General features: G+C 57.9%; 99 protein-coding genes (2 of these 99 only partly in view). 38 read left to right on the top strand and 61 right to left on the bottom strand.

Annotation, left to right across the window (positions count from 1 at the left end):
* Positions 1-221, top strand: partial view of a FlxA-like family protein gene (locus tag LLF79_RS00785; protein ID WP_023325830.1) — the 3' portion only. The gene continues 118 nt to the left of window position 1, outside the view; the window shows 221 of its 339 coding nt (coding positions 119-339); its start codon lies off the left edge, out of view; the stop codon is at positions 219-221.
* Here the strand turns inward: LLF79_RS00785 and LLF79_RS00780 are convergent.
* Positions 218-1,153: a LysR family transcriptional regulator gene (locus LLF79_RS00780; protein ID WP_227879004.1), complete on the bottom strand. Its 936-nt coding sequence runs from the start codon at positions 1,151-1,153 to the stop codon at positions 218-220. The two genes, LLF79_RS00785 and LLF79_RS00780, sit on opposite strands and share 4 nt — an antisense overlap.
* An 89-nt stretch (positions 1,154-1,242) precedes the next feature.
* Here LLF79_RS00780 and LLF79_RS00775 point away from each other — a divergent pair, with 89 nt between their 5' ends.
* A complete protein-coding gene (locus LLF79_RS00775; protein ID WP_045406113.1) occupies positions 1,243-2,238 on the top strand; it encodes a bile acid:sodium symporter family protein in 996 nt (331 codons plus the stop codon).
* On the opposite strand, the gene LLF79_RS00770 is transcribed toward LLF79_RS00775, so the two are convergent.
* From LLF79_RS00770 to zipA, 3 genes are all read right to left on the bottom strand, one after another.
* Positions 2,235-2,450: a putative quorum-sensing-regulated virulence factor gene (locus LLF79_RS00770; RefSeq protein ID WP_227879003.1), complete on the bottom strand. Its 216-nt coding sequence runs from the start codon at positions 2,448-2,450 to the stop codon at positions 2,235-2,237. The genes LLF79_RS00775 and LLF79_RS00770 overlap by 4 nt on opposite strands.
* Before the next feature lies 1 nt (position 2,451).
* Positions 2,452-4,467, bottom strand: coding sequence for an NAD-dependent DNA ligase LigA (gene ligA / locus LLF79_RS00765; RefSeq protein WP_219289996.1), 2,016 nt, complete (start codon positions 4,465-4,467; stop codon positions 2,452-2,454).
* A 69-nt stretch (positions 4,468-4,536) separates the two neighbouring features.
* On the bottom strand, positions 4,537-5,520 hold the full coding sequence (zipA, locus tag LLF79_RS00760) for a cell division protein ZipA (protein ID WP_045371043.1): 984 nt from the start codon (positions 5,518-5,520) through the stop codon (positions 4,537-4,539).
* Positions 5,521-5,750: 230 nt separating this feature from the next.
* Between zipA and cysZ the strand changes: the two genes are divergently transcribed.
* From cysZ to crr, 5 genes are all read left to right on the top strand, one after another.
* Complete coding sequence (gene cysZ, locus LLF79_RS00755; RefSeq protein ID WP_227879002.1) at positions 5,751-6,512, top strand: sulfate transporter CysZ; 762 nt, start codon at positions 5,751-5,753, stop codon at positions 6,510-6,512.
* Positions 6,513-6,675: 163 nt separating this feature from the next.
* Positions 6,676-7,647 (top strand): cysteine synthase A, encoded by a 972-nt coding sequence (cysK, locus tag LLF79_RS00750; protein ID WP_008501603.1) that lies wholly within the window; start codon positions 6,676-6,678, stop codon positions 7,645-7,647.
* A 317-nt stretch (positions 7,648-7,964) separates the two neighbouring features.
* Entirely contained in the window at positions 7,965-8,222 is a 258-nt protein-coding gene (ptsH, locus tag LLF79_RS00745; RefSeq protein WP_000487600.1) for a phosphocarrier protein Hpr, read from the top strand.
* Positions 8,223-8,266: 44 nt separating this feature from the next.
* A complete protein-coding gene (gene ptsI / locus LLF79_RS00740) occupies positions 8,267-9,994 on the top strand; it encodes a phosphoenolpyruvate-protein phosphotransferase PtsI (RefSeq protein ID WP_008501604.1) in 1,728 nt (575 codons plus the stop codon).
* 40 nt (positions 9,995-10,034) lie between these two features.
* Entirely contained in the window at positions 10,035-10,544 is a 510-nt protein-coding gene (gene crr, locus LLF79_RS00735; RefSeq protein WP_003861316.1) for a PTS glucose transporter subunit IIA, read from the top strand.
* Between the two features lie 44 nt (positions 10,545-10,588).
* Here crr and pdxK read toward each other — a convergent pair whose 3' ends face one another.
* The 10 genes from pdxK to LLF79_RS00685 form a co-directional block, all read right to left on the bottom strand.
* Positions 10,589-11,425, bottom strand: a complete 837-nt coding sequence (pdxK, locus tag LLF79_RS00730; protein WP_227879001.1) for a pyridoxine/pyridoxal/pyridoxamine kinase — start codon at positions 11,423-11,425, stop codon at positions 10,589-10,591.
* Positions 11,426-11,430: 5 nt separating this feature from the next.
* Positions 11,431-12,342, bottom strand: coding sequence for a cysteine synthase CysM (gene cysM, locus LLF79_RS00725; RefSeq protein WP_008501606.1), 912 nt, complete (start codon positions 12,340-12,342; stop codon positions 11,431-11,433).
* Positions 12,343-12,460: 118 nt separating this feature from the next.
* Positions 12,461-13,555 carry a sulfate/thiosulfate ABC transporter ATP-binding protein CysA gene (gene cysA, locus LLF79_RS00720; RefSeq protein ID WP_227879000.1) on the bottom strand — a complete coding sequence of 365 codons (1,095 nt, stop codon included), beginning with the start codon at positions 13,553-13,555 and terminating at the stop codon, positions 12,461-12,463.
* The gene (cysW, locus tag LLF79_RS00715; RefSeq protein ID WP_008501608.1) at positions 13,545-14,420 is read right to left on the bottom strand and encodes a sulfate/thiosulfate ABC transporter permease CysW; all 876 of its coding nucleotides are present in this window, start codon (positions 14,418-14,420) and stop codon (positions 13,545-13,547) included. The genes cysA and cysW overlap by 11 nt, the downstream gene beginning before the upstream one ends.
* Entirely contained in the window at positions 14,420-15,253 is an 834-nt protein-coding gene (gene cysT, locus LLF79_RS00710; RefSeq protein ID WP_008501609.1) for a sulfate/thiosulfate ABC transporter permease CysT, read from the bottom strand. The genes cysW and cysT overlap by 1 nt, the downstream gene beginning before the upstream one ends.
* Positions 15,253-16,266 (bottom strand): sulfate ABC transporter substrate-binding protein, encoded by a 1,014-nt coding sequence (locus tag LLF79_RS00705; protein ID WP_227878999.1) that lies wholly within the window; start codon positions 16,264-16,266, stop codon positions 15,253-15,255. The genes cysT and LLF79_RS00705 overlap by 1 nt, the downstream gene beginning before the upstream one ends.
* Before the next feature lie 174 nt (positions 16,267-16,440).
* Positions 16,441-17,340, bottom strand: coding sequence for a Dyp-type peroxidase (locus LLF79_RS00700; RefSeq protein WP_008501611.1), 900 nt, complete (start codon positions 17,338-17,340; stop codon positions 16,441-16,443).
* A gap of 92 nt (positions 17,341-17,432) precedes the next feature.
* Positions 17,433-18,008: an RpoE-regulated lipoprotein gene (locus LLF79_RS00695; RefSeq protein ID WP_213802646.1), complete on the bottom strand. Its 576-nt coding sequence runs from the start codon at positions 18,006-18,008 to the stop codon at positions 17,433-17,435.
* Between the two features lie 63 nt (positions 18,009-18,071).
* Positions 18,072-18,521 carry a DUF2919 domain-containing protein gene (locus LLF79_RS00690; RefSeq protein WP_213802645.1) on the bottom strand — a complete coding sequence of 150 codons (450 nt, stop codon included), beginning with the start codon at positions 18,519-18,521 and terminating at the stop codon, positions 18,072-18,074.
* Positions 18,508-18,933, bottom strand: coding sequence for a GNAT family acetyltransferase (locus LLF79_RS00685; protein WP_213802644.1), 426 nt, complete (start codon positions 18,931-18,933; stop codon positions 18,508-18,510). The genes LLF79_RS00690 and LLF79_RS00685 overlap by 14 nt, the downstream gene beginning before the upstream one ends.
* A 212-nt stretch (positions 18,934-19,145) precedes the next feature.
* Between LLF79_RS00685 and amiA the strand changes: the two genes are divergently transcribed.
* Both amiA and hemF read left to right on the top strand, forming a co-directional pair.
* Positions 19,146-20,021: an N-acetylmuramoyl-L-alanine amidase AmiA gene (gene amiA, locus LLF79_RS00680; RefSeq protein WP_227878998.1), complete on the top strand. Its 876-nt coding sequence runs from the start codon at positions 19,146-19,148 to the stop codon at positions 20,019-20,021.
* Positions 20,021-20,920, top strand: a complete 900-nt coding sequence (hemF, locus tag LLF79_RS00675) for an oxygen-dependent coproporphyrinogen oxidase (protein ID WP_227878997.1) — start codon at positions 20,021-20,023, stop codon at positions 20,918-20,920. Before amiA ends, hemF begins: the two co-directional genes overlap by 1 nt.
* A 79-nt stretch (positions 20,921-20,999) precedes the next feature.
* On the opposite strand, the gene maeB is transcribed toward hemF, so the two are convergent.
* On the bottom strand, positions 21,000-23,279 hold the full coding sequence (gene maeB / locus LLF79_RS00670; protein WP_008501617.1) for an NADP-dependent oxaloacetate-decarboxylating malate dehydrogenase: 2,280 nt from the start codon (positions 23,277-23,279) through the stop codon (positions 21,000-21,002).
* A gap of 289 nt (positions 23,280-23,568) precedes the next feature.
* On the opposite strand from maeB, the gene tal reads away from it, so the two are divergent.
* The gene (gene tal, locus LLF79_RS00665) at positions 23,569-24,519 is read left to right on the top strand and encodes a transaldolase (RefSeq protein WP_008501618.1); all 951 of its coding nucleotides are present in this window, start codon (positions 23,569-23,571) and stop codon (positions 24,517-24,519) included.
* 19 nt (positions 24,520-24,538) lie between these two features.
* The gene (gene tkt, locus LLF79_RS00660; RefSeq protein ID WP_227878996.1) at positions 24,539-26,527 is read left to right on the top strand and encodes a transketolase; all 1,989 of its coding nucleotides are present in this window, start codon (positions 24,539-24,541) and stop codon (positions 26,525-26,527) included.
* Between the two features lie 96 nt (positions 26,528-26,623).
* On the opposite strand, the gene LLF79_RS00655 is transcribed toward tkt, so the two are convergent.
* The 3 genes from LLF79_RS00655 to aegA form a co-directional block, all read right to left on the bottom strand.
* Positions 26,624-27,667: a DUF1176 domain-containing protein gene (locus LLF79_RS00655; protein ID WP_100121990.1), complete on the bottom strand. Its 1,044-nt coding sequence runs from the start codon at positions 27,665-27,667 to the stop codon at positions 26,624-26,626.
* Between the two features lie 101 nt (positions 27,668-27,768).
* Positions 27,769-28,362: a GDP-mannose pyrophosphatase NudK gene (gene nudK, locus LLF79_RS00650; RefSeq protein ID WP_025912781.1), complete on the bottom strand. Its 594-nt coding sequence runs from the start codon at positions 28,360-28,362 to the stop codon at positions 27,769-27,771.
* A gap of 66 nt (positions 28,363-28,428) precedes the next feature.
* On the bottom strand, positions 28,429-30,408 hold the full coding sequence (gene aegA, locus LLF79_RS00645; protein ID WP_227878995.1) for a formate-dependent uric acid utilization protein AegA: 1,980 nt from the start codon (positions 30,406-30,408) through the stop codon (positions 28,429-28,431).
* 152 nt (positions 30,409-30,560) lie between these two features.
* Between aegA and narQ the strand changes: the two genes are divergently transcribed.
* Complete coding sequence (narQ, locus tag LLF79_RS00640; RefSeq protein WP_227878994.1) at positions 30,561-32,255, top strand: nitrate/nitrite two-component system sensor histidine kinase NarQ; 1,695 nt, start codon at positions 30,561-30,563, stop codon at positions 32,253-32,255.
* A 142-nt stretch (positions 32,256-32,397) separates the two neighbouring features.
* Positions 32,398-35,511: a multidrug efflux RND transporter permease AcrD gene (gene acrD / locus LLF79_RS00635; RefSeq protein WP_095443020.1), complete on the top strand. Its 3,114-nt coding sequence runs from the start codon at positions 32,398-32,400 to the stop codon at positions 35,509-35,511.
* Positions 35,512-35,620: 109 nt separating this feature from the next.
* On the opposite strand, the gene ypfM is transcribed toward acrD, so the two are convergent.
* Positions 35,621-35,680: a protein YpfM gene (ypfM, locus tag LLF79_RS00630; RefSeq protein ID WP_015572204.1), complete on the bottom strand. Its 60-nt coding sequence runs from the start codon at positions 35,678-35,680 to the stop codon at positions 35,621-35,623.
* 387 nt (positions 35,681-36,067) lie between these two features.
* Here ypfM and LLF79_RS00625 point away from each other — a divergent pair, with 387 nt between their 5' ends.
* From LLF79_RS00625 to LLF79_RS00615, 3 genes are read left to right on the top strand one after another with little or no spacing between them, the layout of a single operon-like run.
* Positions 36,068-36,418 carry an ArsC family reductase gene (locus LLF79_RS00625; RefSeq protein ID WP_008501625.1) on the top strand — a complete coding sequence of 117 codons (351 nt, stop codon included), beginning with the start codon at positions 36,068-36,070 and terminating at the stop codon, positions 36,416-36,418.
* Positions 36,419-36,428: 10 nt separating this feature from the next.
* Positions 36,429-37,556 carry a succinyl-diaminopimelate desuccinylase gene (gene dapE / locus LLF79_RS00620; protein WP_008501626.1) on the top strand — a complete coding sequence of 376 codons (1,128 nt, stop codon included), beginning with the start codon at positions 36,429-36,431 and terminating at the stop codon, positions 37,554-37,556.
* 24 nt (positions 37,557-37,580) lie between these two features.
* A complete protein-coding gene (locus LLF79_RS00615) occupies positions 37,581-37,778 on the top strand; it encodes a YpfN family protein (RefSeq protein WP_008501627.1) in 198 nt (65 codons plus the stop codon).
* Positions 37,779-37,817: 39 nt separating this feature from the next.
* Here LLF79_RS00615 and ypfH read toward each other — a convergent pair whose 3' ends face one another.
* The 6 genes from ypfH to dapA all read right to left on the bottom strand — a co-directional run bounded on the left by ypfH (position 37,818) and on the right by dapA (position 44,275).
* Entirely contained in the window at positions 37,818-38,513 is a 696-nt protein-coding gene (gene ypfH, locus LLF79_RS00610; RefSeq protein WP_227878993.1) for an esterase, read from the bottom strand.
* 73 nt (positions 38,514-38,586) lie between these two features.
* On the bottom strand, positions 38,587-40,533 hold the full coding sequence (locus LLF79_RS00605) for a tRNA(Met) cytidine acetyltransferase TmcA (RefSeq protein ID WP_227878992.1): 1,947 nt from the start codon (positions 40,531-40,533) through the stop codon (positions 38,587-38,589).
* Entirely contained in the window at positions 40,533-41,402 is an 870-nt protein-coding gene (locus LLF79_RS00600; RefSeq protein ID WP_008501630.1) for a neutral zinc metallopeptidase, read from the bottom strand. The genes LLF79_RS00605 and LLF79_RS00600 overlap by 1 nt, the downstream gene beginning before the upstream one ends.
* A 120-nt stretch (positions 41,403-41,522) precedes the next feature.
* Positions 41,523-42,236, bottom strand: a complete 714-nt coding sequence (gene purC, locus LLF79_RS00595) for a phosphoribosylaminoimidazolesuccinocarboxamide synthase (RefSeq protein WP_008501631.1) — start codon at positions 42,234-42,236, stop codon at positions 41,523-41,525.
* A 109-nt stretch (positions 42,237-42,345) separates the two neighbouring features.
* Complete coding sequence (gene bamC / locus LLF79_RS00590) at positions 42,346-43,380, bottom strand: outer membrane protein assembly factor BamC (RefSeq protein WP_227878991.1); 1,035 nt, start codon at positions 43,378-43,380, stop codon at positions 42,346-42,348.
* A 16-nt stretch (positions 43,381-43,396) separates the two neighbouring features.
* A complete protein-coding gene (dapA, locus tag LLF79_RS00585) occupies positions 43,397-44,275 on the bottom strand; it encodes a 4-hydroxy-tetrahydrodipicolinate synthase (protein ID WP_008501633.1) in 879 nt (292 codons plus the stop codon).
* A 145-nt stretch (positions 44,276-44,420) separates the two neighbouring features.
* On the opposite strand from dapA, the gene LLF79_RS00580 reads away from it, so the two are divergent.
* The gene (locus LLF79_RS00580) at positions 44,421-44,990 is read left to right on the top strand and encodes a glycine cleavage system transcriptional repressor (RefSeq protein ID WP_008501634.1); all 570 of its coding nucleotides are present in this window, start codon (positions 44,421-44,423) and stop codon (positions 44,988-44,990) included.
* The gene (gene bcp / locus LLF79_RS00575) at positions 44,990-45,460 is read left to right on the top strand and encodes a thioredoxin-dependent thiol peroxidase (protein WP_008501635.1); all 471 of its coding nucleotides are present in this window, start codon (positions 44,990-44,992) and stop codon (positions 45,458-45,460) included. Before LLF79_RS00580 ends, bcp begins: the two co-directional genes overlap by 1 nt.
* 83 nt (positions 45,461-45,543) lie before the next feature.
* Here the strand turns inward: bcp and LLF79_RS00570 are convergent, their stop codons facing one another.
* Positions 45,544-46,608 carry an AI-2E family transporter gene (locus tag LLF79_RS00570; RefSeq protein ID WP_025912790.1) on the bottom strand — a complete coding sequence of 355 codons (1,065 nt, stop codon included), beginning with the start codon at positions 46,606-46,608 and terminating at the stop codon, positions 45,544-45,546.
* 221 nt (positions 46,609-46,829) lie between these two features.
* On the opposite strand from LLF79_RS00570, the gene bepA reads away from it, so the two are divergent.
* Together bepA and arsC are read left to right on the top strand one after the other, a co-directional pair.
* On the top strand, positions 46,830-48,293 hold the full coding sequence (gene bepA / locus LLF79_RS00565; RefSeq protein ID WP_021241809.1) for a beta-barrel assembly-enhancing protease: 1,464 nt from the start codon (positions 46,830-46,832) through the stop codon (positions 48,291-48,293).
* Positions 48,294-48,311: 18 nt separating this feature from the next.
* Complete coding sequence (gene arsC / locus LLF79_RS00560) at positions 48,312-48,668, top strand: arsenate reductase (glutaredoxin) (protein ID WP_163341546.1); 357 nt, start codon at positions 48,312-48,314, stop codon at positions 48,666-48,668.
* A gap of 84 nt (positions 48,669-48,752) precedes the next feature.
* Here the strand turns inward: arsC and LLF79_RS00555 are convergent, their stop codons facing one another.
* From LLF79_RS00555 to LLF79_RS00540, 4 genes are all read right to left on the bottom strand, one after another.
* On the bottom strand, positions 48,753-49,454 hold the full coding sequence (locus tag LLF79_RS00555; protein ID WP_166792068.1) for a DnaA inactivator Hda: 702 nt from the start codon (positions 49,452-49,454) through the stop codon (positions 48,753-48,755).
* 95 nt (positions 49,455-49,549) lie between these two features.
* Positions 49,550-50,839, bottom strand: coding sequence for a uracil permease (gene uraA, locus LLF79_RS00550; protein ID WP_023294266.1), 1,290 nt, complete (start codon positions 50,837-50,839; stop codon positions 49,550-49,552).
* Between the two features lie 86 nt (positions 50,840-50,925).
* Positions 50,926-51,552 (bottom strand): uracil phosphoribosyltransferase, encoded by a 627-nt coding sequence (upp, locus tag LLF79_RS00545; RefSeq protein ID WP_008501641.1) that lies wholly within the window; start codon positions 51,550-51,552, stop codon positions 50,926-50,928.
* Between the two features lie 215 nt (positions 51,553-51,767).
* Positions 51,768-53,198, bottom strand: a complete 1,431-nt coding sequence (locus LLF79_RS00540; protein ID WP_227878990.1) for a 6-phospho-beta-glucosidase — start codon at positions 53,196-53,198, stop codon at positions 51,768-51,770.
* Positions 53,199-53,464: 266 nt separating this feature from the next.
* Between LLF79_RS00540 and purM the strand changes: the two genes are divergently transcribed.
* From purM to ppx, 4 genes are all read left to right on the top strand, one after another.
* On the top strand, positions 53,465-54,502 hold the full coding sequence (gene purM / locus LLF79_RS00535) for a phosphoribosylformylglycinamidine cyclo-ligase (protein ID WP_008501643.1): 1,038 nt from the start codon (positions 53,465-53,467) through the stop codon (positions 54,500-54,502).
* Positions 54,499-55,140 carry a phosphoribosylglycinamide formyltransferase gene (gene purN, locus LLF79_RS00530; protein ID WP_023344654.1) on the top strand — a complete coding sequence of 214 codons (642 nt, stop codon included), beginning with the start codon at positions 54,499-54,501 and terminating at the stop codon, positions 55,138-55,140. Before purM ends, purN begins: the two co-directional genes overlap by 4 nt.
* A gap of 204 nt (positions 55,141-55,344) precedes the next feature.
* Positions 55,345-57,405, top strand: coding sequence for a polyphosphate kinase 1 (ppk1, locus tag LLF79_RS00525; protein ID WP_227878989.1), 2,061 nt, complete (start codon positions 55,345-55,347; stop codon positions 57,403-57,405).
* Positions 57,406-57,408: 3 nt separating this feature from the next.
* Positions 57,409-58,947 (top strand): exopolyphosphatase, encoded by a 1,539-nt coding sequence (ppx, locus tag LLF79_RS00520; protein WP_008501646.1) that lies wholly within the window; start codon positions 57,409-57,411, stop codon positions 58,945-58,947.
* Between the two features lie 4 nt (positions 58,948-58,951).
* On the opposite strand, the gene LLF79_RS00515 is transcribed toward ppx, so the two are convergent.
* A complete protein-coding gene (locus LLF79_RS00515) occupies positions 58,952-61,192 on the bottom strand; it encodes an EAL domain-containing protein (RefSeq protein WP_032652955.1) in 2,241 nt (746 codons plus the stop codon).
* 352 nt (positions 61,193-61,544) lie between these two features.
* On the opposite strand from LLF79_RS00515, the gene LLF79_RS00510 reads away from it, so the two are divergent.
* Positions 61,545-61,733, top strand: coding sequence for a YfgG family protein (locus tag LLF79_RS00510; RefSeq protein WP_021241815.1), 189 nt, complete (start codon positions 61,545-61,547; stop codon positions 61,731-61,733).
* On the opposite strand, the gene LLF79_RS00505 is transcribed toward LLF79_RS00510, so the two are convergent.
* Entirely contained in the window at positions 61,730-62,620 is an 891-nt protein-coding gene (locus tag LLF79_RS00505) for a LysR family transcriptional regulator (protein WP_227878988.1), read from the bottom strand. The genes LLF79_RS00510 and LLF79_RS00505 overlap by 4 nt on opposite strands.
* Positions 62,621-62,717: 97 nt before the next feature.
* On the opposite strand from LLF79_RS00505, the gene LLF79_RS00500 reads away from it, so the two are divergent.
* The 3 genes from LLF79_RS00500 to LLF79_RS00490 are packed head-to-tail and all read left to right on the top strand — an operon-like array spanning position 62,718 to position 65,219.
* On the top strand, positions 62,718-63,947 hold the full coding sequence (locus LLF79_RS00500; protein ID WP_227878987.1) for an MFS transporter: 1,230 nt from the start codon (positions 62,718-62,720) through the stop codon (positions 63,945-63,947).
* A gap of 49 nt (positions 63,948-63,996) precedes the next feature.
* Entirely contained in the window at positions 63,997-64,464 is a 468-nt protein-coding gene (locus LLF79_RS00495) for a DUF6130 family protein (RefSeq protein WP_227878986.1), read from the top strand.
* An 11-nt stretch (positions 64,465-64,475) separates the two neighbouring features.
* A complete protein-coding gene (locus tag LLF79_RS00490) occupies positions 64,476-65,219 on the top strand; it encodes an alpha/beta fold hydrolase (protein WP_227878985.1) in 744 nt (247 codons plus the stop codon).
* Between the two features lie 55 nt (positions 65,220-65,274).
* Here LLF79_RS00490 and iolB read toward each other — a convergent pair whose 3' ends face one another.
* The 10 genes from iolB to LLF79_RS00440 form a co-directional block, all read right to left on the bottom strand.
* The gene (iolB, locus tag LLF79_RS00485; RefSeq protein ID WP_008502112.1) at positions 65,275-66,099 is read right to left on the bottom strand and encodes a 5-deoxy-glucuronate isomerase; all 825 of its coding nucleotides are present in this window, start codon (positions 66,097-66,099) and stop codon (positions 65,275-65,277) included.
* A 9-nt stretch (positions 66,100-66,108) separates the two neighbouring features.
* Positions 66,109-66,999 (bottom strand): myo-inosose-2 dehydratase, encoded by an 891-nt coding sequence (gene iolE, locus LLF79_RS00480; protein WP_206804417.1) that lies wholly within the window; start codon positions 66,997-66,999, stop codon positions 66,109-66,111.
* Between the two features lie 11 nt (positions 67,000-67,010).
* On the bottom strand, positions 67,011-68,915 hold the full coding sequence (iolC, locus tag LLF79_RS00475) for a 5-dehydro-2-deoxygluconokinase (RefSeq protein ID WP_206804419.1): 1,905 nt from the start codon (positions 68,913-68,915) through the stop codon (positions 67,011-67,013).
* Positions 68,916-68,927: 12 nt separating this feature from the next.
* A complete protein-coding gene (locus tag LLF79_RS00470) occupies positions 68,928-70,061 on the bottom strand; it encodes a Gfo/Idh/MocA family protein (RefSeq protein WP_025912799.1) in 1,134 nt (377 codons plus the stop codon).
* Positions 70,062-70,069: 8 nt separating this feature from the next.
* Complete coding sequence (locus tag LLF79_RS00465; RefSeq protein WP_008502116.1) at positions 70,070-71,098, bottom strand: ABC transporter permease; 1,029 nt, start codon at positions 71,096-71,098, stop codon at positions 70,070-70,072.
* A gap of 11 nt (positions 71,099-71,109) precedes the next feature.
* The gene (locus LLF79_RS00460) at positions 71,110-72,657 is read right to left on the bottom strand and encodes a sugar ABC transporter ATP-binding protein (protein WP_021241823.1); all 1,548 of its coding nucleotides are present in this window, start codon (positions 72,655-72,657) and stop codon (positions 71,110-71,112) included.
* A gap of 54 nt (positions 72,658-72,711) precedes the next feature.
* Complete coding sequence (locus tag LLF79_RS00455; protein WP_008502118.1) at positions 72,712-73,641, bottom strand: sugar ABC transporter substrate-binding protein; 930 nt, start codon at positions 73,639-73,641, stop codon at positions 72,712-72,714.
* Between the two features lie 31 nt (positions 73,642-73,672).
* Positions 73,673-74,659: an inositol 2-dehydrogenase gene (gene iolG, locus LLF79_RS00450; RefSeq protein ID WP_023294280.1), complete on the bottom strand. Its 987-nt coding sequence runs from the start codon at positions 74,657-74,659 to the stop codon at positions 73,673-73,675.
* Between the two features lie 299 nt (positions 74,660-74,958).
* Positions 74,959-76,884, bottom strand: a complete 1,926-nt coding sequence (gene iolD / locus LLF79_RS00445; protein ID WP_227878984.1) for a 3D-(3,5/4)-trihydroxycyclohexane-1,2-dione acylhydrolase (decyclizing) — start codon at positions 76,882-76,884, stop codon at positions 74,959-74,961.
* A gap of 11 nt (positions 76,885-76,895) precedes the next feature.
* A complete protein-coding gene (locus tag LLF79_RS00440; RefSeq protein WP_227878983.1) occupies positions 76,896-78,401 on the bottom strand; it encodes a CoA-acylating methylmalonate-semialdehyde dehydrogenase in 1,506 nt (501 codons plus the stop codon).
* Positions 78,402-78,692: 291 nt separating this feature from the next.
* Between LLF79_RS00440 and LLF79_RS00435 the strand changes: the two genes are divergently transcribed.
* From LLF79_RS00435 to LLF79_RS00425, 3 genes are all read left to right on the top strand, one after another.
* Positions 78,693-79,523, top strand: a complete 831-nt coding sequence (locus tag LLF79_RS00435; RefSeq protein ID WP_047026903.1) for a MurR/RpiR family transcriptional regulator — start codon at positions 78,693-78,695, stop codon at positions 79,521-79,523.
* A gap of 58 nt (positions 79,524-79,581) precedes the next feature.
* The gene (locus LLF79_RS00430; protein WP_206804425.1) at positions 79,582-79,929 is read left to right on the top strand and encodes a hypothetical protein; all 348 of its coding nucleotides are present in this window, start codon (positions 79,582-79,584) and stop codon (positions 79,927-79,929) included.
* Positions 79,930-80,062: 133 nt separating this feature from the next.
* Positions 80,063-80,581 carry a DUF3883 domain-containing protein gene (locus tag LLF79_RS00425; RefSeq protein WP_008502124.1) on the top strand — a complete coding sequence of 173 codons (519 nt, stop codon included), beginning with the start codon at positions 80,063-80,065 and terminating at the stop codon, positions 80,579-80,581.
* A 77-nt stretch (positions 80,582-80,658) separates the two neighbouring features.
* Here the strand turns inward: LLF79_RS00425 and guaA are convergent, their stop codons facing one another.
* Positions 80,659-82,236 (bottom strand): glutamine-hydrolyzing GMP synthase, encoded by a 1,578-nt coding sequence (gene guaA / locus LLF79_RS00420; RefSeq protein ID WP_008502126.1) that lies wholly within the window; start codon positions 82,234-82,236, stop codon positions 80,659-80,661.
* Positions 82,237-82,303: 67 nt separating this feature from the next.
* Positions 82,304-83,770 (bottom strand): IMP dehydrogenase, encoded by a 1,467-nt coding sequence (gene guaB / locus LLF79_RS00415; protein ID WP_008502128.1) that lies wholly within the window; start codon positions 83,768-83,770, stop codon positions 82,304-82,306.
* A 158-nt stretch (positions 83,771-83,928) separates the two neighbouring features.
* Here guaB and xseA point away from each other — a divergent pair, with 158 nt between their 5' ends.
* Genes xseA through LLF79_RS00400 form a run of 3 tightly spaced genes read left to right on the top strand, consistent with a single transcriptional unit; the run spans position 83,929 to position 86,731 of the window.
* The gene (gene xseA / locus LLF79_RS00410; RefSeq protein WP_227878982.1) at positions 83,929-85,302 is read left to right on the top strand and encodes an exodeoxyribonuclease VII large subunit; all 1,374 of its coding nucleotides are present in this window, start codon (positions 83,929-83,931) and stop codon (positions 85,300-85,302) included.
* Between the two features lie 58 nt (positions 85,303-85,360).
* Positions 85,361-86,380 carry a M4 family metallopeptidase gene (locus tag LLF79_RS00405; protein ID WP_032663055.1) on the top strand — a complete coding sequence of 340 codons (1,020 nt, stop codon included), beginning with the start codon at positions 85,361-85,363 and terminating at the stop codon, positions 86,378-86,380.
* Positions 86,381-86,731: a protealysin inhibitor emfourin gene (locus tag LLF79_RS00400; RefSeq protein WP_023294287.1), complete on the top strand. Its 351-nt coding sequence runs from the start codon at positions 86,381-86,383 to the stop codon at positions 86,729-86,731. It abuts the gene before it with no gap.
* Here LLF79_RS00400 and LLF79_RS00395 read toward each other — a convergent pair.
* The 17 genes from LLF79_RS00395 to LLF79_RS00315 form a co-directional block, all read right to left on the bottom strand.
* A complete protein-coding gene (locus tag LLF79_RS00395; RefSeq protein ID WP_008502131.1) occupies positions 86,728-86,949 on the bottom strand; it encodes a zinc ribbon domain-containing protein in 222 nt (73 codons plus the stop codon). The genes LLF79_RS00400 and LLF79_RS00395 overlap by 4 nt on opposite strands.
* Positions 86,950-86,999: 50 nt before the next feature.
* Positions 87,000-88,034, bottom strand: a complete 1,035-nt coding sequence (locus LLF79_RS00390; RefSeq protein ID WP_227878981.1) for an oxidoreductase — start codon at positions 88,032-88,034, stop codon at positions 87,000-87,002.
* A 57-nt stretch (positions 88,035-88,091) separates the two neighbouring features.
* Positions 88,092-89,636, bottom strand: a complete 1,545-nt coding sequence (locus LLF79_RS00385) for a peptide MFS transporter (RefSeq protein WP_008502133.1) — start codon at positions 89,634-89,636, stop codon at positions 88,092-88,094.
* Positions 89,637-89,936: 300 nt separating this feature from the next.
* Positions 89,937-91,412 carry a ribosome biogenesis GTPase Der gene (der, locus tag LLF79_RS00380; RefSeq protein WP_008502134.1) on the bottom strand — a complete coding sequence of 492 codons (1,476 nt, stop codon included), beginning with the start codon at positions 91,410-91,412 and terminating at the stop codon, positions 89,937-89,939.
* Between the two features lie 112 nt (positions 91,413-91,524).
* On the bottom strand, positions 91,525-92,703 hold the full coding sequence (gene bamB / locus LLF79_RS00375; RefSeq protein ID WP_008502135.1) for an outer membrane protein assembly factor BamB: 1,179 nt from the start codon (positions 92,701-92,703) through the stop codon (positions 91,525-91,527).
* Positions 92,704-92,713: 10 nt separating this feature from the next.
* Positions 92,714-93,334 (bottom strand): YfgM family protein, encoded by a 621-nt coding sequence (locus tag LLF79_RS00370; protein ID WP_008502136.1) that lies wholly within the window; start codon positions 93,332-93,334, stop codon positions 92,714-92,716.
* A 13-nt stretch (positions 93,335-93,347) separates the two neighbouring features.
* A complete protein-coding gene (gene hisS, locus LLF79_RS00365) occupies positions 93,348-94,622 on the bottom strand; it encodes a histidine--tRNA ligase (protein ID WP_206804448.1) in 1,275 nt (424 codons plus the stop codon).
* Between the two features lie 80 nt (positions 94,623-94,702).
* A complete protein-coding gene (gene ispG, locus LLF79_RS00360) occupies positions 94,703-95,821 on the bottom strand; it encodes a flavodoxin-dependent (E)-4-hydroxy-3-methylbut-2-enyl-diphosphate synthase (protein WP_008502138.1) in 1,119 nt (372 codons plus the stop codon).
* Positions 95,822-95,847: 26 nt separating this feature from the next.
* The gene (gene rodZ, locus LLF79_RS00355; RefSeq protein WP_128301501.1) at positions 95,848-96,864 is read right to left on the bottom strand and encodes a cytoskeleton protein RodZ; all 1,017 of its coding nucleotides are present in this window, start codon (positions 96,862-96,864) and stop codon (positions 95,848-95,850) included.
* A gap of 292 nt (positions 96,865-97,156) precedes the next feature.
* On the bottom strand, positions 97,157-98,323 hold the full coding sequence (locus LLF79_RS00350; RefSeq protein WP_014171168.1) for a bifunctional tRNA (adenosine(37)-C2)-methyltransferase TrmG/ribosomal RNA large subunit methyltransferase RlmN: 1,167 nt from the start codon (positions 98,321-98,323) through the stop codon (positions 97,157-97,159).
* Positions 98,324-98,492: 169 nt separating this feature from the next.
* Complete coding sequence (gene ndk, locus LLF79_RS00345; protein WP_003860625.1) at positions 98,493-98,924, bottom strand: nucleoside-diphosphate kinase; 432 nt, start codon at positions 98,922-98,924, stop codon at positions 98,493-98,495.
* A 121-nt stretch (positions 98,925-99,045) separates the two neighbouring features.
* Positions 99,046-99,921: a 4Fe-4S binding protein gene (locus LLF79_RS00340; RefSeq protein ID WP_227878980.1), complete on the bottom strand. Its 876-nt coding sequence runs from the start codon at positions 99,919-99,921 to the stop codon at positions 99,046-99,048.
* Complete coding sequence (locus tag LLF79_RS00335; protein ID WP_008502142.1) at positions 99,921-100,709, bottom strand: DmsC/YnfH family molybdoenzyme membrane anchor subunit; 789 nt, start codon at positions 100,707-100,709, stop codon at positions 99,921-99,923. The genes LLF79_RS00340 and LLF79_RS00335 overlap by 1 nt, the downstream gene beginning before the upstream one ends.
* Positions 100,702-101,331 (bottom strand): DMSO/selenate family reductase complex B subunit, encoded by a 630-nt coding sequence (locus LLF79_RS00330; RefSeq protein WP_194514538.1) that lies wholly within the window; start codon positions 101,329-101,331, stop codon positions 100,702-100,704. The genes LLF79_RS00335 and LLF79_RS00330 overlap by 8 nt, the downstream gene beginning before the upstream one ends.
* On the bottom strand, positions 101,328-103,706 hold the full coding sequence (locus tag LLF79_RS00325; protein WP_305054993.1) for a DMSO/selenate family reductase complex A subunit: 2,379 nt from the start codon (positions 103,704-103,706) through the stop codon (positions 101,328-101,330). Before LLF79_RS00325 ends, LLF79_RS00330 begins: the two co-directional genes overlap by 4 nt.
* Before the next feature lie 86 nt (positions 103,707-103,792).
* Positions 103,793-106,120, bottom strand: coding sequence for a peptidoglycan glycosyltransferase PbpC (gene pbpC, locus LLF79_RS00320; protein ID WP_227878979.1), 2,328 nt, complete (start codon positions 106,118-106,120; stop codon positions 103,793-103,795).
* A 1-nt stretch (position 106,121) separates the two neighbouring features.
* Positions 106,122-111,074, bottom strand: coding sequence for an alpha-2-macroglobulin (locus LLF79_RS00315; RefSeq protein ID WP_227878978.1), 4,953 nt, complete (start codon positions 111,072-111,074; stop codon positions 106,122-106,124).
* Between the two features lie 288 nt (positions 111,075-111,362).
* On the opposite strand from LLF79_RS00315, the gene LLF79_RS00310 reads away from it, so the two are divergent.
* The 4 genes from LLF79_RS00310 to LLF79_RS00295 form a co-directional block, all read left to right on the top strand.
* Positions 111,363-112,907 (top strand): PTS transporter subunit EIIC, encoded by a 1,545-nt coding sequence (locus LLF79_RS00310; RefSeq protein ID WP_227878977.1) that lies wholly within the window; start codon positions 111,363-111,365, stop codon positions 112,905-112,907.
* A gap of 12 nt (positions 112,908-112,919) precedes the next feature.
* Positions 112,920-114,287, top strand: a complete 1,368-nt coding sequence (locus tag LLF79_RS00305) for a 6-phospho-alpha-glucosidase (protein ID WP_008502148.1) — start codon at positions 112,920-112,922, stop codon at positions 114,285-114,287.
* Between the two features lie 90 nt (positions 114,288-114,377).
* Entirely contained in the window at positions 114,378-115,223 is an 846-nt protein-coding gene (gene sseA, locus LLF79_RS00300) for a 3-mercaptopyruvate sulfurtransferase (RefSeq protein ID WP_045406041.1), read from the top strand.
* A protein-coding gene (locus LLF79_RS00295; protein WP_008502150.1) for a MurR/RpiR family transcriptional regulator crosses the window boundary here: on the top strand, positions 115,223-115,343 show its beginning. The gene runs 650 nt beyond the window's last position; 121 of the gene's 771 nt are visible here — the first part of the coding sequence; its start codon is at positions 115,223-115,225; the stop codon falls past the right edge of the window. Before sseA ends, LLF79_RS00295 begins: the two co-directional genes overlap by 1 nt.

Below are 115,343 nucleotides of genomic sequence, written 5' to 3'. Positions count from 1 at the left end.
CTCAGCAGTTAAACGAGCTGGCGAACAGTCCCGGCAGCACGGAAGATAAGAAAAAGCAGCAGGAACTGATTCAGACCCAGATCAAAGTGCTTCAGGCGCAGCTCGCTGCACTGCAGCGCCAGCAGGCCGAAGAGGCCCAGAAAAAGCAGGATCAAAAATTGGGCAAAGTGGAAGGTGTGAATAGCCCATCAGATAATAATCAGATTGATATCTACATCTAATCTTCTGAAGCGTTAAACAGTGGATCGCGTATGCGGGCCTCGGTCAATCGCTGTGCCTGGATACGCACCACTTCCCAGATAGCCTGCGCCGCCCCCGAGAGTGAACGATTTTTTCGCCGCACCAGCATTAGCTTTCGTTCGACAACGGGCGTCAACCGCTTCACGGCCAGTCGACTTCCCTGAGGCAGGGGAAGCGCCAGGGCGGGCAACACGCTAATGCCGATCCCGGCTTCCACCATGGGAAACAGCGTTGCCGGGTGACCAATCTCCTGCACGATCGCTGCCTTTACCCCCTGATTCATCAGCGCGGAATCAATCAGCGGGCGGCTGCCCGAGGCATAATCTTGTAAAACCAGGTTTGCGCCCTGCAGTGACTGCCACCTGACGTCAGGCAACACGGCCAGCGGATCGTCGTCACGGCAGAGCAGCAAAAAGGGCTCCGAAAGTACGCTTTCGCACTCCAGATCGCTCACCTGGCCGGGATCGATAACAATACCAAAATCGACATCCCCCTGGCGGATGCTCTCCAGTACCCACTGCTGTGGCCGATCATGCAGCACAAAGTCAATGTCCGGGTAGCGATGGTTCCCCTCGGCAATACACTGCGGGATAAGGTGTGCAGATATCGTCTGGCTGGCCGCGACCCGCACGGTACCCGAAAGCTGCTGCCCCAGCCTCCCCACGTCTCTGAGCGTGCTGTTCAGCTCATCCAGCAGCCGTTCAAGGCGCAGAGCAAGCTGCTGCCCGGCTTCGGTCAACACCACTTCGCGCGTGGTGCGGTCAAGCAACCGGACGCCGGTCTGATTTTCCAGTTCTTTCACGCTGTGGCTGACCGCCGACTGGCTCAGGCCAATCATCTCCCCTGCCCGGCTAAAGCTGCGGGCATTGGCGACGGTAACGAAAATGCGGAGCTGGCGTAAGGAATAATTCATCTGTTTAATTCATGAATGGATGCAATAAATCAATTTTATTTCTCAAATGGAAAAAAGCACAATAGCGACATTTGTTTTCAGGAGTCATTATGAAACTATTTCGTATTGTTGATCCGTTTACGCTCACCCTGGTCGTTACCGTTTTACTGGCCTCGTTCTTTCCCGCTCGCGGCGGGTTCGTCCCGTTCTTTGAAGGGCTGACGACGGCCGCCATCGCACTGCTGTTTTTTATGCACGGCGCGAAGCTGTCCCGTGAAGCGATTATCGCAGGGGGGAGCCACTGGCGGCTGCATCTCTGGGTAATGTGCAGCACGTTCATTCTCTTCCCGATCCTCGGCGTGCTGTTTGCCTGGTGGGCACCGGTTAACGTCGACCCGGCGCTTTATACCGGTTTTCTGTATCTCTGTATTCTGCCGGCTACCGTGCAATCCGCCATTGCCTTTACCTCTCTGGCGGGAGGGAACGTTGCGGCCGCCGTCTGCTCGGCATCGGCATCCAGCCTGCTGGGGATTTTCGTCTCCCCGCTGCTGGTGGGCCTGCTGATGAACATGCACGGCGCGGAAGGTAACCTTGAGCAAGTCGGCAAAATCTGTTTGCAGCTGCTGCTGCCGTTTGTGCTGGGGCATCTCTCGCGTCCGTGGACGGGCGCATTTGTGGCAAAGCACAAGAAATGGATCTCAAAAACCGACCAGTCGTCGATCCTGCTGGTGGTCTATTCCGCCTTCAGCGAAGCGGTCGTGAACGGGATCTGGCATAAGGTGGGCGCCGGTTCGCTGCTCTTTATCGTGGTGGTCAGCCTCATCCTGCTGGCAATTGTCATTGCAGTAAACGTCTTTGTGGCACGCAAGTGCGGCTTCAACAAAGCGGATGAAATTACGATTGTGTTCTGCGGTTCGAAGAAGAGTCTGGCAAACGGTATCCCGATGGCCAACATTCTGTTCCCGACCTCGGTGATTGGAATGATGGTACTGCCGCTAATGATTTTCCATCAGATCCAGCTGATGGTCTGCGCGGTGCTGGCGCGTCGCTACAAGCGCCAGACGGAAAAACTGACGCAGGAAGGGACCCGCGCCGCGAAGGCTTAAGGACGTTTCAGGGGCTGCACCAGCTGGGTCAGCCCCTCGGTTTTGATCAGTAACGTGATAGCCATCAGCTCGCCCAGTCGCCCTGCCGGGAATTCATCCTTACGGGCAAACCACAGCAGATAATCCTCCGGCAAATCAATCAGCCTGCGGCCCTTGTATTTACCGAACGGCATCTCCGTATTGGCGATCTCAACGAGCTGCTCTTTCTCCACGTTACTCTCCTAACAGACGCATCATTTCCGCTTCGTCGATAACCTCAATCCCCAGCTCCTGGGCTTTCGCCAGCTTGGAACCGGCGGCCTCCCCGGCGATCACCAGGTCGGTTTTCTTCGACACGCTGCCCGCCACTTTGGCTCCCAGCGCCACCAGACGTGCCTTTGCATCATCACGGGATAGCTGGCTCAGGCTGCCGGTCAGCACTACCGTTTTACCGGCGAACGGGCTGTCGATCTCTTCGGCGTTGACGACGACCGGCGCAGGCCATTTGATGCCCTCTGCCAGCAGTTGGCCGATGACCTCGCGGTTGCTCTCTTCGGCAAAGAAGTTAAAGACGTGCGTAGCGACGACGATGCCGACATCCGGGACTTTCTGTAGCTCCTCGATGCTTGCCTTTTCCAGCGCCTCCAGCGTACCAAAGTACGCCGCCAGCCCTGCTGCCGTCGCTTCACCCACTTCACGAATGCCCAGCGCATAAAGGAAACGGGCGAAGGTGGTCTCTTTTGCCGCTTCCAGCGCGTTAACCACGTTCTGGGCTGACTTTGGCCCCATGCGATCCAGACCGGTTAGTTTACCTGCGGTCAGCCTGAAGAGATCCGCTGGCGTGTGGACGTACTCTTTCTCAACCAACTGATCGATAATCTTGTCGCCCATGCCGTCAACGTCCATTGCGCGACGGGAGACAAAGTGCTTCAGTGACTCTTTACGCTGCGCACCACAGATTAAGCCGCCCGTACAGCGGGCCACTGCTTCACCTTCTACGCGCTCAACGTCCGAGCCGCACACCGGGCAATGGGTCGGGAAGACAACCTCGCGCGTATCGTCAGGACGCTCTGACTCAACGACGTTAACCACCTGCGGGATCACATCACCCGCGCGGCGGATCACCACTTTGTCACCGATACGCAGGCCCAGGCGTTCGATCTCATCGGCATTATGCAGCGTGGCGTTACTCACCAACACACCCGCCACCTGCACGGGCTCCAGACGAGCGACCGGGGTAATGGCCCCCGTACGTCCCACCTGGAACTCCACGTCGCGGACGAAGGTCATCTGCTCCTGAGCCGGGAACTTAAACGCCACCGCCCAGCGCGGCGCGCGCGCCACAAAGCCCAGCTGCTCCTGCAGCGCCAGTGAGTTCACCTTGATGACCACGCCATCAATATCAAAGCCGAGCGTCGGACGGTCCGCTTCCACCTTGTGGTAGAACGCCAGCACCGCTTCCGGCGAGTTGCAGAGCTGAACGCGGTTGCTCACCGGCAGGCCCCACGCCTTAAACTGCAGCAGACGCCCGAGATGGGTATCCGGCAGCTCGCCGCCCTCCAGAATACCGACGCCGTAGCAGAAGAACGTAAGCGGTCGCTTCGCGGTGATGCGCGGATCAAGCTGGCGCAGCGAGCCCGCCGCCGCGTTACGCGGGTTAGCAAACACCTTACCGCCGGTGCGACGTGCCTCTTCGTTAATTTTCTCGAAGCCCGCCTGGGGCAGAAACACCTCGCCGCGCACTTCCAGACGTGCAGGAATGTTGTCACCCTGCAGCTTCAGCGGGATCGCGCGGATGGTACGCACGTTGGTAGTGATGTCTTCGCCCGTCGTACCGTCGCCACGCGTCGCGGCACGCACCAACACGCCGTTTTCATAGAGAAGGCTGACCGCCAGGCCATCCAGCTTCAGTTCGCAGCACCAAGTGAGAGCGTCGCTGCTTTTCAGGCGATCCTGCACGCGCTTGTTAAACGCGAGAAAGCTCTCTTCATCGAAGACGTTATCCAGCGACAGCATCGGTACTTCATGACGCACCTGGCTGAAAGCGCCCAGCGGCTCAGCGCCGACGCGCTGGGTGGGAGAATCCGGTGTGATAAGCTCCGGGTGCTGCGCTTCTAATTCGCGCAGCTCGCGCATCAGGCGGTCATACTCCGCATCCGGGACTTCCGGCGCGTCCATAACATGATAGAGATATTCATGATGGCGAAGCGTGGTTCGCAGTTCAGTGAGTTGTTGTTCGATTGAGTCCATATCACACCATCAATGAGAAAAAACCCCCGACATGCGGGGGTTGAGGAGGAGTTGAAGATAACGCGTCGGTTACGCGTTGGCTTCCTTAACTTCGCGGATGCGGTCCTGATACTCACGCAGCTTCTGCGGGGTCATCATGCGACGCTGATCGTCGAGCACCACACCACCCACTTCGTCAGCGATGTGCTGAGCGGATTGCAGCATCAGCTTAAAGTTCTGCAGTTCGTCGCCGTAGGACGGCACCTGCATAAAGATAGTGACACCCGGCGTCACGAAATCGCCCGTCATTTCTGGGTCGAATGTGCCAGGGTTAACCATATTGGCCAGGCTAAATAGCGCCGGGCCGCTACCGTCCGGGCTCAGGTGACGATGGAAGATATTCATATCACCAAACTTGAAGCCGGCCTGTTGAATACTGTTCAGAAGTACGTCACCGTTCAGATGGCTGCCGTGATGGGCGGCCACGTTCATGATGATCACCGCTTCTTTACGCTGCGGTTTTTCAACAACCGGCTCTGGCTCTACAACGGGCTCAGGCTCAACGTGCGGGGCCGGAGCGGGCTGCGGCGCAGGTTGAACATGAACAGGTTGATGCGGCTGATGTACCGGTTGTGCAGGCTGCTGTTGCACAGGCTGCTGCACGGGTTGCTGTTGAACCGGCTGTGGCGCAGCAGGCTGCTGATACACAGGCTGTTGCGGCGGCTGGCGCACCGGTTCTTCCACAGGCTGCGGCGCTGGCTGGCGCGGCTGTGCGGAAGCATACGGCGGTTGATACTGGTGCTGCGAAGGACGAGGTGCTTCATGCTCCCCATGGCCTACGCCGGGCGCAGTATTGACCCGATGAACACGAACTTCACCCACGCCGTCATCGTCGCTTCCATCGATGTCATCTTCACTGTCATCGTCGTCACGACTGGACTTCATGCGCTTCAGTGGGCGATCGCGAAACATCGAGGAACGCTCTTTACGGCTGGTCCAGAAACCATGTACCAGTAAAGCGATTATGGCGATCGCGCCAACAATGATTAATATCAGACGCAAATCCTGCATCATTATATTCTCTGTTGTTCTAACACCTTGCCACCACGGCAAACATTTACTCACTAAGAGTATTTGCCGTTTACGTCAAGTGCAAGTGTGTGCAGAGCATTCACAGCATAAAGATGAAGGAAATCGTGCTTTTTGCTGGTTTTTCGAACATTTCCGAACTGGTCATTGGTCCGTAAGTGGATAATATAGGCGGGCAATTCCACTGGTTGTGTAAAAAGGAGTACAGCCTGGCTATGGTTTCAACATCTTCTTCTCCCCCGCGCAGCGGCGTCTGGTATTTTTCTCAGGGCTGGAAACTGGTCTCTCTGCCGGGTATTCGACGCTTCGTCATTCTGCCGCTGTTGATCAACATTATTCTGATGGGCGGCGCGTTCTGGTGGCTGTTCACAAAACTGGAAAGCTGGATCCCATCGCTGATGAACTACGTGCCGGACTGGCTGCAGTGGCTTAACTACCTGCTCTGGCCGGTGGCGGTGATCTCCGTTTTGCTGGTATTTGGCTACTTCTTCTCGACGATTGCCAACTGGATAGCCGCGCCGTTTAACGGTTTGCTGGCGGAACAGCTGGAAGCGCGCCTTACCGGCGCAACACCGCCGGACACGGGCATCCTGGGGATCATGAAAGACCTCCCTCGCATTATGAAGCGTGAATGGCAGAAGTTTGCCTGGTACCTGCCCCGCGCGGTTGTGCTGCTTATCCTCTATTTTGTGCCCGGCATTGGCCAGACGGTGGCACCGGTGCTGTGGTTCCTGTTCAGCGCCTGGATGCTGGCTATCCAGTACTGCGACTATCCGTTCGATAACCACAAGGTGCCGTTTAAAGAGATGCGCACTGCCCTGCGCAGCCAGAAGATCGCCAATATGCAGTTTGGCGCGCTGACCAGCCTGTTCACTATGATTCCGTTCCTGAATCTGTTCATCATGCCGGTTGCCGTTTGCGGCGCGACCGCCATGTGGGTCGACTGCTACCGTGCTAAGCACGCGTTATGGAAATAATGCAAAAATGTGTAAAGCAGGGGTGGCTTATGCCGCCCCTTATTCCATACTGATCCCCATTATTTCCTTGCAGTATATAGATATGCGAATTCCTTACTTCCCCCTACCTGCTTAGCAGGTATGCTGGGTCGGTATCCCAATTTCATACAGTTAAGGACAGGCCATGAGTAAGATTTATGAAGACAACTCGCTGACTATCGGTCATACGCCCCTGGTTCGACTGAACCGTATCGGTAATGGACGCATTCTGGCGAAGGTCGAATCACGTAACCCGAGCTTCAGCGTAAAATGCCGTATCGGTGCAAACATGATTTGGGATGCTGAAAAACGTGGCGTACTGAAGCCGGGCGTTGAGTTGGTGGAACCCACCAGCGGCAATACCGGGATCGCTCTGGCCTATGTTGCTGCCGCGCGCGGCTACAAGCTGACGCTGACCATGCCTGAAACCATGAGCATCGAGCGTCGTAAGCTGCTTAAAGCGCTGGGCGCGAACCTGGTGCTGACCGAAGGCGCGAAGGGCATGAAGGGTGCCATTCAGAAAGCCGAAGAGATTGTGGCCAGCGATCCGGCGAAATACCTGCTGCTACAGCAGTTCAGTAACCCGGCTAACCCGGAAATTCACGAGAAGACTACCGGCCCGGAAATCTGGGAAGATACCGACGGCCAGGTTGACGTCTTTATCTCCGGCGTAGGTACCGGCGGCACGCTGACCGGCGTGTCACGCTATATTAAAGGCACCAAAGGTAAAAAAGAGCTGATCACCGTTGCCGTTGAGCCGACTGATTCACCGGTTATCACCCAGGCCCTGGCGGGGGAAGAGCTCAAACCCGGCCCGCACAAAATTCAGGGGATTGGCGCAGGCTTCATTCCGGGCAACCTGGATCTGAAGCTGATTGATAAAGTAGTCACTATCACGAACGAAGAAGCCATCTCTACCGCGCGTCGCCTGATGGACGAAGAAGGCATTCTGGCAGGTATCTCTTCCGGTGCGGCCGTTGCGGCAGCGCTTAAACTTCAGGAAGATGAGGCCTTTACCAATAAGAATATTGTGGTTATCCTTCCTTCCTCGGGTGAGCGTTACTTGAGCACCGCACTGTTTGCCGATCTGTTCACTGAAAAAGAGCTGCAACAGTAGTGCCACTATGTTAATAACGCGTAAAAAAGCACCTTTTCAGGTGCTTTTTTGTGGCCTGCTTCAAACTTTTGCCCCTCCTGGCATTGCTTCACCCCGTTGGGTCTGGTATTTAAACCAGCAATTATTTTGATGCGTGAAATTAATCAGCGAACGAAATAGCCTTGCTGAATCGATTTTATGATTTGGTTCAAGTCTTGCTTTCGCTGCATAATGTTTAATGACGATCGAAACGTCAGCGCTAACAATACAGGCTAAAGTTCAGTCGCCAGGCTAGACTTTAGTTCCACAACACTAAACCTATAAGTTGGGGAAATACAATGTTCCAGCAAGAAGTTACCATTACCGCTCCGAACGGTCTGCACACCCGCCCTGCTGCTCAGTTTGTTAAAGAAGCGAAAGGCTTCACTTCTGAAATCACTGTGACTTCCAACGGCAAAAGCGCCAGCGCAAAAAGCCTGTTCAAACTGCAGACTCTGGGCCTGACTCAGGGCACCGTAGTCACCATCTCTGCGGAAGGTGAAGACGAGCAGAAAGCAGTTGAGCATCTGGTAAAACTGATGGCTGAGCTCGAGTAAGTTTCCGGGTTCTTTTAAATATCAGTCACAAGTAAGGTAGGGTTATGATTTCAGGCATTTTAGCATCCCCGGGTATCGCTTTCGGCAAAGCACTGCTGCTGAAAGAAGACGAGATCGTCATCGACCGGAAAAAAATTTCTGCCGACAAGGTTGATCAGGAAGTTGAACGTTTTCTGAGCGGTCGTGCCAAGGCATCTGCGCAACTGGAAGCAATCAAAACTAAAGCTGGCGAAACTTTCGGTGAAGAAAAAGAAGCCATCTTCGAAGGGCACATCATGCTGCTCGAAGATGAGGAGCTGGAGCAGGAAATCATAGCCCTGATTAAAGATAAAGGCATGACGGCCGACGCGGCTGCGCATGAAGTTATCGAAGGTCAGGCAACTGCCCTGGAAGAACTGGATGATGAATACCTGAAAGAGCGTGCGGCTGACGTACGTGACATCGGTAAGCGCCTGCTGCGCAACATCCTGGGTCTGGCCATTATCGACCTGAGCGCGATTCAGGATGAAGTGATCCTGGTTGCCGCTGACCTCACCCCATCTGAAACCGCACAGCTGAACCTGAAAAAGGTCCTCGGTTTCATCACCGATGCGGGCGGCCGTACCTCCCACACCTCTATCATGGCGCGTTCTCTGGAACTGCCTGCCATCGTGGGTACCGGTAGCGTCACCTCTCAGGTGAAAAACGGCGATTATCTGATTCTGGATGCCGTAAACAATCTGGTTTACGTCAACCCAACTAACGAAGAGATCGAAAAACTGCGCGCGGTTCAGGAGCAGGTTGCGACTGAAAAAGCGGAACTCGCTAAGCTGAAAGACCTGCCAGCCATCACTCTGGACGGCCATCAGGTAGAAGTGTGCGCAAACATCGGTACCGTCCGCGACGTTGATGGTGCTGAGCGCAACGGTGCGGAAGGCGTTGGTCTCTATCGTACAGAATTCCTGTTCATGGACCGCGACGCGCTGCCAACGGAAGAAGAGCAGTTTGCTGCGTATAAAGCCGTTGCTGAAGCCTGTGGCTCTCAGGCGGTTATCGTCCGTACCATGGACATCGGTGGCGACAAAGAGCTGCCGTACATGAACTTCCCGAAAGAAGAGAACCCGTTCCTGGGCTGGCGTGCCGTGCGTATTGCGATGGATCGTAAAGAGATCCTGCGTGACCAGGTTCGCGCAATCCTGCGTGCCTCTGCGTTCGGTAAGCTGCGCATCATGTTCCCAATGATCATCTCTGTTGAAGAAGTGCGTGCACTGAAGAAAGAGATCGAAATCTACAAGCAGGAACTGCGCGACGAAGGTAAAGCATTTGACGAGTCAATCGAGATCGGCGTGATGGTGGAAACACCTGCGGCGGCGACCATTGCGCGTCATTTAGCCAAAGAAGTTGATTTCTTTAGTATCGGCACCAATGATTTAACGCAGTACACCCTGGCAGTTGACCGTGGTAATGATATGATTTCACATCTCTACCAGCCAATGTCACCGTCCGTACTGAACTTGATCAAGCAAGTTATTGATGCTTCTCATGCAGAAGGTAAATGGACTGGCATGTGTGGTGAGCTTGCAGGCGACGAACGTGCTACACTTCTGTTGCTGGGTATGGGTCTGGACGAATTCTCTATGAGCGCCATTTCCATCCCGCGCATTAAGAAGATTATCCGTAACACGAACTTCGAAGATGCGAAGGTGTTAGCAGAGCAGGCTCTTGCTCAACCGACAACGGACGAGTTAATGACGCTGGTTAACAAGTTCATTGAAGAAAAAACAATCTGCTAATCCACGAGATGCGGCCCAAATTACTGCTTAGGAGAAGATCATGGGTTTGTTCGATAAACTGAAATCTCTGGTTTCTGATGATAAGAAAGACTCCGGAACTATTGAGATTGTTGCTCCGCTCTCCGGCGAGATCGTCAACATCGAAGACGTGCCGGATGTAGTGTTTGCTGAGAAAATCGTTGGTGATGGCATTGCTATCAAACCAACTGGCAACAAAATGGTTGCTCCAGTTGACGGCACCATCGGTAAAATTTTTGAAACCAACCATGCGTTCTCTATCGAATCTGATAGCGGTATCGAACTGTTCGTTCACTTCGGTATCGACACCGTTGAACTGAAAGGCGAAGGCTTCAAACGTATCGCGGAAGAAGGCCAGCGTGTGAAAGTTGGCGACCCGGTGATTGAATTCGATCTGCCACTGCTGGAAGAAAAAGCCAAGTCTACCCTGACGCCGGTTGTTATCTCCAACATGGACGAAATCAAAGAACTGATCAAACTGTCTGGCAGCGTCACCGTGGGTGAAACCCCGGTTATCCGCATCAAGAAATAATTCTTGCCGCACAGAAAAATGGCGCCTTCGGGCGCCATTTTTGTTTATGCCGGGAGGATAAGCTCGTCGTAGCCTTTCGACTGGGTATACAGCATGACGTCAGTCACCCGATCGCCGGCCATGCGAATGGCATCGGTAACGGTTTTCCCCTCAACAATGCCGCTCACCAGCTCTGAACAGAACAGATCGCCCGTTCCCTTCAGATCGGTCTCTACGCGCGGATGCGCGCTGACGGTGACGCCCTCGCGTGAAACCAGCACCACGTGGATGTTTTGCGGATCGTCGGTCACCGGCGCACTGGTGATCGCCACCCATTTCAGGCTGTCGGAGAGCAGTCCCTGTGCCGCCGCGATGGCGCTTTCCGGCGTGCGGCACGGCTTGCCGCTTAACACTTCCAGCTCATAGACGTTTGGCGTAATCCCCTGCGCCAGCGGCAGCAGGTGCTCCCGATACGCCTTGGGGATCTCGGGCTTCACGTACATCCCGCTGTCGATATCGCCGATAACCGGATCGACCAGCACCAGCAGGTCAGGATGCTGCGCTTTGACCGCCTTCAGCCACTGCGCCAGCAGGACAATCTGGCTGGCACTGCCCATATAGCCGGTGGTGACCGCCTTAAGCTCGCGCAGGATCTCTCGCTCTTCCAGCGCCTTCAGGTAGCCGCTGAACCACTCATCGGGGATCACGCCGCCGTAGAAGGTGTCATAGTGCGGCGTGTTGCTGAACAGTACCGTCGGCACGGCGGTGACGTTCAGCCTGTGGGTACGAATATTCGGTACCGCAATGCTGTTCCCCACGCTGCCGTAAACCACCTGCGACTGCACGGCGACAATGTCGGTTTGCTGCGCCCGGGTATTATCCCGGAATAGAATCATCTCCATGACGCTTAAATCCCCGCCCCCTGCGAATAACTCTCTTCACCAAAGACGCCGGTAGAGAGATAGCGATCGCCGCGATCGCAAATAATCGCCACCACTACCGCACCCGGGTTTGCCTGCGCTACCCGAATCGCACCCGCTACCGCGCCGCCCGAGCTGACGCCGCAGAAGATACCTTCGCGGACGGCCAGCTCACGCATGGTATTTTCCGCCTCGCGCTGGTGAAGATCCAGCACCTGGTCCACAAGCTGTGCATTAAAAATGCCGGGCATATACTCCGCCGGCCAGCGGCGGATGCCCGGAATGCTGCTCCCCTCTTCCGGCTGCAGGCCAACGATGGTGACGGCTTTCGCCTGCTCGCGCAGAAAACGGGATACGCCGGTAATGGTCCCCGTGGTGCCCATGCTGGAGACAAAATGGGTAATGCGCCCGTCGGTTTGCTGCCAGATTTCCGGGCCGGTGGTGGTGTAGTGCGCGTAAGGGTTGTCCGGGTTGTTAAACTGATCGAGCAGTTTACCTTCGCCGCGCTCGGCCATTTCTAACGCCAGGTCGCGCGCGCCTTCCATCCCCTGCTCTTTGGTCACCAGAATCAGCTCGGCTCCGTAGGCACGCATCGCGGCGCGGCGCTCCTGGCTCATGTTATCCGGCATCAGCAGCTTCATGCGGTAGCCTTTCAGCGCCGCAATCATCGCCAGGGCGATACCGGTGTTGCCGCTGGTGGCTTCAATCAGCACGTCGCCCGGCTTAATCTCGCCGCGCTTTTCGGCCTGGACGATCATCGACAGTGCGGCACGGTCTTTCACCGACCCCGCCGGGTTATTGCCTTCGAGTTTGACCCAGATTTCGCTGCCGTTATCCGGCCCCATGCGCTGAAGTTTGACCAGAGGGGTATTGCCGATGGTGTGTTCGAGTGTATTCACGATTTTTACTCAATAAAAAAGCCGGGTTGCGCGCAGCGATCCCGGCCTACAAGACGCAGTTTTAGCTGTAGGCCCGGTCAGCGCAGCGCCACCGGGCGATAAACATCCTAATAACCTATCAGGCTGACTCCGCCAGAGCAATATCCTCGCGCGTCTCGATGCGTTCCTTGCCGTGATAAATACGGGCATGCTGAAGACCGACAAACAGGCGCTCTCCCCGATGCGGCGGGACGTCGTCGCGCATGACCACGGTCAGCGGCTCGGTGTACCAGCCCAGCGGCTGAACCACCAGTTGGGTGTAATGCCCTTTAGGGCTCGCTTCCAGCACCTGTACCGGCAGCGGTGAGTCCAGGCTGGTTCGACGGCTCACGTCCACTTCCCACGGACGCAGGAACAGATCGACCGGGCCCTGATGCGCGGAGGTATAGCCCAGCGGCCAGCGGTGCGCGCCCACGTGGAACTGACCACCGCGAATGGTGCCCTGCAGGCGGTTCACCTCGCCCATAAACTCCAGCACGAAGCGGGTCGCCGGTTCACGCCAGAGCTGCTCCGGCTCGTCAACCTGCTCAATGTTGCCCTGACTCATGACCACCACGCGATCCGCGACTTCCATCGCCTCTTCCTGGTCGTGGGTCACGAAGACGCTGGTGAATTTCAGCTCTTCATGAAGCTGACGCAGCCAGCGGCGCAGCTCTTTACGCACCTGCGCATCCAGCGCGCCGAAGGGTTCGTCCAGCAGCAGAATTTGCGGCTCAACGGCCAGCGCGCGCGCCAGCGCCACGCGCTGTTTCTGCCCGCCGGACAGCTGGGCCGGGAAACGGTCCGCCAGATGCGCCAGCTGCACCATCTCCAGCAGTTTGGTCACTTTCGCCTTAATGGTTGCCGCATCCGGACGCTCACGACGCGGCAGCACGGTCAGGCCAAACGCAATGTTGTCGAACACGGTCATGTGGCGGAACAGCGCGTAATGCTGAAACACAAAGCCCACCTGACGATCGCGGGCGTGCAGGCGGCTCACGTCAGTGCCGTGGAAGCGGATGTGCCCGCTGGTCTGGTGCTCAAGCCCGGCGATAATACGCAGCAGCGTGGTTTTGCCCGAGCCAGACGGCCCCAGCAGCGCCACCATTTGTCCGGAAGGGATATCCAGCGAGATATCATTCAGCACCTGGGTGCGACCAAAAGACTTCTTAATATTGGCAATCTCAATGCTCATGATTTCCCTCCTGATGCTGACGTTTTTCCTGATTTTCTAAACGCCACTGCACCACACTCTTCAAAAACAGGGTCAAAATCGCCATCAGCGTCAGCAACGCTGCGGCAGTAAAGGCGCCGATGGTGTTGTAGTCCTGCTGCAGGAGTTCAATCTGCAGCGGCAGCGACAGGGTTTCACCCCGAATGGAGCCAGAGACGACGGAAACGGCACCGAATTCACCAATCGCGCGGGCATTGGTCAGCACCACGCCATAAAGCAGCGCCCAGCGGATGTTCGGCAGGGTCACGCGGCGGAACATCTGCCAGCCCGACGCACCCAGCAGCACCGCCGCTTCGTCTTCGTTGCTCCCCTGGCTTAACATCACCGGCACCAGCTCGCGCACCACGAACGGGCAGGTCACGAAGATGGTGACCAGCACCATGCCCGGCCAGGCGAACATGATCTGCAGGTTATGCGCATCCAGCCAGCCGCCCAGCGGTCCGTTAGAGCCGTAGAAGAGCAGATACACCAGGCCCGCCACCACCGGCGACACGGCAAACGGAATATCCAGCAGGGTCAGCAGCAGCTGACGTCCCGGGAAATTAAAGCGCGTCACCAGCCACGCCAGCAGGGTACCGAACACCAGGTTCACCGGGACGGTGATCAGGGCAATCAGCACGGTCAGCCAGATGGCGTGCAGCATATCCGGGTTCGCCAGGTTTTCCAGCGCGGGCATCAGGCCCTTGCTGAACGCCTGAACGAAGATATAAATCGTCGGCACGACGAGAATGAGGGCGGAAACCAGCACGCCCGCCCCAATCAGAAACCATTTACCCCAGTTGATGCGGGGCGCATCGTATCGCTTCAATTGCGTAACTTCCGCCATCAGTGACCTACCACACGTCGACCAAAGCGACTTTGCAGAGTGTTAATCGAGTACAGCAGCAGCAGCGAGGCCGCGAGGATCACCGAAGCGATCGCGCTCGCCGCCGGATAATCAAACTCCTGCAGGCGAATGAAAATCATCAGCGAGGTCACTTCCGTTTTCCAGGCGATGTTCCCGGCGATAAAAATCACCGCACCGAACTCGCCGAGGCTGCGGGTAAACGACAGCGCGACGCCCGCCATCAGCGCCGGAGACAGCTCCGGCAGCACCACTTTGCGGAAACTCTGCCAGCGCGTGGCGCCCAGCGTTTCCGCCGCTTCTTCGTATTCCGGACCTAACTCTTCCAGCACCGGCTGCACGGTACGCACCACAAACGGGATGCTGGTAAAGGCCATCGCCACCGCGATACCAAGCCAGGTATAGGTCACCTTGATGTCAAATTTCGCCAGCCACTCGCCGTACAGCCCGTTCACGGAGAAGAGCGACGCGAGGGTTAAGCCCGCGACCGCCGTCGGCAGCGCAAACGGCAGATCCATCAGGGCGTCAAGCAGCGTGCGGCCCGGGAAGCGATAGCGGGTCAAAATCCACGCCATCAGCAGGCCAAACACGCCGTTAAAAATGGAGGCGACAAACGCCGACAGCAGCGTCACCTTATAGGCCGCCACCACCTGCGGGTTGGTGATCACGTCCCAGTACTGGGCCCAGCTCATCTGCGCAAGCTGCATCACCAGCGCGCTGAGCGGCAACAGCAGAATCAGGCAGACGAACAGCAGGCTGGTTCCGAGGCTTAGGGTAAAGCCCGGCAGCACGCGTTTGGTCGAGACTGCAAACATTACTTATGCCCCGCCGCCAGCAGTTTGTCTAACTCACCGCCGCTGGCAAAATGCGTTTTCATCACATCTGGCCAGGAGCCGAAATGATCTTCCACGCGGAACAGCGCGGTCTGCGGGAATTTATCTTTCAGCTTGTTCATCACGTCCGGGTTGTTCACGCGGTAGTAGTAATCGGTAATGATGGTCTGCGCCTGAGGGCTGTACAGGTAGTTGAGATAGGCTTTTGCCGCTTTCTCGGTACCGTTCGCCTGCACGTTTTTATCCACCCATGCGACCGGGAACTCGGCCAGAATGTTGGTTTTCGGGATAACCACCTCAAAGCCCTGCGCTTCATACTGCTTGCGGATATTGTTCACTTCCGACTCAAAGCTGATCAGCACATCGCCCAGGCCGCGCTCTGCGAAGGTCGTGGTCGCCCCGCGGCCGCCGGTATCGAACACTTCGACGTTTTTCAGGAACTGGGTCATGAACTGCTCGGTTTTGGCTTTATCGTTGCCGTCAGCCTTGTCCGCCGCGCCCCACGCCGCTAAATAGGTGTAACGCGCGTTACCGGAGGTTTTTGGGTTCGGGAAGATCAGCTTCACGTCGGAACGCACCAGGTCGCTCCAGTCGTGGATATTCTTCGGATTGCCCTTGCGCACCAGGAAGCCCATGGTGGAGTAGAACGGCGAGCTGTTGTTCGGCAGACGGCTCTGCCAGTCCGCCGGGATGAGCTTGCCTTTGTCATGCAGGATCTGCACGTCAGTCACCTGGTTGTAGGTCACCACATCCGCTTTCAGCCCCTGAAGGATGGCCAGCGCCTGCTTGGACGACCCGGCGTGAGACTGCTTGATGGTCAGCTTGTCGCCGTTACTGTCTTTCGCCCACTGCTGTTCGAACGGGGGGTTAAGGGCGGCAAACAGCTCGCGGGAGACGTCATACGAACTGTTCAACAGTTCAGTCGCCTGCGCCTGTGCCACCAGCAGTAAACCTGCCAGCGCCAGAGTTCCTTTTTTCAGTACAGTAACGGCCATTGCGCACCCTTATAAATGTGATGACTATCTTATAGTCATAATATTTATAACGGTGATGAAAGCAGTAACGGTTTTATATACCGTTTGGTGATTTAGAAGCAGAAAAGGGAATAAGGAGCGGGGAAAATTGCCGGGTGGCGCTAACGCTTACCCGGCCTACGTATGGAAAGCGGGTTACAGCGCCAGCAGACGCTCGACGGACGGCGCGAAGTAGTAGCCGCCGGTCACCGGTTTGGTGAAGCGCAGCATGGCGTCGCGCTTGCCGTCGGTATCGCCGAACATGCTCAGCAGCTGCTGTTCAATGTTATGCAGGCGCGCGCAGTAGGCGCAGAAGTAGAGGCCGTGCGTGCCGCTTGCGGTACCGTACGGCAGGCTCTGGCGGACAATCTTCAGCCCTTTGCCGTCTTCTTTGAGGTCAACGCGGCTCAGGTGCGAGGTGACCGGACGGTCATCGCCGTCGATCTCTTCGTTAGCTTCTTTGGTGCGGCCAATCATCATCTCCTGGTCATGCACGCTCATGCGGTTAAGCTGCTTGAGGTTATGCTCCCAGCGCTGCACGAACACGTAGCTTCCGCCCGCGTCCACGCCGTCTTTGATTACCGCGACTTCACGACGCGTCTCTTCACCCGCCGGGTTTTCGGTTCCGTCGACAAAGCCGCTCAGATCGCGCTCTTCGACCCAGCGGAAACCGTGAACTTCTTCCTGCACCTCGATGCTGTCGCCAAAGGCCGCCACCGCCGCCTGCGCAACCGAGAAGTTCACGTCGTGACGCAGAGAAAGGATGTGGATCAGCACGTCGTACTGGGTCGCAGGTGCCAGGCCTTTGCCGTAAGGAATGAAGTCCTTCAGCTCTTCTGCCCCTTCACCGCCGCTCAGCTGACGCCAGACGTTATTGCCAAACGCAACAACGGCGCCGAGGTGGGCTTCCGGGAATTTGGCCTGGAAGGTCGCCAGTTTATCAATAAACGCTTTGCTGGCCGCACGCAGGGCATCCACGTCCCCTTTGACATTGGCTTCAATCCAAATCGCCGCGCGGCAATGTTCTGGCAAAATGCCACTCTGAACCTGAGACATCGCTCCTCCTGAAATAAAGATGCCACGTCAGCGTGGCATTGATGGCGGCTATTATACCCGGATTTCAGCGAGGCGGTTTGTTCAGACGCAAATTACTGCTTCCAGACTATTTTGCTCACCTTCCAGCTCTTCAGGGTGTCGTCAGACGGCATCAACCCTTCCGGGCCGCTCCAGGTGCCGATAAAAACATAGCTGATGTGCTGGCTGCCTTCCGCCTTACACTCCACCGCCACTTCATCGTCGGATGGCACGCTGGTGCAGTTGCCAAAGGCCTGCTTATAAAGATCGCTAAACGGCGTCCCGACCTTCACACCGCTGGCGGTCGGAATATCTTCGTCCATCACCGCGATCCGGTTTACCGTGCCTTTGTCACCGTTGATCGCCAGCGCCAGCTTGTCGCCCTTCAGCGCCTCGTAATAGCGAACAATATTGCCATTCTCTGTTTTCATGCCGCTGCGCAGGCGGTAGTCACTGCTGAGCGCATCCTGAATAGCATTCTGATCCAGCGCCGTCGCGGCGGTAATTTTACCCACGCCCTGCTCGGTCACTTCCGTTGATGAGCCAAACCAGTTCCACGGATACGCGGCAGACCAGTTAATGGAGGAGAGCGTCGAACAGCCGGTCAATGCCAGCGGAAGAGCACATAAAACTAAACGCAGCGATTTCATTGAAACGTCCTTACGTGTTAAATCAACGCTTGTTGGAGTGCGACATCGGCAAAAAGTGCCGGATTAATCATCCTGAGGCACAAAACAGGCGCGAAGACGTGGGTTGGTCAGCAGCCACAGCAGCGCCACGATATCGGCAACCACCAGCGCAACGCCGATGCCCGTCAGCGGTTCACCGTACCACCAGAGTACCGGCTGCCAGAAGAGCAGCGCAATTTGGGCAAGGATCAGCAGCCCGCGAAGCGCGCGCCACAAGCGCGGGATTACGTGCCGCCGACCGCTGCACAAGAAAGCCACCACCGCCGGTACGCCCGGCAGCAAGCCGAGCCAGAAGGCATCGTGATCGGGATAAAAGAGATTTAGCAGCGTGTCGCCCTGCCCGCCCGACGCGGCGGCCATCACAAACAGCACCCAGGTGCGGGCCTGAAGCAGCAGAACGCACCAGAATAAAAAGGGCAGCCTGACGCGACCCTGCGCGTCATAATCTGCCGGATGGATCTCAGTACTCTTCATCTTCGATGAGACGCTTTCCTAAATTCAGCACGTCAGCGTGTATGTAGCCCAGGCGTTCATACATGCCCAGCACCACGTCGTTATCTTCCCGCACCATGATCTGGATTTTCGGACAGCCGCGGGCGATCAGCTTCTTCTCGAGCCGGTTGAGCAGCGCATTGGCAATACCGCGACCACGGTATTCCGGATGGACGCCCAGATAATAGGCCGAGCCGCGATGGCCGTCATAACCGCCCATCACCGTCCCCACAACCTCGCCATTGACTTCCGCAACCAGAAACAGACTGACGTCGTGATTCACCTTACGCTCGATATCCATTTCCGGATCGTTCCACGGACGCAGCAGATCGCAGCGCTCCCAAAGGGTGATCACCTCTTCGAAATCTTCCTGGCGAAAAACGCGTATCTCCATGGTATTAACCGCCTTTTCGGGTTTAAAAACAGTGATTATGGCGCGAACCACGCCTTTAGCCAATAACCGGGGAAAATCTCGCCAAAATTTGGCATAATGTCACTTTGTCACGTATTGAAATGAAAAGTAAAACAATTCTCAATAAGGACTGTCGTAACGCTAAACGCGATACGATATAACACCAGGACCCCATTTTTTAGTATTCAGGCCGCATGAGCACATTCAAACCATTAAAAGCACTCACATCGCGTCGTCAGGTTCTCAAAGCGGGGCTGGCGGCCTTAACGTTAACGGGCATCGCAAAGCAGGCTCAGGCAAAAGACGAGAGCACGCTTAAAACCAGTAACGGACACAGCAAACCGAAAACCAAAAAGCCGGGCGCAAAGCGCCTGGTGATGCTCGACCAGGGCCACGGCGGTATTGATACCGGCGCCATCGGCAAAAACGGGTCGAAAGAAAAACACGTCGTGCTGGCGATTGCAAAAAATGTGCGGGCGATTTTACGCAGCAACGGCATTGACGCGCGTCTGACGCGCTCTGGCGACACCTTTATTCCGCTGTACGATCGCGTAGAGATCGCCCACCAGCACGGGGCGGATCTGTTTATGTCGATTCACGCGGACGGCTTTACCAACCCGTCTGCCGCCGGTGCCTCGGTGTTTGCGCTGTCCAACCGCGGCGCCAGTAGCGCCATGGCAAAATACCTCTCTGACCGCGAAAACCGGGCGGATGAAGTAGCCGGGAAAAAAGCCACCGACAAAGACCACCTGCTACAGCAGGTGCTGTTCGACCTCGTGCAGACGGATACGATCAAAAACAGCCTGACGCTCGGCTCGCACATCCTGAAGAAGATTAAGCCAGTGCATCGCCTGCACAGCAGGAGCACCGAACAGGCGGCGTTTGTGGTGTTGAAATCACCGTCTATCCCGTCCGTGCTGGTGGAAACTTCGTTCATTACCAACCCGGAAGAGGAGCGACTCCTCGGCACTACGGCGTTTCGTCAGAAGATCGCCAACGCCATCGCCTCCGGCATTATCAGTTACTTCAACTGGTTTGATAACCAAAAAGCGCACTCCAGGAAACGCTGATGAAACCCAATGCTCAACTGGTCAAAACCTTCCTGCTGCAGTTACAGGATGAGATTTGCCAGAAACTGGCCGCCGCTGACGGCGGAGAATTTCAGGAAGACAACTGGCAGCGCGAAGCCGGCGGCGGCGGGCGTAGCCGCGTGCTGCGTAACGGCGGCATCTTCGAACAGGCCGGGGTAAATTTTTCCCACGTTCATGGCGACGCGATGCCCGCGTCTGCAACGGCACATCGTCCCGAGCTTGCGGGCCGCAGCTTCGAAGCGATGGGCGTTTCGCTGGTGGTGCATCCGCACAACCCGTTTGTGCCGACCAGCCACGCCAACGTGCGCTTTTTCATTGCGGAAAAAGCGGGGGCCGATCCGGTCTGGTGGTTTGGCGGCGGTTTCGACATGACGCCCTACTACGGCTTTGAAGAGGATGCCGTGCACTGGCACACCACCGCGCGGGATCTTTGCCTGCCGTTTGGCGAAGACATTTACCCGAAATTTAAAAAGTGGTGCGATGACTACTTTTACCTGAAGCACCGCGACGAGCAGCGCGGCATCGGCGGGCTGTTCTTTGACGATCTCAACACGCCTGATTTTGATACCGCATTTAGATTTATGCGCGCGGTGGGCGAAGGCTATACCGACGCGTACCTGCCCATCGTCGAACGCCGTAAAGACACCAACTATGGCGTACGCGAGCGCGAGTTCCAGCTCTACCGTCGCGGGCGCTACGTGGAGTTCAACCTGGTATGGGATCGCGGGACCCTGTTTGGCCTGCAGACCGGCGGGCGCACGGAGTCGATTCTGATGTCGATGCCGCCGCTGGTGCGCTGGGAGTACTGCTACGAGCCAAAAGAAGGCAGCCCGGAGGCTGCCTTGAGTGAGTTCCTTAAAGTACGCGACTGGGTTTAACTGCCGGATGGCGCTGCGCTTATCCGGCCTGCTCAACCCGTAGGTCGGGTAAGCGAACGCGCCACCCGACTCACAATGCTTACAGCGGCTGCGTCTGCGCCTCAACCACCGCCAGCGCCACCATATTCACGATACGGCGCACGGAGGCAATCGGCGTTAACACATGCACCGGCTTCGCCACCCCCATCAGCACCGGTCCTACGGTCACCCCTTCAGAGCTGGAGACGCGCAGCAGGTTATAGCTGATACGCGCCGCTTCCACATTCGGCATAATCAGGATGTTCGCCGATCCCTTCAGCGGGCTGTCAGGCATACGTTCGTTGCGGATGCTCTCTACCAGCGCGGCATCACCGTGCATTTCCCCGTCAATCATCAGCTCCGGCGCGCGCTCGCGCACCAGCGCCAGCGTCTCACGCATTTTGCACGCCGCCGCTGATTTGGACGAACCGAAGTTAGAGTGCGACAGCAGCGCCACCTTCGGCTCGATACCGAAGCGGCGCACGGTCTCGGCGGCCATCACGGTGATCTCCGCCAGCTCGTCCGGGCTCGGATCGTCGTTAACATAGGTGTCAGCGATAAAGGTGTTCCCGCTCGGCAGCAGCAGGGCGTTCATCGCCCCGGCGGTATGGACGCCGTCGCGATAGCCGAAGATCTCCTGCACCACGCTAAAGTGCTCGTGGTAGTCGCCGATGGTGCCGCAGATCAGCGCATCCGCCTCGCCGCGATGGACCATGATCGCGCCGATCACCGTCGTGTTGCTGATGACGGCTTTCTGCGCCTGCTCCTGGGTGATCCCCCGGCGCTTCATGATCGCGTAGTATTCGCTCCAGTACTCTTTGAAGCGCGGATCGGATTCGTTGTTGACGATCTCGAAGTCGACGCCCGGCTTAATCTGCAGGCCCAGCTTCTGGATACGCATTTCAATCACGCTCGGACGACCAATCAGGATCGGTTTCGCCAGGCCTAAGGTGATCAGCTCCTGGGTGGCGTGCAGCACGCGCGCCTCTTCCCCTTCCGCCAGCACCACGCGCTTCGCGTCGGCGCGCGCCTGAGAGAAGATCGGCTTCATGAACAGGTTGGTTTTATAGACAAACTCGGTGAGCTTATCGACGTAAGCGTCGAAGTCTTCAATCGGACGCGTCGCCACGCCGGAATCCATCGCCGCTTTTGCCACCGCAGGGGCAATTTTGACAATCAGACGCGGGTCGAACGGTTTTGGAATGATGTAGTCCGGGCCAAAGCTCAGATCCTGATCGCCATAGGCTGAGGCAACCACTTCACTCTGCTCGGCGTGGGCCAGCTCCGCAATGGCGTGCACCGCGGCCAGCTTCATCTCTTCGTTGATCGCCGTCGCGCCGACGTCCAGCGCGCCGCGGAAGATGAACGGGAAGCAGAGCACGTTGTTCACCTGGTTCGGGTAGTCGGAACGCCCAGTGCAGATAATGGCGTCTTCACGCACCGCTTTCGCCAGCGGCGGCAGAATTTCCGGCTCAGGGTTCGCCAGGGCCAGGATCATTGGCGCGCGCGCCATCTTCTTCACCATCTCCTGGGTCAGCACTTTCGGACCCGAGCAGCCGAGGAAGATATCCGCGCCGTCAATCACGTCCTCAAGCGTGCGCTTGCCGTCGTCTTCTACCGCATACGCCGCTTTGGTTTCCGCCATGTTCGGCTCGCGATCTTTGTAAATCACGCCCTTGGAGTCGCAGACCACAATGTTGTGTTTCTGCATACCCAGCGCCACCAGCAGGTTCATACAGGCGATGGCCGCGGCGCCAGCGCCGGAGACCACCATGCGCACGTCGGAGAGATTTTTCTCTACCACGCGCAGGCCGTTGAGAATGGCGGCGGTGCTGATAATGGCCGTTCCGTGCTGGTCGTCATGGAACACGGGAATGTTCATACGCTCGCGCAGCTTCTGCTCGATATAGAAACATTCCGGCGCTTTGATGTCTTCCAGGTTGATCCCACCGAAGGTCGGCTCCAGCGCGGCCACCACGTTGATGAATTTGTCAGGATCGAGCTCGTCCACCTCGATATCAAACACGTCGATACCGGCGAATTTCTTGAACAGCACCCCCTTGCCTTCCATCACCGGCTTACCGGCCAGCGCGCCGATGTTACCGAGCCCCAGTACCGCCGTGCCGTTAGAGATCACGGCAACAAGGTTGCCGCGCGCGGTGTATTTATAGGCCGCCAGCGGATCTTTTTCGATTTCCAGACACGGGGCCGCCACGCCCGGGGAGTAGGCCAGCGCCAGATCGCGCTGTGTCGCCAGCGGCTTGGTTGGGGAGACCTGAATTTTGCCCGGGACAGGGAACTCGTGAAAATCGAGGGCACTCTGTTTCAACTGCTCATCCATCTTATTTTTCCTTTCACGTATCGGTCAAAAGGGTGACGAAAACGATCCGGTTGCACACCCTGGTGTGCCGCCTAGTATCGCCTCAGGCCGCCTCCTAAACTTTGAAGGCTGCCAAACTCTCACCATCACACATTAAAAATTGTTATCAATTTATAACAGCCATGTTACCCGTCTCAAAAGCAATGCCTCCCCCGTCTGCTATGCTTTTTTGTTAAGTCCATCATGATTTTCTCAGAAGTGTGAACTAACGCACTCAGCTAACGCTTTTATTTCCAAGGAGTAATCATTTATGAACCAGCTAGACGGCATCAAACAATTCACCACGGTGGTGGCAGACAGCGGCGATATCGAGTCGATTCGCCACTATCAGCCGGAGGATGCGACCACCAACCCTTCGCTACTGCTCAAGGCAGCCGGGCTTACCCATTTTAGTCATCTGATTGATGACGCCATTGCCTACGGAAAACAGCGCGGGAAGACGCAGGAGCAGCAGGTCGCCGAAGCCAGCGACAAGCTGGCAGTTAATTTTGGTGCGGAAATTCTTAAAAGCATTCCGGGGCGCGTCTCGACCGAAGTTGACGCCCGCCTTTCGTTCGATAAAGAAAAGAGCATCAACAAGGCTCGCCGCCTGGTGGAACTCTACCAGGAGCAGGGGATCGATAAATCACGCATTCTGATCAAGCTGGCGTCGACGTGGGAAGGCATCCGCGCGGCAGAGGTGCTGGAAAAAGAGGGAATTCACTGCAACCTGACGCTGCTGTTCTCCTTTGCCCAGGCGCGCGCCTGTGCCGAAGCGGGCGTGTTCCTGGTGTCACCGTTTGTTGGCCGCATCTACGACTGGTACCAGGCGAAACAGCCGATGGATCCGTACGTGGTGGATGAGGACCCGGGCGTGAAATCGGTGCGCAATATCTACGACTACTACAAACAGCATCGCTACGAAACCATCGTGATGGGGGCCAGCTTCCGCCGTACCGAGCAGATCCTCGCCCTGGCGGGCTGCGACCGCCTGACCATCTCCCCTAACCTGCTCCAGGAGCTACAGGACAAAGAAGAGACGGTCATCCGCAAGCTGATCCCCACCTCTACCGTTCTGCCAAAACCGAAAGCCATGACCGAAGCCGAATTCCGCTGGGAGCACAATCAGGACGCCATGGCCGTGGAAAAACTGGCGGAAGGTATCCGCCTGTTCGCCGTCGACCAGCGCAAACTTGAAGATCTTCTCGCTGCCAAACTTTAACCTTGCCACGGAGTGAACTATGTCCCGTAAAGAGCTCGCCAATGCCATCCGCGCCCTCAGCATGGATGCCGTGCAGAAAGCCAATTCTGGCCATCCCGGCGCACCGATGGGCATGGCCGATATTGCCGAAGTGCTGTGGAACGACTTCCTGAAACACAACCCCAACGATCCCACCTGGTACGACCGAGACCGCTTTATTCTCTCCAACGGCCACGCCTCGATGCTGATCTACAGCCTGCTGCACCTGTCCGGTTACGATCTGCCGCTTGAGGAGCTGAAAAACTTCCGCCAGCTGCACTCCAAAACCCCGGGTCACCCGGAGATCGGCTATACGCCGGGCGTGGAGACCACCACCGGGCCGCTCGGTCAGGGGCTGGCCAATGCGGTCGGGCTGGCGATTGCCGAGCGTACGCTGGCGGCACAGTTCAACCAGCCGGACCACGAGATTGTCGATCACTACACCTACGTGTTTATGGGTGACGGCTGCCTGATGGAGGGGATTTCCCATGAGGTCTGCTCCCTGGCGGGCACCCTCGGGCTCGGCAAGCTGATTGGCTTCTACGATCACAACGGCATCTCCATCGACGGGGAAACCGAAGGCTGGTTCACCGACGACACGGCAAAACGCTTCGAGGCCTACCACTGGCACGTGGTGCACGAGATCGACGGCCACGATCCTGAGGCGGTGAAAAAAGCGATTCAGGAAGCGCAGAGCGTGAAGGACAAACCGTCCCTGATTATCTGCCGCACGGTTATCGGCTTCGGCTCACCGAACAAGGCGGGTAAAGAAGAGGCGCACGGCGCGGCGCTGGGTGACGAAGAAGTGGCGCTGACCCGGCAGAAGCTGGGCTGGAAGTACCCGCCGTTTGAAATCCCGAAAGAGATCTACCGGGCGTGGGATGCCCGTGAAGACGGTGAGAAAGCCCAGCAGGCCTGGAACGAGAAATTTGCCGCCTACAAAAAAGCGTACCCGGAACTGGCCGCCGAGTTTTCCCGGCGCATGAGCGGCGGTCTGCCGGAGGACTGGGACGATAAAACCCAGGCGCTGATTGAAAACCTGCAGTCCAACCCGGCAAAAATCGCCACCCGTAAGGCGTCGCAAAATACCCTGAATGCGATTGGCCCTCTCCTTCCTGAGCTGCTGGGCGGCTCGGCGGACCTGGCACCGAGTAACCTGACCATCTGGTCGGGCTCGAAATCGCTGAAAGAGGATATTGCCGGGAACTATATCCACTACGGCGTGCGCGAGTTCGGGATGACCGCGATCGCCAACGGCATCGCTCATCACGGCGGCTTCGTGCCCTACACCGCCACCTTCCTGATGTTCGTCGAGTACGCCCGTAACGCGGCGCGCATGGCAGCGCTGATGAAGGCGCGGCAGATTATGGTCTATACCCACGACTCTATTGGTCTGGGAGAAGACGGCCCCACCCACCAGGCGGTGGAACAGCTGGCGAGCCTGCGTTTAACGCCCAACTTCAGCACCTGGCGCCCGTGCGATCAGGTCGAAGCGGCGGTGGGCTGGAAGCTGGCGGTAGAACGCCATAACGGCCCGACGGCGCTGATCCTGTCACGCCAGAACCTGACGCAGATTGAGCGCACGCCGGAGCAGGTGAAAAACATTGCCCGCGGGGGCTATATCCTGAAAGACAGCGGCGGCAAGCCGGACGTGATCCTGATTGCGACCGGTTCCGAGGTGGAAATCACGGTGAAAGCGGCGGAAAAACTGACCGCCGAAGGCCACGCGGTGCGCGTGGTGTCCCTGCCCTCAACGGATATCTTTGACGCCCAGGACGAGGCGTACCGGGAATCGGTGCTGCCCTCTAACGTCGCGGCGCGCGTGGCGGTGGAAGCCGGTATTGCCGACTACTGGTACAAGTATGTCGGGCTCAAAGGGGCGATTGTTGGGATGCGGGGCTACGGTGAGTCTGCCCCTGCCGACAAGCTGTTCCCGTACTTTGGCTTTACCGTTGAGAACGTGGTAGAGAAGGCGCTGAGCGTGATTTAGTGCGGTCTGCGTTGCCGGGTGGCGGCTACGCCTTACCCGGCCTACAAAACCACCAAACCGTAGGCCGGGTAAGCGACAGCGCCACCCGGCAAAAAGCTACCGCGTGATCCACAGCGTGGGCCAGGCGTCTGGCCCATTCCAGTTATCACAGCTGGGTTCCTCGGCATAGCGCACCAGACGGAAACGCTGGCCGTCAAACCGCCAGCGCGTCTGGATCCCACAATCCCCCATACCGCGCCCCAGCGAGAGCGTGGTCAGCTCGCGCGTCTTTTCATCAAAGCTGGCGTTCATCAACTCGATTTCGCTGCTGTCGCTTGACGGCGTAAACGGCAGACGCAGCCTCACGCTGCGGGCAGAGAACGGTTTTTTACGTGACACCAGCCACGCCAGATCGACCGTGTTATAGGCCCCCGCCTCGCAGCTGACGATCAGCAGCGCTTTGTCATCGGTTAACGCGGTGACGCGCACTTCGCGACGGTTAGGATCCAGCGAACACTGGCTGCTGTTCATCCTGCCGGTACCATAATCCAGCAGATCGTTCAGTTCAGCGTGGGAAAGCGGTGTTGGGGTAGGATTAACGATCGCCACCTTTTTCAGGGCAGGTGCGGGCGGCACGCTTAACGGCGGATCGTCACCTTTCTTGATCCACGCGGTTTCGCTGCCAACGCGCTTTTGCTGGGCATCAATGAACAGCAGCGCGGCTTTCAGACCGGCCAGTGAAATCACCTGCTTACCGCCTCGCAGAGTCAGGGCTTTTCCTTCCTGGATGTTTTTCAGAAAGGCGGTGATGGTGGCCGCATCGTCCGTTTTCAGATGCCAGGGGGTGAGCTGCCAGCGCTGTTTGTCGAGCTTCAGGGGAACATTATCCAGCAGCAGCCGCGGGGCAATATCCGGCTCTTTCACGGAGGGAGTATCAAGACCGCCGAGATCGATACGCAGCGTGGCATCCGTTTTCGCCCCGGCGCTCCGGGTGAGCGTCATGACCAGACCGCGGTGTTCGCCCGTGTTGCGGGCAAGGCAAAAGTTCTGGTTATTGCAGGTCACCTGCCAGTCAGAGAAGGCTTGCTGCGCGGGTGCAGCCCGCACCTGCGGCGCGAGGAGCACATAAAACAGGGAAAATAAAAAGACGCTGTAGCGCATGAATGACACAATCCCGGAACGAAAACGCATAACAGGGCAGTATCTTCGTGTTCACGCCGGGGTTGCTCAATCGGATTTATCAGATATACCTGAAAAACAGGCTATATCCGTTCGAAAGGGGTGTTCATCAGCCCGGTTGTCTGTAAATACTGCAGCAATATCACCGCTTTACCATCCCTGATTTCGCCTGAACGCACCATCTCCAGCGCTCGGGCAAAAGGAAGCTCCAGCACGTCGATATCTTCATCCTCTACGCCACCGCCCCGGTGCGTGCGCTGTGCGTCGCTGTATTCAGCAATGAAGAAATGGACAATTTCCGTCACGCCGCCCGGGGACATGTACAGCTCGAAGACCTTTTTGACCTCGCCCACTTCAAAGCCGGTCTCTTCGACGGCCTCTTTGCGGATGCAGACTTCCGGCTCATCGTCATCGAGCAGGCCCGCGCAGGTTTCAATCAGACGTCCGTCAGGATTGCCATTGACCCATGTTGCCACCCTGAACTGACGGATCAGCACCACGCTCTGCTTTTCACGGTTATAGAGCAGGATGGTTGCTCCGTTACCACGGTCATAGACCTCGCGCTTGTGGCGGATCACTTCACCGTTGTTACGTGTAAGATCATAGGTAATGTTACGCAGGACAAAGTAGTTTTCAGAGAGAATTTTGTCTTTGATAACGTCAATTTTCAGGGTCATACGGGCTCCACGGCACAATGAGTCGTCCTATACTACGCCGTGAATCCCGCTTTGTCGTCCGCCGGATTAATGATGTTGTGGGACATCAACTCCCAGCCAGTCGAGTATCCCCTGCGCGGCATGACGCCCTTCCGCCATCGCGGTGACGACCAGATCCGCGCCGCGTACCGCATCGCCCCCGGCGAAGATCTGCGGGTTGGTCGTCTGGTAACGATAGCGGCTCTCGACCGAGGCCACGATCCGCCCCCAGTCATCCGTTTCGACACCCTGCGCCTGCAGCCACGGCATCGCGTGCGGATTAAAGCCAAACGCCATGATGACTGCATCCGCGGCCATCACAAACTCGCTGCCCGCCACCGGAACGGGCCGACGACGCCCCTGCGCATCCGGCTCACCGAGCGCGGTACGCAGCATCCGGATACCGTTGACCTTACCGTTCGGATCCAGCGTCAGCTCAACCGGCTGGACGTTAAACTCAAATGACGCCCCCTCTTCTCTGGCGTTCTGCACCTCTTTCTTCGAGCCCGGCATGTTGGCCTCATCCCGACGATAGGCGCAGGTGACCGTCGCCGCGCCGTGACGTAACGCCGTGCGGACGCAGTCCATCGCGGTATCGCCTCCGCCCAGCACCACCACGTTCAGGCCACGGGTGTCGATGAACGGCTCGCTGGCCGTCGCCTCCAGCCCCATAACATGCCGCGTGTTGCCCACCAGGAAAGGCAGCGCGTCGTAGACCCTTGGCGCATCCTCGTTCGGGATACCCGCCTTCATCGAACGATAGGTACCCACGCCAATAAACAGGGCATCGTTATCGCTCTTGAGCTGCGACATCGACACGTCCTGGCCCACCTCGCAGTTCAGCTCGAAGCGGATCCCCATCGCGGTAAAGATCTCTCTGCGCCGCGCGAGCAGCGATTTATCGAGCTTAAATGCCGGGATGCCAAAGGTCAGCAAACCGCCGATCTCCGGATGCCGGTCATAGACCGTCACGCTCACGCCGCGGCGCGCCAGCACGTCGGCGCACGCCAGCCCGGCGGGCCCCGCGCCGACAATCGCGACACGTTTACCTGACGGCGTGACGGCGGACATATCCGGCCGCCAGCCCATCGCCAGCGCCCGATCGGAGATGTAGCGCTCGATGTTGCCGATCGTCACGGCCCCCGCCGCGTCACGAAGCGTGCAGGCTCCCTCGCATAACCGGTCCTGCGGGCAGACGCGACCGGTAATTTCAGGTAAACAGTTGGTCTGATGAGAAAGCTCGGCCGCGCCGGTGATATCCCCCGCGTTGAGGCGCTCAATCCACTGCGGGATGTGGTTGTGAAGCGGGCAGGTCCATTCGCAAATGCTGTGCTCTCCGCACTTCAGGCAGCGCGACACCTCGCGGGCGGCCTGTTCGGCCCGGAACGGCAGGTAAATTTCGTTAAAATGGCCCACGCGCTCTGCACCAGCCAGCTTGTCGGGCTCGCCGCGGGGCGGGGTCGTTTGCATCTGCTGCATTTTGGTACGCGGCGCGTCCACGCTGACGGCCTCGGCACCATTCCAGGGCTGTGCCTCCAGGCAGGCCGTGCGCTGTCGGCGCGATTTCGCCAGGTTTTCCAGCGCGGCAGGCGTCGCCAGGGTGAGGACATCCGCCGGGCAATTTTCGATACAGGCCGGGCCGTGTGGACGCGTCAGACAGAGATCGCATTTATTCGCCGAGGCCTTCACGCTGCCATTGTTGAGCGGAGTGACGATAATCTCCATCGTGCCAAACGGGCAGGCCACCGCGCAGGCCTTACAGCCGATGCATTTTTGTTGATTCACCTGTACGCTGTCATCGCATTTGCTGATGGCGCCGTTCGGGCAGCTTTGCGCGCAGGGTGCATTTTCGCAATGATGACAGGTCACGGGGTGGCTCTTCTCGCCGGATCTCAGGACCGTGATACGGGGATGAAAATGGCGCTCGCTCAGGGCATGCTGCTCACCGTTGTGCGCCATCACGCAGGCGACTTCGCAGGCGCGACACCCAATGCACTGCTGGCTGTTAGCCATAATAAAACGATTCATAACCACACCTGTTTTTGGTTCAATAACCTTTCTCTTTATAAGAGTATGGTATTTACGCATCACGGTGCGTTCGGGCAATGTTCAAATGCCTGAAGCGCCCAATTATTTCCAGTGAACCTGTGGCAGATCAATTTTATTCAGAGAGCCGTTCTGTGACCGTTAAACGACCCGTTTCCGGAAGCCTTGCCTGGGCTTTCTTTTCGATCATTGCCCTATCCGTACTCAGCAGCACCGTCGCGTTGCTGACGCTGGCCAGCAGCCAGCGCGATGCCGAAGCCATCAACATCGCTGGCTCACTGCGCATGCAGAGCTATCGTCTGGGCTACGAGATGCAGCGCAACAGCCCGTCCCTTTCGGCACATCGCGAGAGCTGGCAACAGACGCTCGGCGCGCCTGCCCTGCAGAAGCTGAACCGCTGGTACGTTCCGGACAATGTGAAAGCACGCTATCAGCAGCTGCATGTGGCCTGGCAGGAGATGGATGCGCATATCGCCCGCGGCGACAGCGCGTGGTACCAACGCAATATTGAGGATTTTGTGGGCCGCATTGATGCCTTTGTGCTCGCCCTCCAGCACTACACCGAACATAAAATTCAGACGGTCACCCTGCTCTCGCTGGCTGGCGCACTCGGGATCCTGCTGCTGACGCTGTTTACCCTGCGACGCATCCGTCGTCAGGTGGTGCTTCCGCTGAATAACCTGGTGGCGGCCAGCGAACGCATTGAGCGCGGCGAGTTTGCCACCCCTGCGCCGGATAGCGCCCTGCCGAACGAGCTGGGCCAGCTTTCGCGCGCCTTTAACCACATGTCAGCCGAGCTTGATACACTCTACCGTTCGCTCGAAGCGTCGGTTGCGGAAAAGACGCGGCACCTGCACGAAGCCCACCAGCAGCTCGACATGCTGTTTAAGTGCTCGCAGGCGCTCAATACCGGCCAGATAGACAGCCACTGTTTCCGGCATATCCTGCAGATTGTCCATGACTATACGCAGATGAATTATCTGGAACTGCGCACCAGCGACGACTGGCGGCTGTGCGAAGGGACGGAGGCTGAGGGTATCCCTCTGCAAAACCTGCCGGTACTGATGCAGGACACGCTCTACGGCGAGCTGCGCTGGCAAAGCGAGGCGGACAGCGTCCCCCTTCCGCTTATGAGAAGCGTGGCGACCATGCTCGGGCGCGGGCTGTACTTTAACCAGGCGCAAAAGCATTACCAGCAGCTGCTGCTGATGGAAGAGCGCACCACCATTGCCCGCGAGCTGCACGATTCGCTGGCGCAGGTGCTGTCGTATCTGCGCATTCAGCTTGCGCTGCTCAAACGCGCCGTGCCGGAAGAAAATACCCAAGCGCAGGCCATTATCACCGACTTCTCCCGTGAGCTGAACAACGCCTGGCAGCAGCTTCGCGAGCTGCTGACCACCTTCCGCCTGACGCTGAACCACGCGAATTTACCCGCGGCGCTGCAGGAGTCACTCGATGCCCTGCAGAGCCAGACGCAGGCGAAACTGCATCTCGACTGCCGCCTCTCCTCGCTGGCGCTCGACGCGCAAAAGCAGGTGCATCTGTTACAGATCGTGCGTGAGGCGGTGTTGAATGCCATTAAGCACGCGCAGGCCAGCGAGATCACCGTGAGCTGCGTGACCGCAGCGGACGGTACGCACAGCGTCAGCATTCGCGACAACGGCATCGGGATTGGCGAGGCCAGCGAGCCGCCGGGACATTACGGTCTGAACATTATGCGCGAACGCGCGCAGCGGCTTGGAGGAGTGCTGCACTTCTCGCAGCCGCAAAACGGCGGCACGCTGGTCAGCGTGACGTTTCCGGCGCCCACGCCGTTAACGGGTAAATAACGGTAAAGAGGGAAGCGCAGGGAAAAGCGCATGATAATTTACACTATCTCCTTTATTTCTCCACGTTTGACCTGGGCCTTACCGCTAAAGTTATGCGGGCAATAAACAATAATGACGTGCAGCAAAACGAGGTCACACTTTCATGGCGAATTTTTTCATCGATCGCCCCATTTTTGCCTGGGTGCTTGCCATCCTGTTGTGTCTGACAGGTGTCCTGGCGATTACGTCACTTCCCGTTGAGCAATACCCCGACCTGGCACCGCCGAACGTGCGCGTCACCGCAAACTACCCCGGCGCATCGGCACAGACGCTGGAAAATACCGTGACGCAGGTTATCGAGCAAAACATGACGGGTCTGGATAACCTGATGTACATGTCCTCGCAAAGCAGCGCCACGGGACAGGCGACGGTGACCCTGAGCTTTAAGGCGGGCACCGACCCGGACGAAGCGGTGCAGCAGGTCCAAAACCAGCTGCAGTCGGCGATGCGCAAGCTGCCCCAGGCGGTGCAAAACCAGGGCGTGACCGTGCGTAAAACCGGCGATACCAACATATTGACCATCGCGTTTGTCTCGACAGATGGCTCGATGGATAAACAGGACATCGCGGACTACGTCGCCAGTAATATTCAGGATCCCATCAGCCGTATCAACGGCGTCGGGGATATCGACGCCTACGGCTCACAGTACTCCATGCGTATCTGGCTCGATCCCAACAAGCTGAACAGCTACCAGATGACGGCGACCGACGTGACGGATGCTATCAAAGCCCAGAACGCCCAGATTGCCGTGGGGCAACTGGGGGGAACGCCTTCCGTTGATAAGCAAGCCCTGAACGCCACCATTAATTCGCAATCCCTGCTGCAGACGCCGGACCAGTTCCGCAATATCACCCTGCGCGTGAATAAGGACGGGTCGGAAGTGCGTCTGGGCGATGTCGCCACGGTGGAAATGGGGGCGGAGAAATACGACTACCTGAGCCGCTTTAACGGCAATCAGGCCTCCGGTCTGGGGATTAAGCTGGCCTCCGGCGCGAACGAAATGGCGACGGCAAAACTGGTGTTAGACCGTCTGGATGAGCTGTCGCAGTATTTCCCGCACGGGCTGGAGTACAAAGTCGCCTATGAAACCACCTCCTTCGTAAAAGCCTCCATTGAGGACGTGGTGAAGACTCTGCTCGAAGCCATCGCGCTGGTGTTCCTGGTCATGTACCTGTTCCTGCAAAATTTCCGCGCGACGCTGATCCCCACTATTGCCGTCCCCGTGGTGCTGCTGGGGACCTTTGCGGTGCTTTACGCCTTCGGGTACAGCATTAATACCCTGACGATGTTTGCGATGGTGCTGGCAATCGGCCTTCTGGTGGATGATGCCATCGTGGTGGTTGAAAACGTCGAGCGCATTATGAGCGAAGAAGGGCTCTCTCCGCGCCAGGCGACGCGCAAGTCCATGGGGCAAATTCAGGGGGCGCTGGTCGGGATTGCGATGGTGCTGTCGGCCGTCTTTATCCCGATGGCCTTCTTTGGCGGTACAACCGGGGCGATATACCGTCAGTTCTCAATCACCATCGTCTCGGCGATGGTGCTCTCCGTGCTGGTCGCGCTGATCCTCACCCCCGCGCTGTGCGCCACCATTCTGAAACCGCTGCACAAAGGGGAGCATCACGGGCAGAAAGGGTTCTTCGGCTGGTTTAACCGGATGTTCAACCGCAACGCCGCGCGCTATGAATCTGCCGTTGGTCGCGTACTGCACCGCAGCCTGCGCTGGATGATGATTTACGTTGTGCTGCTGGGCGGGATGGTGTGGCTGTTCCTGCACCTGCCCACCTCGTTCCTGCCGATGGAAGACCGGGGGATGTTCACCACCTCGGTGCAGCTTCCGAGCGGCGCAACGCAGCAGCAGACGCTGAAAGTGGTGCAGAAAGTGGAGCAGTACTTCTTCACCAAAGAGAAAGATAACGTTGTCTCGGTCTTCTCCACCGTCGGTTCCGGCCCGGGCGGAAACGGGCAGAACGTTGCCCGCATGTTTGTCCGCCTGAAGGACTGGGACGAGCGCGATGCCCGAACGGGCACCTCGTTTGCCATCATTGAACGTGCGACAAAAGCCTTTGCGCACATCAAAGAGGCGCGCGTCTTTGCCAGCAGCCCACCGGCGATAAGCGGCCTGGGCAGTTCAGCCGGGTTTGATATGGAGCTGCAGGATCACGCCGGGGCGGGCCACACGGCGCTGATGGCGGCACGCGATAAGCTGCTAGCGCTGGCAGGCAACGATCCCGGCCTGACCCGCGTTCGCCATAACGGCCTCGACGACAGCCCGCAGCTTCAGGTGGATATCGATCAGCGTAAGGCGCAGGCGCTGGGTGTGTCGATCAACGATATCAACGACACCCTGCAAACGGCGTGGGGGTCGAGCTATGTGAATGACTTTATGGATCGCGGCCGCGTGAAAAAAGTGTATGTCCAGTCCGCCGCGCCGTTCCGCATGCTGCCGGATGATATTAACCGCTGGTTTGTCAGAAATAATGCTGGCGGCATGGTGCCGTTCTCCGCCTTTGCCAGTTCGCACTGGGAGAGCGGATCGCCACGCCTGGAACGCTATAACGGCTACTCTGCGGTTGAAATCGTCGGGGAAGCCGCGCCGGGCGTCAGCACCGGTACCGCCATGGACACCATGGAAAAACTGGTGCAACAACTGCCCGCCGGTTTTGGTCTCGAGTGGACGGCCATGTCTTACCAGGAGCGTCTCTCAGGGGCGCAGGCCCCCGCCCTTTACGCGCTCTCGCTGCTGGTGGTCTTCCTCTGCCTTGCCGCACTGTATGAGAGCTGGTCGGTCCCGTTCTCGGTCATGCTGGTCGTGCCCCTTGGGGTTATCGGTGCGCTGCTCGCAACGTGGATGCGCGGCCTGGAGAACGATGTCTACTTCCAGGTGGGCCTGCTCACCGTCATTGGGCTATCGGCGAAAAACGCCATTCTGATCGTTGAGTTTGCTAACGAGATGAATGCCAAAGGCCACGAGCTGATGGCCGCCACGCTGCACGCCTGCCGTCAGCGCCTGCGTCCGATCCTGATGACCTCGCTGGCGTTTATTTTTGGTGTACTGCCGATGGCGACCAGCACCGGTGCAGGTTCCAGCAGCCAGCATGCCGTCGGCACGGGGGTGATGGGCGGCATGATTTCGGCCACCATCCTGGCTATTTACTTCGTTCCGCTGTTCTTTGTGCTGGTGCGTCGCCGCTTCCCGCTAAAGGAACGTCCTGAGTAAGTGGTTGAAATAAAAAAAGGCGGCTTTATCGGCCGCCTTTTTACTGTGTGATTAATTCACACTATGGTTATTTTACTTATTTTAGTGCTCTTGTAATTCTTACTGAATGTCATTTACGAAGCATGCCTTCGATAAAATCTTTCCAGTTCCCCAGTTCACGTTCAATCATAACAACCTCTCTTATTATTATGCGCATTCTACAAAAACGTACCATCATTGTGAAGACTATTTAACCAATTGCTGTGATTGTACCCTACGTCCTGCGGGGATTTATGATAAATATGAACGGAGAGCCCTCAATTTTTTGTGACGGCCAGCAATATTTTGAAATAACCCTACGAACGGGTGAGTTTTATTTTATTGGCTGAGTTTATTGGATTTTTAAAGTTAATGGACATCTATGCTTAAATGATGAAAGAATATTCAGCGTACAGTTGTGAGTCGAATTAAGAAGACGTATTAATCCAGACAATTCCTGAATGTGTTATATTCCACTTAAGGATATATCTTCGAATTTACTGAACATTTAATTATCAGAACATCAAAAGGATTCACCATGGTTGTGATGTACGGCATTAAAAATTGCGACACCATCAAAAAAGCCCGCCGCTGGCTGGACGCTAACAGCGTGGAGTACCGCTTCCACGATTACCGTGCCGACGGGCTCGATGCAGAATTTCTGCATAGCGCTATCCGCGAACTGGGTTGGGAAGCCCTGCTGAACACCCGCGGCACCACCTGGCGTAAACTGGACGACTCTCTGCGCGCCAGCATCACCGATGCCGACAGCGCGGCAAAACTGATGCTCGAGATGCCGGCAATTATCAAACGCCCATTGCTCTGCGCGCCAGGGCAGCCTATGCTGCTGGGTTTCAGTGAAACCCTTTATTCCGACTTTTTTCGTTGAGGTGTAGTTTATGTCATGCCCGGTCATTGAGCTGACTCAGCAGCTTATTCGCCGTCCTTCCCTTAGCCCGGACGACGCAGGTTGTCAGGCTCTTATGATTGAACGCCTGCGTGCCATCGGTTTTACCGTTGAACGCATGGACTTTGGCGATACCCAGAACTTCTGGGCGTGGCGCGGACAGGGCGAAACGCTTGCCTTCGCCGGGCATACTGACGTCGTTCCCGCCGGTGACGCGGATCGCTGGATTAACCCGCCGTTTGAGCCGACCATTCGCGATGGCATGCTGTTTGGTCGCGGCGCGGCAGACATGAAAGGTTCTCTGGCGGCGATGGTCGTGGCGGCAGAGCGATTTGTGGCGCAGCATCCCAACCACAAAAACCGCCTCGCGTTTTTGATCACCTCCGACGAAGAAGCCAGCGCGCACAACGGCACCGTGAAGGTCGTCGAAGCGCTGATGGCCCGCAACGAGCGTCTCGACTACTGCCTGGTCGGTGAGCCGTCCAGTACCGAAGTGGTGGGTGACGTCGTCAAAAACGGACGCCGTGGCTCGCTGACCTGTAACCTGACCATTCACGGTGTGCAGGGCCACGTTGCGTATCCGCATCTGGCCGATAACCCGGTCCACCGCGCCGCGCCAATGCTGAGCGAGCTGGTGGCGATTGAGTGGGATAAGGGCAACGAGTTCTTCCCGCCGACCAGCATGCAGATTGCGAACGTCAAGGCCGGGACCGGCAGCAATAACGTGATCCCGGGGGATTACGTCGTCCAGTTCAACTTCCGCTTCAGCACTGAGCTGACCGATGAGATGATCAAGGCGCGCGTTATCGCCCTGCTGGAAAAATATCAGCTGCGCTATACCGTGGAGTGGTGGCTTTCCGGCCAGCCGTTCCTGACGCAGCGCGGCAAACTGGTGGATGCGGTGGTGAACGCCATCGAGCACTATAATGAAATTAAGCCACAGCTGCTGACAACGGGTGGCACCTCAGACGGACGCTTTATCGCCCGTATGGGTGCTCAGGTTGTCGAACTGGGGCCAGTGAACGCAACCATTCATAAAATAAATGAGTGTGTCAATGCGGCAGATTTACAACTGCTGGCCCGTATGTATCAACGTATTATGGAGCAAATCGTCGCCTGACGAACGCTCTGAGAGGAATAGCGAATGGATTGGCTTTCAAAGTACTGGTGGGTTCTGGTGTTGGTTTTTCTGGTCGGCGTACTGCTGAACGTGATTAAAGACCTTAAGCGCGTTGACCATAAAAAATTTCTCGCCAACAAGCCGGATCTTCCCCCGCACCGTGATTTCAACGACAAGTGGGACGATGACGACGACTGGCCGAAGAAGGATCAGAAGAAGTAATCGATCCGATTCCCCCTCTCCATGGGAGAGGGGGAAGAATCACATAAACTCAACAATATCATCGTCATCCGGCTTACCGCCGCTGAGCGCTTCATCAAAGTAGTGCTTCGGTACGGTATAGCGCAGATGGTCAAGCGCAAACTGCATGCTGCGGTCGTCAATGGCGTGGCCCAGATCGTCAACGATATCCAGCGTCACATCCCCACCCTCACGCATCAGCGCTTCCTGGGCAGCAACCGCATGCGAGAGCTCAATCACCCGGTCTTCACCGCCGTGGATTAAGTGGATCGTGGTTTGCGTGGTTGCGCTTGTCGGTAACGTCGCAAAACGGCCGTTAAAGGCGATCACCCGTGACACCAGACCCGGCTGCGCCTTTACGCTTTCCAGCGACATGATTGACCCCTGCGAGAAGCCAATCAGCGCGGTCGCTTCGGCTCCTACGCCGCTCTGCTGCTGCCAGTAACGGATGACGTCGATAAAGGCCGGCATGATGGCGTCGATACGCGCCTGACGGTTCTCTTCCGTCACGCCCTGAACCGAGAACCACTGGCGCCCGTTCGGGCCGCATGGCTCTACGCCACCGATGCTGATAATCAACGCTTCCGGGAAAACGGGCGCAAACCAGCTGCCAATCTGCCCCATATTGACGGCATTATCGCCAACACCATGAAACAGAAGCAGTAACTGTTTAGCCGGTTTGTCAGGGCTTTGAACAACAAAATGGTCATGTTTCATGGTGGTCTCCTTAATAGATGACCTGGATTCTACGCCTCCCGGCGGGAATGACCATGCCACTTTACTGAAGAAGTCATTGAAAAAATTGCCATTGCAAAATGGCTTCCTTCAACTGCTGGCAGCGCGGATAATCAATGGTTTCAATCGCTTGCGCGGTTTCAGAGCGCAGCTTTGCCAGCAACGCTTTTCGCCCGAGCTCATCCGTTTTCCCTGCTAGTTTCCCCCGCAGGGCCGGAAGCGGCATATCAACATTGAGCAACAACCGCGTCAGCGCGGCAACCGAGGTTGAAAACGCGCGATGGGCAAAAGCAAACCCCACCAGCTCCCGCCAGTCATCACTATTAAGGGTAGCTTCCCAGCCGTCGTCCACCGGGATCTTTTCACCGTTCCAGGCCGACAGGACGCGCATATCCCGGCATAAACGGTGATGTTCCTGCGCGCACAGCCGACGCCCGGCCTCGCTCAGCGGCAGCAGCGCCATCGCCGTGTAGCAGCCGCTGCTGGCTTCCCGATGGCTCCCCATCCGCACCAGCACAAACCCGCACCGCTGCCAGAAACGCCACAGCTCGTCGGTATAACCAAAACTCACCGACAGATAATCTTCCCCGCTGGCGCTAAGGATAAGCCGTTGCCCGATGCCTTCCCGCTGGCGCAGGGGGTGAACCGCAATGCGGCTAACCCGTCGCCCTTTCAGCGTCGCCGCGAGCGGAGAGCCGCCGTGCGCCGCCAGCGACTGCGCCACGAGATTCCCGCGTGGACGCCGGTATCCCGCCCACACGGCGCGGCTAAGCTCCGGTGACAACCCGCCCTCTTCCACCAGCCAGAGCGCGCCTGCAATATCGGCCCCCGTCTCTGCAACAGCAAAGTGCTGGCCGGGCGCGTCCATCATCCGGCGTAAATCGAGTGGTGACGTGCGGTAGTGTGCAGCACACAGCAGTTCATAAACGCTTGCCGCGCGTGCCGGGTCGCTCTCCCACATCCGCGGCGCCAGCGGCGTTATACGAACCTCACCTTCCGGTTTGCGATCGATAAGCGCATCATCAAATAACAGAGCATTTGCCACGAACCGCTCAAGCGGACATCCGGCGGCCCAGCGAATGGGGGTCGATAAGGCATAATGCCGCAGTCCGCTGAAACGGGCGCAGAACTTCAGCAGGAAGCCCCTGCCCGTCCCTTCATAGCCCTGCACCGTGGTGGTTAATAATACGCGCGTAAAGCGCGTCACCAGCTTCTCCAGCAGCGGGCCCGGGATGGCAGCCGCTTCATCGACAATCAGCCAGTCGGCCTGCAGCGTGGAGGCCAGCAGCGCATCCGGGGCCATAAAGTGGAAATGCTCGCCCGCAAAGCGCGCAATGACATCCGTTGCCCCTTTAGCCGGTGCCGTGACCACCGCACTCCCCTGAATGCTATTGAGCAGCATCCCCGCCAGCGCTGACTTTCCGCGCCCGCGCGGTGCCGTTAAGGCAGCGATGCCCGCAGGCATGGTCAGAAGCGCGTCGAGGATCTCCGCCTGCTCGCGCTGCGGTGCGCCGCTGGCAGGCTGCCAGGCGGGTAAATCCGGCGCAACGGGAACGGACAAGGGACGATGCTGTTGCCAGACAATCGCATCCGAATCGGCGGCAAGCGTCCGGCAGAAGTGGTGCACAAAGTGTGGAGTGGCGATCGGCTCCGCGCTGTCGCTCCAGCGCAAAGAATCGCTGTCTGGCCTGTCGGCCCAGTCAGCAAGCGGAGGCACCAGCAGCACCAGGAGGCTTCCGGCGCGCAGCGTCCCGCTGAGCGCGGCGAAGGCTGAGACGTCAAACCCGGCGCGCGCGTCAAAAACGGCGTGAAGGTATTCGCGTCCCAGCAGTCCGCTGAGGGTTTTAGAGGGATTGTCATCCAGCCACAGCCAGTCTCCCGGCAGGGTATTACGCAGGTCAGTCGCCTGACTCAATGTCCACTGCGTCTCACCGCTGAGCACCACCAGCCGACGATGGCCGGTGCGCTCAAGCTCGCGTATCAGCTGTTCAAACGCCAGCATTACATCGCTTTGCCGAAGGTATTACACTGCGCCGGGTCGCCGCTGTCGAAACCGCGTTTAAACCAGCTGTAGCGCTGCTGCGAAGTACCGTGAGTGAAGCTGTCCGGCACGACGCGCCCCTGGCTCTGCTGCTGAAGACGGTCGTCACCGATCGCCTGAGCGGCATTCAGCGCCTCTTCAAGATCGCCGGATTCCAGCACGCCCTGCTGCTGCATGCTGTGGCCCCAGACGCCCGCGAAGCAGTCCGCCTGCAGCTCCATTTTAACGGACAGGCGATTCACGTCAGCCTGCGAAGCATTTTGCTGCAGCTGGCGCACTTTTGGCTCAATTCCCAGCAGCTTTTGCACGTGATGGCCGACTTCATGCGCGATCACGTAGCCCTGGGCAAAATCGCCGTCAGCGCCAAGCTTGCGTTTCATGTCATCGTAAAAGGAGAGATCGATATAGACGGTGCCGTCCGCCGGGCAGTAGAACGGCCCCATCACGGACTGTCCGGTGCCGCATCCGGTGCGGGTTGCGCCCCGGTACATCACCAGCTTCGGCTGCTGGTAGGTACGCCCCATCTTCTCAAACAGCTGACCCCAGGTGTCTTCCGTTGTGGCGAGGATCACGGAGGTAAATTTGGCCGCTTCATCTTCATTCGGGCTGATGGAGCGCTGAGAATGCTGCTGCTGTTGCAGCGGCTGACCGGTCATTAACCCGGTGAGATCGACGCCGTAATAGCCCGCGACCAGCACCACAATCAGCAGAATGATACCGCCCTTGCCGCTGGGTAACCGGAAGCCCGGTCCGCCCATGGAAGGACCGCCGCCGCCATCACTGCGTCTGTCTTCTACATTGTCACTTTCACGACGCCCTTGCCAGCGCATAACCACCTCGAACTATTCCATTTATAATAGCTATGATCGTAGGCGGTTAACGGCAAGATTACCATAGGAAACAAAGGTAAGACGCCAAAGGATGCGAACATCCTTTGGCAAGTGAGGGAGTTAGTCGAGCTTAACGCCTAAACGGTGAGCAACCGCTTCATACGCTTCAATCAGGCCACCCAGGCTCTGACGGAAACGGTCTTTGTCCATTTTATCCAGGGTTTCTTTGTCCCACAGGCGGCTACCGTCCGGTGAGAACTCATCGCCCAGCACCACTTCGCCTTTGAACAGACCAAACTCCAGCTTAAAGTCGACGAGGATCAGGCCCGCGTCATCAAACAATTTTTTCAGCACGTCGTTGGCTTTGTAGGTCAGTTCTTTCATGCGCGCCAGGTTCTCTTTGTTCACCCAGCCGAAGGTTTCGCAGTAGGAATCATTGACCATCGGGTCGTGCATGGCGTCGTTTTTCAGGAACAGATCGAACAGCGGTGGATTCAGTTCGATACCTTCTTCAATGCCCAGACGCTTCACCAGGGAGCCCGCCGCACGGTTACGAATAACGCACTCAACCGGAACCATATCCAGTTTTTTCACCAGACATTCCGTATCGGACAGCAACGCTTCCATCTGAGTCGGGATACCCGCTTCGGCCAGTTTGGTCATAATGAAGTGGTTGAACTTGTTGTTCACCATGCCTTTACGATCGAACTGCTCAATGCGCGCGCCATCCCCTGCTGACGTATCATTGCGGAACTCGAGCACCAACAGATCCGGGTTTTCCGTGCTGTATACGGTCTTCGCTTTGCCACGATACAACTCAGCTTGCTTCTGCATCTTCATTACTCCTGGTGTGATGATTTGTGTTCAAAACTGGGGATATTATGCCACGCACACGTTTGCGTAGCACGAAAATAAAAAGGGCTGGATTCACCAGCCCTCGTATTTATTTGCTGAATGCTGCCTGGAAGACAGCGACCAGCGCATCGTTCTGCGACTGGGTCAGCGTGTGACCTTTTGGATCGATAAACTGCAGGCTACTGCGGTTATCAAGGTCACCGACCTGAATCTTGTAGTCACCGGAGGCAAGCTGAGGATCTTTCGCGCCCAGTTCCTGCCACGCGCTGTCGGAGAGCGGCTTATAGGTTGCCGTCATGCTGCCGGTTGAGCGGGTGCTGTCGGTCACTTTCATGCCCACTTTTTCCAGCGTCGCTGGCAGACGCTGCCAGGTCTGGTTAAACGGTGCACGCACCACCAGCATTGGCAGGCCGGTGTCATCCGCGCCGCTCTGGACATCGAAGGTCACACCGTTGCGGCTCTGCGCGGCGTTGGCAGCATCGGTCGCGTTTTTATCCAGGCCTGCGGCAATCACGTTCAGCATTTCGGTGCTGTAACGCTGCAGGGATGCGGCATCCGCAACCGGTTTACCCGCCTGCTCCAGGTTCAACAGCTTAACGTTAACCGCCTGCTGATAACCCTGTGGTTTAACGGAGACTTGATAACGACCGCGGTACTGCTGGTATTCATCCAGACGGTTCCATTCGATCCAGTCGGTGGTTAACGTCTGGCTGGCATCATCGCGTTTATCGATGGTGTAGTTCTTCGCCTGAATGACGCTGACAACCTGCGGCCACAGGGTGCTACCGCGCGCGCTCTCAACCATCAGAGACGCCGTATCACCGGTGAACTGGGTACGCGCCCCGCTCACCAGCGCCAGAGGCTGTGCTGGTGGACGAATATCAAGCGCTTTACCGACCAGGCCGCTGCCGTTGGTCACGGGAATATTATAATCGCCGTTCTGAATCGGCAGGATCATACCAGCCGGTGCGTGAAGTTCAGCAAGCGGGGTCGCATCCAGATAGGATTCATCACCGCTCACCTGGCGCTTGTAGCGCGAGTCTGAACTACAGGCAGCGAGCAGCATAACAAGCGAAACACTCGCAACCTTCGCCAGGCGCGACTTCTGTACTGAATAAGCCATCAAATCTCCCTAAACTTTACAGCAAACCGGCATGCTTCAGCGCTGCCCTGACGATATCACGACCGTGGTCGGTAATCGGTGTCATTGGCAGACGCAGCGTGTCGGTTGCTACAAGCCCCAACTCCTTACATGCCCATTTCACTGGGATCGGATTGGGTTCGACAAATAATTTATTGTGCAGCGGCATCAGACGCTGATTTATGACACGCGCTTCATCAAAGTGACCGGCCGCGGCCAGTTTGCACATTTCAGCCATATCGCGCGCCGCAACGTTTGCCGTTACGGAGATCACGCCATGGCCACCGAGCTGCATAAAGTCCAGCGCGGTCGCATCATCACCGCTCAACAGGATAAAGTCGTCTGAAACCAGCTCTTTGATCTGATGAACGCGGCTTAAGTTCCCTGTCGCCTCTTTAATACCGATAATATTTTTGACTTCCGAGAGACGACCAACGGTTTCCGGCAGCATATCGCAACCGGTACGGGACGGCACATTATACAGAATTTGTGGCAAGTCAGTATGTTCAGCGATGGCTTTGAAGTGCTGGAACAAACCTTCCTGAGTAGGACGGTTGTAGTAAGGGGTCACCGTCAGACAGCCGACAATGCCGCTGTCGTTAAAACGTTTAGTCAGGCTGATCGCTTCTGCGGTGGCATTCGCGCCTGTGCCCGCGATGACCGGAATACGTCCGTCAGCCAGTTCCAGGGTCAGCATAACCACATCGCCGTGCTCGTCGTGGCTCAGCGTTGCAGATTCACCGGTAGTCCCTACCGAAACGATCGCCGAGGTTCCATTGGCGACATGGTAATCAATCAGCTTCTTCATGCTAGACCGGCAGACGTTACCTTTTTCATCCATCGGTGTTACAAGCGCGACAATACTTCCCGTGAACATGAGCCATCCTCTGTGCGAACAAGAGTCTCAATGGTACGTTTGGAACTGTAATAAAAGCAAGCGACCTGAGGGCCTCAGGCGGTTGTATGCATGTTTTTTTTATGCTTTCCTTAGGAAGACTTAACCATGCAAAGGAAGAACAGGTTTGACAACCTCATCACAACATTACCTGGTTATCACTGCGCTGGGTGCCGACAGGCCGGGTATCGTGAACACCATCACCCGCCACGTAAGCAGTTGCGGCTGTAATATTGAAGACAGCCGTTTGGCCATGCTCGGCGAAGAGTTCACATTCATTATGTTGCTTTCAGGGACATGGAACGCCATCACGTTGATTGAATCGACCCTGCCGCTGAAAGGTGCCGAGCTGGATTTGCTGATCGTCATGAAGCGCACCACCGCGCGCCCTCGCCCGGCCATGCCCGCTACCGTCTGGGTGCAGGTTGAAGTGCCTGATTCTCCACATCTGATAGAGCGCTTCACCGCGCTGTTTGACAGCCATCAGATGAACATCGCCGAGCTCGTTTCCCGCACACAGCCGGGCGACGCAAGCACGGTTCCCACGCTCTTTATTCAAATTACCGCGCACAGTCCTGCGTCACAGGATGCGTCAAATATCGAGCAAGCGTTCAAAGCCCTCTGTACAGAATTAAACGCGCAGGGCAGTATAAGCGTCGTCAATTATTCGCAGCACGAACAGGATGGAGTTGAGTAATGAATCCACTGAAAGCCGGTGACATCGCACCGAAATTTAGCTTACCGGATCAAGACGGCGAGCAAGTAAATTTGACCGACTTCCAGGGACAGCGTGTTCTGGTCTATTTCTACCCGAAAGCCATGACCCCCGGCTGCACCGTACAGGCCTGCGGCTTACGCGATAACATGGATGAGTTGAAAAAAGTCGGCGTGGAAGTGCTGGGTATCAGCACCGATAAACCAGAAAAGCTGTCACGATTTGCTGAAAAAGAGCTGCTGAACTTCACGCTGCTTTCTGACGAAGATCATCAGGTATGCGAGCAGTTCGGCGTCTGGGGCGAGAAGACGTTTATGGGTAAAACCTACGACGGTATTCACCGCATCAGCTTCCTGATTGACGCCGACGGTAAAGTTGAACACGTGTTTGACGACTTCAAAACCAGCAACCACCACGACGTGGTGTTGAACTGGCTGAAAGAAAGTGCCTGAAAGTGAGTGTCGGGTGGCGGCTTCGCCTTACCCGACCTACAAGGATAAATAGGCCGGGTAAGCGCAGCGCCACCCGGCAAAACTTACTGCTCTTCTACCGCCGGCACATCCGGCCACGCGTGGACGACCGCTTTAATCAGCGTTGCCAGCGGAATGGCGAAGAACACGCCCCAGAATCCCCACAGCCCGCCGAAAATCACCACCGATAAGATAATCACCAGCGGATGCAGGTTCACCGCTTCGGAGAACAGCACCGGTACAAGCAGGTTACCGTCCAGCCCCTGAATAATCAGATACACCGCGAAGCAGCTCCAGAACTCGGTACCCAGCCCAAACTGGAACAACGCCACGCCAACCACCGGAATGGTTACCACAAACGCGCCGATATAGGGGATCAAAACCGAAAATCCGACCAGCACGGCCAGCAGCAGCGAGTAGTTCAGGCCGAAAATCAGGAAGCCAATCCAGGTGGCGCCCCCCACCACAATCATCTCCAGCACCTTGCCGCGTATGTAGTTGGTGATCTGCTGGTTCATCTCTTCCCAGACCTGCCCCGCCAGCCCGCGGTTGCGCGGCAGAATACGGCGTACGGCGTTGAGCATCTGGTCTTTATCTTTCACCAGGAAGAAGACCATCAGCGGCACGAGGACAAGGTAAACCGCCAGCGTCAGCAGTCCGACCAGGGACGCCAGAGAGTACTTCACCACCGAATCGCCCATCGTCATGATGCGGGCGCGCATGTTTTCGGCCATCGCGTCGATAATCCCGGCATCCATCAGCGCAGGATAACGGCGCGGCAGCGTGGCGGCGAAATCAGAAAGCTTATTCAGCATGCCGGGCATATCGCGGATCAGGTTAATTCCCTGTTGCCAGGCAACCGGCATCACCACAAAGGCCATCAGCAGCAGGATGCCGACAAACAGCACCAGCACGATGCTGGTCGCCCAGCGGCGGGAACACCCAATATTCTCCAGGCGCGCCGTTGGCCACTCCAGCAGGTACGCCAGCACAATCGCTACCAGCAAAGGGGCGAGCAGACCGCTGAAGAAGAACAGGATACCGAACCCGGCGACCAGAATAACCAACAAAGCAATGGCTTCCGGGTCGCTGAACCGACGCCGGTACCACTGCATTAACATTTCGAGCATACAACCCTTCCCTGAATCGAATGGCGGGAGTGAGACGGTGAATTGTATCTAACTGTCACAAAAAAGACTTTCGCTTTTTGTATCCCGATCGCAATCCGCAAAAGCCTGATGAATGGGATTTTCTTCATGCTACAACACGGCTACACTCGCAGGGCAGCAGAGATGAACGATATGCCGGTTCATCGGTCAAACTAGCACATCTAACATACAGGACAGTGGTTATGTTCAGGCAGTTGAGAAAAACACTGGTTGCAACACTGATTGCCGCGGTGACGGTCGGTCAGGTGTTGCCCGCTTTTGCTGACTCGTCCGATACATTGCCGGACATGGGCACCACGGCAGGAAGCACGCTCTCTATTGGGCAAGAGATGCAAATGGGCGACTACTATGTCCGCCAGCTGCGCGGCAGCGCCCCGCTGATTAACGACCCTTTGCTGGTACAGTACATAAACGGGCTGGGCATGCGTCTGGTGGCGCACGCCGACTCGGTAAAAACCCCCTTCCATTTTTATTTAATCAATAATGACGAAATCAACGCCTTCGCCTTCTTTGGCGGTAACGTGGTGCTGCATTCGGCGTTATTCCGTTATTCGGACAACGAAAGCCAGCTGGCCTCGGTCATGGCGCACGAAATTTCGCACGTCACCCAGCGGCACCTGGCGCGTGCGATGGAAGACCAGAAACGTAACGCTCCCCTCACCTGGGTGGGCGCACTGGGTTCCATTCTGCTGGCGATGGCCAGCCCGCAGGCCGGGATGGCGGCGCTGACCGGTACGCTGGCCGGAACGCGCCAGGGGATGATCAGCTTTACCCAACAAAACGAACAGGAAGCGGACCGTATCGGCATTCAGGTGTTACAGCGCTCAGGCTTTGACCCGCAGGCCATGCCGAGCTTCCTCGAAAAACTGCTCGATCAGGCGCGTTATTCTTCCCGTCCACCGGAAATTTTGCTCACGCACCCGCTGCCTGAAAGCCGTCTGTCGGACGCGCGTAACCGTGCCAACCAGATGCGCCCGGTCGTGGTCCAGTCTTCGCAGGATTTCTACATGGCGAAAGTGAGAACGCTGGGGATGTACAATTCCGGGCGTAACCAGCTCACCAGCGACCTGCTGGATGCCCTGGCGAAAGGCAACGTGCGTGAGAAAAACGCCGCGCAGTATGGTCAGGCGCTCCAGGCGATGGAAGCCAGCAAATACGACGAGGCGCGTAAAGCGCTGCAACCGCTTCTGGCTGCCGACCCGAACAACCCGTGGTACCTCGATCTGTCGACGGATATCGATCTGGGGCAGAAGAAGCCTGCCGATGCGATTAACCGCCTGAAAGGGGCGAAAGACGTCCGCACCAACCCGGTGCTGCAGCTTAACCTGGCGAACGCTTACCTGCAGGGCGGCCAGCCGGGTGAAGCGGCGACCATCCTGAACCGTTACACCTTTAACAATAAAGACGATCAAAACGGCTGGGATCTGCTCGCTCAGGCGGAAGCCCAGCTTGGCAACCGCGACCAGGAGCTCGCGGCGCGTGCCGAAGGCTTTGCCCTGGTGGGGCGCCTCGATCAGGCCATTTCCGCGCTCAGCAGCGCCAGCTCGCAGGTCAAACTCGGCAGCCTCCAGCAGGCCCGATACGACGCGCGTATCGATCAGCTTCGCGGCCTGCAGCAGCGCTTCAAGCCGTACGAGAAGATGTAATCAAGGAGAATTCACGTCATGACAGACGCCGTAAAAATTTATCACAACCCGCGCTGCTCCAAGAGCCGCGATACCCTGAGCCTGCTGAAGTCTAACGGCGTGGAGCCGGAGGTGGTGCTGTACCTCGACACCCCACCGGACGCGCAAACCCTCCGCCAGCTGCTGCATATGCTGGGCATGGGCAGTGCACGGGATCTGATGCGCAAGAAAGAAGATCTGTATACGTCGCTTAACCTGAATGACGACCGTCTCTCCGAGGAGCAGCTGATACAGGCGATGGTTGAAAATCCAAAGCTGATTGAGCGCCCGATTGTGGTGGCGAACGGCCAGGCGCGCATTGGACGCCCGCCGGAAGACGTGCTTGAGATCCTCTGATGGTTTCGCCCGGTGGCGCTGCGCTTACCGGGCCTACGGGTGCCATATGTAGGCCGGGTAAGGCGCAGCCGCCACCCGGCACAACTATAACTTCAGAATATCTTTCACAAACGGAATGGTCAGCTTGCGCTGGGCGGTAATCGAGGCGCGATCGAGCTGATCCAGCGTGTCGAACAGCGTGCGCATTTCGCGGTCCAGCCGCTTCAGCAGGAAACGGCCCACGTCTTCCGGCAGCTCAAACCCACGCTGCTTCGCACGCAGCTGTAGCGCCTGAAGCTTATCTTCATCCGACAGCGGCTGGAGCTTGTAGATTTGTCCCCAGTCCAGGCGAGACGCCAGATCCGGCAGGCCCAGATTCAGCTGTCGAGGTGGGCGATCGCCAGTGATCAGCAGCCGGGTTTTGCCCGATTCCAGAATGCGGTTGTAGAGGTTAAAGATCGCCATTTCCCACGGCTCATCCCCCGCCACGCATTCGATGTTATCGATGCAGACCAGGGAGAGATGTTCCATCCCCTCCAGCACCTCAGGCACGAACCAGGTTCGTTTATCCAGCGGCACGTAGCCTACCGCATCACCGCGCGCCGAAAGCTCCGCACAGGCGGCATGCAGGAGATGGCTGCGCCCCGCACCTTCGCGTGACCAGATATAGATGTATCCGCTGTGTTCCTGACGCAGCACGTTTTGCAGTGCAGCCAGTAAAGAGGGGTTATCACCCGGCCAGAAACTTGCAAACGTTTCGTCGTCAGGGAGATAGAGTGGCAGAGAGAGCTGTGCCGGTCCGTTCAGAAGTACCTCAACCAGATCTGACATAAAATCGGCATGGAGTTTAACACGGAACCTGCAAGGAGAGAACCGGGCGGATCGTCCGCCCGGTTAAAGGATCACTGTGACGCTTTTTCGCTTTCGTCAGCGTCCAGCACCACCTCTTCCGGGCGGATCACGGAGATCAGCTTGAAAATGAGGCTCAAGCCCACGCCGACGATGGTCGCCAGCGCCATGCCTTTCAGCTCGGCCGCCCCGATGTGCACCTTCGCGCCGCTCACGCCGATAATCAGGATCACCGACGTCAGGATCAGGTTCTGCGCTTTGCTGTAATCCACTTTGGATTCAATCAGCACGCGAATACCGGAGGCACCGATGACCCCGTACAGCAGCAGAGAAACGCCGCCCATCACCGGCACCGGGATGATCTGAATCGCTGCCGCCAGCTTGCCGACGCAGGAGAGCAGAATGGCGATGATCGCCGCGCCGCCGATAACCCAGGTACTGTAGACGCGGGTAATCGCCATCACGCCGATATTTTCACCGTAGGTGGTATTTGGCGTAGATCCAAAGAAACCGGAAATGATGGTGGAGAAACCGTTCGCAAACATGGAACGGTGCAGGCCCGGGTCGCGGATCAGGTCACGTTTGACAATGTTTGCCGTCACCACCAGGTGGCCGACGTGCTCTGCAATCACCACCAGCGCCGCAGGCAGAATGGTGAAAATCGCAAACCATTCGAAGCGCGGCGTATAGAAGGTAGGCAGCGCGAACCAGTGCGCCTGCGCGATCGGGGTGGTATCCACCACGCCCATCATAAAGGAGAGCGCATAGCCCGCCAGCACGCCGATCAGGATCGGGATAATCGCCATAAAGCCGCGGAACAGCACGGAGCCAAAGACCGTTACGCCCAGGGTCACCAGCGAGATGATAATGGTTTTGGAATCCGGCGACTGGCCGTCTGCTGGTAGCAGGCCGGCCATGTTCGCCGCCACGCCCGCCAGCTCAAGACCGATGACGGCCACGATGGCGCCCATCGCCGCAGGGGGGAACATCACGTCCAGCCAGCCGGTACCGGCTTTCTTCACGATGAAGGAAACCAGGCAGAACAGCACGCCACACATGATAAAGCCGCCCAGCGCGACCTCATAACCCAGCGGCAGCAACAATAACACCGGAGAGATAAAGGCGAAGCTCGACCCGAGATACGCCGGGATTTTGCCTTTACAGATAAAAAGGTACAGCAGCGTACCAATGCCGTTGAACAGCAGCACGGTTGCCGGGTTAATGTGGAACAGGATTGGCACCAGCACGGTTGCGCCAAACATGGCGAACAGGTGCTGCAAACTAAGCGGGATAGTCTGTAAAAGCGGCGGTCTTTCACTCACCCCGATAGCACGGCGCGTCATAGTGTTTTCCTCTGAGTAGTATCGTTGTTGGTGTTTTATTCAAAAAAAAGCCGACTATCAAAGTCGGCTTATTTATCGTTATTCGATTATTTCGTACCAAAGATCTTATCGCCGGCATCGCCGAGCCCCGGGATGATGTACCCGTGCTCGTTCAGGCCCTGGTCGATAGAGGCGGTATACAGCTCAACGTCCGGGTGCGCTTTTTCCAGTGCCGCGATCCCTTCTGGTGCCGCAACCAGCACCAGCACTTTAATGCTGCTGCAGCCCGCTTTTTTCAGCAGGTCGATAGTGGCAATCATTGAACCGCCGGTTGCCAGCATCGGGTCAACCACCAGCGCCATACGCTCGTCGATGTTGGACACCAGCTTCTGGAAGTAAGGAACCGGCTCGAGGGTTTCTTCGTTACGGTAGATCCCCACCACGCTGATGCGCGCGCTTGGCACATGCTCCAGCACGCCTTCCATCATGCCGAGACCGGCACGCAGGATTGGCACAACGGTAATTTTCTTACCTTTGATCTGCTCAACCTGTACCGGACCGTTCCAGCCTTCGATGGTGACTTTTTCCGTTTCCAGATCGGAGGTCGCTTCGTAGGTCAGCAGGCTGCCGACTTCAGAGGCCAGTTCGCGAAAACGCTTCGTGCTGATGTCATGCTCACGCATCAGGCCCAACTTGTGTTTAACGAGTGGGTGTTTCACTTCCACAATCTTCATTCTCTTTCTCCTCTGAATGGCATCCGCAAAAAAATCGCGGGATTATACCGCTTTTTTCGGATTAGGCCATACCCATGTTGCTTGATGTACATCAATCAAAAACAAAAAAGCCAGAGGCTGGGCTCCGGCTTGGGTGCGGGGTTCTGCCGGGTGGCGCTAACGCTTACCCGGCCTACACATCCCGTAGGCCCGGTAAGCGCAGCGCCACCGGGCAATTATAGCTGCTCCCCGTTGCTCGCAATCACCTGCTTATACCAGTCGAACGACTTTTTCTTGCTGCGGTTCAGCGTGCCGTTGCCTTCATTGTCTTTATCGACAAAGATAAAGCCGTAGCGTTTTTTCATTTCACCGGTACCGGCAGATACGAGGTCGATACAGCCCCACGGGGTGTAACCCATCAGGTCTACGCCATCTTCCACCACCGCTTTTTTCATCTCGCGGATGTGGGCGGCGAGGTAATCAATACGGTACTGGTCGTTCACCGTGCCGTCGCTCTCCTGCACGTCGATTGCGCCAAAGCCGTTTTCAACGATAAACAGCGGCAGCTGGTAGTGATCCCAGAACCAGTTGAGGGAGTAGCGCAGCCCCACCGGGTCAATCTGCCAGCCCCAGTCAGATTTCTGCACGTACGGGTTAGAGACCAGGCTCTTGCTCTCGTCATAGTCCAGCTGCGGGTTGTCCGCCGTCGCCTTGGTGGCGAAGGACATATAATAGCTAAACCCGATGTAATCCACGCAGCCCTGCGTCAGCGCGACTTTATCCTCTTCGGCGATATCCAGCGCGAAGCCGCGACGTTCAAAGTAGTTGAGCAGATGCTGCGGATACTTGCCGCGCACATGGACGTCGGTGAACCAGTAGCGGCGGTGCATGGCGTTCATCGCCATCATCATGTCGTCCGGCGCGCAGGTCAGCGGGTAGATGGGGCACATGGCAATCATGCAGCCGATCTGCAGGGACGGGTTAATCTCGCGCCCCGCCTTCACCGCCAGGGCGCTGGCCACCAGTTCATAGTGCGCGGCCTGGAACATCACCGGCTCACGATCTTCACCCGGCGCGTACTTCAGCCCGGAGTTGGTAAACGGCGCAAAATCTTCATGGAAGTTGGCCTGGTTGTTGATCTCGTTAAAGGTCATCCAGTACTTCACTTTATGCTGATAGCGCTGGAAAACCACTTTCGCAAAACGAACGAAGAAGTCGATCAGCTTACGGTTGCGCCAGCCGCCGTATTCCGTGACCAGGTGGAAAGGCATCTCGAAGTGGGAAAGCGTAATAACCGGTTCGATGCCGTACTTCAGGCACTCGTCGAACAGATCGTCATAGAATTTCAGACCGGCCTCGTTCGGCTCAAGCTCGTCACCTTTCGGGAAGATACGCGTCCAGGCGATGGAGGTACGGAAGCATTTGAACCCCATCTCGGCAAAGAGTTTGATGTCTTCTTTATAGCGGTGGTAGAAATCGATGGCTTTATGGTTAGGGTAATTTTTCCCCTCAAGCACGCCGTTGGTGATTTCGCGCGGTACGCCGTGCGCGCCCGCCGTCATCACATCGGCAACGCTAACGCCCTTGCCGCCCTCTTTCCAGCCGCCCTCAAGCTGATGCGCCGCAACGGCACCACCCCACAGAAAACCTGCTTTAAATCCTGACATTTGCTTTCCCTCATTCTGCGTTATTTTCTGCAAAAACAATTACAGAAACCGGTTTCAGTTCGATGATGTGCAAAGGGGATAGCCGTTGCAAGCAGAACGCCGAAACCGGTTTCATTTTCGTGAACAGAGTCAAGTTTGTCGCCCTGCATAAGCCAGAGAGAAAAAAAGATCCCCGCACCGAGAATAGGCTCGCAAACGTTTGCCTGGACTGTTAGAATTGCGCCGATTTTTCTTACTAGCTATGCAATCGCGTGGGGACTTGAGCCGTGACCAACAAAACTTCTCTCAGCTACAAAGATGCCGGTGTTGATATTGACGCAGGTAATGCGCTGGTTGACCGAATCAAAGGTGTGGTGAAAAAAACCCGCCGCCCGGAAGTGATGGGTGGTCTGGGTGGATTCGGCGCACTGTGCGCGCTGCCGCAAAAATATCGTGAACCTGTTCTGGTCTCGGGTACTGACGGTGTAGGCACCAAGCTGCGCCTGGCGATGGATTTAAAACGTCACGACACGATCGGTATCGATCTGGTCGCGATGTGTGTGAACGACCTGGTGGTTCAGGGCGCAGAGCCTCTGTTCTTCCTCGATTACTACGCGACCGGCAAACTGGATGTGGATACCGCAGCCAGCGTCATTAACGGTATCGCCGAAGGCTGTCTGCAGTCCGGCTGTGCGCTGGTTGGCGGTGAAACCGCTGAAATGCCGGGCATGTACCACGGCGAAGATTATGACGTCGCGGGCTTCTGCGTCGGCGTAGTAGAAAAATCAGAAATTATCGACGGCAGCAAAGTGGCCGATGGCGATGTGCTGATCGCACTGGCCTCCAGCGGCCCGCACTCTAACGGTTACTCTCTGGTGCGTAAAATCCTCGAAGTGAGCGGCTGCGACCCGCTGACCACCGAGCTGGACGGCAAACCGCTGGCCGACCACCTGCTGGCCCCAACCCGTATTTACGTGAAGAACGTGCTGGAACTGATTGAGAACGTTGACGTGCACGCTATCGCCCACCTGACCGGCGGCGGCTTCTGGGAAAACATCCCGCGCGTCCTGCCGGACAACACCCAGGCGGTGATCGACGAATCCTCATGGCAGTGGCCGGCCGTCTTTAACTGGCTGCAGACCGCAGGCAACGTGAGCTCTCACGAAATGTACCGCACCTTTAACTGCGGCGTGGGCATGGTTATCGCCCTGCCGGCAAGCGAAGCGGATAAAGCGGTTAAACTGCTGACCGAAAAAGGTGAAAACGCGTGGAAAATCGGTACGATTAAAGCCTCCGATTCCGAACAGCGTGTGGTCATTGAATGAAAAACATCGTGGTGCTCATTTCCGGCAACGGAAGCAATTTGCAGGCCATTATAGACGCCTGCAAACAGAAGAAAATCAACGGCACCATTCGGGCAGTATTCAGCAACAAGGCCGACGCGTTCGGCCTTGAGCGCGCGCGGGAAGCGAACATTCCCGCGCACGCGCTGGAAGCCAGCCAGTTCGCCGGGCGTGAAGCCTTTGACCGCGAGCTGGTTCAGGAGATTGATGCCTACGCACCGGACGTCGTGGTGCTGGCGGGCTATATGCGCATTCTGAGCCCAGCTTTTGTTGCGCACTACGCCGGACGTCTGCTGAATATTCACCCTTCTCTTCTGCCGAAATATCCCGGCCTGCACACCCATCGTCAGGTTCTGGAAAACGGCGATGAGGAGCACGGCACCTCCGTGCATTTCGTTACCGACGAGCTGGACGGCGGTCCGGTGATCCTCCAGGCCAAAGTCCCGGTCTTTGCCGGCGACAGCGAAGAAGATGTGACCGAACGCGTGCAGACCCAGGAACACGCCATTTACCCGCTGGTGGTAAGCTGGTTTGTCGACGGGCGCCTCGAAATGCGCGACGGCGCTGCCTGGCTGGATGGCGTGAAGTTACCCCCGCAGGGCCATGCGGCGGAAGAGTAGTTTGTTATGTCGGGTGGCGCCGCGCTTACCCGACATCTACCTTGCATTACCCGATATTCCCTTCTCCAACCTTCTAAATTCCCCAACAAAAAAAATAACTGTCATACTTTTCTGGCACTGTTGGACATATCGTGGAAATGCTCGCCATAATAAGGACGAGACGGATTTACCACGTCCTGTGATTGAACTGGAGTGTGAGCTGTAATGGGTCAGGAAAAGTTATATATCGAGAAAGAGCTAAGCTGGTTAGCATTTAACGAACGTGTACTCCAGGAAGCGGCTGACAAAAGTAACCCGCTGATCGAACGCATGCGTTTTTTGGGCATCTATTCCAACAACCTGGATGAGTTCTACAAGGTTCGCTTTGCCGAGCTGAAAAGACGGATCATCATCAGTGAAGAACAGGGCTTAAACTCTCACTCGCGGCATCTGCTGGGCAAAATCCAGTCCCGCGTGTTGAAAGCCGATCAGGAATTTGACGGCCTGTATAACGAACTGCTGCTGGAGATGGCGCGCAATCAAATCTTCCTGATTAACGAACGTCAGCTTTCCGTTAACCAACAAAACTGGCTGCGCCACTATTTTAAACAGTACCTGCGCCAGCACATTACCCCGATTCTCATCAACCGCGAAACCGATCTGGTGCAGTTCCTGAAAGATGACTACACCTATCTGGCCGTAGAAATTATTCGCGGTGAATCCATTCGCTACGCGCTGCTGGAGATCCCGTCCGACAAGGTCCCGCGCTTCGTGAACCTGCCGCCGGAAACCCCGCGCAGACGTAAGCCGATGATCCTGCTGGATAACATCCTGCGCTACTGTCTCGACGACATTTTCAAAGGCTTCTTCGATTACGATGCGTTAAACGCCTACTCGATGAAGATGACCCGTGACGCCGAATATGACCTGGTGCACGAGATGGAGGCCAGCCTGATGGAGCTGATGTCCTCCAGCCTGAAACAACGCCTGACGGCCGAGCCGGTGCGCTTTGTTTATCAGCGCGATATGCCGGACGCCATGGTAGAAATGCTGCGCGAGAAGCTGACCATTTCGCGCTATGACTCCATCGTGCCGGGCGGCCGTTACCACAACTTTAAAGACTTCATTGGCTTCCCGAACGTCGGCAAGGCCAATCTGGTGAACAAGCCGCTGCCGCGCCTGCGCCATCTGTGGTTTGATAAATTCCGCAACGGGTTCGACGCCATTCGCGAGCGCGATGTTCTGCTCTACTATCCGTATCACACGTTTGAACACGTGCTGGAGCTGCTGCGACAGGCCTCGTTCGACCCGAGCGTGCTGGCGATCAAAATCAACATCTACCGCGTGGCAAAAGATTCCCGCATCATCGATGCGATGATCCACGCCGCGCACAACGGCAAAAAAGTGACCGTGGTGGTTGAGCTGCAGGCGCGCTTCGACGAAGAGGCGAACATTCACTGGGCGCGCCGTCTGACGGAAGCGGGCGTGCACGTGATCTTCTCCGCGCCGGGTCTGAAAATTCACGCCAAGCTGTTCCTGATCTCCCGTAAAGAGGGCGACGACGTGGTGCGCTATGCCCACATCGGTACCGGGAACTTTAACGAGAAAACGGCGCGAATTTATACCGACTACTCGCTGCTGACCGCCGATGCGCGCATCACCAACGAGGTACGCCGGGTCTTTAACTTCATTGAGAACCCGTACCGCCCTGTCAGCTTCGACTATCTGCTGGTCTCGCCGCAGAACTCGCGCCGTCTGCTGTACGATATGATTGATAAAGAGATTGCCAATGCCCAGAAAGGGCTGTCGTCCGGCATCACCCTCAAGCTTAACAATCTGGTCGACAAAGGACTGGTGGACAGGCTGTACGCCGCGTCCAGCTCTGGCGTACCGGTTAACCTGCTGATCCGCGGGATGTGCTCGCTGATCCCGGAACTGGAAGGCATCAGCGACAATATTCGGGTGATCAGCATTGTTGACCGTTACCTGGAACACGATCGGGTCTATATTTTCGATAATGCAGGCGACAAAAAGGTCTATCTCTCTTCGGCAGACTGGATGACGCGCAATATTGATTACCGAATTGAAGTCGCAACCCCGCTGCTGGATCCGCGTCTGAAACAGCGTATTCTCGACATTATCGAGATCCTGTTCAGCGATACGGTGAAGGCGCGCTATATCGACAAAGAACTCAGTAACCGCTATGTACCGCGCGGCAACCGCCGTAAAGTGCGGTCGCAACTGGCGATTTACGACTATATCAAATCACTCGAGCAACCCGATTAACCTATGCCGATAAATGATAAGACCCCACGCCCGCAGGAATTCGCCGCGGTCGATCTTGGCTCTAACAGTTTCCACATGGTCATCGCCCGTGAGGTGGATGGCGCGCTGCAGATCATCGGTCGTCTGAAGCAGCGCGTACACCTGGCGGATGGCCTTGATGAACGCAGCATGCTCAGCGAAGAGGCGATGGAGCGCGGGTTAAACTGCCTGTCGCTGTTTGCTGAACGCCTGCAGGGCTTCTCGCCCTCCAGCGTATGCATCGTGGGCACCCACACCCTGCGCCAGGCGCTGAATGCGCCAGAGTTTCTCAAGCGGGCCGAAAAGGTGATCCCCTACCCGATTGAGATCATCTCCGGTAACGAGGAAGCGCGTCTGATTTTCATGGGCGTCGAGCACACCCAGCCGGAAAAAGGGCGCAAGCTGGTGATCGACATCGGCGGCGGTTCTACAGAGCTGGTGATCGGCGAAGACTTTGAGCCTCGCCTGGTGGAAAGCCGCCGTATGGGCTGCGTCAGCTTCGCGCAGATGTATTTCCCGGGCGGCACCATCACCCGCGAGAACTTCCAGCGTGCACGTATGGCGGCAGTCCAGAAGCTGGAAAACCTGGCCTGGCAGTACCGTATTCAGGGCTGGAACGTGGCGCTGGGCGCGTCGGGCACCATCAAGGCGGCGCATGAAGTGCTGCTGGCAATGGGTGAAAAAGATGGGTTCATCACGCCCGAACGCCTGACGCTGCTGACCGACGAAGTGCTGAAGCATAAAAGTTTTGACGCCTTAAGCCTGCCGGGGCTTTCCGACGAGCGTAAGGCGGTCTTCGTGCCGGGGCTGGCCATTCTCTGCGGCGTGTTTGATGCGCTGGCCATTAAAGAGCTGCGCCTGTCCGACGGCGCGCTGCGCGAAGGCGTGCTGTACGAAATGGAAGGCCGCTTCCGCCATCAGGATATTCGCAGCCGCACCGCGCAAAGCCTGGCCAACCAGTACAACATCGACCGCGAGCAGGCGAAGCGTGTGCTGGACACCACGGTGCAGATGTATGAACAGTGGGAAGAGCAGAATCCGAAGCTGGCGCACCCGCAGCTTGCCGCGCTGCTGAAATGGGCCGCGATGCTGCACGAGGTGGGGCTGAACATCAACCATAGCGGGATGCACCGCCATTCGGCCTATATTTTGCAAAACAGCGATCTGCCTGGCTTCAACCAGGAGCAGCAAACCATGATGGCGACCCTGGTGCGCTATCACCGCAAAGCCATCAAGCTCGACGACCTGCCGCGCTTCACGCTGTTTAAGAAAAAGCAGTTCCTGCCGCTGATTCAGCTCCTGCGTCTGGGCGTGCTGCTCAATAACCAGCGTCAGGCGACCACCACGCCGCCCACGCTGAAGCTGAAAACCGACGACCATCACTGGACGCTGAGCTTCCCGCACGACTGGTTCAGCCAGAACGCGCTGGTCCTGCTGGACCTGGAAAAGGAGCAGCAGTACTGGGAAGCGGTCACCGGCTGGCTGCTCAAAATCGAGGAAGAGAGCGCCGACGTCGCCGCATAACGGTTCAGGCGTCCGCGCAGGACGCCTCTGTTTCCAGCAGTGACTCAAGCGGTGCCGGTCTGCCAATCAGATAGCCCTGCACATAATCAATACCTAGCGCGTGAACCGCGCTACGTATCTCTTCGGTCTCGACATATTCCGCCACCACCAGCATCTTCTTCATGCGCGCCAGATGGCAGATAGACGCCACAATCTGATAATCCAGGCTGTTGTTGACGATATTGCGGATGAAGTCGCCGTCGATTTTAAGAATATCCGCGTCCACGCTTTTTAGCCGCGCGTAGCTTGCATAGCCGGTACCAAAATCATCAATCGCAATGCGTACCCCCATTTTCTGCAGCTGACTGAGGATATGCAGCGCCTGCTCCGCGTTGCAGAAGTTGCTGCACTCCGTCACTTCAAAGATCAGCTGCCACGGCTCAATAGCGTATTTCGCCAGCACGCGGCTCACCTCAAGCGGGAACTGCACCCGACACACTGTTGAAGGCGCCAGGTTAATAGCAAAGCGCTGGCCGGGCAGTCTTTCCCGATGCGCGGCCAGGAAGCGCAGCGTATGCTCAAGCACCCACAGATCCACCCGGGAGGACAAACCAAACTCCTGCGCGACAGGCAGGAACTGATCGGGGGAGATCAGTATCCCATTGGTATCCGGCATCCGCAGCAGGACTTCGTGATAGCAATCGCCACGCAGGCCGCGAACGGGTTGAACCAGCAGGATGAATTCGTCGTTGTCGAGCGCCTTCTGCAGGCGGCTCATCATCGCGACTTTATCCTTCAGGCTGCGCTGCAAATGGACGGCACCGCGCTGCTGAAGATTTTCCGGGTGATTAGAGGAGAGTGACAGATCGGCCACCACCGCCAACTCCCCCAGCACCAGATAAAGATGGTTAACCGGGGACCGGACATAGCAGTAGCTTACGCCAACCTGCGGCTGCAGCGGCATGCCGTCCCAGACAAAGCGGAACTGCTTGATATGCTCGTCCAGGGCGTCAATCCGCTGCTGGTGCGATTCCGCGTTGAGCCGCACCGCCATGTCATATCCGGTGAGGTGATACACCTGCTCATTGGGCTGGAGCGTACCGTTAACCCACTGCGCCAGCTGCTGTTTGTACTGAATACGCAGCTGCACGCCGTAATTTCGGCCCAAAATTTCCAGCTCCGGAATGCGCAGCAGGCAGAGCGCCGACCACGGATTCTTCGCCAGATCGCGCGACAGCGCCCGCAGGTTAGGCATATGGACAACCGGATCGAGCAGTGCCAGCCTGCGGGCGTGTTTGTTCACCGCGCGCTGGCGGGTCGCCAGCATCGACATATAAATCACCACAAACGAAAAGACCAGGTAACTGGAAGAGGTGATCGCCAGCTGAATATCGTACCCCGCGTTCACTGGGATATAGCGGTAAAAATAGTGAATGGACACCAGCAGTATCGGGGTCCAGATCAGCGAAATCAGCTTATAGCCAAAACGCATCGCGCCCCAGAGCATCACCGGCATCAGCAGCGACAGGGTATAGTTAGTGGTGAAGATGGAGCTGTTTTCATTTATCGGGAGCAGCAGCAGCGACAGCAGCCCGCCAAGCGCAATCGCCCACAGCAAAAACTCCGCGGCCGTCACCTTTTTATCTATCTGGAAACGGATCTGCGAGAGAAGACTTTTGATATAGCGCGGATGACGGATCAGGCGGATCAGCAGATAGCTCAACGGCACGCCCGTCAGCCCGCTGACCAGCAGCGCCTGGTAGTTAATGAGCGTACGAATGTTAAGAGGGTTCAACCCCGCGAGGCTCTGGCGACTCTCATACACGCCCAGATACACCGCAAACTGAAACAGCACCAGAAACAGCGTCGCGGGGCAGATGACCTGCCAGAAGATGCGCTGCGCCATCAGCCGGATGTCGCCGTACGCCGTCATATTGCGTCTGGGCGCAAACACCCGGTAGCCGCCCCAGCTGAGGACTAAAGGGACAATAAAATGGAGCACCCCGGCAACCGTTTCGAACATCCCGACCGACGGGTAATAGCGGATAAACAGCGACAACACGATCCCTGGAAGGGCTTCCAGGCCAAAGAACATCATTAGCGAGAGCAAAAAGGAGAGCGGTAAATAATAAAGCGCCGCGATACCGTCCCCCAGCTGCGTGAACGTATTTGCCACGCTCAGCACGGGAAGCAAAACCACCGGTAATAGTAGCGGCAATGCCCACCAACGGTATTTATTGTTTTTCAGAAAAGCGAAAATCTTCATAGATGCCCGGTTAAACCCCTTTTTCTCCAGAGGGAAGATAAAGACAGGCATCCAACCTGACCTGGCGCCACCCCGCGACGTGCAGAGTGAACAGTGTGGAGGAGGGATTTTAAATATCAGAGCCGGGAATCCGTTGACTTAAATCAAACTATTTCACGCAAATAAGCCTTGCAGAAGAATTTTGTGAAATAATTTTCTTCATATTATCAATATGGTAAATGCAATTATTAATTTCAATAACAATAGTTAATGCAAACGTTGACGGTTATTTACACATCACAGAATTGACCCCATCTTCCCGCTGTGCCTTAATATCCTTATCGCCCGGGAGGGCTTATCCAGGAAAAACAGAGTGAGTCAGGTCACGCGTATGCGCAAACGACATCGATTTAACACCCGAATGACCCGCATCATACTGCTTATCAGTTTCCTGTTTTTCTTTGGCCGCTTCGTTTACTCTTCGATTGGCGCCTGGTACCACCATCAGGACAAAACCCAGTCACAGCAATCCAGCCTGACCGTCGACACCGCTGACCGCTAACCCCCCGAAGGATGTTGTACGAGCCGAATAAGGGCCGCGATCCCTTTGCTGAGGATTTTATCCTGCCGCATCACCACCGCCAGCTGCCGCTGCAGCATGGGCGTCAGCGACATCACGCATAGCCCATCGCGATCGGCATCCTGTTCTACCGCCATTCGCGGCACGATGCTGTAGCCCAGCCCCGCGCGAACCATGCGTTTGATCGCCTCGATGCTGCCAAGCTGCATCACCGGTGCCATCGCTACCCCATGGGCGGCAAACCAGCCATCGATCAGCGCCCGGGTCCCGCTGCCTGTCTCAAAGGCGATCAGCGGCTGGGCATGGAGCGCCTCCGGGGTTAACTCCCTGAAAGCGTCCTGCTGCTCCCTTGAGGCGATAAAGACAAACTCTTCGTCCATTACCGGCATGACGTCCAGCGCTCTGCCGCTGACCGGCAGGGTCACCAGCCCCATATCGAGACGGTTCTCTTCAATGGCCCTGACGATGTCGAGGGTGTTGCCCGTCGTGACTCCCACGCTCAGGAGCGGATAGTCGCGGCGTAGCTGCTCCAGCAGCGGCGGCAGAAGATGAATGCAGGCCGTCGCCCCCGTGCCAAGGGTAATGGTGCCGCTCACGTCGTGGCTAAACGCATTCACGGCCCGGATGGCGTCATCCACCACCTGCTGAATACGCTCCCCGTGCGCCAGCAAGGTTTCTCCGGCAGCCGTCGCCTTAATCCCTCGCCCGGTACGCTCCACCAGCCGCGTTTGCAGAAACTGCTCCAGCTGGCGTATTTGCAAGCTGACGGCGGGCTGGGAGAGGCCCAGAACGTCCGCTGCCGCTGAAAAGCTGCCGCGTTGGTGAACCAGGCGGAAGGTGGCGAGATAGCCCAGATTAAGCGTCGTCATTCAAAGTTTCTCTTATACCGCGCATAAGGTTGCAGCCCTGCCAGCACAATACCGCGCCCGTTATGCTCAGGACAACTGCATAACGGAATGAAAACTCATGGAAACCTCTGCCCTTCCTCGTCGCCTCGCCCTCACCGCCGGGTGTAATCAACTCATCAACTGGGGGATTTCGTTTTATATGCCCGGCACCTTTGCGCGGGCCATTTCAGCCGACCAGGGATGGTCGTCACCGCAGATTTACCTCGGCCTGACGCTGGCGATGCTGGTGATGGCGGCGGTATCTCCTTTTGTCGCCCGCCTGCTGGCACGCTTTGGCGGTCAAAAAGTGGTGATGGTTGGAACGCTGCTGATCGCCGCAAGCTGTGCAGAAATGGCGTATACACGGACGCTTTATGGCTGGTACGGCGCCTGGATTGTCGCCGGCACTGGGATGCGCCTGTCGCTGTACGATGCGCTGTTCGCCGCGCTGGTCAACCTCTACGGGCAGCAGGCGCGAAGAACGATCTCACGCGTCACGCTGGCGGGCGGGCTGGCCTCCGCCGTCTTCTGGCCGCTGGGCGATGGCCTGCTTCACATCATGATCTGGCAGGACGCGTTACGCATTTATGCCCTGCTTGGCCTGCTGAGCGCAGTGCTGATCCGCACGCTTCCCCGGCAGCGGCTGACGGAAAACACGAAGGCCATCGCGCCGCCCCTGCGCAACGAGCGGCGTAACGCCTGGCTTTATGCGGCCTTCATCGCCCTTATCACCTTTGTCTCTAACGGCACCTCCACCCATCTGCCGGAGTTTATTGCCCACTTTGGCCTGCCGGTCGCCATCGGCATGCTGTGGGGGATCGGCCAGACGGGCGCGCGCTCGCTGGAGGTGCTGGCAGGTGGCCGCTTAACCCCCTTCAAACTTACGCTCTTTACCGCTCTTGCCATGCCGCTGTGTTTTCTTGTGGGAATAAGCAGCGTCCTGTTTGTCTGGTGCGCGGCCGGGTTTGTGCTGGGCTACGGCGCCATCAACGGGCTGGTCACCATAGTAAAAGCTACGCTGCCACTGGAGCTGTTTAGCGCGGAAAGCTATGCCCGCCGCACGGGCATGCTGCTTATCCCAGGCCAGCTGATGGCCGCAGCCGCACCGTTTGCCTATGCGTGGCTGAACAAAACGCTGGGGATCGCGGGTGCAATGGGAGTGTCGACGGGGTTAACGCTGGTGATTGCCGGGCTGGCGATAGCGATCGTGCGCCGTCCCGGGAGGCAAACTGTATCGCACTGTATCCCGCGCGACGCGCTGACAAACGGGTACAAAACGCCCCCTCCGGCAAATATCTCCGATACATAAAAATGGTTTTCTTTCCCTGTCGTCATTCAGAACCGATGAGGAGAGAACCATGATTCGTCGTTACGCAATTTTACCCCTGCTCGTCCTGACCTCTGTAACACATGCCCAGGCCACGCCGCTGGACAACCTGAGCGCCGCGGACGTTAACGGCCCCGCCGCCGTTGCCCCGCTGGCGCAGCCGCAACCGCCGGCAAAACTGATCGTCGATCCGCCGCTTGCCGGGCCGCTGAGTAAAGGCGCGGTGTTTATCCAGTACCGTGCCGAAAACCTGCGCATCGAGCCGGTATTCGGACCTGAAGCGCTCAAGGTCACCCCGCGCATCGGGCACATTCACGTGGTGGTGGACGGCGCGCCGTGGCACTGGGCTGACGCCAGCGGAGAGCCGGTGATTCTGGTGGGACTCCCCGCCGGTAAACACAAGGTGACGATTATTCTGGCCGACCCGACGCACAAGCCGCTCGACCACAAAACCATTGAATTCACCGTTCCGCCCCACGCGGCGGTCCACCATTTTTAAGGAGTCTGAAGATGAAAGCACTGACTGTACTGACGGCAGGCCTGCTGGCGCTTTCCGCCAGTGCCTTTGCGCAGAGCAAAACCAGCGTCGTGCTGGTGCACGGCGCGTTTGCCGACGGCAGCAGCTGGAATAAGGTGATTACCCTGTTGCAGAAACAGCACGCAGAGGTCATTGCCGTCCAGCTGCCGCTTACGTCGCTTAACGATGACGTTGCGGCCACAAAGCGGGCCATCGCCCGCGCCCAGGGGGATGTCGTGCTGGTGGGTCACTCCTGGGGCGGCACCGTGATTAGCGAAGCGGGCAACGATGCGCGGGTGAAATCGCTGGTGTATGTGGCGGCGTTCGCGCCGGATGCCGGCCAGTCGACGGCGGACCTCGCGGGAAGCTACCCTCCGCCGCCGGGCAGCACAGGCATCGCCAAAACGGCGGGCGGCTATTTATATCTGCCAACGGACGCCGTCAGGAAGGATTTCGCGCCGGACGTGAAGCCCGAGGAACAAACTGCAATCGCGGCCACGCAGGGGCCAATTAAGGCCGATGCGTTTGGTGAAAAGGTGACCCACGCGGCGTGGCATGTTAAGCCGAGCTGGTTTGTGGTCAGCAAAAATGACCGAATGATCAACCCCGATCTTGAACGTGCGATGGCGAAGACGATCCATGCGAAAACCACCGAGGTCTCCGCGAGCCACGTGTCGATGGTGAGCCAGCCGGAGGCTATCGCCCGGACGATTGAGCAGGCGATTGAAGCAAAGTAATTTTTTGCGAATTGTAGGCCGGGTAAGCGCAGCGCCACCCGGCAAAAAAACAGCCTCAGTGCCCGCCATCCGCGGGATAATCCCGATTAATCCACGCGTGGTCCTCTTCCCACGTGAACATCCATTTGCGCACCGGCCCGGCCATCACGTTGAGATAATAGCTGTCATACCCGGCCATCGTCGCCACCGGGTGGTAGCCCTTCGGCACCATGACCACGTCACGGTTGTAGACCGCCATGCACTCATCCAGCGCTCTGTCGTCGGTGTAAACCCGCTGCATACAGAACCCCTGCTCCGGGTTGAGGCGATGGTAGTAGGTCTCCTCCAGGTAAGTCTCCCGGGGCGGGTTATCCGTGTCGTGCTTGTGGCTCGGGTACGAGCTGGTGCAGCCCTCGTTAGTCCAGACTTCCACCACCAGCAGGCTGTCGGCGGGCTTATCTTCCGGCAGAATGTTGTGCACGTAGCGCTGGTTATGGCCCTTGCCGCGCGCTTCAGCGTCGATATCCTGCGGCGCAATCAGCCGCGTCGGATACGTGCCCTTGCCGGGGGCGGCGCAGACCGCCAGCTCGAGCCTCGTCAGCGCCTTCACCTGCACCGTCTCCTGCGGGGTAACGTACACCGCCCACGGCTTGATGCGCTCGAACGGGCTCATCCGCTCGCCGATGTCGTTAAACTGCGCGGAAGGCGTGCTGATGGAGGCGCGCCCGGCGACCAGCACCAGACAGCGCTCTTCGCGAACGGCGGGCAGCGTCAGCGTCTGCCCCTCCTGCAGCTCATACGCCTCAAAGCCGACGTATCCCCACCCTGCGCGTTCCGGCGTGACGGACTGGGTCCGCCCCTCCGCGTTCGGCTGTTGCCAGCGTGATAACAGACGTGACATGTCACCTCCTCAAATCAGTCCGGCGTCGCGCGCCAGACGGCTCAGGTTGTTATACCCCAGACGGGCGTAGGTCAGCGGATGGGCAACCGCCGGGTCCTGCTCCGCCTCCACCACCAGCCAGCCGTGATAGTCCTGCGCCTTCAGCAGCTGCATGATCGGCGGATAATCCACGCAGCCGTCGCCCGGCACCGTAAACACGCCGCTCAGTACCGCATCAAGGAAGCTGGTTTTACGGTTTTTCACGTCCGCCAGCACGTCGGCGCGCACGTCTTTGCAGTGAACGTGGTTGATGCGCGACGCCCAGCGCTGCGCCACCGCCAGCGGATCGGCCCCGGCAAAGGTCAGGTGACCGGTGTCCAGCAGCAGTCCAACCTCTTCGCCGGTATGGGTCATCAGGTTGTCCACGTCGTCAGCGGACTCAATCACCGTCCCCATATGGTGGTGATAGGCAATCTGCACCCCCTGCTGCTGGGTGTAGCGGGCAAATTCCGTGAGCTTCTCGCCATACTCCCTCCAGCGTGCCTGTGGGAAACGCGGACGCAGATGCACCGGCGTCTGCTGCTCGCCGTGAATGCAGCCGCTCACTTCCGCAAACACCAGCACCTTCGCCCCCAGCTCGCGCAGCAGCGTCAGGTGGGACTGCACGGCGGCGATCTCCGCCTCCACGCTGCGCTCCAGCAGTCGGCCGGAGTACCAGCCGGAGACCAGCTGCAAATCATGGCGCTGCAGAATGGGGCCAAGCAGCCGCGCTTCGCGCGGGAATTTATTGCCCAGTTCGAACCCTGCAAAACCGGCCTCTTTACCTTCGCTCAGGCAGGTCTCCAGCGGCGTCTCTGCGCCCAGAGAAGGCAGATCGTCGTTCGTCCACGTCAGCGGGTTAATGCCCAGTTGTACACTCATTGTCGTCTCCATTATGCGTGTCCGCGCTCGCGCCACCAGGCGATAAGCTGCAGGTAGTTGTCCCGGATGCGCGCCACCAGCTGCGCATCGTCAATATCGTGTTTCAGCCACGCGCGGGAGGCATCGCCGAACAGCGTGCGCCCTACGGCGAAGCCTTTAACCAGCGGCTGTCCCGCTGCGGCCCTGAAGTCGGCGCGCAGCTGTTCTGCAGGGGCATCCAGGCCGAGGATCACCACCCCGCGGCAGTGCGGGTCCCGGCGTTCGATAATCTCGCTCAGTGCCGTCCAGCCCTCGGCGGAAAGCGGCGGCAGCTTCCACCAGTCCGGGTAAATGCCGAGGTTGTAGAAGCGGGAGATGGCGCGCAGGTAGAGCTCGTCGCTGCGCGGCATGGTCGCAGGCAGGATCACCTCCAGCAGCAGCTCGTGCCCGGACTGGCAGCAGGCGTGGTACACCTCGGCGATTTTCTGCTCCTGCTCCAGGCGCAGGCCGTGAGCATCTTCCGGGTGGAAAAAGACCAGGCACTTTACCACGTGCTCCTGCGGCCAGCTGATAAGCTGGGTGCCGATGTTGCCGTGCTCCATCTCCAGCGGACGCGAGCCAGGCAGCTCAATGGGGCGACCAATCCACCACCCCTCGCCGGTGATGGCGTTCAGCGCGTCCTGTCCAAAGGTGCCGTCGCACAGCAGGCCGGCTTTGCCCTCCAGCCCGGCCCGGCTCGCCGCCTCGCGGCTGGCCTGCAGGATCAGCTGCTTGAGGGCAGGAATACGTTTGAGCGACGCGCCGCACTGCAGCGCCATATCCTCAAGCTGGCTGCGGTGGTCGAAGGCCATCACGCACAGCTCCGGCCATTCGCGGCGACGGGTGGTCACCCGGTGCAGATGGTTCAGACGCGGGTCGAGATCCGGGCGCGGCACATCCGCAGCGCGGGAGAGATAGTCATCCAGCTCGATTTTGCTCGGCATCGCCGGGGCGCAGCCGTGGCGCGAGACCACCAGCGCGCCGCAGGCGTTAGCATAGCGGCACGCCTGCTCCCAGCCCTCGTCGTTCAGGTAGCCGCGCAGCAGGCCGGACATAAACGCGTCCCCCGCGCCGAGAACGTTCAGCACCTCCACGCGCACGCCGGTCACCGTCAGGCCGTCGTCCAGCCGGGGCGGAATGGCGTCGGTATACACCGAGCAGCCGAGCGCGCCGCGCTTGCAGACCAGCGTTGCGTCACTCACGGCACGCACCTGCCCCAGCGCCTGCAGGGTCTCCGTGCTGCCGCCCGCAATGTGAAACTCCTCCTCGGTGCCGACAATGACGTCGAAGAGGTGCAGCACCTCCTGCAGCTCGCGGGTGACCTTATCCGCGGCGATAAAACGCGTTTCACCGTCGCCTAAGGAGGTCAGCCCCCACAGCACCGGACGGTAGTCGATGTCCAGCACCGTGCGCACGCCGTGACGGCGGGCATAGCCCAGCGCCGTCAGCACCGCCTCGCGGGTCTGAGGATGAGAAAGGTGAGTCCCGGTGATGGCAAGACACCGTGCGGAGGCAATGTAGCTTTCGTCCACATCGCTGGCCGTAATGGCCATATCCGCGCAGTTATCGCGATAAAAAATCAGAGGAAAGGTGTCCCGGTCTTTAATGCCGAGTAGCACCAGCGCCGTGAGGCGGTCTTTATCGGTAATCAGATGGCTGGTATCGCAGCCCACCTGGCTGAGCTCTTCGCGCAGGAAGCGGCCCATATGCTCGTCGCCGACGCGCGCCAGCATCGACGAGCGCAGCCCCTGGCGCGCGGTGCCGTACGCCACGTTGCCGGACGAGCCGCCGAGGTATTTGGCGAAGCTCGACACATCCTCCAGACGGGCACCAATCTGCTGACTGTAGAGGTCTACCGCCACGCGGCCCATGCATATCACATCAAACTGCTTTTCCACGTTGATACCTCATCAGACAATGTCATTCACGTTCAGCCAGCGGCCTTCACGGTGCGAGAGCGCGATCGCGTCCAGCACGCGCGACACCTTCCAGCCCTCTTCGAAGTCCGGCCACATCGGCGCGTCGGCGGCAATCCCGTCCACCAGGTCGCGCACCTCCACCGTTTTTTGATCGTTAAAGCCAATCCCGTGGCCTGCACCCATGCAGAACGCGGCGTAGTCCGGGTGTGCCGGGCCGACGAGCAGGGTGCGAAACCCCTGACGGTTTACCGGATCGTCATGCAGATAGAGCTTCAGCTCCGCCATGCGCTCCTGGGTAAAGCTGATGGCGCCTTTGGTCCCGGTAATGACGTACGACAGCCCCATCTTGCGGCCGCAGGCGACGCGGGAGGTTTCAATCACGCCCTGCGCCCCGCCCGCGAAGCGCACCATCGCGTGGGCCTGGTCCTCGTTTTCGACGGCAATCATGTCTGACGATCCGGCCTTTGCCGGACGTGCCGGGACCACAATCTTCAGGTCGCCGCAGACCTGCTCAATCTCCCCGACCAGGTACTGGGCCATGTTGACGATATGCGCCGCGAGGTCACCCAGCGCCCCCAGCCCGGCGGTCTCTTTGAAGCAGTGCCAGTGAATGGGCGAGAGCGGGTCGGCCATATAGTCTTCGTTGTGGGTGCCGTAGAAGTGGATCACTTCGCCAATCTCGCCGCGGGCAATAATCTCCTTCGCCAGCTGCGCCGTCGGGTTCTTCATGTAGTTGAACCCCACCAGCGTTTTCACCCCGGCCCGCTTCGCGGCGTCGACCATCTCGCGTGCGTCGTGGGCGTTCAGCGCCAGCGGCTTCTCCGAGTAGACGTGCTTGCCGTGGCGGATCGCCTCCAGCGCCATCTCTTTGTGCAGGTGGTTGGGTGAGCAAATATCCACCACGTCAATCGCCGGGTCGGCCACCAGCGCCCGCCAGTCGCCGGTGGAGCGGTTGAAGCCAAACGCCTGCGCGCGCGCTGCCGCCAGCTCCGGCGTGACTTCCGCCACCATCTCGCGCACCAGCCTGCCCCGCAGGTTGAACACCGTCGGGGCCTGGGCATAGGCGATAGCGTGCGCCTTGCCGATATACCCGGTGCCAATCAATCCAATACGAACCTCTTTCATCGTGATCCTCACAGTGCGCCGCGACGGCTCTTGGCGTAGGTATCAAACGCCACCGCCAGAACGATAATTAACCCGGTGATAATTTGCTGGTAGTAGGCCGAGACGTTCATCAGCACCAGGCCGTTAATCAGAATCCCCATGATGATGGAACCGATAATGGTGCCGCCGATGCGCCCGTAGCCGCCCATCAGCGAGGTGCCGCCAATCACCACCGAGGCGATGACGCGCAGCTCAAAGGAGATCCCGGCCACCGCCTCGGCGCTCCCCAGACGCGCGCTCAGAATGAAGCCCGCCAGCCCCGCCAGGCAGCCAATCAGCACGTAGACGCTGACCAGCACGCGCTTGACGTTCACCCCCGCCAGGCGCGCCGCCTCCGGATTGCCGCCGATGGCGTAGACGAAGCGGCCCCAGCGGGTTTTATGCAGCGCCAGATAGCCGCCGAGGGCGACGATGGCGAAGATCCAGATCGGAATGGAGATGCCGAGCAGCTCCCCGCGCCCCCACCAGCGGTAGCCCTGATCGAAACCGGCAATCGGCGCGCCGTCGTTGATCACCAGCGTCAGGCCGCGCCAGATGGTCATCCCGCCGAGGGTCACGATGAACGGCGGCAGGCGCAGGCGGGTCACGCCCAGACCGTGCAGGAAGCCAATCGCCGTCCCCATCGCCAGACAAATCCCCAGCCCAATCAGCCAGCTCATGCCGCCCCAGGCGTTCGGGTCGACGGTGGTGAAGTTATCGCCCTTAATCACGTACGCCGCGGTCATGGCGCACACCGCCAGAATGGAGCCCACGGAGAGGTCAATCCCGGCGGTCAGGATGACGAAGGTCATCCCCACGGCCATGATCCCGTAGATGGAGACTTCGGTCAGGATGTTGAAAATATTGCGTTCAGAGAAAAAATTACTGTTCTGCGACTGGAAGAAGATCAGCAGCAGGATCATGAAAATCAGCACCCCGAAGCGCTCAAAGAAGGCGATGGGATCGATGCGTCCGGCGCGTTTAACCGGGGCCTGCGTTTTAGAAATCATCTGCGTCATGAGAAACTCCGTTATGCCGCGTTCAGGGCGTTGTGGTTGATGGCCATCATCGTCATCAGCCGTTCTTCGTTAGCGTCGTCACCGTGGATCTCGCCGGTCACTCGCCCTTCGCTGAGGGTGATGATCCGGTCTGACACCGCCATCACTTCAGGCAGATCGGAGGAGATCACGATCACCGCCACGCCCTTTTTCGCCATGTCAAACAGCACCTGGTGCACTTCTGATTTGGTCCCCACGTCGATGCCGCGCGTCGGCTCGTCGACGATCAGCACCCGCGGGTTGAGCGCCATGCAGCGCGCGAGGATCACCTTTTGCTGGTTACCGCCGGAGAGCTTGCGCACCTCCTGCGCGCTGTTGACCATTTTGATCTGCAGCGCCTTGCGGTAGGACTCGATCAGGTCGTCCTCTTTGCGGGTATTCACGAACCAGCGCCACTGCAGCAGCGAGGAGAGGCAGGAGAGCGACAGGTTGTCGCGAATCGACAACCCCAGCACCGCCCCCTCTTTTTTGCGGTCTTCCGGCACCAGCGCCACGCCCTGGTCGAGGGCATACAGCGGGTCGCGCGGCTGGTAGGGCACGCCGTCCAGCTCAAAGCTGCCCGAGGTAAACGCGTCTGCGCCAAACAGGCAGCGGGCCACTTCGGTGCGCCCTGCGCCTACCAGCCCGGCAATGCCTAAGACCTCCCCGGCGTGGACGTGGAAGCTGATGTCGTGCAGGGCGATGCCGTGCGGATCCAGCGGCGGCTTTTCGCGGCTCAGCCCCTTCACCGCCAGGCGGACGGGTTTGTCCTCATGATGCGTTTCGCTGGCGGGACGGCGATTAAACGCCACGTCGCGCCCGACCATCAGGCGGATCAGCTGTTCGACGTTGGTCTCCGCCACCGCGCCGGTGCCGGTGAAACGGCCGTCCTGGAAAACGGTGAAGCGGTCGCAGAGCTGGAAAACCTCGTGCAGGCGGTGGGTGACATAGATAATGCTCACGCCGCGGTTTTTAAGCTCGCGCACCACGCGGTGCAGGCTTTCCACCTCGCTGTCGCTCAGCGCGGCGGACGGTTCGTCCATAATGATTAGCCGGGCGTTGAGGGTCAGCGCCCGGGCGATCTCCACCATCTGCTGCTGGGCCACGCTCAGACGGGCGACCGGCGTGGTAGGCGCAACGTTCAGCTGCAGATAGTCGAGAATGACCTGCGCCTCCTGGTTTACCGCCTTTTCGTCGACGATCAGGTTACGTTTACGCGGCTCGCGCCCGAGAAACATGTTTTCCGCGACGGTCATGTTGGGCAGCAGGTTGAATTCCTGATAGATGGTGATAATGCCCTTGTTCTGGCGCTCCACCGGGGAGTCGTCCACCGGCAGCGTTTCGCCGTTGAACCAGATCTCCCCGCGGGTTTGCGGCTGCGCCCCCGCGAGCGCCTTCAGCAGCGTGGATTTACCCGCCCCGTTTTCCCCCAGCAGGGCGTGGATCTCGCCCGCGCCGACGGTCAGCTGGGCGCTGCTTAGCGCCCAGACGCCGGAAAAGCTTTTTGCCAGGTCGGTCACTTTCAGTAAGGGTTGCGACATCGGTCTGCTCCTCCTTTAGAGTGAGCCGCCGCGCCAGCGGCGGCTGCGGATAAATCAGTTACCGGCCTCACCGATACGCTCAGCCTGCTGCAGGTTCTCTTTGGTGATCAGCGTCGGCGGGTAGTCGGCCCCGGTGATGGCTTTTTTCTCGCGCACGTTGGCCACCAGCTGGCTCATCGCCGTCTGCACCGCAAAGCCCGGACGCTGGTCCGCCGTCACCGCCAGCCAGCCGTCGCGCACGCGGGCCAGCGCTTCCGGTACCGCGTCAAAGCCGGTGACCAGAATTTCGCCCGGCTTCACGCCCTGGCTCTGCAGGGCTTCGATCGCCCCCAGCGCCATGTCGTCGTTGGCGGAGAGGATCACCTGAGGACGTTTCGGCAGCGAGGGCAGCACGCTTTCCACGATGCGCATCCCTTCAGAACGCATCCAGTTGCCGGTCTGATCGGCGACGATCTTGTACTTATCGCCACCCGCCTTCAGGCTGTCGCGGATCCCTTTGGTGCGTTCGATGTTGGAGGAGGAGCCCGGCTGGCCGGTCAGCAGAATGATCTCCGCCCCGTCAGGAAATTTGGTTTTCACAAAATCGCCAATCGCCTGACCGCCCTTGTAGTTGTTGGCGCCAAAGTGCGGCACCTTCTTCTGGCTGTCGACGGAGCGGTCAAGGGTGACCACCGGCAGCTTCGCATCCTGAATTTCATCCACCGCGCTGGAGACCGCGTTCACGTCGTTCGGGGAGACGATAAAGCCCTGCGCCCCGCGGGTGATGGCGTTTTCCAGGTCAGCCACCTGCTTCGGTGAACTGCCCTGCCCGTCCAGCACCTGAAGCTTCACGCCCATCTCTTTTGCGGCTTTTACCGCCGTGCGCTGCATGTGAACTTCAAACGGCATGGCCAGGTTTGGCGTACTGAACACAATTTGCTCGTTTTCGGCGAGGGCGGCCCCGGACGTCATGGCGATGAGGGCGGCTACGATCAGTTTTTTCATTATTATGTCTCTCTGTGTAGGGTTGTGGTGTTTAGAGGACGATCTCGCGCTGGCTGCGCAGTGACTCCAGCGCTTTATCCGCGAGGTACAGCGCACGTTCACCATCATCGCCGCTGCAGTCAGGCACCGCTTCGCCGCGCAGGACCGCAACAAAGTGTTCCCATTCCGCGGCGTAAGCGGATTTGTAGCGCTGCAGGAAGAAGTGTTCCGGCAGCGCGCTGGTGCAGCCCTGTTTGCCGTAGTGCTGCACCTGGTTTTCAAGAATGTTGCCCGCGCAAAGCAGCCCTTCGGAGCCGTGCAGTTCCAGGCGCTGGTCGTAGCCATAAGAGGAGCGGCGGCTGTTGACGATGGTCGCCATCGCGCCGGAGGCATATTTCAGAACGATAAACGCGGTATCGATGTCCCCCGCCTCGCCAATCGCCGGATCGACCAGGTTGCTGCCCTGGGCATACACCGACACCGGCTCTTCGCCCATGATGAAGCGCGCCATGTCAAAGTCATGAATGGTCATATCGCGGAACATGCCGCCGGAGACGCGCACGTACTCCGCGGGCGGCGGAGACGGATCGCGGGAGATGATGAGCAGCGATTCCGGCTTGCCGATTCGCCCGGCCTGCGCGTCGGTTTTCACGCGGCGGAACTGCGGGTCAAAGCGGCGGTTAAAGCCGATAAACAGCGGCACGTCGTACTCTTTGACCACCTTCAGGCAGTCGCGCACGCGGGCGAGGTCGAGGTGTACCGGCTTTTCGCAGAAGATGGCCTTGCCGTGGCGGGCGGCCATTTCAATCAGGTCCGCGTGGGTATCGGTGGCGGAGGCGATCAGCACGGCGTGAACGTTAGGGTCGGTCATCGCTTCATCCAGGCTCTGCTGGCGGGCCTGATACTGCGTGGCGAGGCGGGTGGCAAATTCCTGATTCGGGTCAACCACGGACCAGAGCGTGGTCGCGCCGTGGCTGGCGATGTTAGCTGCATGTACCTGGCCAATTCGGCCAGCGCCCAGTAAAGCAATGTTAAACATAACGGCTCCCGGTGTTGGTGAATGCTGTGAACTAACGACTCTATAAATAAAACATTTATTTCATTTTTATAAATAGTGAAAATTATGTTTTTGAGTGCGGGTTAACACTTTTGAGATGAATGAGATAAATTTTGTTATCAATCTCACAACATGGAAGAAGGTGCTGCTAGCCCCTCACCCCGGCATTCTCCACAAAGGGGCGAGGGGAAAAGAGCGCACCGAACCTAACCCTCTCCCCATTGGGGAGAGGGTTAGGGTGAGGGGAAAATGAAATGAAAATTTCGTTACTTCGGGAAAACTCAATACTGACGGGCTTTTTTCACCTGCGACTGCGTTTGCTCCGCGGCCTCACGCACGGCAGACGACTCTGCCACCTGCGCATCACCGGTTCGCCACCAGGAGGCGTAGTCGTGGGTCATGGTCTTCGGCAGCACCTTGATGTCCAGCAGCGTCGGGCCAGGATGGGCGCGGGCCGCCTCCAGCGCCGCCAGCAGGCTTTGCTCATCGTTTACCCGCCACGCGCGGCAGCCGTAGCTTTCCGCGTTTTGCGCAAAATCGACCTTCACCAGCGGCCCGTCAAGCTGCCCGCTTTCCGGGTTGCGATGGCGGTTTTCCGTGCCAAAGCTGCCCATGCCGTGCCCCATCTGCAGGTTGTTAATGCAGCCGAAGCTGGCGTTATCAAACAGCAGAACGGTGACCTTAATGCCCTCCTGAACGGCGGTTTGCAGCTCGGAGTGGAGCATCATGTAGGAGCCATCCCCCACCATGGCGTACACCGGCTGCTCGGGTCGGGCAAGCTTCGCGCCGAGGGCTGCCGCAATCTCGTAGCCCATGCAGGAGTAGCCGTACTCCAGGTGATAGCTGTCCGGCGTTTTGACCTGCCAGAGGCGCTGTAAATCCCCCGGCAGCGAACCGGCCGCGCCCACCACGATGGCGTTATCTTCCACATGCTGGTTGATGAGCCCTAGCACCCGCGTCTGGGTCAGGCGGGTGTTGAGCGCCTCGCCGTATTCCGCCAGCTGCGCGTCCAGGTGCCCCGCCACTTCGGGCGCGTCGTCCGGACGCCACTGGCGATCCCACAGGCGACGGCACTCGTCGCGCCAGGCGGATTTCGCCTCAGCGATCGCCTCTCCCCAGCCGCTGCGGTAATCACCAAGCGCGTGGGTCAATGCCTCGAGCCCGGTTTGAGCGTCGGCAATCAGCGCCGTGGCGTCCAGCTTCAGGGCGTCATACTCGGCCACGTTCAGCAGCAGGAATTCCACGTCCGGATGGGAAAAGAGCGCCTTGGAGCCAGTGGTAAAGTCGGTCAGGCGCGTGCCGATGCCGATCACCAGGTCGGCCTGCGGGGCGAGCTGGTTGGCCGCCATCCCGCCCGTCACCCCTACGCCACCGAGGTTAAGTGGGTGGTCACTTACCAGCGCCCCCTTTCCGGCCTGGGTTTCGGCAAACGGCAGCTGCAGCGTCTCGACAAATTCGCGAAACGCCTCATGTGCGCCGGAATAGCGTACGCCACCGCCGCACACCACCAGCGGGCGACGCTTGCGGGCAATCAGCGCCCGCGCCTGCGCCAGACGCTGCGGATCGGGCGGACGACGCTCGATGTGGTGCACGCGACGCGCGAAGAAGCTCAGCGGGTAATCCCACGCTTCCCCCTGCACGTCCTGCGGGAGGCAAATCGTCACCGCACCGGTATCTGCCGGGTCAGTAAGCGTTCGCATCGCGCTGAGCATCGCGCTCATGAGTTGCTCCGGGCGGTTAATGCGGTCCCAGTAGCGGGAGACCGGACGGAAGCAGTCGTTGGTGCTAATGCTGAGATCGTGATACTGCTCGATCTGCTGCAGCACCGGGTCCGGCTGGCGGCTGGCGTAGATATCGCCCGGCAGCAGCAGCAGCGGGATGCGGTTCGCCGTGGCGGTTGCTGCGGCCGTGACCATATTGGCGGCGCCCGGCCCGACGGAGGAGGTGACGGCAAAGATGCGCTGACGGCGGTGCTGTTTGGCAAATCCCGTCGCCATATGGGCAATGCCCTGCTCGTTGCAGCCCTGCATCACCTGCAGATGGCCCGGATCCTGCTCCAGCGCCTGGCCGATACCCAGCACGTTGCCGTGTCCAAAGATGGTGGCGACGCCCTCCACGAAGGGCGTTTCATCGCCATCCACGCTGACGTACTGTTGATTCAGGAACCGGACCAGCGCCTGGGCCATGGTCATACGTTCGGTTTGCATAACGCCTCCTGTCAGCCCAGCGTCGGCATGGAGAACGCAGCGCCTGTCTCCTGCTGCATTTCCGGCCAGCGCGCGGTGATGGTTTTCATTCGGGTGTAGAAGCGCACGCCGTCGTTGCCGTGGACGTTGAGCGCGCCGAAGATGGAGCGCTTCCAGCCGCCGAAGCTGTGGAACGCCATCGGCACCGGGATCGGCACGTTGACGCCCACCATACCCGCCTGCACCTCTTCGCAGAAGCGGCGCGCGCAGCCGCCGTCGCGGGTGAAGATTGCCGAGCCATTACCATATTCATGGCGGTTAATCAGGTCCACCGCGCTGGCGTAATCTGCTACGTGCACCACAGAAAGCACCGGACCAAAAATCTCTTCTTTATAGATGGTCATCTCCGGGGTGACGTTATCGAACAGCGTCGGCCCGACGAAGTAGCCCTGCTCGTGGCCCTTCACGCTGAAGCCGCGACCGTCCACCCGAAGCGTCGCCCCCTGCGCTTCCCCGCTGTCAATGTAGCCCAGCACCTTGCTGCGGTGCGCGGAGGAGATGAGCGGCCCCATTTCGTTTTCCGGCGACTGGTCCAGGCCCGGCCCGACGCGCAGCGCGGCAATCTGTTTTTCCAGCCGGGCGCAGAGGTCATCGGCGGTGTTATCCCCCACCGCCAGCACCACCGAGAGCGCCATGCAGCGCTCGCCCGCCGCGCCGTAGGCCGCGCCCATGATGGCGTTGGTCGCCATCTCCATGTCGGCATCCGGCATTAAAATGCAGTGGTTTTTCGCGCCCCCCAGCGCCTGACAGCGCTTACCGTGGGCGGACGCGGTCTGGTAGATGTACTCCGCAATCGGCGTGGAGCCGACAAAGCTCACCGCCTGCACGCGCGGGTCGGTCAGGAGCACGTCAACGGACTCTTTATCGCCCTGCACCACGTTGAAGACGCCGTCCGGCAGGCCGGCCTCTTTCAGCAGCTGCGCCAGCGCGAGCGCCAGAGAAGGGTCTTTTTCCGACGGTTTCAGCACGAAGGTATTCCCGGTCGCCAGCGCAATCGGGAACATCCACATCGGCACCATCGCCGGGAAGTTAAACGGCGTGATCCCGGCGCAGACGCCGAGCGGCTGCATCAGCGAGTGGCTGTCGACGCCGGTCCCGACGTTCGCCGAGTGTTCGCCCTTTTGCAGATGCGGAATACCACAGGCAAACTCCACCACTTCCAGGCCGCGGGTCAGTTCGCCCACCGCGTCGGAGAAGACCTTGCCGTGCTCTTCGCTGATGAGGCGGGCCAGGCGATCCATGTTCTCTTCCAGCAGCGCTTTGAAGCGGAACATCACGCGCGCGCGCTTAAGCGGAGCATGACGCGCCCACGCCGGAAACGCCTGCTGCGCGGCGGCGATCGCCTGCTCCGTTTCCTGTGCCGTACTCATCACCACCTGGCGGATCTGCTCGCCGGTGGCCGGGTTGAAGATCGCCTGAACGCGCTGGCCTGAACCGGTGACACATTCGCCGTGAATAAAATTCGCTACCGTCTCCATCCTTAACCTCTCGCTGTTGATACGTGACTTGACCTGAACACTGTGTACTGAACACTATATATGAAACAAATATTCCATTTTAAGTTGAAATAAAATAAATGATGATTATTGTGATCAAGGATGGATTTTTATGTTAACAGCCAGCACCACTGACGCCGCGTGCGCTATTAAGGGTTCTCGGGCGAGGAAATGACTGAATCTTCTGTTTCATTTTTGCTGCCAGATGGATGGCCGACATTTAAAAGACGCGGTTTTGCGTTTAGAATCATATGACTGTATTTGGGGGATAACATGACGACAGCAACCAGCCTGAACGAACTGCAGCAGCAAATCCGCGATCGCTACGATAGCCTGAGCAAGAGGCTGCAGCAGGTCTCCCGCTACGTGCTGGACAATACCAACAGCGTGGCGTTTGATACGGTTGCCGTTATTGCCGAGCGCGCCGACGTGCCGCCCTCGACGCTGATCCGCTTTGCCAACGCCTTTGACTTCACCGGCTTCAACGAAATGAAACAGCTGTTTCGCATGAACCTGGTGGAGGAGACCGCCAGCTACAGCGACCGCGCCCGGCTGTTCCGCGAGATGGAGAGCGAGGCCGTGCCGGAAACGCCGCTCGATATCCTGCAGGAGTTTGCCCGCTCGAACGCGCAGGCGCTGCAGCAGCTGGCCGCCCGCGCCGAGCCGGAGATGCTGGAGCGCGCGGTACAGCTGCTGGCCGACGCCGACACCATCTACATCGCCGGACTGCGTCGATCCTTTAGCGTCGCCGCGTACCTCACCTATGCTCTGAGCCATCTGGAGTGCCGTCCTATCCTGCTCGACGGCATCGGCGGGATGCTGCGCGAGCAAATCAGCCGCATTAAGGCGCGCGACATCGTGGTGTCGATCAGCTTCTCGCCGTACGCGGAAGAGACGGTGATGGTCAGCGAAACCGCCGCCAGCGTCGGCGCGCGGCAGATCGTGATTACGGACAGCCAGATCAGCCCGCTGGCGACGTTCAGCGACCTCTGCTTTGTGGTGAAAGAGGCGCAGGTGGATGCGTTCCGATCTCAGTCGGCGACGCTGTGCCTGGTGCAATCGCTGGTGGTGGCGCTGGCGTATCGGTTGGGAGAAGGGAAATAAGGAATCGGTCTTAATGCTTTCCTTAATCATAAACGGTTGGATCTATCAGGGATAAAATGTGAAAAAAATTTTATGGGTGAAATTCGGCTGGTCAGAATATTATCGGGGTGGACCGGTTAATGGTAATTTTGGTTGGCTAAATGAAAATAAAAAAGACGAGCGACGGGGTCACGAGGCGTTCAACTTTGAACCTGCACCTGATGGCACTTATTATTGTTATGTTCCGCCACAAGCAAAACATTATGCCCCTTTAAACGAAGACCCGCACGGATGGACAGTTATTTGTCTTGCGAAAAATCCTCGACGCGCCGGGATCCACATTGTTGGATGGTATGAAGATGCAACGTTGCACGGAAAATGGCTTGTTCCGCCTGACAATGAGATAAAAAAAGCGGGGGGATATTAACGTATCTTATAGTGACAGGTCATACTGTATTTCAGCCCAGAAAGCCTATTTTATTCCTCCCGACAAACGAAACGCTCCGTTCTCCGATCCCTCCATAAAACAAGGGAAATATTCCTTTCTCGAAGGACCTGGGGTGGAAATCAACGACAATAAGATACGCGTACTTAACTTGCTGAATCAACGGATGGAAAAAATCTCTCCCTTTGCCATCCTTAATCCAAACGATATTAACTCTCCCGACCCTGAACTTAATACAATCGATCCCTTAACGGGATTCGGTACTCCAGAACATAGGAAACGTGTCGAAAAGCGCGCCGAAGATATCGTCATTACACATTACGAGAAAAAAGGTTTTACCTGCAAACGTATGACGCATCTGCCCTGCGGCTATGATTTCTCATTCACGAAAGGTGAAGAGGAGAGACATATTGAAGTTAAAGGCACATCAAGCTCAACCCCGCAATTTTTCCTTACACGGAATGAACATTTGAAGGGAATGCAATCTAATTCAAAATGGCGTCTGGCAATGGTGACTTCTGCCCTTTCTGAATCGCCGAACTTAATTGAATATACTGCCCGCGACCTGAAACGCGTATTTGAGCTTGAACCTTATGTTTATATTGGAAGATTTCTTCCCACAGTAAAGGAATAATGAAACTATTCTTTAGACACAAAAAACCCTCTAAGAAACAGAGGGTTTTTTAGAACGTTAAAAAATTTTAACCGCGTTTATTCCCACTCAATCGTAGCCGGTGGCTTACCGCTGATGTCATACACCACGCGGGAAATGCCGTTCACTTCGTTGATAATGCGGTTAGACACGCGGCCCAGGAAGTCATACGGCAGGTGCGCCCAGTGCGCGGTCATGAAGTCGATGGTTTCCACCGCACGCAGGGAAACAACCCAGTCGTACTTACGGCCATCGCCCATCACGCCGACGGAGCGAACCGGCAGGAACACGGTGAACGCCTGGCTTACCTTGTTGTACAGATCAGCTTTGTGCAGCTCTTCGATGAAGATCGCGTCCGCACGACGCAGCAGGTCGCAGTACTCTTTCTTCACTTCGCCCAGCACGCGCACGCCCAGACCCGGACCCGGGAACGGGTGGCGGTAGAGCATGTCGTACGGCAGACCCAGTTCCAGACCGATCTTACGCACTTCGTCTTTGAACAGCTCGCGCAGCGGTTCAACCAGGCCCATCTTCATCTCTTTCGGCAGGCCGCCCACGTTGTGGTGAGATTTGATGACGTGTGCTTTACCGGTGGCGGAGGCCGCAGATTCGATCACGTCAGGGTAGATGGTACCCTGCGCCAGCCACTTCACGTCGTCCAGCTTCAGCGCTTCTTCGTCGAACACTTCCACGAACACGCGACCGATGATCTTACGTTTCGCTTCCGGATCGTTCTCGCCTTTCAGCGCGTCCAGGAAGCGCTGCTCGCCTTCCACGTGAACGATGTTCAGACCGAAGTGGTCGCCGAACATGTCCATAACCTGCTGGGCTTCGTTCAGGCGCAGCAGGCCGTTGTCCACGAAGACGCAGGTCAGGTTTTTGCCGATAGCGCGGTGCAGCAGCATCGCGGTCACGGAGGAGTCCACGCCGCCAGAGAGGCCAAGGATCACTTTGTCATCGCCAACCTGCTGGCGGATACGCTCAACGGCGTCGTCGATGATTTTTGCCGGGGTCCACAGGGCTTCACACTGGCAGATGTCGCGCACGAAGCGCTCCAGCATGCGCATACCCTGACGGGTGTGGGTCACTTCCGGGTGGAACTGCACGCCGTAGAAGCGTTTTTCTTCGTTCGCCATGATGGCAAACGGGCAGCTCTCGGTGCTGGCAACGGTCACGAAGTCAGACGGGATAGCGGTGACTTTGTCGCCGTGGCTCATCCACACGTCCAGCAGCGGTTTGCCGTCTGCGGTCAGGGAGTCTTCGATACCGCGCACCAGCGCGCTGTCGTTAACCACTTCAACCTGCGCATAGCCGAACTCGCGCTCGCTGGAGCCTTCTACGTGGCCGCCCAGCTGCATTGCCATGGTCTGCATACCGTAGCAAACGCCGAATACCGGCACGCCAGCTTCGAATACGTACTGCGGCGCGCGCGGGCTGTTTTCTTCGGTGGTGCTTTCCGGGCCGCCGGACAGGATGATGCCGCTTGGATTGAATTCGCGAATCTGTGCTTCCGTGACATCCCACGCCCACAGTTCACAGTAAACGCCCAGTTCACGCACGCGACGCGCCACCAGCTGAGTGTACTGAGAACCAAAGTCCAGGATGAGAATGCGATGTTTATGAATGTTTTCCGTCATTGACGCTAATTCCGAGGCAAGTGAAACAAAAACAGAGCGCCCGGCAGAAGCCGGGCGCGGAAATTAATCAGGAGCCCAGACGGTAGTTCGGGGACTCTTTGGTGATCGTCACGTCGTGAACGTGGCTCTCCTGGATACCCGCACCGCTGATGCGTACGAATTCCGCTTTAGTACGCAGCAGGTCAATGGTACCACAGCCGGTCAGACCCATACAGGAGCGCAGGCCGCCCATCTGCTGGTGGATGATCTCTTTCAGACGGCCTTTATAGGCAACGCGACCTTCGATACCTTCCGGCACCAGTTTGTCTGCGGCGTTATCGGTCTGGAAGTAACGGTCAGAGGAACCTTTGGACATCGCGCCCAGGGAGCCCATACCGCGGTAAGATTTGTAAGAACGGCCCTGGTAGAGTTCGATTTCACCCGGGGATTCTTCGGTACCGGCCAGCATAGAGCCTACCATCACCGCCGCTGCGCCCGCAGCGATCGCTTTCGCGATGTCGCCAGAGAAGCGGATACCGCCGTCAGCGATAACCGGAATACCGGTCCCTTCCAGCGCTTCAACCGCGTCAGACACGGCGGTGATCTGCGGAACGCCCACGCCGGTCACGATGCGCGTGGTACAGATAGAGCCAGGGCCGATACCTACTTTCACCGCGCTGCAGCCAGCGTCAGCCAGCGCGCGAGCGCCTGCGCCCGTTGCCACGTTACCGCCGATGATCTGCAGATCAGGATATTTAGCACGGGTGTCACGAATACGCTGCAGAACGCCTTCAGAGTGGCCGTGAGAGGAGTCAATCAGCAGGACGTCAACGCCCGCGGCAACCAGCGCGTCAACACGCTCTTCGTTACCGGCACCTGCGCCAACCGCAGCGCCAACGCGCAGACGGCCATGCTCGTCTTTACAGGCGTTAGGCTTACGTTCTGCTTTCTGGAAATCTTTAACGGTGATCATGCCGCGCAGGTGGAAGTTGCTATCAACAACCAGCGCTTTTTCAACGCGTTTTTCGTGCATTTTTGCCAGCACCACGTCGCGGGTTTCACCTTCGCGAACGGTAACCAGACGCTCTTTTGGCGTCATGTACACGCTGACAGGCTGGTTCAGGTCAGTCACGAAACGCACGTCACGACCGGTGATGATGCCCACCAGCTCGTTCTCTTCGGTCACCACCGGGTAACCGGCGAAGCCGTTACGCTCGGTCAGGGCTTTCACTTCGTGCAGGGTGGTGGTTGGCAGAACGGTCTGTGGATCGGACACGATGCCGGATTCATGTTTCTTCACGCGGCGAACTTCTTCTGCCTGACGTTCGATAGACATGTTTTTGTGAATAAAGCCAATGCCACCTTCCTGTGCCAGGGCAATTGCCAGGCGCGCTTCAGTCACGGTGTCCATTGCCGCAGAGAGCATAGGAATGTTCAGGCGAATGGTTTTCGTCAACTGCGTGCTGAGATCGGCAGTATTCGGCAGAACGGTGGAATGAGCGGGAACGAGGAGGACGTCGTCAAACGTCAGTGCTTCTTTAGCGATACGTAGCATGGGCAATATCTCTGACCTGGGTGGTTAAATATTGCCGTGGCATTATACAGAGCGTAACCGATTGCATCTACACTTTTTTATAAAAAAGCTTGCGATTGCCTCTCAGCAGGTTACTATCGACTGAATAACTTGCTGATTTAGAATTTGATCCCGCTCACATGTTATCCTCTCAATCCCCCTCAATTTATACCGTCAGCCGCCTTAATCAGACGGTGCGTTTGCTGCTTGAGCAGGAAATGGGGCAGGTCTGGATCAGCGGTGAAATCTCTAACTTCACGCAGCCCTCCTCCGGCCACTGGTACTTTACGCTAAAAGACGATACCGCCCAGGTGCGCTGTGCGATGTTCCGCAACAGCAACCGCCGCGTGACGTTCCGTCCACAGCACGGCCAGCAGGTTCTGGTGCGCGCCAATATCACCCTGTATGAGCCGCGCGGTGATTATCAGATTATCGTCGAGAGCATGCAGCCTGCGGGCGAAGGTCTGCTGCAGCAGAAGTATGAACAGTTAAAGACTAAGCTCTCGGAAGAGGGACTTTTCGACCAGCAGTTCAAAAAGCCGCTGCCCTCCCCTGCCCACTGCGTGGGGGTCATCACCTCGAAAACCGGTGCGGCACTGCACGATATTTTGCACGTCCTGAAGCGTCGCGACCCTTCCCTGCCCGTCATCATCTACCCGACCGCCGTGCAGGGTGACGATGCGCCGAGCCAAATTGTGCGCGCCATTGAGTTGGCGAACGCGCGTCAGGAGTGCGACGTCCTAATCGTCGGGCGCGGTGGCGGCTCGCTGGAAGACTTGTGGAGCTTTAACGACGAGCGCGTGGCGCGGGCAATCTTTGCCAGCCTTATCCCCGTGGTGAGCGCCGTCGGCCACGAAACGGACGTGACGATCGCCGATTTTGTCGCGGATCTCCGCGCGCCGACGCCGTCCGCGGCGGCGGAAGTGGTCAGCCGCAACCAGCTGGAGCTGCTGCGTCAGATCCAGAGCGGCCAGCAGCGTCTGGAGATGGCGATGGACTACTACCTCGCCAACCGGACCCGGCGCTTTACCCAGCTTCATCATCGTCTTCAGCAGCAGCACCCGCAGCTGCGTCTGGCGCGTCAGCAGACCGTGCTGGAGCGCCTGCGCCAGCGCATGAACGTGGCGATGGACACCCAGATCAAGCGCGCGGTGTCGCACCAGCAGCGCGTGACGCAGCGTCTGAACCAGCAGAACCCGCAGCCGAAAATTTATCGTGCGCAAACGCGGATTCAGCAGCTTGAGTACCGCCTGGCGGAAAATCTCCGTGCGCGACTGAGCGCCACCCGGGAACGCTTTGGCAATGCGGTGACCCACCTTGAAGCGGTCAGCCCCCTCTCCACGCTGGCGCGCGGCTATAGCGTGACGACGGCAACGGACGGCAAGGTGCTGAAGCAAACCAAACAGGTGAGTACCGGTGATGTGCTGACGACGCGTCTGTCGGACGGCTGGGTAGAAAGCGAAGTGAAATCAATTAAACCGGTGAAAAAGACGCGTCAGCGTAAAACCGGATAATTCTTCGCCGGTTACTTACTATACTGCTGCTATTCCCTTTTTTAATAAGGAGAGCAGCATGCCCCATCTTCATAGCGTTATTCCCCCGTATATTCTTCGCCGTATTATCGAAAGCGGTTCCGAACCGCAGCAGCGCTGTGCCCGCCAGACCTTAACCCACGTCCAGACGCTGATGGCCCATATGCCGGGCAAACCCGCCGCGCCGCACGTGAATAAAGCTGGACAGCTGGAGCGTGATATCTACGACGCGAAGCAGACCCAGGAGCTGCCGGGTACGCAGGTGCGTTATGAAGGTCAGCCGTCGAACGGCGATGTGGCGGTAGACGAAGCGTACGAGTATTTGGGTATTACCCATGATTTCTTCTGGAAGGAATATCAGCGCGATTCGCTCGATAACAAAGGGCTTATTTTAACCGGCACCGTTCACTACGGTCGGGAATATCAGAACGCCTTCTGGAACGGTCAGCAGATGGTATTTGGCGACGGCGACGGGGAAATATTTAACCGTTTTACCATCGCCATAGACGTCGTGGCGCATGAGCTGAGCCACGGCGTGACCGAGACCGAAGCCGGGCTTATCTACTTTGAGCAGTCCGGCGCGCTGAACGAGTCGCTGTCGGACGTGTTTGGCTCACTGGTGAAGCAGTACCGTCTGAAGCAAACCGCCGATAAAGCGGACTGGCTGATTGGTGAAGGGCTGCTGGCAAAAGGCATCAACGGCAAAGGGCTGCGCTCGATGTCTGAACCGGGCACCGCCTACAACGATCCGCTGCTCGGCAAAGACCCGCAGCCTGCACACATGAAGGATTTCATCAAAACGCGTGAGGATAACGGCGGCGTGCACTTGAACTCCGGCATCCCCAACCGGGCATTTTATCTGGCCGCGACGGCGATTGGCGGCTACGCCTGGGAAAAAGCGGGTTATGCCTGGTACGACACGGTTTGCGATCGCAATCTGGCGCAGGATGCGGATTTTGAGGCCTTCGCAAAACTGACGGTAGCACACGGAGAAAAACGCTCCGGCGGTGACGTTGGGGCGGCCATAAAACAAGCCTGGGAACAGGTGGGAGTGTTGTAAATGCAGGTTCCGGAACTGACGGATGACGCCGTGGTTGAGCTGGCCCGGGAAGGCGGCGTCGCTTTTATTCCCAAGCTGAGCGGCCAGCGCACCATCGCGCTCTCCTCGCTCAATGAGGCCCAGCGCCAGCGCCTGGTGAGCATCCTCGAGCAGGCCTTCCCGCGCGGCCAGCCGCCTGGACAAGTCTCTTCCCCCGGCAGCGGGGACCAGCGCTATTTCCGCATCCAGATTATCTGGACCGGCCAAAATCAGGCGCACTACGCCGATATCATCGTGCTGGTTCCCGAGCAGGAGGCGCCCGAGTCGCTGGTCGAGCTGTGGAAGAAAGGCGAAGGCTGCGTGTGTGATTAACCTTCGGCCCGAACAAACTCCACGCGTTTTTTGGAGATAAGACCGTGGCCGTTCTGGCAGAAATAATCCACGGCCCCGCAGGCTTTTAAGACCTGGAGTGGCTGATGGCACTCCGGGCAGCGGGCTTCAAGCGCAATATCCTTATTACAGCTCTCGCAGTGTGCCATCCCGTTCAGGGGCTCAAGCGGTGCCTGGCAATCCGGGCAGGTAATCGTCATGGTGACTCCTTAAAAGCATTCTGGTCTGCGATCATTTTACCACGTCGCGTTCAGTGCGGGCCACGCAGCTGTTGCTGCAAGGTCAGCAGCAGCTCAACCTCCTCGATTCGGCGACGCGTCGTGCGGCTCACCTCGTGCGGATCCCGTTCAAAAAGACTGTTGGTGCCCAGAATGTGCCCGGCAAGACAGTGCTCGTAGAGTGTCCCGGGAATATGCCAGCGCTGAATATCCTTACCCTCAATCAGCTCAAGCACATCCTCCGCGCCGCGCCGGTCGTGGCTGATGATGCGCCCGTCGCGCAAACAGAGCCGTAATCCTTTTTGCCCGCCCGCGGGTCCCGCGTATTTGTTAAGCCAGATATCCGCCGGCACGCCGCTGATGCGGCCCTGAAGATGCGCCTCGCCCTCCGCCGTGGACAGGTCGCCTTTTGCGATAGCGCGGCCCAGGCGGTCTTTAGCCGTGACGACCTGCAGGGTCATATCATCACTTCCGCCCAGATAACGCACCGTTTCGCGCAGCATCGCCAGCACGTGCGTACCGATATCCAGAATCACGCCGTCCGGGTGGCGAAGCGTTCGAGTGTCCGGCTCGCCGGTGGCAAAGTTAAGCGCGATGGGTTCTCCTGCAGCGTTAACTCCGCTCGGCTCCTGCAAAAAGCCGTCGATTTTAACGATGTCAGAGACGCAGCCAACCAGCGACCGCTTTACCGTTTCGATGCGCGCCATCCAGTGATCGAGCGCCAGCACGCGGGAAGCAGCGTCGGGGTTTGCCAGCAGCGCGTTGAGCTTTTCGATTTGGGGAAGCGTGGCGACGATCGGTTTTTCAATCACAATCCGCGGAACGGCCGAGGCTATGGCCTGTTCCAGCACCTCGAGGTGGTGCAGCGATGCGGTGGTAATAAAGAGAGTATCAAGCGGTACGGCGAGAAGTTCCGTAAGCGAAGCGCAGCGCGTGACGCCTTCAGGCTGCCTGGTGGGGAGAACATCAAATCCAAAACAATGAACCGCGTGACCATAAAGGCGACGTAAGGCGGGAAGATACGCGGTTTCCACGACCGCACCAAGACCGACAAATCCTAACTGCATAGTTTCACCTCAGGGAATCGATGCCGGGGCATAACGCCTGCCCCGGCATGCTGAGGTTTAAGAGGCGTTAGCTGCCGGTTTAGTCTGCGCATTTTCCAGCATGCGGCGTACCGGAACAATGAGGACGATCAGTACCGCGGCACAAATCAGCAGCGCGACGGAGCAGCGCGCAAAGAGATCCGGCAGCATATCCAGCTGGTCGGCCTTCACGTGGCCGCCAATCAGACCCGCCGCCAGGTTACCCAGCGCGCTCGCACAGAACCACAGCCCCATCATCTGGCCGCGCATTCTCTCCGGCGCCAGCAGCGTCATGGTCGCCAGGCCAATCGGGCTGAGACACAGCTCGCCGAGCGTCAGCATCAGGATACTGCCCACCAGCCAGAACGGCGATACGCCCGCCCCACCGCTGCTCAGCACGTTCTGTGCCGCCAGCATCATCAGGCCAAAGCCCGCTGCGGCACACAGGATACCGATAACAAACTTGGTGATGCTGCTCGGACGAATGTTCATGCTCGCCAGCTTCGGCCACGCCCAGCTGAACACCGGTGCCAGCAGGATGATGAACAGGGCGTTGATTGACTGGAACCACACCGCCGGGATTTCGAAATCGCCGATCATGCGGTTAGTGTAGTCGTTGGCAAACAGGTTGAACGAGGTTGGCTTCTGCTCGAACGCGGACCAGAAGAACGCCGCGGAGATCAGCAGAATAAAGCAGACCAGCAGTCTGGCGCGCTCTTTACGGTTCAGTCCAGCAAAAACAAACAGATAAATAAAGTAGAGGGCAACGGATGCCGCAATCACGTAGACCAGCACGCTGGCTACCGCGACCGGATTAATCACAATCACGCCCTGCGCAATCAGCGTCACGATCGTTGCCACGCCTGCCGCCAGCGCCAGCAGCCAGGCGCCCACGCCGTTACGCTTCACCACCGGGCTGTTCCAGGTGGAGTCGAGACCGACTTCGCCGTCATAGCGTTTCATGGCCGGAACGGCAAACACGCGGAAGATAATCAGCGCCACCAGCATCCCGATACCGCCAATGCCAAAGCCCCAGTGCCAGCCGTGGGTTTTGATCAGCCAGCCGGAAATCAGCGGGGCGATGAACGAGCCCATGTTGATACCCATATAGAACAGCGAGAAGCCGCCGTCGCGACGCGCGTCGCCTTTTTTATAAAGGGTACCGACCATTACCGAGATACAGGTCTTAAACAGCCCGGAGCCGAGCACGATGAACATCAGGCCGATAAAGAACAGGTTATTGCCCATGATGGCCGAGAGCGCAATCGACAGGTGACCGAGCGCAATCAGGATCGAACCGTACCAGACGGCTCTCTGCTGGCCGAGCCAGTTATCCGCCAGCCAGCCGCCCGGCAGCGCGGCCAGGTACATGGTGCCGGCAAAGATACCGACAATCGCCGAGGCGTTTTCACGCGCCAGGCCCATCCCGCCGTCATAGACGGTGGCGGCCATAAACAGGATCAGTAACGGACGAATGCCGTAAAACGAGAAACGCTCCCACATCTCGGTGAAGAACAGGGAACCGAGCGGATACGGATGGCCGAAGAACGTTCGGCTTTCTTTTTGATTAACAGAGGATTGCATAATTCTCCCGAAAGGTATGTCGTCGTGCTTGTAAACACCAGCAGGTACGCCGGCCAGTTACGTATCTGGCCGATTTTTTACATGCGGCGAAAAGTTGGTTAACCATTTGATAACCAGGCGCTAGTTTTGTCTAGTACCGGACCCTGGACTTTAAGATGAAAATTCGACGATTGTCTACTTTCTTAGATTTAAACTTGGTTAAAAGTGAATAGTGATTGACTTCACACAGAGAAAACCGGCGGTATGAATGGGCAAAAAAAAGCCCGCGATAGTCGCGGGCTTTCGTGCGTTCAGCAAAGCTTATTTGCTTTTCTTAATGTGCTTAATCAGACGTTTACGCTTGCGCATCTGGTTCGGCGTCAGGGTGTTGCGCTTGTTGGCGAACGGGTTTTCCCCTTCCTTGAACTGGATACGGATAGGCGTGCCCATCACGTCCAGCGACTTACGGAAGTAGTTCATCAGATAGCGCTTGTAGGAATCCGGCAGGTCTTTCACCTGGTTGCCGTGGATCACCACGATTGGCGGGTTATAACCACCGGCGTGGGCGTATTTCAGCTTCACGCGACGGCCGCGCACCAGCGGCGGCTGATGGTCTTCCGCAGCCATATTCATGATACGGGTCAGCATGGCGGTGCTCTGACGACGGGTGGAGCTGTCGTACGCTTCGCGCACGGATTCGAACAGGTTACCCACGCCGCTGCCGTGCAGCGCAGAGATGAAGTGTACGCGAGCAAAGTCGATAAAGCCCAGACGGAAGTCGAGGGTCTCTTTCACCTGCTCACGCACTTCATTGCTCAGGCCATCCCATTTGTTGACCACGATAACCAGTGAGCGCCCACTATTGAGAATAAAGCCGAGCAGAGAGAGGTCCTGATCGGAGATCCCTTCGCGCGCGTCGATAACCAGCAGCACGACGTTGGCATCTTCAATCGCCTGCAGGGTTTTGATAACGGAGAATTTTTCCACCACATCGGTGATTTTACCACGCTTACGCACCCCGGCGGTGTCGATGAGGACATACTCACGCTCATCGCGCTGCATCGGGATGTAGATACTGTCGCGGGTGGTGCCCGGCATATCGTAAACGACCACGCGCTCTTCACCCAGAATACGGTTAGTAAGTGTAGACTTACCTACGTTTGGACGACCCACGATGGCCAGCTTGATCGGCAGATCCTGCGGGTTGAAGTCGTCTTCAGGCTCTTCTTCTTCGCCCGCTTCGCCGTCTTCGAACTGCGCCCAGTATTCCGCGTCTTCGTCCACCTCTTCCGGCGGGTTCACTTCGTCAACCCACGGCAGCAGAACGGTTTCCAGCAGGCTGGTGACGCCACGGCCATGCGATGCCGCGATAGGATAGATTTCACCCAGACCCAGTGACCAGAAATCTGCGATGGCCTGATCGGCATCGATGCCGTCAGTTTTGTTCGCCACCAGGAAGGTTGGCTTTTCGCGTGAACGCAGGTGTTTAGCGATAGCGGAGTCCGCCGGCATCAGGCCAGCGCGCGCGTCCACCATGAACAGCACCACGTCCGCTTCTTCAATCGCCAGCAGCGACTGTTCCGCCATGCGGGTTTCCACGCCGTCTTCTGTGCCGTCAATACCACCGGTATCAATACAGATGAACTCGCGTCCTTCCACCTCTGCACGACCGTACTTACGGTCACGCGTCAGCCCCGGGAAATCCGCAACCAGCGCATCACGGGTGCGTGTTAAACGGTTAAAAAGAGTGGATTTTCCAACGTTAGGGCGCCCGACAAGCGCGACCACAGGTACCATGTTTGAAGCCTCATAAAATTCAAAATAACGTCGCTTTCGCGGCGTTTTTAAAAATGTCAAAACGGCTCCTGAGTGAACAGGAGCCGTTTAGTATACTACAACCGCCGGGTAATTAACGCGTGATCGCGTACAGCGTGCCGTCTTTTGCCTGAATCAGCAGTTTGCCGTCGGCCACGACCGGGTCGGTCAGGAAACCGGAGCTGTCGACTTTTTGCTGTGCAACAAAGCGGCCATTATCCGGATCGATCCAGTGCATATACCCTTCGCTGTCGCCCACAACCAGGCTACCGTTGTACAGCGCTGGCGCAGTCAGCAGACGGTGCAGCAGGTCGCTTTGCGTCCACAGCGTCACGCCGCCTTCGGTGCTCAGGGCCAGCAGACGGTCGTTCTGGTCAACCATATAGATACGGTTACCTTCAACGATGAAATCATTCACCGAGCCCAGCTCACGTTTCCACATGATCTGGCCGCTGCGCAGATCCAGCGCGGTCAGGTTGCCGTTGTAGGCCAGCGCGTAAACCACACCGTTAACGATGACCGGCGTTGTGTCCACGTCGCTCAGACGGTCAATTTCCGTTGAGCCAGTGGCCTGAGAGATACGCTGCTGCCAGATCATCTGGCCCTGCTGCATCAGCACGGCGCTTACGCGACCGTTGTCGCCGCCGACAATGGCAGCACCAAATGCGGTAGCCGGGGCAGATTCGCCACGCAGAGAGAGCGCAGGCATATCCAGGTTAACGGTCCATTTCACCAGGCCGTCCGCTTCGTTCAGCGCCTGCAGCTGGCCGTTGCTGGTATGAATCAGCACCAGGCCATCGCTCACCACCGGACGAGAGAGGGATTCCCCCGCCACGGTCGTTTGCCAGGCAATGGAACCGTCGCTGCTGTTCAGGGCATAAACCTGCGCTTTTTCGCTGCCCACGTAGACGTGGCCACCGGCAACGGTCAGGCCGCCAGACAGCAGTGCAGGCTTACGGGAGAACCAGCCGTCTTTTTCCGCCAGGTTAACGGACCACACTTCTTTTCCGTCATCCGCGTTCACCGCTTTCACGGTACCTTTGCGATCGGCCGCATAGACAACGCTGTCTGCATACGCAGGATGAAGGTTGGAATAGAAATCACCAATCCCATTGCCCACGGAGACGTCCCACGCGGTGGATGGGGTAAACTGGTTTTCAACCGTCGGCAGTGGGGACATTTTCACAACGTCTTCTTCGCCACTGAACAGTGAACAACCACTCAATAACGTAACAGAAAGCAGTCCTGGCAGAAGTAATTTACGCAATTGCATCGGGTCCCTCTCAGACGGACAAATTATTTATTTTCATCTGCATCATTTCGCTCAGCGCAGGTGAGGCATTGCTCTCTACGCCAGCTTGCCACGCTTTACGCGCGCCCGCTTTGTCACCTTTGCTCAGCAGTGCTTCACCGCGCAGATCGGCAACGATGGCAGCAAAGCCTTCGCCTTTGATGGTATCGAGCGTTTTCAGCGCATCGTCAGCTTTCTTCTGCTGAACCTGAATACGTGCCAGGCGCAGATTGATCACCGCTTTCAGATTTTCATCACTGGCGGCAGCAAGGCCCTGAGACAGCTGAGCAACGGCTTTATCCAGTTCGTTCTTATCAACGTACTGCTGAGCCACTTCCAGCGCAGCCAGTGCACCGTAGGTGTTTTTGTTGTCAGCCGCAAATTTTTCTGCCGCCGTCAGCGTTTGCGGCTGATCGGCACGAATTGCGCTCACGGTATTTTCATAGGACAGGGACGCGCCGCGCGCGGAATCCGCCTGATGATTGTTCCAGTAACGCCAGCCTACCAGCGCACCGACACCTAAAATAACCCCAACAACCAGCGCTTTGCCGTTTTCAGCAAAGAAGCGTTTAATCGCGTCGACCTGATCGTGTTCGTTCTCGTAAATTTCCACGCAGTCCTTCTCCTTAGCCCAATAGAGTGCGCAAGTGCGCCGCAACGCCGTCCTGCGTTACCGTTGTCTGCTCACCAGAGCGCAGGTCTTTCACCACCACTTCGCCGTTGGCCACTTCGGACTCACCCAGCACCAGTGCGATACTTGCGCCCCACTTATCGGCACGAGCAAACTGTTTTTTGAAGTTGCCGCCGCCATGGTTGGTCATCAGCTTAACGCCCGGCAGCGCATCGCGCACGCGTTCGGCAAGCTGCATTGCCGCAGACTGCGTTTCCGCGCCTGAGGCCACCAGGTATATATCGACAACGGAATCTGCTTTAAATTCCGGATTAACTGCCTGAACCAGCAAAACAAGTCGCTCAAGACCCATCGCGAAGCCAACCGCAGGCGCAGCGCGACCGCCAAGTTGCTCAACCAGACCGTCATAACGGCCGCCCGCGCACACGGTGCCCTGAGAGCCGAGGCTGGTGGTGACCCACTCAAACACGGTACGGTTGTAGTAGTCCAGACCGCGCACCAGACGCTGGTTTACGGTGTAGGCGATGCCAGCCGCTTCAAGCAGCTTACACAGGCCCGCGAAGTGTTCGCGCGACTCGTCGTCCAGGTAATCACCCAGCGCAGGCGCATCGTTCAGCAGTGCCTGAACATCGGCGTTTTTGGAATCCAGAACGCGCAGCGGGTTGCTGTACATGCGACGTTTGCAGTCTTCGTCCAGTTTCTCTTTATGCTGTTCCAGAAACGCCACCAGCGCATCGCGGTAGTTCGCACGCGCTTCCAGAGAACCGATAGAGTTCAGCTCAAGGGAAACGTGATCGGCGATACCGAGCGCACGCCACCAGCGGGCGGTCAGCATAATCAGTTCAGCGTCGATGTCCGGGCCCTGCAGGCCAAAGGCTTCCACACCCAGCTGATTAAACTGGCGATAACGCCCTTTCTGAGGACGTTCGTGGCGGAACATCGGGCCGATATACCACAGACGCTGCTCCTGATTGTACAGAAGACCATGTTCGATGCCGGCGCGTACGCAGCCCGCCGTCCCTTCCGGACGCAGGGTCAGGCTGTCGCCGTTGCGGTCCTCAAAGGTGTACATCTCTTTTTCAACCACGTCGGTCACTTCACCGATCGCGCGTTTGAATAACGGGGTCTGCTCTACAATCGGCAAACGAATTTCGCTGTAACCGTAGCTGCCGAGCACCTGCTTCAGCGTGCCTTCAATGCGCTGCCAGATGGCGGTTTCGCCAGGCAGATAATCGTTCATGCCGCGGATGGCTTGAATGTTTTTTGCCACGTTTATTCTCTTTCTATATACAAAAAAAACCCAAAGAATGGGTTCAATCATACATGGGAAGCTCACGGCTTCCCATCACGTTATTTTTCAACCTGCTGAACGTTAATACGCTGTGTCTCGTCCATCATGGCGGCTTTGGCGCGGATGCGGGCTTCAAGCTGGTCGATCATGTCACTATTATCCAGACGATCTTTTCGAACGCCATCTTCATAGAGACCACTTTTCTTGTTACCGCCGGTCACGCCCAGGGTTGACACCAGGGCTTCACCCGGACCGTTCACCACGCAGCCGATGATGGAGACGTCCATCGGGGTGATAATGTCTTCCAGACGTTGCTCCAGGGCATTCACCGTACCGATCACATCGAACTCCTGACGTGAACAGGTTGGGCAGGCAATGAAGTTGATCCCACGCGCGCGAATACGCAGTGATTTCAGAATATCGAAGCCGACCTTGATCTCTTCGACAGGATCCGCCGCCAGCGAGACGCGCAGGGTGTCACCGATCCCTTCAGAGAGCAGCAGCCCCAGACCGATCGCGGATTTTACCGAGCCGCTACGCAGGCCGCCCGCTTCGGTGATCCCGAGGTGCAGAGGCTGATCGATCTGCTTTGCCAGCAGGCGATAAGATTCTACGGCCAGGAACACGTCGGACGCTTTTACGCTGACTTTGAACTGATCGAAGTTAAGGCGATCGAGATGATCGACGTGACGCATCGCGGATTCGAGCAGCGCCTGCGGCGTAGGCTCACCGTATTTTTCCTGCAGATCTTTTTCCAGGGAACCGGCGTTAACGCCGATACGGATAGGAATATTTTTATCGCGGGCGCAGTCCACGACCATGCGGATACGCTCTTCGTTACCGATGTTGCCCGGGTTAATACGCAGGCAATCGACGCCGTACTCGGCCACTTTCAGTGCGATGCGGTAGTCGAAGTGAATATCCGCCACCAGCGGAACGCTGACCTGCTGTTTGATCAGTTTGAACGCCTCAGCCGCATCCATGGTCGGGACGGAGACGCGAACAATGTCCGCGCCGACACGTTCTAATGCTTTGATTTGATTGACCGTCGCTTCCACATCGGTGGTGCGCGTATTGGTCATCGACTGAACGGCGATAGGTGCCCCATCGCCGATTGGCACATTCCCAACGTAAATCCGTTTCGATTTTCTACGTTGAATCGGAGCCTGGTTATGCATGAAAAATCTCCCGCGTTGCCCGTCTGTTACTGTGCTGCTGATTGTTCGGCATTAACGGTAAGACGTGCAACCTGGTTAGTTCTGATAAAGCGGCTCAGGTCGACAGGTTTTCCTTGATACTGGATCTGTACCGCTGCCGGAGCGCCGATTTTAAGTTTATAAGGCGCCTGGCCCGTTAGGTTTAACGTGCCATCTTTGCGCTGCAGGCCGCTGAACAGTTTTTTACCTGTCGCGTCAGTCACTTCCAGCCAGCAGTCGGCGCTGAAGTTCATTACCAGCGCGTTAGGATCGGCTACTGGTGTCGCCGTACCCGCCGGGCTGGTTGGCAGAGACGCTGCGGTATTGTCTGCAGGCTGAGTAGCCGCAGGCGCGTTCGCCGCAGTATCAACATTCGCCTGAGAAGGGGCAACCACCGCGTTTTGATCCTGAGCCTGAGGCGCAGCGGTGTTAGCCGTTGCTGCCGGAGCCTGCGCAGCATTGGTCGCTGTCGCATCTGGCGCTGCGGTCTGTGGCTCGCTGGAAGTCGCTGCACCGTCTGTATTCAGCGGCACGCTCTGGGCGTTATCCGTTCCGGCCTGGTTGAGTTCGGCGGAGGATTGATCGGCCATGGTGGTGATCTCTTCCTGCTGCGCCTTGTGGTTTTGCCACCACCACGCACCGGTCAGACCGACCACCACAAACAGCACCAGCCAGGTAAAGCTCATCAGCCAGCCATCACGTTTTTTACGACGTTTCCCCAGGGAGAAGGTCTGCATCGGCGCAACTTTTGCTGCACGGACCGGCGCCTGCTTCTCCATCATTGGCAGTAATTCGTTTTCGGGGATGTGCACCAGTTTTGCGTAAGAGCGGATATAACCGCGCAAGAACGTTGAAGCCAGATCGGCGGGTGCCTTATCTTCTTCAATATCGCGAACCGTGGAAACCTTCAGGCACAAGCGTTCTGCGACGGCTTGCTGGCTGAGTCCGAGTTGTTCACGGGCGTTGCGAAGACGAACGCCAGTGGAGAGTGCTTCATGTTGGTCGTGAGTGGCTTCAGTATTCATTCGCTACAACTACTGGTACGTGAAAAAAAGGGTTCAGGCGCCGGTGAGTCACAATGCCACCCGCACCGCGAAACTTCTGGTCAGTTAACCTTGAACACAGAGTATAAGACTGTCAGCCCGGAGATGACAGTACAGCCCTGCCCGTACGGCTAAACTGTTGTTACGTCGTTACATACTGCCCGAAAGTCGGATGAAACGCACCGTAATTATTGATCAGTCTTCACGAATCTGACTGATTATTCAGTAAGGTTATGTCTCACGGCGCAGATAATGCGCCGTGAGTGCATAATAATCAAACAGCTTTAACCGCGATCGTCTCGCCCTGCATGCGTTTACGCAGGGTACGCTTGGTACGGTCAATAACATCACCAGCCAGCTGTCCACATGCGGCATCAATATCATCACCACGCGTTTTACGCACGATGGTGGTGAAACCATACTCCATCAGCACCTTGGAGAAACGGTCGATACGGCTGTTCGAGCTACGGCCATACGGCGCGCCCGGGAACGGGTTCCACGGGATCAGGTTGATTTTACATGGCGTATCTTTCAGCAGTTCAGCCAGCTGATGCGCATGTTCGGTACCGTCGTTGACGTGGTCCAGCATCACGTACTCGATAGTGACGCGACCCTGGTTGGCGTTGGATTTCTCCAGATAGCGACGTACGGCAGCGAGGAAGGTTTCGATATTGTACTTTTTGTTGATTGGCACAATTTCGTCACGAATTTCATCGTTTGGCGCGTGCAGGGAGATCGCCAGCGCGACGTCAATCATATCGCCGAGCTTGTCCAGCGCAGGCACAACGCCTGAGGTCGACAGCGTGACGCGACGCTTGGACAGACCAAAGCCGAAGTCATCCAGCATGATTTCCATCGCCGGAACGACGTTGGTCAGGTTCAGCAGCGGCTCACCCATCCCCATCATCACCACGTTGGTGATTGGGCGAGTGCCGGTCACTTTTGCCGCGCCGACGATTTTCGCAGCACGCCAGACCTGGCCGATAATTTCTGAAACACGCAGGTTACGGTTAAAGCCTTGCTGCGCGGTTGAGCAGAATTTGCACTCCAGCGCACAGCCAACCTGGGAGGAGACGCACAGCGTCGCGCGGTCTTCTTCCGGAATGTAGACGGTTTCAACGCGCTGATCGCCCACCGCAATCGCCCATTTGATGGTGCCATCCGCGGAGCGCTGCTCTTCCACCACTTCCGGGGCGCGGATTTCAGCCACTTCTTTGAGCTTATTGCGCAGGACCTTGTTGATGTCAGTCATGTCATCAAAATTGTCGCTGCAGTAATGGTACATCCACTTCATGACCTGATCGGCACGAAACGGCTTTTCGCCCATCTCTTTGAAGAACTCGCGCATCTGCTGACGGTTCAGATCCAGCAGGTTGATTTTTCCATTTTTATTGGGAACCGCAGGAATGGCGACTTCGGAGGTATTCACTAATTCAGACATAATATTTACCGGCCTCGTTGTTACACGTTATGGCCCATGGAGGGTTGAATAGAAACGCCCCGGAAAGCGGTCTGCTCGTCCGGGGCGTTGCATTGTACAAAGTCTGGCGCAGGGATGCCACGTCTGGACGCGGCATTTACGAAAATAATGTGTAAACGAAACCGTTAAATTAACGGGTACGTGGACACACTTCGCCTTCTGCGAAGAAGAAAGCGATTTCGCGTGCAGCAGATTCAACAGAGTCAGAACCGTGGGTACCGTTCTCGGTGAAGCTGTCAGCGTAGTCAGCGCGCAGAGTACCTGCCAGCGCGTTGTCCGGGTTGGTTGCGCCCAGCAGGTCGCGGTGACGCTGTACGGCGTTTTCGCCTTCCAGTACGGATACCACGATTGGACCGGAGGTCATGAACTCCACCAGGCCGTCAAAGAATGGGCGACCTTCGTGCTCAGCGTAGAAGCCGCGCGCCTGCTCAACGGTCAGGTGCAGCATTTTGGTACCAACAATTTTGAACCCTGCAGATTCAAAGCGAGCGAAGATGCTGCCAATAACGTTTTTTGCCACCGCGTTTGGTTTGATGATGGAAAAAGTACGTTCAATAGCCATGATAACCTCTGTCAATGTTCTGTTGTTTTGCATACCTGAGTATGGTGTGGCGCGGATTATAAAGAGCTATAGCGCTATTGCCTATGGTTCTGCATAACATTTTTTTAAAATGAGACGAAGATTAGCAACAGTCCGGGTTTCGCATATCGTGTTGATGGTGAAAACAGAGCGGACACTGCTTTTCATCAGGCGTAAATGACCAGAAATGACGGTGGCACGTCAGGCAAACGGCTTCATATGCCAGTATGGCCACGTTTTTCGCCGTTCCTTCTGTTTGCGTCACTTTTATCGCCGCATGCTGGCATACCGCTTCGCAGCCGCCGCAACCGGTACAACGTCCGGTTTCGACGACCAGTTCAGCGTTCTCAAACCGAATCGCGTTTTCCGTACAACTCCGCCAGCACGCGCCGCACAATACGCACGTTCCGGCGTCGAGAGCTATCTCTGCCTCACTAACCCCAGAAAACGCTCTGCGCAGTTCACGCTGACCGGGCACGACGCTACAGGTCCGGACATCCTCACGGGGAACGTGCATCAGCGCACGGCGGGCGATATTAACCTCGTTGACGGGTAAAAGTTTAAACGCCCATGCCGCTTCACCGCGTCGACGAAGCACAAGATTAAGCCGGGCAATCGCCAGCAGCCAGTCAGGATACTGCTCCACGTCGATACTGATAAAACGAACATGGTGCTGTGCATGCCAGAGCAGCAGTTCATTCACATCCGGCGCACGTTCAGTAAAAGGCCCGACAAGCGTATCGCCACACAAAAAGCGTTTTCGCGGCGTGATGCCGGTGATGGCCTCAGTGGGGCAAACAAACAGGCAGTCACCGCATTCAATACAGCGGTTCTCATCAACCGAGATATCTGCGTCCGTAAAAGAAAAAGCCTGCACGGGACAAACGTCAGCGCAGGCACAACAGGAAGCACGGCGAAAACGGCGACGGACGCACGCATGCGTCACGTCCATCGCCGGGCCAAACGTTAATCTGCCCATCAGCCAATACTGAAGAAAACGAAGCGCAGCATCAGCTCACCCGCAATCAGCAAGGCGCTGCCCAGCAGCATCGTGCCTCGCGCCGCTTTTAACCCGCCTGCAGCAAAGCACAGCATACCCACGACAGACACACACCAGCTCAGCAGATGCACGGTGCGCAGTTGTTGCAGCATCTGTAACGGCGCATGAGGGAACGTCACCACGGTGTTGTCCATAGCCGAGATGTCGGCCAGCCAGACGGGCTGCATCACCAGACGCACAAGCACCAGCAGCGTGATAATGACCACCGCCGCACGCAGAGTAGCCCGGGAACGCATCCCAACCGCCATGCAGGCTGAACCAATAATGCCCACCGAGCCGATAAACAGCACCAGCGTGTTGATATGCTGCCACGTCACCACGGACGCATGCATGTAGATCTGCGCCATGCAGAACACATCCACCAGCCCGACAAGGCCCGCCGCCGCCAGAAGCAGCTTCCAGCCTGGCTTTTTGGCGAACATCAGCAGCGTCGCGAGACCCAGCGCCGCCAGGTAAAGGCTGGCAAAGATAATCTCACGGCTCAGCCAGGAGCTGGAGACATGGCGCAGCGCGTTGAGAGCATTGAGCGGATAGCCCATGTGCAGCGCCGAGGCGAGCAATCCGAGGCTTGCGAGCACAAACGCCCCGGCAGCAGGCAGAAGCGCGCTACGCTGCGAAGCATGCGCCCCCCCGAACGCCAGCCAGAGCGTCACGCCTACCGAGCCCTGCAGGAACAGCGTAAAAATCAGCAGCGGTAACTCATGCATGGCGTTTGCCCTCTTTCTCTGCACCCTGATGCGCTTTGATCACCAGATTCGGTTTTGTGATGGAAGAATCAGGCAAGCCTTTCACGTCACAGACCGCACCATACTTCGTCCGCAGTTCATCAATCGGCCCGAATTTAATCGCTTCGAGTGGACAGGTTGCCACACAGACGGGCTGCTCCCCCTTCGCCTGGAGATCCACGCAGAAATCGCATTTTGACATCTGCCCGGTCTGCTCGTTGAGCTGTGGCGCGCCGTAAGGGCATGACCACGCACAGTAGCCGCAGCCGACGCACTTATCTGTATCAACGCGCACAATGCCGTCTCCCGGACGCTTGTGCATCGCCGTGGTCGGACAGTTTTTAGTGCAGATGGGGTCTGCACAGTGGTTACAGGAAATAGAGAGCGTGTAGGCAAACACATTGTTGCTGACGCCGCCCTGCCCGGTTGGGATGAAATTCCCGCCGTTGACTTCGTACACGCGACGGAAACGACGTCCGACCTCAAGGTTGTTTTTATCTTTGCATGCCACCTGGCAGGCTTTACACCCTGAGCAGCGTGAAGAGTCGATGTAAAAGCCCAGCTGTTTGTCGCTCACCGGCGCGTAGTGTTTAAACTGACTCATGCTTTTGCCACCTCCACCAGCATGGTTTGATGTGAATTCCCTTTCGCAAGCGCGGTAATACGAGCCGAACTGAGCACGTTCGCGCAGCCGCCTTTATCAATGCCCTTCTCATCCGGCTGCCACCAGGCACCTGCCTGCATGGCTACCACACCAGGAATGATGCGCGGCGTAACCTCCGCCGGGATCTCACAAATGCCGCGTGCGTTATGGATACGCACGGTATCTCCCTGCGCAATGCCGCGCTTCTGCGCGTCCTGAGGGTTAATCCACAGCTTTTGCTGCTGCGCCTCAATCAGCCACGGGTTGGCGTACTGGGTAGAGTTGGCGCGGTTTTTCCCTTTCCAGGTGATCAGCTGCAGCGGGAAGGTTTTCGCCAGTTCGTCTTCCGGCCCTTCATGGGCAGGCACGTAGTGCGACAGCGCCGGAATCTCCGGGTGCTGCATGTCGTACAGACGCTTCGAGAAGATCTCAATTTTTCCGGACGGCGTCGGGAACGGATGATTTTGCGGGTCGCGAATATTGTCTTCAAAGGCGACAAACGGCGCGCTTTTGAAGAGATGCTGACGCGTCTTTTGCAGCGTCGCGAAGTCCGGCAGGTTTTCATCTGGCATGGAGAGCCGCGTCTGCTCCCAGATGTGCTCAATCCACGCCTTTTCGTCACGCCCTTCGCTGAATGCCGGTTCGACGCCAAGCTTAGAAGCGACCTCCCGCAGCCAGTCGTAGTCTGAACGGCGCTCAAATTCAGGCTCAATCAGCTTTTCCGACAGGATCAGATAGCTTGCGGTACCCCAGGTTTCGCCGATATTCCAGCGTTCCATAAAGCTGGTTTCCGGCAGGAGAAGATCGGCGTATCGGGCGCTCGGCGTCATAAACAGATCGCTCGCGACGATAAACTGGATTTTCGACTCGTCTTCCAGCACGCGGGTTGCCTGATGAAGATCCGGGTTCTGGTTAGCCAGATAATTGCCCGCCAGCGAGAAGAGGATGCGGATATTGCTGTCCAGCTTTTCTGCATCCTTCAGGCCGACTTCCGCCGTTACCTTAGAGGCATCGTCGGCGGCCTGCACCCAGTTCATCACCGATATTTTGGCTTTCACCGGGTTATCCGGCATCTCCGGGCCTGCGGCAAATTTACGGTTAGCACAGCCGCCGTAGCCTGCCGCCCAGCCGCCCTTCACCCCAACGTTACCCGTCAGCGTGGCCAGTAACGTCGAGCCGCGCGCGGTGCGCTCGCCGCAGTTATGGCGCTGCGGTCCCCAGCCCTGGATCAGCGCGGCGGGCTTCGTCGTGGCATAATCGCGCGCCAGCTGACGAATGTTCTGCGCAGGCACGTGGGTGATTTTCTCTGCCCACTCGGGCGTTTTCGCCACGCCATCTTTTGCGCCGCTCAGATAAGCCATCAGGGATTCATTGGCCGGAACGCCTTCCGGCATAGCGTCTTCATCAAAGCCCAGGGTATAGCGCAGAATAAAGTCGCGATCGTGCAAGTTCTCCGTGACGATCACGTACATCATGGCGTCCATCAGGGCGTTATCGGTTGTTGGCAGCAGCGGGATCCACTGGTCAGCAAGGGAGGACACCGTATCTGAATAGCGCGGATCGACAACGATGAAGCGGGTGCCGTTTTGCTTCATCTTCTGGAAGAAGTAGTTGCTGTGACCAAAAATCGTTTCCGTCGGGTTATGCCCCCAGAGGATGACCAGTTTGGTGTCCAGTAACGTGTCCAGCGAGCTGCCGCTGGCGGCGGTACCGTAGGTATAGGGCGTTGCCGCTGCGGTGTTGCCCATACTGACCGAGTGATAGCTTTCGAGATAGCCACCCGTTAAATTAAGCAGACGACGAACCATTTTATCGCCGGAGAACGTTCCTCCCGAAACTGCGGTGCCAACATGCACATAGCGCGAAGCAGCACCGTATTTTTGCGTAATGGTTTTTAATTGATTCGCAATAAGCGTTGTAGCTTCATCCCAGGTAATACGTTCGAATTTTCCTTCGCCACGTTTACCCACGCGTTTCATTGGATATTTAAGCCGATCGGGATGGTAAACAAATTTCCGATACGCGCGTCCACGAACGCAGGCGCGCATCACCGGCATTTGAAGATCCAGTTCTTTATCCGGACGCGTAGAGATGCGTGTGACCACGCCGTCGCTGACGTGCGCCCGAATATCGCATTTCCCGCCACAGTCAAAGGTGCTGCAGGTTTGAATGACTTTTTCTTCGGGTTCGTTCACTGCCGCAGGCATTGTCGCCGCCTGCGCTTTTCCGCCTTTTACCACAAACGGCAGAGCGGCAAGCGCGGACCCGGCCTGAATAAAGTGACGCCGGGAGAGAGCGGGATTAAGACTCTCTCTCAGTTTCTTATTTTTTTTCATTGCTCGTTCCTTCAAATAAAAACGCATTCTCGTTTTTTTGCAGAACCGAACATTGATAATTATCAAGCTAACCCTTCTGGATTATTTTAATAAGCCATTTCGAAATTCACCGTCGCTATTTGGCCGGTTTCATCCATTACCATTAATTGATATTCACCCGGCAAATATAATTTCAGTGAATATTTATATTCATGCCCCTCTAAAGGCTCGCCATTTAAAAACCACCATCGCTGCCCTTCTCCACCGCTGGTGGAGAGAGAAAGCGTTATAGTTGTCTCCCCCGGAAGACGTTTGATGACGGCCCCCTCTCTGACCCCTGACAGCATAAGCGGCGCGATATTGCTGTTATCCAGAGGCGGGCAAACTGTTGATGCTGCCGGGAGACGCGCCGCTCTTTTTTCCGCAGCGGGCAGCCACGGCTCCAGCGGCAGCGGCCAGACATCCAGGACTTTTTCAGTAGCATCCGGGCAATCTGCGGCCACGCGTTTGCCGGTTTTATCCAGCCAGACCGGGAAACGAATGCCGCGTATGCCCTCCTGTTCAGGGAGAAGCAGCGTGGGCGGTTCACTCCCTTCCAGCAGCCAGGTCGACAGGCGACGTCGACAGTTTTCACTGCCTTCCGGTAGCGACTGGCCGCCCGGCCAGCAGATCACGCCCCGCCCGACGCTCTCCGGACGCGGATCGCGCGGCAGGCGGGCTTCGTCTACCGTTGAACGTGACTGAAGCAGATTATTGACCTGGTTTAACAGCGGAACCGCGCTGGCAAACCCAAACTGTCCCGCCACGGGCGTGCCGTCCGGTCGTCCGGTCCAGATGCCTATCACATAACGGGCATTCAGACCGATGGCCCAGGCATCACGGTACCCGTAGCTGGTGCCGGTTTTCCACGCCAGCGGCGCAACCTGCGGTAGCGCATTATCCGGCAGCGGCTGCGCTTCATTGGCCAGAATACGGCGAATAATCCACGCCGAGCCTGGCGATAACAGCGGGCGTTCAGTCAGCGGATCGCCCGGCTGTAACCGCAGCCTTCCCGCCTTACCGTGTCGGGCAAAGGCGCTATAGGCCGCAGTGATATCTGCCAGCCGCGCGCCCGCCCCGCCGAGGATCAGAGACAAATTCGGCTGCGCCCCCGCAGGCAGGATCAGCGGCAAGCCTGCGTTGCTTAGCATCCCGGCAAATCGTTTTGGTCCGTAGGCTTCCAGCACCTGAACGGCCGGCAGGTTGAGGGAGCGTACCAGCGCTTCACTCATGCTGACCGGTCCATGGAACCCGCTGTCAAAATTCCCGGGACGATAATCACCGGTTTTTCTGGGAACGTCCTGAAGCAGCGAGGCGGGATGGAGCAGGCCATCATCCAGCGCCATGCCGTAGATAAAGGGTTTTAACACCGATCCCGGGGATCGGATCGCATTGACCATATCCACATGGCTAAAACGCGTGTCATCGTTGATATCCACCGACCCAACCCAACCGCGTACTTTCATATTGGTATGATCGACCACGATCATCGCCAGCGAGCTGCGGGCCGGCAGACCCGATTTCCAGTTCATCGCCAGCTCTTCCAGCTGCCGCTGCAGTCCGGCATCCAGCGTGGTGACAATTTTCGTGTCGCGACTTTTGCCGAGCATCATCCGAGCAAAGAGCGGCGCCAGCTGCGGCATCTGCCGGGGCGCCAGCCATACTGATTCCTCACGGGACTCTTTGACCTGCTTTGCGGACCAGACGCCCTGCGTCGCCATGCGGTCGAGCACTTTATTGCGCGCCGCTTCGGCCCGTTCAGGCCAGCGGTCCGGGCGTAATCGACTCGGCGCCTGCGGCAGCACCGCCAGCAGCGCCGCGTCGGAATAGCTGAGCTGCGACGGCGGCTTGCCCAGATACGTCCAGCTTGCCGCTCCCACGCCCTGCAGCGTACCGCCAAAGGGGGCGCGATTGAGATAGAGCGTCAGGATTTCGCGTTTGGAAAGATGCCACTCCAGCTGCATGGCACGCCAGAGCTGGCGAATTTTGCCGCCAAAGGTGCGCGGATGCGGGTCCAGCAGTCGCGCGACCTGCATGGTGAGCGTGCTTCCGCCAGAGATGACTTTCCCGGAACTGAGATCCTGCCAGGCGGCGCGCAGGACAGAGAGCGGGTTTACGCCGGGGTGATCCCAGAACCAGCGATCTTCGTACTGGATCAGCGCCTCAAGATAACGGGGAGAGACCTCTTCGATCGTCACCGGATAGCGCCAGATCCCGTCGCTATCGGCAAAACGCCAGAGCGGCGTGCCCTTCTCATCCACCACCACCCGCGCGGGGTTAACCTCTTTCAGCGGCAACGGCCACAGGCGGTCGGCAGCGATAATCAGCCCCCCTAAAACGAGAAGCGCTCCCGCCAGCCACAGCCAGCGGGAGCGTGTCAGACGTGCCATTCGCATATTACGGAACAACAATCAGCGGGCCGCTGGCCGCCCCCGTTGCCCGCCACTGCGGAACGTACATAGACTCCACCATCGGCACCGGGACCTGGTAGGTTCCCGGCGTCACGGCGCGCGCCAGATAAACCAGCGTGACCGGCTGACCTTCATTTACCGGCACGGCCGCCACAAAGCGGTCGTCGCGGAATTCCATATGCTGAATGTCCGCCTGCTGCATCTGGCTGAGCAGGTTCTGCACCTCACTGCCGCTGTCCTGCAGGCTGGCGCTGCTGCTTGCCAGGTTCTGGTTTTCCAGCTCCAGCCCCGCAGGCAGGAGATCTACCACCAGCGCGTCCGGCACGTTCTGGCTGGCTTTAACTTCCAGCCACACCAGCACCAGCTCGCCGCTCTTCAGCGAAGAGAGTGATTTCGTACTGCCGTCGGTTGCCAGGATATGACGTTCGACCTGCAACACGTTCGCGCTCGGCTGAGGGGCATATTCCGGATAGCCGGTGCTGTCCAAACGTACCCAGAGCGGTGTCGTTCCGGTATTGGTGACCTGCAGCGCGCCAAGCTGGTCGCCGCTCACGTTTTGTACCTGCGCTTTATCGCCACCTGATGCGGAATCTGACAGGGAGGTTTTCGCCTGCCATGCACCGGACAGAGTTTGCAGCGAACGTCCGGCCAGGAACAGCGCGTTGCTCTCCTGAGTGGACAACCAGCGCTGGCTGAAGGCCTGTTCAGAAAGAGCATTCAGCAGCGTATTTTGCGCATCCGGCAGCAGTTTGTACTCCTCCAGCAGGGAGAGCATCAGCGCGTTATCGCGAAGCTGGCTACCGTAATCGGCCATCCAGGTTTTGCTGTCGTTGCGCGGCGTTTTGAGCGCCAGATCCAGCGCCTGCTGGCTGCGCGGGGCATCGCCCATCAGCCTGAGCGCCATGCCCAGCTGCATCAGCGGCAGACCGGACGCCGCCTGAGCGTGACGATCCCAGATTTCACGCAGCGCGCCCAGCGGCGCTTTTTGCTGACGAGCCAGCACCAGCGCGGCATAGGCCTGAACGGCAAATTTACTGGCCTGAGTATCGTCGCTGTAGCGGATGGACATCATGCCCGGGTCCTGCAGATAGCGCAGCAACCGGCTATTGGCGTTATTCACCGCATCGGCAGGCACGCTATAGCCCTGCTCGCCCGCCCGCACCAGGAAGTCGGTCACATAAGCCGTCAGCCAGTACTCTTCCGGACCGTTTTTATCCCACAGCGCGAACCCGCCGTCTTCACGCTGCATCTGCAGCAGACGGGAAATACCGATATCAATGGCGGCACGGCGTTTATCGTCCGTATCACCTTTAATGCCAAGCGCCGTCAGTTGCGCCGCGTTGGTGTAGAGCGACGGGAACAGGCCGCTGGTGGTCTGCTCCAGGCAGCCATACGGATAGGCCTGCAGTTCGCGAATATAGCGCGCCAGGTTGAGCGGTGGTTTGCCGCTCAGCAGCAGTTGTCCCTGCAGGGTGGCAGGAGAGAAACCGTTACTGTGCTGCGCCGGTGCGGTCCAGGATTCGCCAGGGTTGAGCATGGCACCGGTATTCACCGTCTGTGCCGGGAATGCCGGACGCACGCCGATTTTCCAGCTCTTCTGCTGTGGTGCAAAGGTCTCGCCCGGAAGCTGCAGGCCGGTAACCTGTGCTGTTACCTCTCCGTCACCATACCCCTCCAGCGCACGCACCGGAATAAACAGGGTGGTCCGCGCCCCCGGAGGCAGTTGCACCGGCTGCGGCTGTCCACCTTCCAGCGACAGTTTGCCTGTCGCGGTCAGGGCAACGTTCAGCGTTTGCGGCTGGTCGGTCAGGTTGGTGAGATCCAGCGTCAGGCGTGAGGTGTCTCCACTTGCCAGGAAGCGCGGCGTGTTGAGCTCGGTAATAACCGGCGCGGCCACCACAACCTTGCTTTCGCTGCTGCCGAAATCGTCTTCTGTCCAGGCCTGCGCCATCAGACGCAGTTCGCCGTTGAAATCACCAATCGGCAGCGTAATCGTGCCTTCCCCGTTGGCATCCAGCGTAACCGGCTGTGCCTGCTGGGCAATGATGGTGACGTGGTTCACCGGCGGTTTGCCGCCGCGCTTCAGTTCATCCCCATCGCCACCGAAGCGCAGCGCGGCCAGACGGCCCTGCCCTTCAATGACCTGGCCGTATATATCGTAGATATCCGCGCCGTAACGCTTCTGGCCAAAGAAAGCCTGCCACGGATCCGGCGTGACGTAATCGGTAATGTTCAGCACGCCGCTGTCCACCGCCGAGACCAGCACGTTCACCTTCTGCGGCACGGCCCCCTCTTTCACGCTGGCTTTCACCTTCACCGAGAGCGTCCGGTTTGGACGCATTTTCTGCGGGTTATCGAGCGCAATATTCAGGCGGCGATTTTCGTCGCCCATCGGCAGATGCAGCAGGCCTACCGCGCGTTTCGGCGTGGCGGATTTGGATTTATCGCCCGGACGCACCACCAGCGTGCTGAGGTAAAGATCGTGACGTTTCCAGGCTTTATCCACCGGAATGGAGAGATCGAGACCGTTTGCCGGCACGTCGATCTCTTTCCACCACAGCGGCCCTTCGCTGGATTCGATCATCGCATAGCCCTTGCCTGCGGCCGGCGCGGCGATGTGCAGGTTGATGGTGTCACCTGGCTGATAGGCTGGCTTATCCAGTTTCAGCGTCACACGGTCAGGGCGCGCGGCCCCAGTGCCATCGCTGTTATCCTGCCAGCTGTAGCCTGCCCAGAAGCGCACGCTGCTGACCATTTCATCAGGCGCTTTGACTTCCAGACGATAAGAGCCCCACTCTACCGGGAAGGTGACTTTACCCGTTTCATCGGCCTTAAGCGTCAGCTCCTGCTCACCTTCGACGAGGTCTTTCTGATCGAACTGAGACTGCCAGCCTTCGCTCTCAGACCAGTTCCAGAAGTAGTCCCGACGCTCGCGAATCAGACGAACCTGTAACCCGGAAACGGCCTTTTTCGCGCCGCTGGCATCGGCATACACGATGTCGAAACTGGCGTTGCCGTTCTCATCAACAATCGGCTGGTTGACGGTCGTATCGGTGCGGTAGTCGTAAACGGCTTTACTGGCGAACTGAGGGCGAATACCCGGCAACTCAGCCGCCGGCCAGATGGACTGCTCAGCACGACGCGTCACCGGACGACCGCCCGACTCCAGCAGGCTGGCCTGCAGGATCAGCTGCAGCGGAGAGTGCACCTCTTTCCACTGGCTTTCGGTAGAAACCTGCCCACGCCCCTGCTCGTCCAGCGTAAGCTGAACTTCATCCAGGCTGCGGCTCAGGTTCTCTTCGGCGATATCACCAAACTGGAAGCCCGGCAGCGCGGCCACCGCGTCACGCAGCGGACGCAGGAAGAGCTGGCCCTGCAGAGAGTTACCGTTGGCCGGTGCGCCATACAGGTAATAGCCGACCACGTTAAAGTCGACGTTATCCTGCGGTGAAACCGGCGTTTTTTGTCCGCTCAGGTTGAGCGCCATGCGCTCTGGCATGAAGTCTTCGACGTGGAAGTCCCACAGGCGCTGCAGGTTATCGCCCGTGTTGGCGCGAATATGCCACATGCCGGTCTGCGCCCCGCTGTCCAGCGGGTAGTTGAATCGGTAGAGACCGTTTTCAGGCTGAACAACGATCGAGCGAGCCACCTGACCGTCAGGGCGCAGCACGTCAAGCTTCACGGGCTGATCGGGAAGCGGCTTACCGTCACTGTCGCGCAGCAGGCCGTTGAGGATCACCGTTTCGCCCGGGCGATAGAGATCGCGTGGACCAAACATGAAGAACTGCTTGCTGTAGCCCGGACTCCCGGCGATATCAAACTCCGCCAGGTCGAGGGCCGGCAGCTTGAGGTCAAGCAGCGTGGTCTGGCCGTCTTTACTGGCCAGAATCAGGGCAGCCTCTTTGTCGGTCTCAAGCTTTGCGTGGCCATCGCCGTCGCTGTTCGCTTCGGCAAGGGTCTGCCCTTTGTCATTCAGCAGGGTGACGGTAACCCCGGACTGCGCCGCACCGTTCTCCAGACTCTGGGTGAAGATGTCCAGGCGGTTATGATAACGGTGAGCGGACAGGCCAATATCGCTTAAGGTAAAGAGCGTTGCGGCGTTGCTGTAGTTATAGTGCCCGGCCTGGTTCATGACCGCGATGTAAACCCCAGACTGCTGGAGCGGTTTAATATCCTTCAGGGGCAACAGCAATTTTTCGCGCGTGTTGCGCGCCGGATTAAGATCGAAGCGACCGGTGTAAACCAGCTCCGCCATCTTTAGCAGGTTGTCGGATTCCCAGTTGGTGAGGGAGTTGCGGTATTCCCACTGGCTGACAAAAGAGGCCAGCGATTCCGGCTTCACGCGGTAGAAGTTCACGTCAACATTGTTGACGTTAAGCGCCATTACCGGCAACCCTTCCACCACCTTACCCGGCAGCAGCGAGCCGCGGCTGGCAAACCCGACGGTAGGCTCGACGTCCCGGGTGGTGAGGGCTTTTTCATAATCAATGCCGAACGTCGCCTTGTTCAGCGCCTGCAGGCCCCGTTCAACGGTGACGACCAGGTTGCGGTTGGGCTCCAGATGACGCAGGCGAAGCTCTTTCAGGTTAGGCGCAAGTTCCCACGCCCCGTCAACTTTGCCGCTTTTTTTGTCCACGACATGCACGGTTTTCGCGAAATCCTGATCGGGATTCAGCGGAACCGAGAATGTCAGCACCAGCGTGGCGGCACCGTCGAGCTGAACTTCAGAAGCATCCAGCAGGGTCAGCGCTTTTCCCTGACTCTGGGCGGCTAGCTTAGCCAGCGTTTCAGCATTTGGCTTTTCCGCGGCTTTTGGTGTGGATGCGGTGGATGCCGCGGGAGCCGCAGCCTGAGGTTTATCGTCGCTGTTATCACAGCCGACAAGCGTAAACGTGGTAAGCAGCGCAAGAGAGAGCGCGGCTAAGCGAAACGGTTTCATCCTTTGTCCCTGGCCCAGAGGGGGCCTGTTGGTCGTCGTCCGGATAAGTATTATCCGCAAGTTTCATTAATTCAAAAAGTCCAATTTTAGAATCTGGAAAGCGCCTCGCAGAATGGCATCACGCCGCTACGCCGTGATGGAACCGCGATCACAGCGCATAACGTCACATGTTACCTTTCACGTCATTTGTTTTTAAAACAAGAGGATAGCTGGATAAGCGTCCCTGAAGGCTGCTAGTTTTATAACCATGACGCACCCCGAGTGCGCGGTTCAAAAAGAGAGAAAGCCATGAAACGAGCCGTGAACGCCCTACAAAATTTCGGAAAATCATTGTACGGACCGGTGCTTATCTTACCGATCGTCGGTCTGTTTATCGCCTTTGGTAACGTGCTGGGTAACGGTAATCTCGCCGAGTACCTGCCGTTTCTCGGTCATCCGCTGATTCAGCATCTTGGTCAGTTGATCGCAAAATCTGCCGTGTCGGTGCTGGTTAACCTGGCGCTGGTGTTTGCCGTCGGTATTCCGATTGGCCTGGCAACGCGCGATAAAGGCTATGCCGCGCTGATTGGCCTGGTCACCTTTGTCGTATTCATCAACGCCATGAACGTCACGCTGCAGCTGCAGGGCGCACTGGCGCCAGCGGCGCAGATGAAAGCGGCCGGACAGACGATGGTACTGGGCGTGCAGGTGCTGGAGATGGGGGTTTTTGCCGGGATACTGACCGGAGCGCTTTCCGGCTATCTGTACAACAAATACTCCGGCGTACAGTTTAACGGCGCGATGGCGATTTACTCCGGCCACTGTTTTGTCGCCATCGTCATGCTCCCCGTCTCCATGCTGCTCGGCGTGGTGATGAGTGAGCTTTGGCCCTTTGCCCAGCATGGCATTAGCGCCCTGGCGCTGGCCATCAAAGGCTCCGGGCCGTTTGGCGTGGCCATCTACGGTTTCCTGGAACGCATTCTGGTCCCCACCGGCCTGCACCATCTGGTTTATACGCCGTTCCTCTATACCGAGCTGGGCGGCACGCAGGAGATATGCGGCGTAACCTATCAGGGCGCGCGCAATATCTACTTTGCCGAGATGGCCTGCGCGGACGTGAAGCAGCTCAGCAGCACCGTGGTGTGGGACGCCCGCGGCATCAGCAAAATGTTTGGCCTGCCTGCCGCGGCGCTGGCGATGTATATGACCGCCAGGCCAGAGCGTAAAGCGGCGGCGAAAGCGATTCTGATCCCGGCGGCACTGACTTCGCTGCTGGTCGGCGTCACCGAGCCGATTGAGTTCTCCTTCCTGTTTGTCGCCCCGCTGCTGTTCGTGGTGCACGCGGTGCTGACCGGCATCGGCATGATGCTGTTCTCGCTGCTGGGCGTTCACGCCATCGGCGCCAACGGGATTATCGACTTCATCCTTTACAACCTGCCGCTCGGCACGGCCAAGTCCAACTGGCCGATGTACATCCTGGTCGGGCTGATCATGTTCGCCCTCTACTACGTGGTGTTCCGCTTCCTGATCCTGCGCTTCAACATGAAAACGCCGGGCCGTGAAGATGAGGACCAGGAGACGCGCCTCTACAGCAAGCAGGAGTACCAGGCGAAGGGCAATAACGACGGTCTGGGCGAGTCCATCGTGGTGGGGCTGGGCGGCCGGGAAAATATTGAAGTGGTGGACAACTGCTACACCCGCTTGCGCGTCACGGTGAAGGACGTCGCCATCATCGACGAGCCGCGCCTGAAGGCGACTGGCGCGAAAGGGATTATCAAACAAGGTAACAACGTTCAGGTGGTCTACGGGCTGCATGTCAAAAAAATGCGAGAAGCCGTTGAGACGTTTCTCTGAAAGGAGCTAAAGATGTTAACACCCCCATTCATTCTGTCGATTGCCGGCGGCGGCAGCACCTACACGCCGGGCATTGTGAAAAGCCTGATGGTGCGCCTGCAGGATTTCCCGCTGGCCGAAATTCGCCTTTACGATATCGACGAAGCGCGTCAGAACACCATTGCGCCGGTCGTCGAGAAGGTCATTCGCGACCACAGTCAGCGCATCACATTTACCGTCACCAGTGACCCGGAAGTGGCCTTTAGCGGCGCGCATTTTGTCTTCGCCCAGATGCGCGTCGGCCAGTACAAAATGCGTGAGCAGGATGAGAAGATCCCGCTGCGTCACGGCGTGGTGGGCCAGGAAACCTGCGGCCCCGGCGGGCTGGCTTACGGCCTGCGCACGATCCTGCCGATGGTGGAGCTTATCGATCTGGTCGATCGCTACGCGCATGAGAAAGCCTGGATCGTGAACTACTCCAACCCTGCCGCGATCGTCGCGGAAGGCGTGCGCCGCCTGCGCCCGAACGCAAGGGTGCTGAACATCTGCGATATGCCGGTTGCCGCGATGCGCAATATGGGCGCCATTCTGGGCGTGGATCGTCATAAACTGGAAGTGGACTACTTCGGCCTGAACCACTTCGGCTGGTTTACCCGCGTGCTGGTGGACGGCGAAGACAAGCTCCCGGCGCTGCGTAAGCATATCGCGAAGTTTGGCCTGCTGACGGAAGATGCGGCTAAAACCGACCCGCAGCACTCGGATCCGTCGTGGGTGAAAACCTGGCGCAATATCAAGCCGATCATGGACAACTTCCCCGAGTATCTGCCGAACCCGTATCTGCAGTATTACCTGATGCCGAACCAGATTGTGGCGCATCAGAACCCGGACTATACCCGCGCCAACGAAGTGATGAACGGGCGCGAGAAAAAGCTGTTCGCCGCCGCCGAAGAATATCAACGCACCGGAATTTTACCGGATGCCTTCCACGTGGGCGTCCACGGTGAATTTATCGTTGACGTCGCCTGTTCGCTGGCGTTCAACCTGCGAAGCCGCCATCTGGTGATGGTGGAAAACCGCGGGGCGATTACCAACCTGCCATACGATGCGGTGGTGGAAGTTCCCGCTTATATCACCGCCGAAGGCCCGGAACCGATTCGCGTCGGCCAGGTGCCGCTGTTCCATCAGACCCTTTTGCAACAGCAGCTCGCGTCTGAACAGCTGCTGGTGGAGGCGACTATCGAAGGCAGCTATGAAAAAGCGTTGCAGGCATTTACCCTGAACCGCACCGTGCCGACCATGGAACATGCAAAAGCGATTCTGGATGAGATGATTGAGGCCAACCGCGACTACTGGCCAGCGCTGCAAAAAGCCTGGCAGGACGGCGAACCGGTGAAAAAATAGGGGCTTGCTCGCGAGTTGAACGTGGTTTGCTTGTCGGTGTCAGAAAAAACACCGACAATCCTTTTTTACGGAAAAGAATGGAGGCAACCCATGTCCACCTCATATTTTGTCGCCGCCGACTGGCTGATTGAGCACGGTGACGATCCGGAAGTCCAGATTATTGACGCGCGTATGGCCCCGCCGGGGCAAGAGCATCGTGACGTGCCCGGTGAATACCGTGCCGGGCATCTGCCTGGCGCGGTATTTTTTGATATCGAAGCCCTCTCCGATCATACCTCTCCCCTGCCGCACATGCTGCCGCGCCCGGAAGCGTTTTCCGTGGCGATGCGCGAGCTGGGCGTCAGCAAAGACAAACACCTCGTTGTCTATGATGAAGGTAACCTCTTTTCCGCGCCGCGCGCGTGGTGGATGCTGAAAAACTTCGGCGTGGAAAAAGTCTCGATTCTGGCGGGCGGCCTCGCGGGCTGGAAGCGTGACGAGCTACCGCTTCAGCAGGGTGACGTCACGCTGCCGGAAGGCGAGTTCGATGCCACGTTCGACGCACACGTAGTGAAACGCCTGACCGACGTGCTGGTCGTGAGCCATGAAAAAACGGCGCAAATCGTCGATGCCCGTCCTGCTCCGCGCTTTAATGCCGAAGCGGATGAACCGCGTCCGGGGCTGAAGCGTGGACATATTCCGGGCGCGCTGAACGTGCCGTGGGGCGACCTGGTGTTTGAGGGCGAGCTGAAAACCACCGACGAGCTGCGCGCCATTTTTGAACGTCAGGGCGTGGATTTGCATCGTCCGATTATCGCCAGCTGCGGTTCCGGCGTAACGGCCTGCGTGGTCATTCTGGCGCTCGCCACGCTCGGCGTAAGCGACGTCACGCTCTACGACGGCGCCTGGAGCGAATGGGGCGCGCGTGACGACCTGCCGGTTGAACCCGCGAAATAATGGATAACCGCCTGGCCACGCTGTTAACGCGCGGGGCGTCATTGACCCGCGCGGAGTATCGCGTCCTCGCCCACCTCACGGAGCATCCGCTGCTGGTGGGCAACATCACGGTTCGCGAGC

Source organism: Enterobacter cloacae complex sp. 2021EL-01169 (genome assembly GCF_020733125.1).
Classification (GTDB): domain Bacteria; phylum Pseudomonadota; class Gammaproteobacteria; order Enterobacterales; family Enterobacteriaceae; genus Enterobacter; species Enterobacter roggenkampii.
This window is presented reverse-complemented; position numbering and strand designations above follow the sequence as displayed.

Excerpts from the sequence above, each read along its gene's own strand:
- LLF79_RS00780 (WP_227879004.1), bottom strand. The coding sequence starts at position 1,153 with ATGAATTATTCCTTACGCCAGCTCCGCATTTTCGTTACCGTCGCCAAT.
- LLF79_RS00775 (WP_045406113.1), top strand. The coding sequence starts at position 1,243 with ATGAAACTATTTCGTATTGTTGATCCGTTTACGCTCACCCTGGTCGTT.
- ligA (WP_219289996.1), bottom strand. The coding sequence starts at position 4,467 with ATGGACTCAATCGAACAACAACTCACTGAACTGCGAACCACGCTTCGC.
- zipA (WP_045371043.1), bottom strand. The coding sequence starts at position 5,520 with ATGATGCAGGATTTGCGTCTGATATTAATCATTGTTGGCGCGATCGCC.
- cysZ (WP_227879002.1), top strand. The coding sequence starts at position 5,751 with ATGGTTTCAACATCTTCTTCTCCCCCGCGCAGCGGCGTCTGGTATTTT.
- cysK (WP_008501603.1), top strand. The coding sequence starts at position 6,676 with ATGAGTAAGATTTATGAAGACAACTCGCTGACTATCGGTCATACGCCC.
- ptsH (WP_000487600.1), top strand. The coding sequence starts at position 7,965 with ATGTTCCAGCAAGAAGTTACCATTACCGCTCCGAACGGTCTGCACACC.
- ptsI (WP_008501604.1), top strand. The coding sequence starts at position 8,267 with ATGATTTCAGGCATTTTAGCATCCCCGGGTATCGCTTTCGGCAAAGCA.
- crr (WP_003861316.1), top strand. The coding sequence starts at position 10,035 with ATGGGTTTGTTCGATAAACTGAAATCTCTGGTTTCTGATGATAAGAAA.
- pdxK (WP_227879001.1), bottom strand. The coding sequence starts at position 11,425 with ATGGAGATGATTCTATTCCGGGATAATACCCGGGCGCAGCAAACCGAC.
- cysA (WP_227879000.1), bottom strand. The coding sequence starts at position 13,555 with ATGAGCATTGAGATTGCCAATATTAAGAAGTCTTTTGGTCGCACCCAG.
- cysW (WP_008501608.1), bottom strand. The coding sequence starts at position 14,420 with ATGGCGGAAGTTACGCAATTGAAGCGATACGATGCGCCCCGCATCAAC.
- cysT (WP_008501609.1), bottom strand. The coding sequence starts at position 15,253 with ATGTTTGCAGTCTCGACCAAACGCGTGCTGCCGGGCTTTACCCTAAGC.
- LLF79_RS00705 (WP_227878999.1), bottom strand. The coding sequence starts at position 16,266 with ATGGCCGTTACTGTACTGAAAAAAGGAACTCTGGCGCTGGCAGGTTTA.
- LLF79_RS00700 (WP_008501611.1), bottom strand. The coding sequence starts at position 17,340 with ATGTCTCAGGTTCAGAGTGGCATTTTGCCAGAACATTGCCGCGCGGCG.
- LLF79_RS00695 (WP_213802646.1), bottom strand. The coding sequence starts at position 18,008 with ATGAAATCGCTGCGTTTAGTTTTATGTGCTCTTCCGCTGGCATTGACC.
- LLF79_RS00690 (WP_213802645.1), bottom strand. The coding sequence starts at position 18,521 with ATGAAGAGTACTGAGATCCATCCGGCAGATTATGACGCGCAGGGTCGC.
- LLF79_RS00685 (WP_213802644.1), bottom strand. The coding sequence starts at position 18,933 with ATGGAGATACGCGTTTTTCGCCAGGAAGATTTCGAAGAGGTGATCACC.
- amiA (WP_227878998.1), top strand. The coding sequence starts at position 19,146 with ATGAGCACATTCAAACCATTAAAAGCACTCACATCGCGTCGTCAGGTT.
- hemF (WP_227878997.1), top strand. The coding sequence starts at position 20,021 with ATGAAACCCAATGCTCAACTGGTCAAAACCTTCCTGCTGCAGTTACAG.
- maeB (WP_008501617.1), bottom strand. The coding sequence starts at position 23,279 with ATGGATGAGCAGTTGAAACAGAGTGCCCTCGATTTTCACGAGTTCCCT.
- tal (WP_008501618.1), top strand. The coding sequence starts at position 23,569 with ATGAACCAGCTAGACGGCATCAAACAATTCACCACGGTGGTGGCAGAC.
- tkt (WP_227878996.1), top strand. The coding sequence starts at position 24,539 with ATGTCCCGTAAAGAGCTCGCCAATGCCATCCGCGCCCTCAGCATGGAT.
- LLF79_RS00655 (WP_100121990.1), bottom strand. The coding sequence starts at position 27,667 with ATGCGCTACAGCGTCTTTTTATTTTCCCTGTTTTATGTGCTCCTCGCG.
- nudK (WP_025912781.1), bottom strand. The coding sequence starts at position 28,362 with ATGACCCTGAAAATTGACGTTATCAAAGACAAAATTCTCTCTGAAAAC.
- aegA (WP_227878995.1), bottom strand. The coding sequence starts at position 30,408 with ATGAATCGTTTTATTATGGCTAACAGCCAGCAGTGCATTGGGTGTCGC.
- acrD (WP_095443020.1), top strand. The coding sequence starts at position 32,398 with ATGGCGAATTTTTTCATCGATCGCCCCATTTTTGCCTGGGTGCTTGCC.
- LLF79_RS00625 (WP_008501625.1), top strand. The coding sequence starts at position 36,068 with ATGGTTGTGATGTACGGCATTAAAAATTGCGACACCATCAAAAAAGCC.
- dapE (WP_008501626.1), top strand. The coding sequence starts at position 36,429 with ATGTCATGCCCGGTCATTGAGCTGACTCAGCAGCTTATTCGCCGTCCT.
- LLF79_RS00615 (WP_008501627.1), top strand. The coding sequence starts at position 37,581 with ATGGATTGGCTTTCAAAGTACTGGTGGGTTCTGGTGTTGGTTTTTCTG.
- ypfH (WP_227878993.1), bottom strand. The coding sequence starts at position 38,513 with ATGAAACATGACCATTTTGTTGTTCAAAGCCCTGACAAACCGGCTAAA.
- LLF79_RS00605 (WP_227878992.1), bottom strand. The coding sequence starts at position 40,533 with ATGCTGGCGTTTGAACAGCTGATACGCGAGCTTGAGCGCACCGGCCAT.
- LLF79_RS00600 (WP_008501630.1), bottom strand. The coding sequence starts at position 41,402 with ATGCGCTGGCAAGGGCGTCGTGAAAGTGACAATGTAGAAGACAGACGC.
- purC (WP_008501631.1), bottom strand. The coding sequence starts at position 42,236 with ATGCAGAAGCAAGCTGAGTTGTATCGTGGCAAAGCGAAGACCGTATAC.
- bamC (WP_227878991.1), bottom strand. The coding sequence starts at position 43,380 with ATGGCTTATTCAGTACAGAAGTCGCGCCTGGCGAAGGTTGCGAGTGTT.
- dapA (WP_008501633.1), bottom strand. The coding sequence starts at position 44,275 with ATGTTCACGGGAAGTATTGTCGCGCTTGTAACACCGATGGATGAAAAA.
- bcp (WP_008501635.1), top strand. The coding sequence starts at position 44,990 with ATGAATCCACTGAAAGCCGGTGACATCGCACCGAAATTTAGCTTACCG.
- LLF79_RS00570 (WP_025912790.1), bottom strand. The coding sequence starts at position 46,608 with ATGCTCGAAATGTTAATGCAGTGGTACCGGCGTCGGTTCAGCGACCCG.
- bepA (WP_021241809.1), top strand. The coding sequence starts at position 46,830 with ATGTTCAGGCAGTTGAGAAAAACACTGGTTGCAACACTGATTGCCGCG.
- arsC (WP_163341546.1), top strand. The coding sequence starts at position 48,312 with ATGACAGACGCCGTAAAAATTTATCACAACCCGCGCTGCTCCAAGAGC.
- uraA (WP_023294266.1), bottom strand. The coding sequence starts at position 50,839 with ATGACGCGCCGTGCTATCGGGGTGAGTGAAAGACCGCCGCTTTTACAG.
- upp (WP_008501641.1), bottom strand. The coding sequence starts at position 51,552 with ATGAAGATTGTGGAAGTGAAACACCCACTCGTTAAACACAAGTTGGGC.
- LLF79_RS00540 (WP_227878990.1), bottom strand. The coding sequence starts at position 53,198 with ATGTCAGGATTTAAAGCAGGTTTTCTGTGGGGTGGTGCCGTTGCGGCG.
- purN (WP_023344654.1), top strand. The coding sequence starts at position 54,499 with ATGAAAAACATCGTGGTGCTCATTTCCGGCAACGGAAGCAATTTGCAG.
- ppk1 (WP_227878989.1), top strand. The coding sequence starts at position 55,345 with ATGGGTCAGGAAAAGTTATATATCGAGAAAGAGCTAAGCTGGTTAGCA.
- ppx (WP_008501646.1), top strand. The coding sequence starts at position 57,409 with ATGCCGATAAATGATAAGACCCCACGCCCGCAGGAATTCGCCGCGGTC.
- LLF79_RS00515 (WP_032652955.1), bottom strand. The coding sequence starts at position 61,192 with ATGAAGATTTTCGCTTTTCTGAAAAACAATAAATACCGTTGGTGGGCA.
- LLF79_RS00505 (WP_227878988.1), bottom strand. The coding sequence starts at position 62,620 with ATGACGACGCTTAATCTGGGCTATCTCGCCACCTTCCGCCTGGTTCAC.
- LLF79_RS00500 (WP_227878987.1), top strand. The coding sequence starts at position 62,718 with ATGGAAACCTCTGCCCTTCCTCGTCGCCTCGCCCTCACCGCCGGGTGT.
- LLF79_RS00495 (WP_227878986.1), top strand. The coding sequence starts at position 63,997 with ATGATTCGTCGTTACGCAATTTTACCCCTGCTCGTCCTGACCTCTGTA.
- LLF79_RS00490 (WP_227878985.1), top strand. The coding sequence starts at position 64,476 with ATGAAAGCACTGACTGTACTGACGGCAGGCCTGCTGGCGCTTTCCGCC.
- iolB (WP_008502112.1), bottom strand. The coding sequence starts at position 66,099 with ATGTCACGTCTGTTATCACGCTGGCAACAGCCGAACGCGGAGGGGCGG.
- iolE (WP_206804417.1), bottom strand. The coding sequence starts at position 66,999 with ATGAGTGTACAACTGGGCATTAACCCGCTGACGTGGACGAACGACGAT.
- LLF79_RS00470 (WP_025912799.1), bottom strand. The coding sequence starts at position 70,061 with ATGAAAGAGGTTCGTATTGGATTGATTGGCACCGGGTATATCGGCAAG.
- LLF79_RS00465 (WP_008502116.1), bottom strand. The coding sequence starts at position 71,098 with ATGACGCAGATGATTTCTAAAACGCAGGCCCCGGTTAAACGCGCCGGA.
- LLF79_RS00460 (WP_021241823.1), bottom strand. The coding sequence starts at position 72,657 with ATGTCGCAACCCTTACTGAAAGTGACCGACCTGGCAAAAAGCTTTTCC.
- LLF79_RS00455 (WP_008502118.1), bottom strand. The coding sequence starts at position 73,641 with ATGAAAAAACTGATCGTAGCCGCCCTCATCGCCATGACGTCCGGGGCC.
- iolG (WP_023294280.1), bottom strand. The coding sequence starts at position 74,659 with ATGTTTAACATTGCTTTACTGGGCGCTGGCCGAATTGGCCAGGTACAT.
- iolD (WP_227878984.1), bottom strand. The coding sequence starts at position 76,884 with ATGCAAACCGAACGTATGACCATGGCCCAGGCGCTGGTCCGGTTCCTG.
- LLF79_RS00440 (WP_227878983.1), bottom strand. The coding sequence starts at position 78,401 with ATGGAGACGGTAGCGAATTTTATTCACGGCGAATGTGTCACCGGTTCA.
- LLF79_RS00435 (WP_047026903.1), top strand. The coding sequence starts at position 78,693 with ATGACGACAGCAACCAGCCTGAACGAACTGCAGCAGCAAATCCGCGAT.
- guaA (WP_008502126.1), bottom strand. The coding sequence starts at position 82,236 with ATGACGGAAAACATTCATAAACATCGCATTCTCATCCTGGACTTTGGT.
- guaB (WP_008502128.1), bottom strand. The coding sequence starts at position 83,770 with ATGCTACGTATCGCTAAAGAAGCACTGACGTTTGACGACGTCCTCCTC.
- xseA (WP_227878982.1), top strand. The coding sequence starts at position 83,929 with ATGTTATCCTCTCAATCCCCCTCAATTTATACCGTCAGCCGCCTTAAT.
- LLF79_RS00405 (WP_032663055.1), top strand. The coding sequence starts at position 85,361 with ATGCCCCATCTTCATAGCGTTATTCCCCCGTATATTCTTCGCCGTATT.
- LLF79_RS00400 (WP_023294287.1), top strand. The coding sequence starts at position 86,381 with ATGCAGGTTCCGGAACTGACGGATGACGCCGTGGTTGAGCTGGCCCGG.
- LLF79_RS00395 (WP_008502131.1), bottom strand. The coding sequence starts at position 86,949 with ATGACGATTACCTGCCCGGATTGCCAGGCACCGCTTGAGCCCCTGAAC.
- LLF79_RS00390 (WP_227878981.1), bottom strand. The coding sequence starts at position 88,034 with ATGCAGTTAGGATTTGTCGGTCTTGGTGCGGTCGTGGAAACCGCGTAT.
- LLF79_RS00385 (WP_008502133.1), bottom strand. The coding sequence starts at position 89,636 with ATGCAATCCTCTGTTAATCAAAAAGAAAGCCGAACGTTCTTCGGCCAT.
- der (WP_008502134.1), bottom strand. The coding sequence starts at position 91,412 with ATGGTACCTGTGGTCGCGCTTGTCGGGCGCCCTAACGTTGGAAAATCC.
- bamB (WP_008502135.1), bottom strand. The coding sequence starts at position 92,703 with ATGCAATTGCGTAAATTACTTCTGCCAGGACTGCTTTCTGTTACGTTA.
- ispG (WP_008502138.1), bottom strand. The coding sequence starts at position 95,821 with ATGCATAACCAGGCTCCGATTCAACGTAGAAAATCGAAACGGATTTAC.
- rodZ (WP_128301501.1), bottom strand. The coding sequence starts at position 96,864 with ATGAATACTGAAGCCACTCACGACCAACATGAAGCACTCTCCACTGGC.
- LLF79_RS00350 (WP_014171168.1), bottom strand. The coding sequence starts at position 98,323 with ATGTCTGAATTAGTGAATACCTCCGAAGTCGCCATTCCTGCGGTTCCC.
- ndk (WP_003860625.1), bottom strand. The coding sequence starts at position 98,924 with ATGGCTATTGAACGTACTTTTTCCATCATCAAACCAAACGCGGTGGCA.
- LLF79_RS00340 (WP_227878980.1), bottom strand. The coding sequence starts at position 99,921 with ATGGGCAGATTAACGTTTGGCCCGGCGATGGACGTGACGCATGCGTGC.
- LLF79_RS00335 (WP_008502142.1), bottom strand. The coding sequence starts at position 100,709 with ATGCATGAGTTACCGCTGCTGATTTTTACGCTGTTCCTGCAGGGCTCG.
- LLF79_RS00330 (WP_194514538.1), bottom strand. The coding sequence starts at position 101,331 with ATGAGTCAGTTTAAACACTACGCGCCGGTGAGCGACAAACAGCTGGGC.
- LLF79_RS00325 (WP_305054993.1), bottom strand. The coding sequence starts at position 103,706 with ATGAAAAAAAATAAGAAACTGAGAGAGAGTCTTAATCCCGCTCTCTCC.
- pbpC (WP_227878979.1), bottom strand. The coding sequence starts at position 106,120 with ATGCGAATGGCACGTCTGACACGCTCCCGCTGGCTGTGGCTGGCGGGA.
- LLF79_RS00315 (WP_227878978.1), bottom strand. The coding sequence starts at position 111,074 with ATGAAACCGTTTCGCTTAGCCGCGCTCTCTCTTGCGCTGCTTACCACG.
- LLF79_RS00310 (WP_227878977.1), top strand. The coding sequence starts at position 111,363 with ATGAAACGAGCCGTGAACGCCCTACAAAATTTCGGAAAATCATTGTAC.
- LLF79_RS00305 (WP_008502148.1), top strand. The coding sequence starts at position 112,920 with ATGTTAACACCCCCATTCATTCTGTCGATTGCCGGCGGCGGCAGCACC.
- sseA (WP_045406041.1), top strand. The coding sequence starts at position 114,378 with ATGTCCACCTCATATTTTGTCGCCGCCGACTGGCTGATTGAGCACGGT.